This window comes from Pseudonocardia aurantiaca (genome assembly GCF_039526725.1).
GTDB classification, from domain to species: domain Bacteria; phylum Actinomycetota; class Actinomycetes; order Mycobacteriales; family Pseudonocardiaceae; genus Pseudonocardia; species Pseudonocardia aurantiaca.
On the sequence record NZ_BAAAJG010000017.1, the window covers coordinates 1 to 89229 of the forward strand.

General features: G+C 72.8%; 90 protein-coding genes. 45 read left to right on the top strand and 45 right to left on the bottom strand.

Annotation, left to right across the window (positions count from 1 at the left end; translation table 11 throughout):
* Positions 1-244 precede the first annotated feature (244 nt).
* Genes ABD143_RS26530 through ABD143_RS26545 form a run of 4 tightly spaced genes read right to left on the bottom strand, consistent with a single transcriptional unit; the run spans position 245 to position 4342 of the window.
* A complete protein-coding gene (locus ABD143_RS26530) occupies positions 245-985 on the bottom strand; it encodes an HAD family hydrolase (protein WP_343983999.1) in 741 nt (246 codons plus the stop codon).
* 41 nt (positions 986-1026) lie between these two features.
* Positions 1027-1467 (bottom strand): YciI family protein, encoded by a 441-nt coding sequence (locus ABD143_RS26535; RefSeq protein WP_343984001.1) that lies wholly within the window; start codon positions 1465-1467, stop codon positions 1027-1029.
* Positions 1458-2915, bottom strand: coding sequence for a pyridoxal phosphate-dependent decarboxylase family protein (locus ABD143_RS26540; RefSeq protein ID WP_343984003.1), 1458 nt, complete (start codon positions 2913-2915; stop codon positions 1458-1460). Before ABD143_RS26540 ends, ABD143_RS26535 begins: the two co-directional genes overlap by 10 nt.
* Positions 2912-4342: an alpha/beta hydrolase family protein gene (locus ABD143_RS26545; protein ID WP_343984005.1), complete on the bottom strand. Its 1431-nt coding sequence runs from the start codon at positions 4340-4342 to the stop codon at positions 2912-2914. Before ABD143_RS26545 ends, ABD143_RS26540 begins: the two co-directional genes overlap by 4 nt.
* A gap of 89 nt (positions 4343-4431) precedes the next feature.
* On the opposite strand from ABD143_RS26545, the gene ABD143_RS26550 reads away from it, so the two are divergent.
* Genes ABD143_RS26550 through ABD143_RS26560 form a run of 3 tightly spaced genes read left to right on the top strand, consistent with a single transcriptional unit; the run spans position 4432 to position 7026 of the window.
* Positions 4432-5634, top strand: coding sequence for an MFS transporter (locus tag ABD143_RS26550; RefSeq protein ID WP_343984007.1), 1203 nt, complete (start codon positions 4432-4434; stop codon positions 5632-5634).
* Positions 5635-5646: 12 nt separating this feature from the next.
* Positions 5647-6213 carry a GNAT family N-acetyltransferase gene (locus tag ABD143_RS26555; protein ID WP_343984009.1) on the top strand — a complete coding sequence of 189 codons (567 nt, stop codon included), beginning with the start codon at positions 5647-5649 and terminating at the stop codon, positions 6211-6213.
* A gap of 51 nt (positions 6214-6264) precedes the next feature.
* The gene (locus ABD143_RS26560) at positions 6265-7026 is read left to right on the top strand and encodes an SDR family NAD(P)-dependent oxidoreductase (RefSeq protein ID WP_343984011.1); all 762 of its coding nucleotides are present in this window, start codon (positions 6265-6267) and stop codon (positions 7024-7026) included.
* A gap of 76 nt (positions 7027-7102) precedes the next feature.
* On the opposite strand, the gene ABD143_RS26565 is transcribed toward ABD143_RS26560, so the two are convergent.
* From ABD143_RS26565 to ABD143_RS26575, 3 genes are all read right to left on the bottom strand, one after another.
* Entirely contained in the window at positions 7103-7462 is a 360-nt protein-coding gene (locus ABD143_RS26565; RefSeq protein WP_343984013.1) for a nuclear transport factor 2 family protein, read from the bottom strand.
* 89 nt (positions 7463-7551) lie between these two features.
* Complete coding sequence (locus ABD143_RS26570; RefSeq protein WP_343984015.1) at positions 7552-8601, bottom strand: DUF3047 domain-containing protein; 1050 nt, start codon at positions 8599-8601, stop codon at positions 7552-7554.
* A 39-nt stretch (positions 8602-8640) separates the two neighbouring features.
* Complete coding sequence (locus tag ABD143_RS26575) at positions 8641-8976, bottom strand: histone-like nucleoid-structuring protein Lsr2 (RefSeq protein WP_343984017.1); 336 nt, start codon at positions 8974-8976, stop codon at positions 8641-8643.
* A gap of 267 nt (positions 8977-9243) precedes the next feature.
* On the opposite strand from ABD143_RS26575, the gene ABD143_RS26580 reads away from it, so the two are divergent.
* The gene (locus tag ABD143_RS26580) at positions 9244-9993 is read left to right on the top strand and encodes an enoyl-CoA hydratase-related protein (protein WP_343984019.1); all 750 of its coding nucleotides are present in this window, start codon (positions 9244-9246) and stop codon (positions 9991-9993) included.
* A 12-nt stretch (positions 9994-10005) separates the two neighbouring features.
* Here ABD143_RS26580 and ABD143_RS26585 read toward each other — a convergent pair whose 3' ends face one another.
* The gene (locus ABD143_RS26585; RefSeq protein WP_343984021.1) at positions 10006-10725 is read right to left on the bottom strand and encodes a hypothetical protein; all 720 of its coding nucleotides are present in this window, start codon (positions 10723-10725) and stop codon (positions 10006-10008) included.
* Positions 10726-10743: 18 nt separating this feature from the next.
* On the opposite strand from ABD143_RS26585, the gene ABD143_RS26590 reads away from it, so the two are divergent.
* Positions 10744-10911 (top strand): hypothetical protein, encoded by a 168-nt coding sequence (locus ABD143_RS26590; RefSeq protein WP_343984023.1) that lies wholly within the window; start codon positions 10744-10746, stop codon positions 10909-10911.
* Between the two features lie 41 nt (positions 10912-10952).
* Here ABD143_RS26590 and ABD143_RS26595 read toward each other — a convergent pair whose 3' ends face one another.
* On the bottom strand, positions 10953-11642 hold the full coding sequence (locus ABD143_RS26595) for an META domain-containing protein (RefSeq protein WP_343984025.1): 690 nt from the start codon (positions 11640-11642) through the stop codon (positions 10953-10955).
* Positions 11643-11736: 94 nt separating this feature from the next.
* On the opposite strand from ABD143_RS26595, the gene ABD143_RS26600 reads away from it, so the two are divergent.
* Positions 11737-12774 carry an aldo/keto reductase gene (locus ABD143_RS26600; protein ID WP_425563747.1) on the top strand — a complete coding sequence of 346 codons (1038 nt, stop codon included), beginning with the start codon at positions 11737-11739 and terminating at the stop codon, positions 12772-12774.
* Positions 12775-12847: 73 nt separating this feature from the next.
* Here the strand turns inward: ABD143_RS26600 and ABD143_RS26605 are convergent, their stop codons facing one another.
* From ABD143_RS26605 to ABD143_RS26615, 3 genes are all read right to left on the bottom strand, one after another.
* Positions 12848-14134 carry an acyl-CoA dehydrogenase family protein gene (locus ABD143_RS26605; protein ID WP_343984029.1) on the bottom strand — a complete coding sequence of 429 codons (1287 nt, stop codon included), beginning with the start codon at positions 14132-14134 and terminating at the stop codon, positions 12848-12850.
* A gap of 100 nt (positions 14135-14234) precedes the next feature.
* On the bottom strand, positions 14235-14414 hold the full coding sequence (locus ABD143_RS26610) for a hypothetical protein (protein ID WP_343984031.1): 180 nt from the start codon (positions 14412-14414) through the stop codon (positions 14235-14237).
* Between the two features lie 15 nt (positions 14415-14429).
* Positions 14430-15101, bottom strand: coding sequence for a VOC family protein (locus tag ABD143_RS26615; protein ID WP_343984033.1), 672 nt, complete (start codon positions 15099-15101; stop codon positions 14430-14432).
* Between the two features lie 61 nt (positions 15102-15162).
* Between ABD143_RS26615 and ABD143_RS26620 the strand changes: the two genes are divergently transcribed.
* Positions 15163-15861 (top strand): TetR/AcrR family transcriptional regulator, encoded by a 699-nt coding sequence (locus ABD143_RS26620; RefSeq protein WP_343984035.1) that lies wholly within the window; start codon positions 15163-15165, stop codon positions 15859-15861.
* Here ABD143_RS26620 and ABD143_RS26625 read toward each other — a convergent pair.
* Genes ABD143_RS26625 through tatA form a run of 4 tightly spaced genes read right to left on the bottom strand, consistent with a single transcriptional unit; the run spans position 15808 to position 17509 of the window.
* Positions 15808-16260: a GNAT family N-acetyltransferase gene (locus ABD143_RS26625; protein WP_343984037.1), complete on the bottom strand. Its 453-nt coding sequence runs from the start codon at positions 16258-16260 to the stop codon at positions 15808-15810. The genes ABD143_RS26620 and ABD143_RS26625 overlap by 54 nt on opposite strands.
* A 4-nt stretch (positions 16261-16264) precedes the next feature.
* Positions 16265-17014, bottom strand: coding sequence for a DUF899 family protein (locus ABD143_RS26630; RefSeq protein ID WP_343984039.1), 750 nt, complete (start codon positions 17012-17014; stop codon positions 16265-16267).
* Positions 17011-17310, bottom strand: coding sequence for an ArsR/SmtB family transcription factor (locus ABD143_RS26635; RefSeq protein ID WP_343984041.1), 300 nt, complete (start codon positions 17308-17310; stop codon positions 17011-17013). Before ABD143_RS26635 ends, ABD143_RS26630 begins: the two co-directional genes overlap by 4 nt.
* A 37-nt stretch (positions 17311-17347) precedes the next feature.
* A complete protein-coding gene (gene tatA, locus ABD143_RS26640; protein WP_343984043.1) occupies positions 17348-17509 on the bottom strand; it encodes a Sec-independent protein translocase subunit TatA in 162 nt (53 codons plus the stop codon).
* Between the two features lie 191 nt (positions 17510-17700).
* Here tatA and ABD143_RS26645 point away from each other — a divergent pair, with 191 nt between their 5' ends.
* The gene (locus ABD143_RS26645; protein WP_343984045.1) at positions 17701-19764 is read left to right on the top strand and encodes a transglycosylase domain-containing protein; all 2064 of its coding nucleotides are present in this window, start codon (positions 17701-17703) and stop codon (positions 19762-19764) included.
* 22 nt (positions 19765-19786) lie between these two features.
* Here the strand turns inward: ABD143_RS26645 and ABD143_RS26650 are convergent, their stop codons facing one another.
* Positions 19787-20050, bottom strand: coding sequence for a hypothetical protein (locus ABD143_RS26650; protein ID WP_343984047.1), 264 nt, complete (start codon positions 20048-20050; stop codon positions 19787-19789).
* Between the two features lie 40 nt (positions 20051-20090).
* On the opposite strand from ABD143_RS26650, the gene ABD143_RS38350 reads away from it, so the two are divergent.
* Positions 20091-20705, top strand: coding sequence for a class I SAM-dependent methyltransferase (locus ABD143_RS38350; protein WP_425563748.1), 615 nt, complete (start codon positions 20091-20093; stop codon positions 20703-20705).
* A 161-nt stretch (positions 20706-20866) separates the two neighbouring features.
* Here the strand turns inward: ABD143_RS38350 and ABD143_RS26655 are convergent, their stop codons facing one another.
* A complete protein-coding gene (locus tag ABD143_RS26655) occupies positions 20867-24148 on the bottom strand; it encodes an AfsR/SARP family transcriptional regulator (protein WP_343984049.1) in 3282 nt (1093 codons plus the stop codon).
* A 157-nt stretch (positions 24149-24305) separates the two neighbouring features.
* Between ABD143_RS26655 and ABD143_RS26660 the strand changes: the two genes are divergently transcribed.
* The 5 genes from ABD143_RS26660 (at position 24306) to ABD143_RS26680 (ending at position 28689) form a co-directional block, all read left to right on the top strand.
* A complete protein-coding gene (locus ABD143_RS26660; protein WP_343984051.1) occupies positions 24306-25958 on the top strand; it encodes an NAD(P)H-dependent oxidoreductase in 1653 nt (550 codons plus the stop codon).
* Between the two features lie 72 nt (positions 25959-26030).
* Complete coding sequence (locus ABD143_RS26665; protein WP_343984053.1) at positions 26031-26231, top strand: NADPH-dependent FMN reductase family protein; 201 nt, start codon at positions 26031-26033, stop codon at positions 26229-26231.
* Positions 26232-26300: 69 nt separating this feature from the next.
* Positions 26301-27212 (top strand): zinc-binding dehydrogenase, encoded by a 912-nt coding sequence (locus ABD143_RS26670; RefSeq protein WP_343984055.1) that lies wholly within the window; start codon positions 26301-26303, stop codon positions 27210-27212.
* A gap of 4 nt (positions 27213-27216) precedes the next feature.
* Positions 27217-27993: a hypothetical protein gene (locus ABD143_RS26675; protein WP_343984057.1), complete on the top strand. Its 777-nt coding sequence runs from the start codon at positions 27217-27219 to the stop codon at positions 27991-27993.
* Positions 27994-28359: 366 nt separating this feature from the next.
* Positions 28360-28689, top strand: coding sequence for a DUF3817 domain-containing protein (locus ABD143_RS26680; RefSeq protein ID WP_343984059.1), 330 nt, complete (start codon positions 28360-28362; stop codon positions 28687-28689).
* Between the two features lie 172 nt (positions 28690-28861).
* Here ABD143_RS26680 and ABD143_RS26685 read toward each other — a convergent pair whose 3' ends face one another.
* From ABD143_RS26685 to ABD143_RS26745, 13 genes are all read right to left on the bottom strand, one after another.
* Positions 28862-29782: a TIGR03854 family LLM class F420-dependent oxidoreductase gene (locus ABD143_RS26685; protein WP_343984061.1), complete on the bottom strand. Its 921-nt coding sequence runs from the start codon at positions 29780-29782 to the stop codon at positions 28862-28864.
* A 62-nt stretch (positions 29783-29844) separates the two neighbouring features.
* Complete coding sequence (locus ABD143_RS26690) at positions 29845-31041, bottom strand: trans-sulfuration enzyme family protein (protein ID WP_343984063.1); 1197 nt, start codon at positions 31039-31041, stop codon at positions 29845-29847.
* Between the two features lie 41 nt (positions 31042-31082).
* Complete coding sequence (locus ABD143_RS26695) at positions 31083-31910, bottom strand: SWIM zinc finger family protein (protein WP_343984065.1); 828 nt, start codon at positions 31908-31910, stop codon at positions 31083-31085.
* Positions 31903-35058 carry a DEAD/DEAH box helicase gene (locus ABD143_RS26700; protein ID WP_343984067.1) on the bottom strand — a complete coding sequence of 1052 codons (3156 nt, stop codon included), beginning with the start codon at positions 35056-35058 and terminating at the stop codon, positions 31903-31905. Before ABD143_RS26700 ends, ABD143_RS26695 begins: the two co-directional genes overlap by 8 nt.
* 56 nt (positions 35059-35114) lie before the next feature.
* Positions 35115-35459 (bottom strand): GNAT family N-acetyltransferase, encoded by a 345-nt coding sequence (locus tag ABD143_RS26705; RefSeq protein ID WP_343984069.1) that lies wholly within the window; start codon positions 35457-35459, stop codon positions 35115-35117.
* Positions 35456-36439 (bottom strand): pirin family protein, encoded by a 984-nt coding sequence (locus tag ABD143_RS26710; RefSeq protein ID WP_343984071.1) that lies wholly within the window; start codon positions 36437-36439, stop codon positions 35456-35458. Before ABD143_RS26710 ends, ABD143_RS26705 begins: the two co-directional genes overlap by 4 nt.
* Before the next feature lie 129 nt (positions 36440-36568).
* A complete protein-coding gene (locus ABD143_RS26715; RefSeq protein WP_343984073.1) occupies positions 36569-38629 on the bottom strand; it encodes a protein kinase domain-containing protein in 2061 nt (686 codons plus the stop codon).
* A gap of 279 nt (positions 38630-38908) precedes the next feature.
* Positions 38909-39925, bottom strand: coding sequence for an ABC transporter ATP-binding protein (locus ABD143_RS26720; protein ID WP_343984075.1), 1017 nt, complete (start codon positions 39923-39925; stop codon positions 38909-38911).
* Between the two features lie 2 nt (positions 39926-39927).
* Complete coding sequence (locus tag ABD143_RS26725; protein WP_343984077.1) at positions 39928-40944, bottom strand: ABC transporter ATP-binding protein; 1017 nt, start codon at positions 40942-40944, stop codon at positions 39928-39930.
* On the bottom strand, positions 40941-41831 hold the full coding sequence (locus ABD143_RS26730) for an ABC transporter permease (RefSeq protein ID WP_343984079.1): 891 nt from the start codon (positions 41829-41831) through the stop codon (positions 40941-40943). Before ABD143_RS26730 ends, ABD143_RS26725 begins: the two co-directional genes overlap by 4 nt.
* The gene (locus ABD143_RS26735) at positions 41828-42784 is read right to left on the bottom strand and encodes an ABC transporter permease (RefSeq protein WP_343984081.1); all 957 of its coding nucleotides are present in this window, start codon (positions 42782-42784) and stop codon (positions 41828-41830) included. The genes ABD143_RS26730 and ABD143_RS26735 overlap by 4 nt, the downstream gene beginning before the upstream one ends.
* A gap of 12 nt (positions 42785-42796) precedes the next feature.
* Positions 42797-44449, bottom strand: a complete 1653-nt coding sequence (locus ABD143_RS26740; protein WP_343984083.1) for an ABC transporter substrate-binding protein — start codon at positions 44447-44449, stop codon at positions 42797-42799.
* A gap of 162 nt (positions 44450-44611) precedes the next feature.
* Positions 44612-45340 (bottom strand): MBL fold metallo-hydrolase, encoded by a 729-nt coding sequence (locus ABD143_RS26745; RefSeq protein ID WP_343984085.1) that lies wholly within the window; start codon positions 45338-45340, stop codon positions 44612-44614.
* Between the two features lie 96 nt (positions 45341-45436).
* Here ABD143_RS26745 and ABD143_RS26750 point away from each other — a divergent pair, with 96 nt between their 5' ends.
* Positions 45437-45862, top strand: coding sequence for a TIGR03668 family PPOX class F420-dependent oxidoreductase (locus ABD143_RS26750; protein ID WP_343984087.1), 426 nt, complete (start codon positions 45437-45439; stop codon positions 45860-45862).
* Here ABD143_RS26750 and ABD143_RS26755 read toward each other — a convergent pair.
* The 5 genes from ABD143_RS26755 to ABD143_RS26775 all read right to left on the bottom strand — a co-directional run bounded on the left by ABD143_RS26755 (position 45822) and on the right by ABD143_RS26775 (position 48964).
* Entirely contained in the window at positions 45822-46607 is a 786-nt protein-coding gene (locus tag ABD143_RS26755; RefSeq protein WP_343984089.1) for an alpha/beta fold hydrolase, read from the bottom strand. The two genes, ABD143_RS26750 and ABD143_RS26755, sit on opposite strands and share 41 nt — an antisense overlap.
* An 8-nt stretch (positions 46608-46615) precedes the next feature.
* Positions 46616-46987: an MmcQ/YjbR family DNA-binding protein gene (locus ABD143_RS26760; RefSeq protein WP_343984091.1), complete on the bottom strand. Its 372-nt coding sequence runs from the start codon at positions 46985-46987 to the stop codon at positions 46616-46618.
* Positions 46984-48006 (bottom strand): methyltransferase, encoded by a 1023-nt coding sequence (locus ABD143_RS26765; RefSeq protein ID WP_343984093.1) that lies wholly within the window; start codon positions 48004-48006, stop codon positions 46984-46986. Before ABD143_RS26765 ends, ABD143_RS26760 begins: the two co-directional genes overlap by 4 nt.
* Positions 48003-48389, bottom strand: coding sequence for a VOC family protein (locus tag ABD143_RS26770; RefSeq protein ID WP_343984094.1), 387 nt, complete (start codon positions 48387-48389; stop codon positions 48003-48005). Before ABD143_RS26770 ends, ABD143_RS26765 begins: the two co-directional genes overlap by 4 nt.
* A gap of 131 nt (positions 48390-48520) precedes the next feature.
* Positions 48521-48964 (bottom strand): PRC-barrel domain-containing protein, encoded by a 444-nt coding sequence (locus ABD143_RS26775; RefSeq protein ID WP_343984096.1) that lies wholly within the window; start codon positions 48962-48964, stop codon positions 48521-48523.
* A gap of 308 nt (positions 48965-49272) precedes the next feature.
* Here ABD143_RS26775 and ABD143_RS26780 point away from each other — a divergent pair, with 308 nt between their 5' ends.
* Complete coding sequence (locus tag ABD143_RS26780; RefSeq protein ID WP_343984098.1) at positions 49273-49686, top strand: VOC family protein; 414 nt, start codon at positions 49273-49275, stop codon at positions 49684-49686.
* 59 nt (positions 49687-49745) lie between these two features.
* Here ABD143_RS26780 and ABD143_RS26785 read toward each other — a convergent pair whose 3' ends face one another.
* The gene (locus ABD143_RS26785) at positions 49746-50420 is read right to left on the bottom strand and encodes an MBL fold metallo-hydrolase (RefSeq protein ID WP_343984100.1); all 675 of its coding nucleotides are present in this window, start codon (positions 50418-50420) and stop codon (positions 49746-49748) included.
* Between the two features lie 9 nt (positions 50421-50429).
* A complete protein-coding gene (locus tag ABD143_RS26790) occupies positions 50430-51221 on the bottom strand; it encodes a hypothetical protein (RefSeq protein WP_343984102.1) in 792 nt (263 codons plus the stop codon).
* Between the two features lie 470 nt (positions 51222-51691).
* Here ABD143_RS26790 and ABD143_RS26795 point away from each other — a divergent pair, with 470 nt between their 5' ends.
* Genes ABD143_RS26795 through ABD143_RS26820 form a run of 6 tightly spaced genes read left to right on the top strand, consistent with a single transcriptional unit; the run spans position 51692 to position 56511 of the window.
* Entirely contained in the window at positions 51692-52915 is a 1224-nt protein-coding gene (locus tag ABD143_RS26795; RefSeq protein ID WP_343984104.1) for an ABC transporter substrate-binding protein, read from the top strand.
* Positions 52915-53778, top strand: coding sequence for a branched-chain amino acid ABC transporter permease (locus ABD143_RS26800; RefSeq protein WP_343984106.1), 864 nt, complete (start codon positions 52915-52917; stop codon positions 53776-53778). The genes ABD143_RS26795 and ABD143_RS26800 overlap by 1 nt, the downstream gene beginning before the upstream one ends.
* Positions 53779-53783: 5 nt before the next feature.
* Complete coding sequence (locus ABD143_RS26805) at positions 53784-54770, top strand: branched-chain amino acid ABC transporter permease (RefSeq protein ID WP_343984108.1); 987 nt, start codon at positions 53784-53786, stop codon at positions 54768-54770.
* Positions 54767-55525, top strand: a complete 759-nt coding sequence (locus ABD143_RS26810) for an ABC transporter ATP-binding protein (protein WP_343984110.1) — start codon at positions 54767-54769, stop codon at positions 55523-55525. The genes ABD143_RS26805 and ABD143_RS26810 overlap by 4 nt, the downstream gene beginning before the upstream one ends.
* Positions 55522-56223: an ABC transporter ATP-binding protein gene (locus ABD143_RS26815; protein WP_343984112.1), complete on the top strand. Its 702-nt coding sequence runs from the start codon at positions 55522-55524 to the stop codon at positions 56221-56223. Before ABD143_RS26810 ends, ABD143_RS26815 begins: the two co-directional genes overlap by 4 nt.
* Before the next feature lie 48 nt (positions 56224-56271).
* A complete protein-coding gene (locus ABD143_RS26820; protein ID WP_343984114.1) occupies positions 56272-56511 on the top strand; it encodes a hypothetical protein in 240 nt (79 codons plus the stop codon).
* A 6-nt stretch (positions 56512-56517) separates the two neighbouring features.
* Here the strand turns inward: ABD143_RS26820 and ABD143_RS26825 are convergent, their stop codons facing one another.
* Positions 56518-56934 (bottom strand): OsmC family protein, encoded by a 417-nt coding sequence (locus ABD143_RS26825; protein ID WP_343984116.1) that lies wholly within the window; start codon positions 56932-56934, stop codon positions 56518-56520.
* 171 nt (positions 56935-57105) lie between these two features.
* On the opposite strand from ABD143_RS26825, the gene uvrA reads away from it, so the two are divergent.
* Positions 57106-60054, top strand: coding sequence for an excinuclease ABC subunit UvrA (uvrA, locus tag ABD143_RS26830; protein WP_343984118.1), 2949 nt, complete (start codon positions 57106-57108; stop codon positions 60052-60054).
* A 383-nt stretch (positions 60055-60437) separates the two neighbouring features.
* Here the strand turns inward: uvrA and ABD143_RS26835 are convergent, their stop codons facing one another.
* On the bottom strand, positions 60438-60710 hold the full coding sequence (locus tag ABD143_RS26835) for a hypothetical protein (RefSeq protein WP_343984120.1): 273 nt from the start codon (positions 60708-60710) through the stop codon (positions 60438-60440).
* Positions 60711-60937: 227 nt separating this feature from the next.
* Here ABD143_RS26835 and ABD143_RS26840 point away from each other — a divergent pair, with 227 nt between their 5' ends.
* Together ABD143_RS26840 and ABD143_RS26845 are read left to right on the top strand one after the other, a co-directional pair.
* A complete protein-coding gene (locus tag ABD143_RS26840) occupies positions 60938-61309 on the top strand; it encodes a response regulator (protein ID WP_343984122.1) in 372 nt (123 codons plus the stop codon).
* 160 nt (positions 61310-61469) lie between these two features.
* The gene (locus tag ABD143_RS26845) at positions 61470-61898 is read left to right on the top strand and encodes a hypothetical protein (RefSeq protein WP_343984124.1); all 429 of its coding nucleotides are present in this window, start codon (positions 61470-61472) and stop codon (positions 61896-61898) included.
* Here ABD143_RS26845 and ABD143_RS26850 read toward each other — a convergent pair.
* Positions 61883-62989: a methyltransferase domain-containing protein gene (locus tag ABD143_RS26850; RefSeq protein WP_343984126.1), complete on the bottom strand. Its 1107-nt coding sequence runs from the start codon at positions 62987-62989 to the stop codon at positions 61883-61885. The genes ABD143_RS26845 and ABD143_RS26850 overlap by 16 nt on opposite strands.
* A 111-nt stretch (positions 62990-63100) precedes the next feature.
* Here ABD143_RS26850 and ABD143_RS26855 point away from each other — a divergent pair, with 111 nt between their 5' ends.
* The 7 genes from ABD143_RS26855 (at position 63101) to pheT (ending at position 72051) form a co-directional block, all read left to right on the top strand.
* Entirely contained in the window at positions 63101-66058 is a 2958-nt protein-coding gene (locus tag ABD143_RS26855) for an AfsR/SARP family transcriptional regulator (protein WP_343984128.1), read from the top strand.
* A 143-nt stretch (positions 66059-66201) separates the two neighbouring features.
* The gene (infC, locus tag ABD143_RS26860; protein ID WP_343984169.1) at positions 66202-66807 is read left to right on the top strand and encodes a translation initiation factor IF-3; all 606 of its coding nucleotides are present in this window, start codon (positions 66202-66204) and stop codon (positions 66805-66807) included.
* A gap of 87 nt (positions 66808-66894) precedes the next feature.
* Positions 66895-67089 carry a 50S ribosomal protein L35 gene (gene rpmI / locus ABD143_RS26865; protein WP_343984130.1) on the top strand — a complete coding sequence of 65 codons (195 nt, stop codon included), beginning with the start codon at positions 66895-66897 and terminating at the stop codon, positions 67087-67089.
* Between the two features lie 73 nt (positions 67090-67162).
* Positions 67163-67552, top strand: coding sequence for a 50S ribosomal protein L20 (gene rplT / locus ABD143_RS26870; protein WP_343984132.1), 390 nt, complete (start codon positions 67163-67165; stop codon positions 67550-67552).
* Between the two features lie 11 nt (positions 67553-67563).
* A complete protein-coding gene (locus ABD143_RS26875; protein WP_343984134.1) occupies positions 67564-68433 on the top strand; it encodes a TrmH family RNA methyltransferase in 870 nt (289 codons plus the stop codon).
* A 12-nt stretch (positions 68434-68445) separates the two neighbouring features.
* Complete coding sequence (gene pheS / locus ABD143_RS26880) at positions 68446-69495, top strand: phenylalanine--tRNA ligase subunit alpha (RefSeq protein WP_343984136.1); 1050 nt, start codon at positions 68446-68448, stop codon at positions 69493-69495.
* Positions 69496-69534: 39 nt separating this feature from the next.
* On the top strand, positions 69535-72051 hold the full coding sequence (gene pheT, locus ABD143_RS26885; protein WP_343984138.1) for a phenylalanine--tRNA ligase subunit beta: 2517 nt from the start codon (positions 69535-69537) through the stop codon (positions 72049-72051).
* Positions 72052-72138: 87 nt separating this feature from the next.
* Here pheT and ABD143_RS26890 read toward each other — a convergent pair whose 3' ends face one another.
* From ABD143_RS26890 to ABD143_RS26905, 4 genes are all read right to left on the bottom strand, one after another.
* Complete coding sequence (locus tag ABD143_RS26890) at positions 72139-72750, bottom strand: hypothetical protein (protein WP_343984140.1); 612 nt, start codon at positions 72748-72750, stop codon at positions 72139-72141.
* Positions 72751-73052: 302 nt separating this feature from the next.
* Positions 73053-74126: an LLM class flavin-dependent oxidoreductase gene (locus ABD143_RS26895; protein WP_343984142.1), complete on the bottom strand. Its 1074-nt coding sequence runs from the start codon at positions 74124-74126 to the stop codon at positions 73053-73055.
* A 16-nt stretch (positions 74127-74142) separates the two neighbouring features.
* Positions 74143-74826, bottom strand: coding sequence for a DNA alkylation repair protein (locus ABD143_RS26900; RefSeq protein ID WP_343984144.1), 684 nt, complete (start codon positions 74824-74826; stop codon positions 74143-74145).
* Positions 74827-75038: 212 nt separating this feature from the next.
* The gene (locus ABD143_RS26905; protein ID WP_343984146.1) at positions 75039-76016 is read right to left on the bottom strand and encodes a helix-turn-helix transcriptional regulator; all 978 of its coding nucleotides are present in this window, start codon (positions 76014-76016) and stop codon (positions 75039-75041) included.
* A 92-nt stretch (positions 76017-76108) separates the two neighbouring features.
* Between ABD143_RS26905 and ABD143_RS26910 the strand changes: the two genes are divergently transcribed.
* The 13 genes from ABD143_RS26910 (at position 76109) to tyrS (ending at position 88807) form a co-directional block, all read left to right on the top strand.
* Entirely contained in the window at positions 76109-76681 is a 573-nt protein-coding gene (locus ABD143_RS26910; protein WP_343984148.1) for a DinB family protein, read from the top strand.
* A gap of 62 nt (positions 76682-76743) precedes the next feature.
* Positions 76744-77763: an N-acetyl-gamma-glutamyl-phosphate reductase gene (gene argC, locus ABD143_RS26915; RefSeq protein WP_343984149.1), complete on the top strand. Its 1020-nt coding sequence runs from the start codon at positions 76744-76746 to the stop codon at positions 77761-77763.
* A complete protein-coding gene (gene argJ, locus ABD143_RS26920; protein ID WP_343984150.1) occupies positions 77760-78920 on the top strand; it encodes a bifunctional glutamate N-acetyltransferase/amino-acid acetyltransferase ArgJ in 1161 nt (386 codons plus the stop codon). The genes argC and argJ overlap by 4 nt, the downstream gene beginning before the upstream one ends.
* Positions 78904-79797, top strand: a complete 894-nt coding sequence (argB, locus tag ABD143_RS26925) for an acetylglutamate kinase (protein WP_343984151.1) — start codon at positions 78904-78906, stop codon at positions 79795-79797. Before argJ ends, argB begins: the two co-directional genes overlap by 17 nt.
* Positions 79794-80978, top strand: a complete 1185-nt coding sequence (locus ABD143_RS26930; protein ID WP_343984152.1) for an acetylornithine transaminase — start codon at positions 79794-79796, stop codon at positions 80976-80978. The genes argB and ABD143_RS26930 overlap by 4 nt, the downstream gene beginning before the upstream one ends.
* The gene (gene argF, locus ABD143_RS26935; protein WP_343984153.1) at positions 80971-81906 is read left to right on the top strand and encodes an ornithine carbamoyltransferase; all 936 of its coding nucleotides are present in this window, start codon (positions 80971-80973) and stop codon (positions 81904-81906) included. The genes ABD143_RS26930 and argF overlap by 8 nt, the downstream gene beginning before the upstream one ends.
* 10 nt (positions 81907-81916) lie before the next feature.
* Entirely contained in the window at positions 81917-82405 is a 489-nt protein-coding gene (locus tag ABD143_RS26940; RefSeq protein WP_343984155.1) for an arginine repressor, read from the top strand.
* An 18-nt stretch (positions 82406-82423) separates the two neighbouring features.
* Entirely contained in the window at positions 82424-83857 is a 1434-nt protein-coding gene (gene argG, locus ABD143_RS26945; protein ID WP_343984157.1) for an argininosuccinate synthase, read from the top strand.
* Entirely contained in the window at positions 83857-85281 is a 1425-nt protein-coding gene (gene argH / locus ABD143_RS26950) for an argininosuccinate lyase (RefSeq protein WP_343984159.1), read from the top strand. Before argG ends, argH begins: the two co-directional genes overlap by 1 nt.
* Positions 85278-86531 (top strand): aspartate aminotransferase type Ic, encoded by a 1254-nt coding sequence (locus ABD143_RS26955; protein ID WP_343984161.1) that lies wholly within the window; start codon positions 85278-85280, stop codon positions 86529-86531. Before argH ends, ABD143_RS26955 begins: the two co-directional genes overlap by 4 nt.
* A 10-nt stretch (positions 86532-86541) precedes the next feature.
* A complete protein-coding gene (locus tag ABD143_RS26960; protein ID WP_343984163.1) occupies positions 86542-87210 on the top strand; it encodes a DNA-3-methyladenine glycosylase in 669 nt (222 codons plus the stop codon).
* An 87-nt stretch (positions 87211-87297) separates the two neighbouring features.
* Entirely contained in the window at positions 87298-87501 is a 204-nt protein-coding gene (locus ABD143_RS26965) for a hypothetical protein (protein ID WP_343984165.1), read from the top strand.
* Positions 87502-87535: 34 nt separating this feature from the next.
* On the top strand, positions 87536-88807 hold the full coding sequence (gene tyrS / locus ABD143_RS26970; RefSeq protein ID WP_343984167.1) for a tyrosine--tRNA ligase: 1272 nt from the start codon (positions 87536-87538) through the stop codon (positions 88805-88807).
* Positions 88808-89229: the final 422 nt, after the last annotated feature.

Consider the following 89229-nt stretch of genomic DNA (forward strand, 5'->3'; position numbering starts at 1 on the left):
GGACCATTTCGAAGGCCGCAGCTACATCGGCTGGCACCGCCACGTCACCCTCACCGCGCTGGCACAAGCGTTCCGCACCCAACTGCGCCACGACCCAAAAGCCCCTGCGCCGGCCCGACCCTCTACGCCGTACTCCGCGAACTCCAGACCCTGCTCAGCGTCTGGACCGGCGCCTGCCGCACCTGCCTGCAGCCCATCCCAACTCGACGCCCGACCCCAACAGACACGACATAACAAAGCACTACTAGGGACCGGCCGAGCGGGTCGCGGCCCTCGCGAGCAGCGTCTCGTCCAGGCGGCGCCGGAGCTCGTCGGGTGACTCGAAGACCTCGCGGGCGCCCGCGGCGCGCAGCTCGTCCGCCGAGAACCCGCCGCTGAGCACGGCGTAGCCGGGGGCGCCGAAGGCCTCCGCGGCGCGGAAGTCCCACACCGAATCGCCCACCAGCACCCCGGCCGTCCCGCCGACCTTGCGCATCGCGGCCTCCAGCAGGTCGGGCGCGGGCTTCGTGCGCTGCACCTCGGCGGACGTCGTCCAGTCGTCGGCAAGCTTCTTGCCGTCGAAGAGGCCGAGATAGTGCTCCACGTGCTCCGCCTTGCCCGAGCTGGCGAGCACGATCCGGAAGCCCCGCTCCCTGACCTCGGTGAGCAGCCCGGGCACGCCCTCGAAGGGCTGCACCTCGTCGAGCATCGGGGCGAACTCCTCGGCCCACCCGGCGCGGAGGTCGTCGCCGAGCCGCGCCTCGACGTCCTCGCCTGCCACCGCGGCGACGAGCTGGTCGCCGCCCATCCCGATGGCCCGGTGCAGCCGCCAGAGCGGGAGCGTGATGCCGTGCCGGCGGAAGGACCGGAACCACGCGATCGCGTGCTGGTAGTTGGTGTCGACGAGGGTGCCGTCGACGTCGAACACCGCGGTGTCCGGAGGGGCGGTGTCCGGAGGGGCGGTGTCCGGAGGGGCGGTTTCGGGCCGGGCTTGATCGGGATCCACAGCGCCCGGGTACCCAGTGGCCCGCCGAGAAGAACTCGTGCTCAGGCGTTCCCGGCCTGCTGTTCGGCCACCTGTGCGCGGAGCCGCTCGTTGTGCTCCAGGATCTCCGGCGTGGCGATCGGCGCGAAGTCCTCCACCTCGAAGATGCGCCGGATCTCGAGCTCCGCCTCACCCTCGACCGGGCCGTGCGGGCACCGCTTGGCCCACTCCACGGCCTCCTCAAGGGATTCCACCTGCCAGATCCAGTACCCCGCCACCAGCTCTTTCGCCTCGGCGAACGGGCCGTCGATCACGGTCTGCTTCCCGCGGGAGTACCGCACCCGCGCCCCCTGCGCGCTGGGGTGCAGCCCGTCGCCGCCCACCAGCACCCCCGCGGCCACCAGCTCCTCGTTGTAGCGGCCCATGGCCGTGAACAGCTCCTCGCTGGGCATCTCGCCGGCCTCCGCGGCCGGGCCGGGCTTCATCAGGACCATCACGCGCATCGGTTTCCCCCTTCGACGTCCTCGGCGGCGGAGCGTAGCTGCGCCCAGAGTGCCCCGACGTGCTCGGGGCCAGTGGCGACGGACCCGATCGCGACCCTGATCACGTACCGCCCGTCGACCACGGTGTGGGTGAGCAGCGCCGTCCCGGACGCATTGACGCGCTCCAGCACAGTCCGCGTCGCGGAGTCGTCGGCGTCGGCGCCGCGGCCGGTGACCACGCGCAGGCAGACGAGTGCGAGCGACGGCGGCGCGGCCAGCTCGAAAGCGGGGTCCTCGCGCACCCACTCGGTCAGGTCGGCGGCGAGCGCCACGTGCCCGCGGACGTGCTCGCGCAGCCCGCGCAGCCCCAGCCCCTGCACCACGGCCCAGAGCTTGAGCGCCCGGAACCGGCGCCCGAGCGGCACCTGCCAGTCCCGGTAGTCGACGACCGCCCCGGACTCGGACGCGGCGTTGCGCAGGTACTCCGGCGTGATCGACAGGGCCCCGGGCAGCGCGTCGGCGTCGCGGACCCAGAGCAGCGATGCGTCGAACGCGGTGAGCAGCCACTTGTGCGCGTCGGTGCAGAACGAGTCGACCAGCTCCGTGCCGTCCACGACCCAGCGGAACTCCGGGCACACCGCCGCGACCCCCGCCCACGCCGCGTCGACGTGCACCCAGGTGCCGTGCTCGCGGGCGACCGTCGCCACCTCGCGGACCGGGTCGATCGCTCCGGTGCCCGTGGTGCCCACGGTCGGGCAGACGAGCACAGGCCGCAGGCCCGCGGCGATGTCGGCCTTCATCGCGGCCGCGAGCGCCGTCGGGGACATCGCGAGCGAGCCGGGCGCGGGATCGACGACCCGCAGCGCCTTCGCCCCCAGCCCCGCCACCCGCACGGCCTTGGCCAGCGACGAGTGCGTCTCGGCGGTGACGTAGACGCGCTCGGTGCCGTCGACGCCGGACTCCCGCCAGTCCGGGGAGCCGCGGTGCAGGGCCGCGAGCAGCGCGACGAGCGCGGCGGAGGACGCCGAGTCCTGGATCGACCCGCCGCCGCCACCCGCGAACGTGAACGCCGGGTCCAGGCCGAGCGCGTCGGCGAAGCCGTCGAGCAGCACCTGCTCGACCTCCGTGGCCGCAGGTGAGGTGGACCAGAGCATCCCCTGCACGCCGAGCCCGCCCGACAGCATGTCGCCGAGCAGGGAGTGCAGGGACGCGTTGGCCGGGAAGTAGCCGAAGAACCCGGGGTGCTGCCAGTGCGTGCTCGCCGGCACGACCACCCTGTCGACCTCGCCGAGCAGCGCCTCCAGCCCGCCCGGCTCCTCGGGCAGCGCGGCCGGGAGCTGCGCGCGCACCCAGCCCGGCTCGACCTCGGGGCGCACCGGGAGGTCGCCGAGGCCGGCGCGGTAGCCCGCGATCCAGTCGACCACGGCGTGGCCGAGCCTGCGGAACTCGTCGGGGTCGAGGTCGGTCATCGCGCGTTCTCCTGCAGCCATCCGGTGATGAGGTCGAGCGCCTCAGGCGCCATCGTCGTCTCGATGGACGCGTACTCGGTCGGCGAGCCCGTAGCGGCAGGCTGCATGAGGTGGTTGAGGCCCGGGAGTACCCGCACCGTCGCGGCGGGGTTGCCGGCGAGCAGCGCGCGCATGGCCGGTTCGCTCTGCGACGGCGGCACCTGCAGGTCCTTGCCTCCGAACAGCGCGAGCACCGGCACGTTCAGGGCGGCCAGCGCGGGTGCGGGGTCGTAGGTGACGAACGACCGGAACGCCGGCGAGACCGGGAGCTGGGCCTCGATCTCCTCCGGGGTGGGCCGCTGGTCCGCGGGCAGCGCCGCGATCTGTTCGGTGATGCGGTCGCGAGCGAGCTGCCGGGCGGCGTCGTCCTGCCCGGCGGCAAGCAGCCGCGACAGCTCGCGGACGTAGGCGACCTGGGCCTCCACCTGAGCGGGCGGGGCGCCCACCTGCTCCAGGATCATCCGGTTCTGCAGCTCGAGCACGTCCTGGCCGCGCACGGCCGGACCGGCGACGAGCACCACGAACTCGACCACGCCCGCCGCCCGCTGCGTGACGAGCGGAGCGAGGTACCCGCCCTCGCTGTGCCCGAGCAGCCCGATCCGGCCCGGGTCGACATCCGGCCTGCGCTGCAGGAACGCGACGCCGGCGAGTGCGTCGGCGGCGAGGTCGTCGTACGTCGCCTGGCCCAGGTCCCCGCCCGACCCGCCGACGCCGCGGTCGTCCGCCCGGAGCACGGCGAACCCGGCGCGGGTGAGCCTGTCGGCCAGCAGCAGGAAAAGCTTGTGGCCCGAGATCGACTCGTCGCGGTCCTGCGGGCCGCTCCCACTGAGGAGCAGGACAGCGGGGAACGGGCCGGCGCCCACCGGGCGGGTGAGCGTGCCGGCCAGCGTCAGGCTCCCGCTGGGGTAGATCACGTCGTCGCTTCGGTACGGGAAGGGCGGATGCGGCTCCTGCGGCCGGGCCGGGGCCGCGAGCGGGCCGCGGGCCAGCGAGAACGGGAGCGTCTGACCGGCCTGGGTGTAGTTCCCCGAGATGCTCGTGCCGTCCTCGGACAGGACGCCGTCGAACGCGGCGTTGCCGGGGACGTCGGGCAGGTCGAAACGCACGGACCGGTCGGTGACCCGGAGGTTCGTCAGCGGCAGCGCCAAGAGCCCCTGCGCCGGGAGGTCGAACGTGCCGCCGCCGCCGGTCAGGCGCACGCCGATGTCCAGCGGCGAGCCCGGCAGCTCGATGCGGCCGTGCCAGTCGCCCTCCACCGTCGGGACGGCGGTGGCCGGGGGCGGGGTGGCTGGGGGCGGGGCGGGAGGGGGCGGGGCGGACGCCGAGCAACCGGCCGCCAGGGCCACGGCCAGAAGCGGCACCAGGAGGCCCAAGATCGATCGGCGCATGGGCCCCACCGTAACCACCCACCCGGGGGTGTCCGTTGTCACGTCTCGCGGGGGCAGCGCATGCGGCGTCGGCGGCGCATGGTCATCGGGTGTCGACCGATACCGCCTCCAGCGTGGGGGAGCGGGGCAGGCTCCGCCTGCTGCAGCTCGCCGCCTTGACCAGCAACTGCGACCGGTTCGCCATCGCCCCGCTCCTCGTGGTGATCGGCCTCGACATGGGTGTCCCACTATCCGCCGTCGCGGGCGTGGCGAGCGCGTATTTCCTGGCCTATGGGCTCATGCAGCCGGTGTGGGGGATGATCAGCGACCGCATCGGGCGGGTGCGCGTGATGCGGCTGTCGCTGCTGGGTTCGGCGCTGGCGGGCTTCGGGTCGGCGGTGGCGCCCAACCTGCTCGTGCTCGGGATCACCCGCACCGTCGCGGGCGGGTGCTTCGCGGCGCTCATCCCGTCCACGCTGGTCTACGTCGGGGACATGTGGCCGCCGCGGGTGCGGCAGCGCCCGCTCGCCGACGTGCTCGCCGCCTCGTCGTTCGGGATCGCGCTCGCCACCGCGGGGGCGGGCCTGCTCGCCGACCTCATCGGATGGCGGGTGGTCCCGGCGGTCACGGGGTTCGCGGCCGCCGTGCTCTGGGTGGCGCTGCGCCGGCTCCCCGAGCCCGAGCGCGCCCCGGTCACGGGCAGCCCGCTGCGCTCGATCGCCACCGTGCTGCGTCACCGGTGGGCGCTCACGGTGTTCGTCATCGTGTTCGTCGAGGGCATCACCGTGATCGGCGTCCTCACCTACCTCGCGCCCGCCGTGCAGTCCATGGGGTCGTCGGCGGCGCTGGCCGGTCTCGTCGCCGCGTCCTTCGGCGTCGGTGCCCTGGCCTGGTCGCGGGTGGTCCGGATGCTGGTCGGGCGGCTCTCGGCCAGCGCGCTGGCCAGCGTCGGCGGCATCCTCCTCGTCGCGGGCTGGGCCGCCGTCGCGGTGGCCGTGACCCTCCCGACGGTCGCACTGGCGGGTCTGCTGGTCGGCGGCTCCTGGGCGTTCCTGCACACCACCCTGCAGAGCTGGGCCACCGAGGTCGTGCCGGCGGAGCGCGCCACCGCGGTGGCGCTGTTCGCGGCGCTGCTGTTCCTGGGCAGCGCGGCGGGCACCGCGGCGGCCGGGCCGCTCGCCGAGGCAGGGGCGTTCGGTGCCGTGTTCGTCGGGGCGCTCGTACTCGCCGTGCCGCTCGCCGTGGCAGCGGCGCTCGCCCGCTCCCGGTACGGCCGTCGCGGCGTCGTGGACCCGGCACCCGCGGCCGAGTGATCATCGCGCCCGATGCGGCACGATCGCGATGTGCTGAACGCCGCCGACGAGCTGTCCGCGGGACCCGTGAGGCTGCGCCGGTGGCGCGCGGCCGACGCCGACGCGCTCTACCGGGCCGTGCGCGAGTCGATCGAGCACCTCGCGCCGTGGATGCCGTGGGCGGCGCAGGGCTATTCGACCAGCGACGCGGAGACCTACATCGCCGGCACCGACGAGCGGTGGGGCACCGACCACGACTACGCGATCATCGCGCAGGTTGACACCGTCGTGGGCGGCTGCTCGATGATGGCGCGGATCGGGCCGGGCGGGTTCGAGATCGGCTACTGGGTGCACCCCGGGCACACCCGCCGCGGCTACGCCACCGGCGCCGCCGCCGCGCTCGCGGAGGAGGCGTTCCGCATCGGGGCCGACCGCGTCGAGATCGTGCACGACGCCGCCAACGTGGCGAGCGGGGCCATTCCGCGCAGGCTCGGCTTCACCGAGGTGGACCGCCGCCCCCCGCAGGAGGAGCTCACGGCGGGTGAGGTCGGTCTCGACGTGGTCTGGCGCTTGCGCGCCCCCGCGTCCCCGGTGGTATGACAGTCAGCACTGACGGTTTCGGCACTCACGGTACGACGAGGGGCAGGCACAGTGAACATCACCGACGGCGTCGCGCTGGTCACGGGAGGCGCGTCCGGGCTCGGTCTCGCCACGGCGAAGGCGCTGGCGGCGGCAGGCGCGAGGGTGGTGATCCTCGACCTCCCCACCTCCGCGGGCGCGGAACGGGCCGCCGAGCTCGGCGACACGGCCAGGTTCGCGGCCGCTGACGTCCGCAGCGAGGACGACGTCGCCGCCGCCCTCGACGTCGCGGACGAGCTCGGCCCGCTGCGGGTCGCCGTCAACTGCGCGGGCACCGGCAGCGCGATCCGGACCATCGGCAAGAAGGGCGTCTTCCCCCTCGCCGACTTCACCCGGGTCGTCGAGATCAACCTCATCGGCACGTTCAACGTGATCCGGCTGGCCGCCGAGCGGATGGTCAAGCACGACCCGGTGGGCGACGAACGCGGTGTGATCATCAACACCGCGTCCGTCGCCGCGTTCGATGGGCAGATCGGCCAGGCGGCCTACTCCGCGTCGAAGGGCGGGGTGGTGGGCATGACGCTGCCCATCGCCCGCGACCTCGCGAGCGCCATGATCCGCGTGGTCACGATCGCACCGGGCCTGTTCGACACCCCGCTGCTCGCCGGGCTCCCCGAGGAGGCCAGGGCCTCGCTGGGCCAGCAGGTGCCGCACCCGGCCCGGCTGGGCGACCCCGCGGAGTACGGCGCGCTGGCCGCGCACATCGTGGCCAACCCGATGCTGAACGGCGAGGTCATCCGCCTGGACGGCGCGATCCGCATGGCCCCCCGCTAGCCGCCCCGTGCAAGGAAAGCCACTTTCATTGCGCTAGACGCAAGCAAAGTGGCTTTCCTTGCGTTCGGGGGCGGGGTCAGGCCGCTGGGACCTTGTCCAGGAAACCCTGGGCCGTTGTGATGCGGCCATCCTCGTCCACCGTCGCCACATCGAAGCCGATCACCAGCGGCTCCGCGCCTGCCGGGCCGAGTCCCCAGCGGAAACGGCAGACGTCATGGTGGGCGTCGACATCGCCGACCGGGCGGAACTCCATGCCGGGGAACTGCTGCTGCACACCGGCGATCAGGGCGTCGATCGCATCGGTGCCGGTCACATCGGCCAGCGGGTCGACGTATCGCGCGTCCGGCGCGAACGCCTTCTCGATCGCGACGCGCCGGGCGCCGTCGTCCCTGGTGTTCCAGGCCGTCAGGTAGTCCGTTACGAGCGTGGTGGTCATCGGGGTTCCTTCCTGTTGCTGTCTGACAGGAACGAGCCTCGCCCGGCCCGTGCCGCCGGTCGATCACCTCAGAGGTAATGCGGGAGCCGTCAGAGCACCTGGATGCGGCGGCCGGCGGTGTTCAGCACGACGTCGCGGAAGGCCGCGCGCCCCGTGCCGTGGCCGAAGTGGCTGACGGCCACCAGCCGCAGCGACGCCAACCGGGCGGGGGACGGGCCGACGAAGCGCCCGTGGTCGGACCACACGTCCCGGGTCTCCCGGCGCCAGCGGCCCAGCCCGGCCGCGCCGCGGCGCACCGGCACGTGCGCCGCGTGCTCGACGTGGGCGCGGGCGGGGCAGACGAACGTGTCGTCCTCGGGTTCGAGGGTGGTGCTCCAGAACCACGTGATGCTCGACGACCGCCGTGCGCCGGGGCCGTCGTCGAGCACGGCGGATACGCCGAGCAGGTCGTGGCTCCACGGGGTGTTCTCGGGGCCGCGGCCGGGGAGCGTCTCCACGCGCCAGCTCCACTCGACGGTGGTGCCCGCGGTCAGCTCGACGTCGACGTCCTTCTCCAGGACGCCCGCGTCGTCGTGGCAGTGCACCTCGATGGCAGGCCGGCCGTCGGCCGCGGCGTGCCGGAAGATGTCGCCGGGCCCCACGTCGAGCAGGTAGTTCCAGCCCGCGGGCGGCACCACGGGGTCCTGCAGCCGGGAGCGCTCGGCGCGGGCCAGCGCGGGGTCGGCCATGCCGTCGGGGAGCGTGGCCAGGCCGTCGACGGGGTCGGCGTCCCGCGGCCAATGCAGCACCGTGACGTCGAGCGAGCCCCGCTCCGGCCCGTACGCGTCGTGGCCGACCGCCAGGGTGCCGGACGCGTCGGCCCAGCACCCGAGGTACACACACAGCTCCAGCGGACCGGAGCGATCGGCCACGACGGTGGCGGTGTCCTGCGTGCACCCGAAGATGCGGCCGCCCGGCACCCGGCCCCACAGGTGGTACTTGGCGCCACCGTGCCCGTCACCCCAGTTGATGCGCCCCGAGCCGAGCAGCGTGACGCGGTCGCCGCGGCGGACCGTCAGGCCGGTGGCAGTCCACGGCCGAACGCTGCCCGGCAGCACCAGGTGCACGGCCACGGGGGGTTTCGATGCCGGCCGCGTCATCGGCCCACCCTGGCAGATCCGCCGCCGCGCGGGGGGCGATCAGTGGTTCTGGTGGTAGGCCTCGAGCACGTTGGACGGGATGCGCCCGCGCTCCGAGATCTTCATCCCCTGCTGCGTGGCCCATTCCCGAATGGCCTGGTTCTGCTCCCGGTCGGTGCTCGGGCGGACCGAGGCAGCCGCAGCGGCCGAACGCCTGCGACCACCAGTGCGGCGAGCAGCGGAAATGAAGGGCGCGAGGGCGTCGCGCAATCTGGCGCTATTGGTCGCCGACAGGTCGATCTCGTAGGCCTTGCCGTCGACCGCGAACTCGACCTGCTCGTCGGCCTCGCTGCCGTCCAGGTCGTCGACCAGGGTGACGGTCGTCTGCTTTGCCACGTCCACTGCCTTTCCGAGGTGTTCCGGATACACCGAGGTCCCTCGAGAACGGCAACGTGAGGGGTGTCCGCGGCTTCCGAACGAGGCGGCTGCTATTTGCGAGAAGCATGATAAAGGAACAGGTAGCGTATTGTCGATCGGGGTCTGTTAGCCGGGTCCGGGCCACCCGTCCGGCGCCGGTCGCAGCATCGCGATTCCGGCCTAATGGCATCCGGGGCGGCGGAAAGAGCGCCGTCCGGCCCGGGGCGTGTCCTAGGCTCCCCCGACGTGGGCGTGACGGTGGAGCGACAGGGACGGGTGCTGGTGGTCCGTATGGACCGCGCGGCGAAGCGCAACGCCATCGACCCGGCGATGACGGCGGGGCTCGACGCCGCGCTGAACGAACTGGACGACGACCCCGATCTGTGGGCAGGCGTGCTCGCCGGCACCCCGGAGGCGTTCTCGGCAGGCACCGACCTGGCCGCGGGCGCGGGCAGCCCCACCCCGCGCGGCGGGAACTACGGCGTCGTGCGGCGCGACCGCAGGACACCGCTGGTGGCGGCCGTCGAGGGCCTCGCCTACGGGGGCGGGTTCGAGCTCGTGCTGGCCTGCGACCTCGTCGTGGCCGCCCGCACCGCCCGGTTCGCCCTTCCGGAGACCGCCCGCGGCCTCGTCGCGAACTGCGGCGCGCTGTTCCGGGCGCCGCGGGCGCTCCCGCGCAACATCGCGGCCGAGATGCTGCTCACCGGCGACCCTCTCGGAGCGGAGCGGGCGTGGTCGCTCGGGCTCGTCAACCGGCTAGTCGAGCCGGGGGAGGCGGAGGCGGCTGCGCTGGAGCTGGCCGGGCGGGTCTGCGCGCACGCCCCGGTGGCCCAGCGCGCCACGCTCGGCGCCCTCCGCGAGGTCGCGGCGGCCGAGGACGAGCGCGGCTGGGCGGCCACCGAGCACGCACAGGCGGCGATCACCGCCTCGGCCGACGCGCAGGAGGGCATCGCGGCCTTCCGTGAGAAGCGCGAGCCGTACTGGACGGGCCGCTAGGACTTTCCCAACTCAGCGCCTGCCGAGCACTCGTTGCCGGCGCGACCGCTCGGACCGCCGTGGCTCGGCCCGCACGGGCGCGGGCGGCAGCGCCACCTCGATCTCCCCGCCGAGCCGGAAGCCCGGCGCCAGGCCGAGGTCGTCGCCGCTCCAGAACCGGCCCGGGTCGTACCAGCTCGGGCTGCGGTGCTCGGCGAGCAGCCCCATCTCCTCGTACGTCAGGGCGACGACCTCGGCGCAGTAGGCCGTTTCCAGGCTCGCCTGTTCCGCCTCGCCGTCGGCCGCGCGGCGGCGCCGGAGGGCTGGGGCGCGTCCGCGCAGCCAGCGCCCGGCCAGCTTCGCCGTCGACGGGAACGGGGTGCCGTCGAGGCGCGCGACGGCGCGGAGCCCGGCGTCCTCCGTCGCCCGGTCGACCGGGCCTTCGAGCTGGCGCAGCCAGGCCCGCTGCCCGTAGCGGTGCCCCCACTGCAGCACGGCGTCGCGCAGGTCGTGCAGCTGGACGCCGCGGTGGTGGGTGCCCGACCACAGGTCCGGCAGCGCGCGCCCCAGCTCGGCATGCCACATCAGCGGCGGGAGGTCGTCGACCGCGATCGTCATGCCGACGTGGTTGACCGGGGCGTTGGTCAGACCGCGGATGGCCCGGTCGGCGCCGCTGCTGCCGCGGAACACCCAGATGTCTCCGGTGCGCGCCAGCTCGCAGGCGCGCTCGAGGGTGATCACGCTGCCCGGCACGGCCGATAGGCTAGTCGGATGCGCTGGTGGAAGTGGCTCGGGCTGGCAGGGCTCGCCGGGGTGGCGGCCACGGGTGTCGTCGCGGTCCGTGCGGAGCGGCGCAGGCGGTCCTACACGCCGGACGAGATCCGCTCGCGCCTGCACGAGCGGGTGGCGGAGAGCGCCGCCCGCCTGCCCAACCCCTGACTGCACACACGCCCCGTGCACCGCACATAGGGTGCCGTCGGTCAGGCGCGTTGCAGGCGGCCGAGCTCATGGGCGTCTGCGTCCAGCAGGACCAGCGTCTCGCCGTCGAACCCCGCGCGCGCTGCCGCTCCCAGCCAGCCCGGCACGCCGACCATGCCCTCACAGGCCATCAGCGTCGACGGGCCGCTCGTGGCAAGGAAGATCCCGCGCGGGCCCGCCGTCCAGCGGCCGGCCGCCGAGTTGCAGCCGTCCGAGCCGGTCCAGGAGCCGTCCGCCGCCAGCTCGACGTGCGGCGGCTGTGGTGCCGTGGACGTTTCCGCCGGCGCCCACCGGCCGGGCAGCCGGGAGCGATCGGCCGGTTCCAGGCCCGGCGGCAGGGGATCCGCCTGCCCCGTCCGGGCCTCCGGGGCTCCGGGAGCCGCCGTCGGCCCCGCCTGCCGGGACAGCCGCGCTGTCGGTTCGCCCGCGGCGTCGTGCAGGACGAGGTCCGTGCCCTCGGCCGCGACGGTGGCGGCCGCGGCCAGCCACGGCGGCGTCGACGCGTCGGGCGGCGCCTGCGTGGCGCCGCTTGCGCCGGTGACGTGCGCGACGAACAGCCCTGACGGGTCGGCCCGCCAGCTGCCGAACCGCACGTCGGTGCCGTCGCGCAGCTCGAATCCGTGCGGGTCGACGGCGAGCACGGCGCCGGTGCCGGTCACCGACCAGGTGCCGACCAGAGCGCTGGGGTCCACTGGTTCTCCTCCTGCTCCTGCGGAGGGCGCGGCGGGCTGGCCGCAGGCGGTCACGGCGAGGACTGCCAGCCCGGCGAGGACTCGTGCGAGGTGCATGCCCACAGGACGGAACGAGCCCCGCAGGCGGTTGCATAGGCTCTGGTACGTGGAGAAGCGGAATGCGAAGAGGCTCGGCCGCGATGTGGGTGTGGTCGGGTTGGGTTGCTGGCAGCTCGGGTCCGGATGGGGTCACGTCGACGAGTCGGACGCGCTGGCCGTGCTGCACGCAGCCGTCGACGGCGGCGTCACCTTCCTCGACACGGCCGACGGCTACGGCGACGGCCGGAGCGAGACCCTCATCGGCCGGTTCCTGCGCGAGCGCGGCGCCGGCGCGGGGCTGACAGTGGCCACGAAGATGGGCAGGCGCGTCGAGCAGGTGCCGGAGAACTACAGGCGCGAGAACTTCCGCGCCTGGAACGACCGCTCCCGCGCCAACCTCGGCGTCGACACGCTGGACCTGGTGCAGCTGCACTGCCCGCCCACACCCGTCTACTCCAGTGACGCGGTCTACGACGCGCTCGACGAGCTGGTCGAGGAGCAGCGGATCGCCGCGTACGGGGTGAGCGTCGAGACCGTCGACGAGGCCCTCATCGCGATAGCCCGGCCCGGCGTCGCGAGCGTCCAGATCATCCTGAACGCCTTCCGGCAGAAGCCGATCGAGGACGTCCTGCCCGCGGCCGCCGACGCGGGTGTCGCGATCATCGCCCGGGTGCCGCTCGCGTCCGGGCTGCTGTCGGGCCGCTACACCGCGACCACCGCCTTCGACGCCGACGACCACCGCAACTTCAACCGGCACGGCGAGTCGTTCGACGTGGGGGAGACCTTCGCCGGGGTGCCCTACGAGGTGGGGCTGGAGGCTGTGGAGCGGCTGCGCCCGCTGGTGCCACCCGACGCCACGATGGCGCAGCTCGCGCTGCGCTGGATCATCGACCAGCCCCAGCTCACCGTGGTCATCCCCGGCGCGCGCAACGCCGAGCAGGCCGCCGCCAACACCGCCGCCGCTGCGCTGTCCCCGCTGGGGGCGGAGGTGCACGCGGAGGTCCGCGCGGTCTACGACGAGCTGATCCACCCGCACGTGCACCAGCGCTGGTGACGGCTGGGAGGGTCCTGAACAACTCCGCCCGTAGCGGGCGTCGCGCAGTAGGGCCGAGTTGTTCAGGGCGCTCCTAAAGGTTCGCCGTCGCCGCGTCCAGGTACCCGGCGAACTTCTTCCGCGCGGCTTCGGCGCGGGTCGGGACGTGCTCGGTCGGGACGTCCACCGGGGCGTAGCCGCGCAGGATCCGCTTGGCCACCGTGGCCTTGTGCACCTCGTCGGGCCCGTCGTAGATCCGGGCGGCGCGGGCGGCCCGGTACATCTCCTCGAGCGGGAGGTCGCCGGAGAAGCCGAGCGAGCCGTTGACCTGGATCGCCCGGTCGATCACGTCGTGGAGCACCTTGGCGCCCCAGTACTTGATCATCCCGATCTCGATGCGGGCATTGCTCGCGCCGACCCGGTCCATCGTCCAGGCCGCGTGCAGCGTGAGCAGCCGGGCCGCCTGCATCTCGGCGGCGGACGTGGCCACCCAGTCCTGCACCATCTGCTTGTCCGCGAGCACCGAGCCGTGTGTGTAGCGGCTCACGGCGCGCTCGCAGAGCATGTCGAACGCCCGCTTGGACTGGCCGAGCCAGCGCATCGCGTGGTGGATCCGGCCGGGGCCGAGGCGCTGCTGGGCGAGGCGGAAGCCATCGCCCTCGTTGCCCACTAGGTTTCCGGCGGGCACGCGGACGTCCCGGTAGAGCACCTCGGCGTGCCCGCCGTAGAGGTCGCCGCCGACGGCCGGGTGATCCATCACGGGGATGTCGCGCACGATCTCGACGCCGGGGGTGTCCACGGGCACGACGAACATGGACGAGCCCTGGTAGGCGGAGACGTCCGGGTCGGTCACCGCCATCACGATGAGGAAGTCGGCGTGCGATGCGTTCGACGAGAACCATTTGTGCCCGTTGATCACGTACTCGTCCCCGTCCCGGACGGCACGCGTGGCCAGCAGCGTCGGGTCGGCACCCGCCCCCGGTTCGGTCATCGAGAAGCAGCTGCGCAGCTCGCCCCGCAGGAGCGGGTGCATCCACTGCTCCTTCTGCTCCGGGGTGCCGCCGATGGCGAGCAGCTCAGCGTTGCCGGAGTCCGGCGCCTGGTTGCCGAAGATCCCCGGCGCGAAGCGGCACTGGCCGAGGATTTCGTGCATCAGGCCGAGCCGGACCTGCCCGAACCCGCCGCCGCCGAGCTCGGGAGGCAGGTGCGCGGCCCACAACCCCCGCTCCTTCACCTGCTCCTTCAGTGGGACGGTGATCCGGGCGAACGTCTCCCGGTCCAGGTCGAGGGTCTCCAGCGGGATGACCTCGTCGCGGACGAACCCGCGCATCCACTCGAGCTGCGCCTCGAACTCCGGTTCGGTCGAGAAGTCCCACGCCATCGTCCGCGCCTCCGCATCGTCGCCAGCGGGACCGAGCAGCCCCGGCGGCCATCGTGCCTCGTGCGGATCACGGCGACAGCGCGAATTCCAGCCGGGTAGCTCAGTGGGCGGGGGCGAGCGAGCGGTCGGGCGTCGCGTCGGCCTGCTCCGGTGTCTCTGCCGCGGCGCGGGGTTCGGCAGCCGGACGGGGGCCGCAGACCCAGCCGCACTGCATGTGGTCCCAATAGCAGTGGCGGTCGTGCTCGTGCCCTGCGCTCAAGTCGCTCGTGCCGTGCGTCATCGTGCTCGTCCCTTCTCAGGCGAGGGTGTGGATCCGGACGAGGTGGCCGTCCGGATCGGGGACGTCGGCGGCCCAGCCCCGGTACCCCGCAACGGGGTCGGTGTGCGGGATGCCTGCGTCGTCCAGTCTCTCGAGGAGGGCGTCGAGGTCGGCCCTGATACCGACGGCGAGGCAGACGGAGTCGAAACCGGCGAGCGCGCGAGCCCGCTCCGCGTCCTCCCGCAGGGCCAGCCGCATATCGGCATCCGGGTGCCGGAGCCCGACCCCGCGGAGCACGCCGTCCTCGCGGAACTCCACCTCGTCCACGAAGCCGAACGCGCGGCCGTACCACTCACGGCTGCGCTCGACGTCGCTGGCGGGGAGCTTGACGTGGTGCAGCCCGCTGGGCGCCCCTTCGGCCCAGACGTGCTGCACCACCACCCTCGCGTCGACGACCCGCATCGCGTACTCGGTGACGAACCGGCGGTGCGGTTCGGCGTCGACGTAGCGGCGGGCCGCGGCGAAGTCCGGGAAGTCGAGGACGGCGACGAACTCGTGGTTCCCCGCGAAATGCGCGGCGTCGTCTCCGTAGCGGAGCGCGGACAGCTCCGGGATCGCCCGCAGGGATTCCATCGCGGCGCGGAAGCCCTCGCGGTCGGCCTCGGTCGCATCCTCGGCCCACCGGTGGGCGACGACCTGTCGGAACATCCCGACCCCCCATTTTGATCTACCATGTATCTAACGAAGATACGTAGAGTAGGATCGCCCGGTGTCCGACGTCAACACCTCCCGGCGCGGGTACGAGTCCCCCCTGCGCCGCAGGCAGGCCCACGCCACCCGTAGCGCCGTGCTCGCCGCCGCCCGGGAGCTGTTTCTCGAGCAGGGCTACGGCGCCACCACGGTGGAGCAGGTGGCCGCGCGCGCAGGGGTCAGCAAGCCGACCGTCTTCACGGCGGTGGGCAACAAGCAGACGCTGCTCAAGGTCGTGCGCGACGTCGCGATGGCAGGCGACGACGAGCCGGTGATGATCAACGAGCGCGAGCGTGCGGTGTCGGCGCGCGATGAGCCCGACCAGGAGCGCGCAATCCTGCACGTCGCGGCGTCGATCATGGGGGTGAACCGCCGCTACGCCGGGATCGACGGTGTGCTGCGCGGCGCGGCCGCAGGTGGCGAGGACGGGCTGCGCGAGCTGTGGGAGTCCAGCGAGCAGCAACGCCTGACGGGCGCCCGGTTCTGGCTGGAGACGCTCGTGGCGAAGGCGCCGCCGCCGGAGGGTTTCGACGTCGATGCGGCGGCCGAAGAGCTGTGGATCTACATGGCCCCCGACCTGTACGCCCGCCTCGTCGACGGCGTGGGCTGGAGTGACGAGCGCGTCGAGGCGTGGCTCGTGGCGCGCATCCGGGGCCTGCTGGGGCTACCCGGAACGTCCGTAGAGCTCCGCCGGGTCGACGGTTCGCTCCATCAGTAGTCCTGACGGCGAATCGGTGAAGCCGAAGGGCCGGTAGACGCCGTGCGCGTCGCGGGTGGCGAGTATCAGCCTGCGGAGCCCGTACTCGTCGGCGCGGGCCGTGACGGCCTCGACGAGCGCGGAGCCCACTCCCGCGCCGCGGGCTTCGGCGACGACGAACACGTCGGCGAGATAGCCGAACGTGGCGCGATCGGTGACGAGCCGGGCGAACCCGATCTGCACGCCGTCGCGGTGCGCGCTCCAGCACTCCGACCCGGCGATCGCGGCCTCGACGACCGCCCGCGGCACGCCAGGGGACCAGTAGCTCGCCGCGAGCTCGCGGTGCACGAGGGCGACGTCGAGCCGGTCGCGGTCGTCGGTGATCTCCAGGCCGTCGGTGGCCGGACTGTCGGTGTCCACTCGGTCACCGTACGGGCGGCCCCAACGGGTAGGTGTTATCCGGGTCCCCGTCGCCGCGCCCGCGCGGCAGGAGGTCGAACACGTTCCAGACCGGGCTCATCAGGTCCATCCCGCGACCCGTGCCGTCGGGGAAGTCGGCGGGCTCGGTGACGACGTGGCGCACCGCGTCGCCGTCGCGGACGTGCACGCTGAACGCCGGGAAGAGCGCGCCGCGCGACCCGGCCACACCGAGGTCGTCGAGGAACGAGGTGCCGGCGCTCGACACCAGCCGTACCCGTGACCAGCCGCGGGTGCGCGCCCAGCCGCGTACGGCGGACAGCGGCGCTGGCGCCATCACGGCGAACGCGGTGCGCCGGGTGAGGTGGCGCTCCACGCCGTTCAGCCCGTCGACGAACATCGAGCAGGCGGCGCAGGCGGCCGTGTCCTCCGGGTGGAACATCAGGTGGTAGATGACGAGCTGGTCGTGGTCGCCGAACAGCTCCGCAAGCGTGACTGGGCGTTCGGGCCCGTCCTCGGCGAGGTCGGCCGGCCCCTCCCTGAAGGTGTAGGGCCCCAGCTCGCCGCCGGGCGGCAGGCCGCGGCGCTGCGCGGCGACGGCCTCGATCTGCTCGCGCAGCGCCTCCTCGGCGCGCCGCAGGTCGATGCGGGCGCGGCGGTGGTCGTCGCTCGCGGACTCGGGCCACAGCCGCGGCGACTCGCCCTCGACGTGCAGCGTGATGCTCTTGAGCTCCGTCCACCACTCAGCGGTCGTCACGGCTCCTCCTCGGCGATGCGCTTGATGTCGGCAAGTCGGGCGTCCCAAAAGCCGGCGACAAACTCACGCAGCTCGGCGAGCGCGTCGGGCTGCGCGCGGTAGTAGCGGCGCGTTCCCTGGCGGCGCTCGGCAACGAGCCCCGCACCGCGCAGCACCCGCAAGTGCTGCGAGACGGTGGGGCGCGCGACGTCGGGGAAGCGACCCGCGATCGCACCCGCGGTCAGCTCCTCGTCGCGCACGAGCCGCAGGATCGCGCGCCTGCGCGGTTCGACCAGGGCTTCCAGGACGGCCTGCACCGCCCGATCGTAGGCTCTTGCTTACGTAGCTGGCAACCTACGAACTCTTGTCGTCCTCGGAGGCTGCCCGCATCTCGGAACGCAGGATCCGCGCGGACCGGCCGAGGCTGCGCGCGGCGTCGGGCAGTCGTTTCGCGCCGAACAGCAAGATGGCCACGCCGATCATGATCGCCCAGTGCCAGGGGCTGAGCTCGCCCATTTTCGACCTCCCGTTGAGAAGCAACACTTCATTGTGCGCCTCGTGGGGTGGCTCCGGAAAATTCCCAAAGACATGGTTGGAAAGTGCCGCAATTCCGTTCCCGGCCGATCCGTCCCCATTCGTCCGAAGTCGGCGCCCGAACCCTCGGTACTGGCAGACGCCCGAACCATCGGTACTGGTAGACGTAGGGCGTGGGTGTCGTACGCGCATCGGCCCGGCTGGCCGTCATCGTTGTGGTCGCGGCTGTCGTGCTCGCCGCGATGACGTTTCCTTTCGTGGGAGGGGTGGGTCTGCTCGCGGCTCAGATCAGCGCGTCGGAAAATGGTCTGACGCCAGAGCTGCAGGCCGGGGACGCGCCTGCCGTCACGACCGTGACCGATTCCACCGGAAAACCCATTGCGTACCTGTACGACCAGTTCCGGGTTCCTGTGCCGTCTGCGGAGATCGCGCCCGCGATGAAGGCCTCGATCATCGCCATCGAGGACCGGCGCTTCTTCGAGCACGGCGGCGTCGACCCGGTCGGCACCGCCCGCGCCCTCGTCAACGACGCGAACGGCGGGGCCACCCAGGGCGGCTCGACGCTCACCCAGCAGTACGTGAAGAACTACGAGCTGTACGTGGCCGCCACCACCGACGCGGAGCGCCAGGACGCGGTCGCGCCGAGCCTGGCGCGCAAGCTGCGGGAGGCGGAGTTGGCCGTGCAACTCGACCACCAGCTGAGCAAGGACGAGATCCTCGCCCGGTACCTCAACCTGGTCTATTTCGGGCACGGCGCCTACGGCGTCGACGCCGCGGCGCAGGCCTACTTCGGCACCACATCGGCGGCGCTCACCGTGCCGCAGGCGGCGCTGCTCGCCGGGATGGTGCAAAGCCCCACCGCGTTCGACCCCGTGCAGCACCCGGACGCTGCGAAGACCCGCCGCGACGTCGTGATCGAGCAGCTGCGCCTGCAGGGCGCGATCTCCGCAGCCGACGCGGCCGCCTCCACAGCAGCACCCCTTGGCGTGGTCGCGCGGCCGGCTGTGCCCGGACAGGGCTGCACCGCCGCGGGCGCCGCGGGCTACTTCTGCGCCTACGTCCAGCAGTACCTCGACCAGGCCGGCCTCACCTCCCAGCAGCTGCGGGGCGGCGGCTACACCATCCGCACCACCCTCGACCCGAACGCGATGGCAGCCGCGAAGGCCGCCGTGGACGCACACGTGCCGCCGAGCGCCCCGCACGTCGCGGACGTGCTGGCCTTCGTCACGCCGGGAGCTGACGCGCACAACGTCACCGCCCTGGCAGCCAACCGGACCTACGGCAACGCGCCAGGGCAGTCCAGCTACGGGCTGCCGTTCGTGCCGGAGAACCTCGGCGCCGGCTCGGTCTACAAGATCTTCACTGCGGCCACGGCCTTGCAGGAGGGCGTGGCCGGGATCGACACGGTGATCGACGTCCCGCCGAGCGGCTACCTCTCGCCCATCTACAAGGACGCCTCCGGACACCCGTTCCCGGTGCGTAACGCGGAGGAGGGCCTGGCGCCGCAGCTCACGCTGACCGACGCGCTTGCCCAGTCGCCCAACACGGCGTTCGTGAAGCTGGAGGAGAGCACTGGCGTCGCCCCGGTCGTCGACATGGCGCAGCGGCTCGGGATGACCTCACTCGGCGACCCGGTCAGCAACGCGCCGGGGGCGCCGTCGATCGCCGACCGGGTCAGGGCGGAGGCGCAGGCGTCGTTCACGCTCGGGGTGTCTCCCACGAGCGATCTCGAGCTCGCCAACGTGGGGGCCACCCTCGCGAGCCACGGGGTCTGGTGCCCGCCCACTCCGATCACCTCCGTTACCGACCGGACGGGCGCCCTGGTCCCGATCACTCAGCCCGCGTGCACGCAGGCCGTCGACCCCGGACTCGCCGACACGCTCCTCAACGGGCTCTCCCATGACGTCGCACCGGGTGGCACTGCTGCCGCCGCCGCTGCGGCGGCGGGCTGGAACCGGCCGATCGCATCGAAAACCGGCACCACCCAGACGTCCCAGTCGGGCGCGTTCGTCGGCGCCACCCCGCAGCTTGCCGGCGCGGCCATCCTGTTCGACGACTCCGCGTCACCCCGCCCCATCTGCTACGGCTCGCCGCCGTACTCGTGCGGGACCGGCACCCTCTTCGGCGGCGAGACCCCGGCGCAGACGTTCTTCCAGGCCGCGACGAAGGTGCTCGGGAACGCTCCGATCCTGCCGCTGCCGCCGGTGGACCCGCGATACCAGGCCGTCCGGCACTGACCCATCCGGCCCTGACCGCTGATCAGCCTTCGCCGCTGCCGGTGAGCGCGCGCCGGTGGCGGGCCGCCTCGCTGGTGAGGTAGGCGAGGTGGCGACCCGCGGCCACCACTGCGGCGACGCCCACGAGGAAGCCGACGACGGCGACCTCCGGCCAGGTCTCCCAGAGCGTCGGCTCGCCACTCGGGCCCCAGGAGAGGCCGACGCGGAGGAAGTCGGTCAGCACGAGGGCCACCAACCCCGCCCGGTTGGGGGCGCGTCGCAGCGGACCGGGCGGCCGGCTGATCATGAGTGCGGACGGGTCGAGAACCTGGGGTACCGTGACGCAGATGGACGCCGGATCATTGGCGCGCAACAACCTCGTCTATCGGGAGCCCGGTCTCTACGACGAGTTGAGGGCCGACAGTTCCGTGAGCGATCAGCTCATCGAGTTCGTACGCGGCGAGAATTGCGCGGTGCGAACCGTGCTGGATCTGGGGTGCGGTACCGCGCGCATCCTCGCCCAGCTTCACGCGCGGTGTGCGTGGGCCGGCACCGGCGTCGACTTCCAGCCCGACTTGCTCGCCTGGACCCGCCGACGCCATCCATGCCTCCGACTGGAGGCCGGCGACATCTGCACGTTCGACTCGGAACCACGTACGACGTCATCGTCAGCCTCGGAAACACGCAGTCGTACCTGCACACCGTCTCCCGGCTCGGTGCGGTGTTCGCGACCATCGCGGCCCACAGCCACCCGGGAACGGCGTGGTCGGAGATGGCCGTCGATCCGCTGCATGCGGGCCCGGACCTCCGCGGAGTATTTCGCCGTCCCGGTCGATCCAGGTCGGCGGTGCCCATGCGCGGGTCGAAACCCTCGGCGTGCAGGAGGGGCGGTAGCGGCCCGCCATGATCACCGAGAAGCCGCAGATCACCTCACCCGTTCAGGTCCATCGCCGCGCAGATAGAACAGGTGCTGCCGCCATGGCTAGAGATCATGCCTGGCGTGGTGGACGACGATCTGCAGGTCACCGCCTGCGCGTCGAGTTCTCGCACGGTACAGGCACGGCTGTCATCCGACTTCGCGGCCATCACGGCACGCTGCGCCGCTGTTCAGGGCCCGGGTTGCTCAGTCGGCGGCGGAGCGGAACTGCTGTCCGTGGCCGTCGAGCGTGGCGGCCCTGCCTTGGTCGAACACAGCCGCGAAGGTCTCATGGCCGAGAGCCGTGCGGGCTCGGGACGCGATGCGGTCCACGTCGCCGCGCTCTGCATGGGGTAACGGTGCGCCCGCTGACGCCCTGATCCCGGTCGCCGTTCCGAGCAGTTGTGCGGCGTGCTCGTGATGCCCGGCGATCGCTGCTGCCCCGGCCAGACCTTCGTGGGCGAGGGCGACCGCGCGGGGATCGCCGATCTCGCGTGCGGAGGCGAGGCCTTCGAGATGCAGCGTGCGGGCCTGCTCGGCGTTGCCGCGTTGTTCCGCGATGAAGCCGAGTTCCGCAAGGAGCAGCGTGACCCCGTAGTACGGCACGCCGTACTCCTCGGCCAGGCGACGGTTCCACGCGAGCGACGCCCTGAGGTGGGACTCGGCGGTAGCCGGATCGCCTCGCCTCCTGGCGCCGAGCCCGAGCCCGACCCGGGCGAAGTCCTCGGCGAACTCGTTGGCCTGCTCGGCGGCCAGCCGCATGGCGCGCCCGTGAAACTCCTCCGCCCTGCCGAAATCGCCGGCCAGCAGCGCGATCCGCCCGAGGCTGGAGAGGCGGTAGGAGACATCGGTCCACAGCTGGAGGTTCTCGGCGATCCGCAGCCCGTCCCGGTGCAGGCGGGCGGCTGTCTCGTACTCGCCGGTGACCTCGTGCAGGTAGCCGAGCATGTCCGCGGCCTGCATCTGGCCCCAGCGGTCCCCGAGCTCGGTGAACAGGGCGAGGCTCTCCGAACCGTGCGACGCGGCCGCGGGGAGGTCGCTCCGGAACATCGCGTGTTTGGCCCGGATGCTCGCCGCGGCCGCCAGACCCCAGCGGTCGTCGAGGGCGCGGAACCCGGCCAACGCCCGCCGGGCCAGATCCTCGCCGGTCGAGGCATCACCGAGGTGCAGGTGCGCAAGTCCGAGGAACCACTCCGCTCGCGCGCGGTGGTGCGGGTCGTCGACGCCGTCATAGGCCTCGAGAGCCGCGTGGCTCTGCCGCACCAGGTCGGCGCCACCGCCGATCAGCAGGGCGAACCCGGCCCGCCACGTGGTGACTCTGGCGCGCGCCGCCGCGGTGCCGCCGTGCGTGCCCAGTGCGACACCCAACGCGCGGTGCGCCTCGCGGTGGCGCCCGCGCAGGAACCAGTACCAGGCCGTCGCGTTGGCCAGGCGCAGGGCGAGGTCGCCGTCGCCACGTTCTGCTGCACCGTCGAGGGCGATCCGCAGGTCGACGGTCTCGTCGTCGAGGCACTGCAGCCGACGGCGCTGGTCGGGGCCGTGCAGATGGGGCTCGGCCCGTTCGGCAAGCTCGGCGTGGTGGTCGCCGTGGCGCTGTCGTGTGCTCGCGAGCTCTCGGGCAGCCTCCAGCCGCTCGAGGCCGTAGGCCGCGACGGATTCGAGCAGCCGGTACCGGGAGCAGCCGTCCGGGCCGTGCACGACGACGACCAGCGACCGATCCACCAACCTGGTCAGCACGTCGAGCACGTCGGCGCGGTCCACGGGGTAGCCGGAGCAGATCGCCTCGGCGGCCTCCAGCAGGCATCCGTTGCCGTTCACGGCCATCCGGCGCAGCACGGCGCGCTCGATCTCGGGGAGCAGCTCCCAGCTCCAGTCGATCACCGCTCGCAGCGTCTGCTGCCGGGCAGGCGCGCCGCGCGTCCCGGCGGTCAGCAGGCGGAACCGGTCGTCCAGCCGCTCGGCCAGCCCGTGCACACCCAGCGCCCTGACGCGGGTGGCAGCCAGCTCCAGTGCCAGCGGCAGCCCGTCGAGGCGCCTGCAGATCGTCGCGACCGGACCGGCGTTCCCGGCGTCGAGCGTGAAGCCGTGCGCGGCGGCCGCGGCGCGGGCCACGAACAGCTGCACCGCGCTCGACCGGCGCAGGGCCGCGAGATCTGTCGGAGCCGCCGGACCGGGAAGCTCCAGAGGCGGGACGTCCACGAGCACCTCACCGGGGACGGCGAGCGGTTCGCGGCTGGTCGCCAATACCCGCAGACCCGGTGCGCTGCGCAGCAGCAACGCCACCAGCTCGGCGACCGGTTCCACTACGTGCTCGCAGTTGTCGAGCACCAGCAGCAGTTGCTGGGAACGCATCGCCTCGGCGAGCCGCCGCGTCAGATCGGTGGGTGGGGCGCCTGGCCGTGCACCGGTTGCGGTGTCGTCCCGGATCCCCACGACGCCGGCCACGACCTCGGCCACCTCGGTGGGTGACGGCGCTGCGCGTCCCGACGGGCGTTGCATCCCCGCGAGCTCGACCAGCCAGACGTCGTGGGGGTTCGCTGGGGCCGATTGTGCGGCTGCCTCCAGGGCGAGCCTCGTCTTCCCGACGCCGCCGGGGCCGGTCAGGGTCACGAGCCGGGCCGAGCCGAGCAGTTCGCGGACGTCGGCGACGGCTGCCGACCGGCCGATCACATCGGTGAGTGGGGCCGGCAGGTTGGTCCTGGGGCGTGCCGCGGACGTGCTGGGGGCGGGAACAGCGACCAGCGCAGGATCCTGTTCGAGGATCGCCTGGTGCAGACCTGCCAGCTCCGGGCCGGGGTCGAGGCCCAGCTCGTCGGCGAGGCGCTCGCGCAGGTCGGCGTAGCTGTCCAGGGCCTCGTTCTGCCGGCCCGCTCGGTAGAGGGCGCCCATGTGTGCCGCGCGCAGGCGCTCACGCAGCGGATGCTGCGCGATCGTGTCACCGAGCTCGTCGGCCAGGAGGCTGTGCTCCCCGAGTGCCAGCCGGGCCTCGGCCTGCTCCTCGAGGACGGTCAGCCGTTGCTCCTCGAGGCGGGCGATCGCGGCGCGCGCGAACTCCTCGTCGCCGAAATCGGCGAAAGCCGGACCGCGCCACAGCGCGAGCGCGTCGGACAGCAGCGCAGTCTTCGCCCGGGGGTCGTCGGTCTCGCGTGCCCGAGCCGCCAGTTCCGTGAAACGGCGCGCGTCGACCGCGTCGGCTCCGGGGCGCAGGAGGTAGCCGGACGGGAGCGACTCCACCAGCTCACGCCCACCGGTCTCGGCCTCCGCCAGCGCCCTGCGTAACTGCGAGACCTTCGCCTGCAGGGCCCTCGTCGGGCTCGCGGGAAGCCCCGAGCGGCCCCACATGTCCTCCACCAGCCGGTCTGCCGACACGGGCCGTCCCTCGTGCATCAGGAGGTCGCCGAGCAAAGCACGAACCTTCAACTCCGGGATGCGCACCCGCCTCCCGTCCGCCGTCCAGACCTCGAGCGGGCCGAGCACCCCGAAACGCATGGCCTCACCGTAGTGGCGGTGACCTGCTGCGATGCCGGGGCGGGGTGCCGCCCGAACACGGCCACAACTCCAGCGCAGCTCGAGCCGAACACCCGGCCCGCATCGTGGATCTCGTCAGCGAACACCGGCCCGAGCCGGGAGCGGAGGGAGGCCTCGGATGTCGGAAACCGACCGGCTCGCGGTGGCCATCATCATCGCCAGCGTCCGGCAGGGCCGGTTCGGTCCCACGGTGGCGGAGTGGTTCGCCGCCGAGGCCCGCCGGCGCGATGACATCGACGTGGATGTCATCGATCTGGCCGAGGCCTGGCTGCCCGCGGTGCTGCCCGCCGGCAAGGCGAACCGGCCCCAAGCGGTGCAGGACCTGGCGCCGTGGCTGGCGGCGGCCGACGCCTTCGTGATCGTGACGCCCGAGTACAACCACAGCTTCCCCGCCTCCCTGAAGAACGCCATCGACTGGTACGGGCAGGAATGGGAGGCCAAACCGGTGGCCTTCGTCGCCTACGGCGGCGCGGCAGGCGGCCTCCGAGCGGTCGAGCAGCTCCGCCCGGTCTTCGCCTGCCTGCAGGCGATGACGATCCGCGAAACCGTCAGCTTCCACCACCACCGGGACCGCTTCGACAGAACCGGCCGACCCGTCGATCCCGACAGCTGCAACGCGGCAGCCGCCCGCCTGCTCGACCAGCTCACCTGGTGGGGCCGCGCGCTGCGCGCTGCCCGACACCCCGGTACTCACCACCCGCTGACCAAGCCGTACGACCCGCCCGTCCGAGAAGAGGAATCCGTCATCATGTCTGCTACGCAGATCGTCAACCGTGAGATCCGGCTCGCCTCCCGCCCCGCCGGGGAGCCGACCGCGGAGAACTTCGAGTTCGTCGAGGCCGAGCTGCCCCCGCTCGCCGAGGGCCAGATCCTGGTCCGCAACACCTGGATGTCGGTCGACCCGTACATGCGGGGCCGGATGGACGACGCGCCGTCCTACATCCCCCCGTTCCAGCTCGACGCCGCCCTGGAGGGCAGCGCGGCCGGCGAGGTCGTGGCGTCGCGGGCCCCGACGGTGCCGGTCGGCACGACCGTCTCGCACTTCCTGGGCTGGCGGGAGTACGCCGTCCTGGACGCTTCGGCCGCCACCGTCGTCGACACGACGATCGCTCCGCCCCAGGCCTACCTCGGAGCATTGGGCACCACCGGGCTGACCGCCTACGCCGCACTGACCGACGTCGCTCCGGTACGTCCCGGCGACGTGGTCTTCGTCTCGGCGGCCGCCGGGGCGGTCGGCAGCGTCGCGGGCCAGCTGGCCCGCGAACTCGGCGCCGCCAGGGTGATCGGTTCGGCCGGAGGGCCGGACAAGGCCAAGAAGCTGGTGACCGACTTCGGCTTCGACGTCGGCATCGACTACAAGGCCGGTTCGCTCACCGAGCAGCTGGCCGACGCCGCGCCCGACGGCATCGACGTCTATCTCGACAGCGTCGGCGGCGACCACCTCGAAGCCGCAATCGGCGCGATCCGCCCGGGCGGGCGGATCGCCATGGTGGGGGCGATCAGCAGCTACAACGCCACCGCGCCCGCCGTCGGCCCGACCAACCTCTACCGGGCGGCGGCCAATGAGGTCACCCTGCGCGGAATGCTGGTCACCAGCTACTTCCACCTCTTCCCCGAATGGATCAGCCGCGCCGCGGGCCGGCTCGCCGACGGCACGCTGAGGACCGAGGAGACCGTGGTCGAGGGCATCGACCAGGCGCCGGCCGCGTTCCTGGGCGTGCTGCGCGGAGCGAACGTCGGCAAGATGCTCGTCCGGCTCGGCAGCCGATGACCGTGCCGCGACGCAGCTCGTCCCAGCCGCCGTTGACGAAGTGCTCCTCGGAATAGCCGGCCAGGCCCACTGGTGGACCGCCAGCTGAGGGTGGGGATCTCGGAGTTCTCCGGCATCGAGGACGCCTCGGTCCGGGTCATCTACGGAACCGTCCCCGACCACGCCGATCACGAGGCACGATCCGCTCACCTGCGGGCTGTCCTGCCCTCCGCCGACACCGCTCTGAACGAGTTCCTCGGCCTGCCGAGCGGGCTCGCGCCGGTTCCCGCCTGACGCAACCCAGCGGGCGCGGTCGAAGTCGGTCCGTACTACCCGGACCCTCAATTCCTAGAGGAGCAAAAGATGCGCGCTTTGATCTACGACCCGGCCGCCTCGCAGAGCCTCCGCCTCGGCGAGGCCCCGCAACCGAAGCCACGTGAATCACAGGTGCTCATCGAGGTCGCTTCCGTCTCGTTCAACTTCGGAGAGATCGCCTACCGGGAGAACCTCAAGTCGGGACATGTGTCCGGGTGGGACGCCGCAGGGGTCGTCGTCCGGGCGGCAGCCGATGGCTCCGGGCCTCCGGTGGGCGCGCGCGTGGTGTCCTTCGGGTGGACGGGAGCATGGGCCGAACTGCGGGCCGTCGACTCAGCGGAACTCGCCATCGTGCCCGAGACCGTCGACCTCGGCCTGGCTGCCGCCCTCCCGGTAGCGGGTGTCACCGCGCTGCAGGCGCTGCGCCGGTTTGGCCCCGTGGTCGGCCGCCGGGTGCTCGTCACCGGAGCGTCGGGAGGCGTTGGCCGGTTCGCGGTACAGCTGGCCGCCGGCGCTGGCGCACACGTCATCGCCTCGGTGGGCGGTCCCGAACGTGCCGCCGGACTGAGCGAACTCGGCGCCGCCGAGATCGTCATCGGGCCCGAGAACCTTTCGGCACCGGTGTACGGCGTGCTCGACAACGTGGGCGGCGCTCAATTGGCCGTCGCCTACCTCCGGCTCGAAGACGGGGGCATCGTTCAAGCAATCGGGAAGGCCTCCCGCGAGCCGACCGTCATCGACTTCGAGGAGGCGCGCACGAGAGTCGACCGGGGCCGACTCGAGACCTTCAACGTCAGCACCCCGTTCGGAAACGACCTCTCCTACCTCGTACACCTGCTGGAAGCCGGCCGGCTCGACCCGCAGGTCGGCTGGCGCGGATCCTGGGATCAGGCACCGGAAGCAGCCGAAGCACTCCTCGCCCGCCGGATCATGGGCAAGGTCGTACTCGACGTCACATGATGACATGACTCTGGCTGGTCTGAGCCGGTTGTTTCCTCGCCGGATTCCCGGCATCATCGGCCTCGTCGAAGTCGACGGCGGCAGGCTCTTCTTCCCCGCAGAACGGGCCGACGAACTCGCTCCCCCTCCGCACGCTGTGGGCCACACAAACCGGAACCAAATCACGCGCGTAGCGCCTACAGGCCGGAATGCCGGCTCTGCTGCGGGGCCAGCCGCTGCCGCGCGTGACAAACCCTGCCTTCGCATCGCGGATCCCCTATCGCCGATCCGCCCGACAGAATGGATGGTTCACATCATGCTCAAGTCCTGTGGCGGCCAGAGCGGTCTCCGCCGTGCCGTGCCGGAGGCGTTGATCTCGTCCATCCGCGGCTGCGCCGGCAGCGGCGGGCCGATCTGGTTCCCATGGCAGCCAGGACCCGAGGAGAACACGGATCGACCGGTGATCGTGAGCCTCACCGACTTCACGATGCACTCATTGCGGTCACTTCCCGGGATCGCACGACGCGGCGCCCGGCTCCAACTGGGATGGTATGGGCTGCCGGGCGCGGTCGGGGTGCAGCTCTGGGCTGATCCACTTACCCGTCGCACCGGTTCGGTCTCGGTGTGGACCGACCGCCGCTCGCTGTATCGATGGGTGCAGCTACCTCTCCACCAGTCGATTATGCGCCGTTACCGGACGCGCGGCACGCTCAGGTCGACGATGTGGGAAAGCGAAACTCCCGACCGGAGCTCCATCCTCCTAGATGCCAAGAGACGGCTCGCCAGTGGCGAGTTCAGCTGACCGAAACATCGGCCCTGTCGATCTCCTCGTCAGTGGTCGACTCCAGCGGTCCTGCGCCGGATCCCAGCGGCGGTGCGCCCGCTCACCGAGTGGATCGCTTCGCGATGCCCGTCGGTAGCGCCGCTCTCACGTGTCGGCGATCAGGGAATTCCCCCAGGGGAGGACGTGCGTGTCGGTGCCGGTCTGGTCCTCCGGGTGGCCCGCCGATGGGCGAGGCGGACTGGCGCACGCTGGTGACCGGCTGGTTCCCGGAGTTGGTCGACACCCGGTTACGGCAGACCAGTGGCGGTCCTTCGTGGCCGACGTCAAGAGCGGCGTCTTCGACGCCCTGTAGAAGCGGCCCGGGGCTCATGGCAGAGTGGTCGCGTGGCTGATGTCCTCTCCCCGTCCAGTGCGGCCCGCGCCTTCAGAGCCGTCGCGATCGCCGAGGCCTGCTCCTGGGCCGGGCTCCTGATCGGGATGTTCTTCAAGTACGTCGTGGTCCGGAACGAGATCGGCGTGACCGTCTTCGGCCCGATCCACGGCGCGCTGTTCGTGGCCTACGTGGTGATCACGCTGGTGGTGGCGCGGACGTTCCGCTGGTCGCTGCCGACCACGCTGCTCGCGCTCGCGGCGAGCATCCCCCCGCTCGCCACACTCTGGTTCGAGCGCCGCACTCGCCGCACCGGCCTGATGCCCGAGCCGGCCCCGGCCTAGGAGCGCCCTGAACAACTCGGCCCTACTGCGCGCCGCCCAGGTGGGCACCTCGCGGCGTTGGACGATCGGCCCGATACAACAGCGGTATCGGCCCGATCGTCCGCCTTGCGATGCACCCACCTGGACGCCGCTCGCTACGGGCGGAGTTGTTCAGGACCCTCCTAGCCCGACGCTAGCCGCTCAGCTCCGCCTCCAGCCCCCGCAACTCCGCGTCGAACTGGTCCAGGAACCCGGCCCACGCCGTGATCGGAACGGCCGGCCGCACCACGAACTTGGTCAGCCCGGCGTCGACGAACCGGCGGACCAGCGCTCGTGCCGCCTCCCATCCGTGCGGCACGATCAACGCAGCGTCCAGGTCCGGTCGCCGGCGTGCGATTTGCCCGCGGGCGGACGCGGACTCGGCCTCGGACGCGCCGGGCGGCACGACGGCGATGTTGGTGCCGTAATGATCGTCCTCGATCTCCCGGTCCGCGTCGGCGGCCGCACGTTCGATCAGCTTCCTGGCCGCCGCGGCCTCGTCTGGGGTGACCAGGCTGCCCAGCCAGCCGTCCGCGAGCCTGCCGATGCGCCGCAGGCCGGCAGGGGCGCGCCCCCCGAGCCAGATGTCGAGTGGACGCGGCGGCAGCGGCGCCACCGACACGTCGTCGAGGTGGAAGAACCGGCCGTGGTGCGTGACTCGCGGTTCGGCGAGCAGCCGGCGCACCACGAGTAGCGACTCGTCGAAGAGCGCGGCGCGGTCCCCGTCCGGGGCCGGGAAGAGCTGCCGCTCCGCTGCGGTCGCAGGTCGCACCCCGAACGCGGGCAGGATCCGCCGCGGGGCAAGCGCCGCCAGCGACGCGAGCTGCGCCGCGACGAGCGCCGGGTTCCGCCCCGGCAGCACGAGAACCCCCGCGCCGACCTTGAGCGTGCGGGTGCGGGAGGCGGCGAACCCCATCCCGACGACCGGGTCGATCGACGGCGCCGAGGCCTGGTCCGCGAGCCACAGCGAGTCGACGCCCCTGGCCTCCAGCTCGTCCACCAGCGCTGTGAGCTCGGGGCCGGGCCCGGGCCCGCCCGCGAGGGGGATCGACCCGATGCCGATGCGGACCTTCACTCCCTCGACGCTACTGGCGCCCGCCGGGTCGCGGGTGATTACGGACGACTTGCGGCAACCTGTCAGCGGGGGCCTACGGCCGCCGTCAGGGCCTGGTCGAGGTCCGCCACGAGGTCGCGGGGGTCTTCCAACCCCACCGAGAACCGCAGGTGTCCGTACCGCCGGAACAGCTCCGGGTAGTACCCGGCCCGTTCGTCGTCGCCCGCCACGTGCACGATCAGCGACTCGTCGTGCCCGAGTGACACCGCCGACGTGATCACCCGCAGCGCCGCGACGAACCGGTCCTGCGTCGCCGAGTCGCCGCGCACCGCGAACGCGAGCATCCCGCCGAACCCGCCGTCGAGGGTCCGCGCCGCGAGCGCGTGCTGCGGGTGTGACGGCAGGCCGGGGTAGGCGACGTAGGCCACGCGCGGGTCCTGCTCCAGGAACTCCGCGACGGTCTGGGCACCCACGCAGTGCGCCCGCATCCGCATCGGCAGCGTGACGGAGCCGCGCATGATCAGCCAGGCGTTGAACGGGCTGATCGCGCCGCCGACGTTGACCATCGCCTCGCGCCGCACCGACTCGACGAGCGCCGTGCCCGCCTCGCCGCCGCCGATGACCGCGCCGCCCATCGCGTCACCGTGGCCGTTGATGTACTTCGTGAGCGAGTGCACGACGACGTCGGCGCCGAGCGCGAGCGGCCGCTGCAGCACGGGTGTGGCGAACGTGGCGTCCACGGAGAGCAGCGCTCCCGCGCCGTGCGCGAGGTCGGCGACGGCGGCCACGTCGGTGATGCGGGTGGTCGGGTTGGCCGGTGTCTCCACGTGCACCAGCCGCGTCTCCGGCCGGATCGCGGCCGCTGCGGCGTCGAGGTCGGAGCTGTCGACGAGCGTGGCTGTGATGCCGTACTTCTGCGGGAGCAGCTCGGTGAGCAGCCGGAACGTGCCCACATACGTGTTGTCCGAGCAGACGACGTGATCTCCGCTGCGCAGCGCGGCGAAGAACACCGCGTGCTGGGCGGCCATCCCGCTGGCCAGCGCCACCGCGGCCGCGCCGCCGTCGAGCGCCGCGAGCTTCTCCTCCAGCCAGCCCTGGTTGGCACCGCCGTTGCGGGTGTACAGCGGGGTGCCGGTGCCCGACCAGCTCAGCTCGGACGGGTCGTCGGGCAGTGCGTAGGAGTTGGCCATGACGAGCGGGCGGCGGATCGCCCCGCTCCCGGCGTCGACGGCGTTGCCGGCGTGGACGGCGAGCGTGGACAGGTGCTGAGCATCGGACACCCCGTCTTCGTAGCACGGATGTTCGTGTCGTTGACCTGTGGTCAGTCCTCGCCGGCCAGCGCGCGGTAGGCCGGGCGCAGCAGCTCGGTCAGGTGCTCTCCGCGCACCGTGATGGCGAAGTCGGGGACCTGGTCGAGGATCGCGTCGGGCGGGGTGTGCGCACCGGAGAGGCGCTCGGCGAGGCCCGTGTCGCCGGTCCAGAACACGTCCATGACGTCCGCGAGCGCCGCGACGCCACCGTTCTCGTCGGGGGGTGCCGCAGCGGCCCGGCGGGCCCGCAGCTCCTCCAGGAGTGTGTCGCGGTCGCGGCCGCGCAGCGCGAGGATCTGGAACGGGTCGGCGTCGAACCGCTCCGCGAGTACGTAGAACACCGCCGCGAGGTGCTTGCACGGCACCGCGTAGTCAGGGCAGCTGCAGTCCATGGCGAGGTCGCGCTGGTCGGCGGGGAAGAGCGAGAGCCCGACCCCGTCGAAGACGGTCTCGATCTCGCGGGGCATCTCCCCGTTGAGCAACGCCGCGGCATACGAGGCCTCCCCGGCCAGCGCCTGGGTGACCCATGTCCACTCGGCCTTGCCGAACGCCGGGATGCCGATCCGCACCTTGTACGGCTGCGGCCGCGAGCCCTGCACCTGCGCGAGCGCGCCGCCCGCGGCGACGTCGAGGGAGACGATCTGGCCCGCCCGGGCGTAGCTGCGCCCGCGCGAGAGTCTGCCGCCGACGCCGAGCCTCTCCAGCACGCCGAGGAACCGCTGCGACCACCACGTGCGCGCCACGGGTCCACGGGTGCTGTTGATCTGGATGCCGCCCTCGACCTTGCGCGGGCGGGCCGGTGCCTCGTCGCGCCACCAGAACGGGTCGGGCTCAGGCATAGCCATCACCGTCGTCCGGGCCCCCTTCGACCGCGTCCTCGAGCGCCTCGGTGCCGAGCGTGAACAGCTCGCGGAGGGTGTCGGTGGACAGCTCGGTGAGCCAGCCCTCGCCGTCACCCACCACCATCTCGGACAGCGCGCGCTTCTTCGTGATCATCTCGTCGATGCGTTCCTCGACGGTGCCGGGGCAGACGAACTTGCGCACCTGGACGTTGCGGCGCTGGCCGATGCGGAAGGCGCGGTCGGTGGCCTGGTTCTCCACGGCGGGGTTCCACCAGCGGTCCAGGTGCACCACGTGGTTGGCGGCCGTGAGTGTGAGGCCCGTGCCGCCCGCCTTGAGCGAGAGCAGCATGACCGGCGGCCCCTCGCCCGCCTGGAAGCGTGTGACCATCTGGTCGCGCTGCTTCTTCGACGTGCCGCCATGCAGGAACGCCACGTCGGTGTCGAAGCGCGCGGACAGATGCGGCACGAGCAGGTTGCCGAACTCGGTGAACTGCGTGAAGCACAGCACGCGGTCGCCCTCGTCGAGGATCTCGGCGAGGATCTCCTCGAGCCGGATGATCTTGCCGGAGCGCCTGCCGACGGGGGAGCCGTCGTGCAGGAGCTGGGCCGGGTGGTTGCAGACCTGCTTGAGCTTCGCCATCGCAGCGAGCACGTTGCCGCGCCGCTCGATGCCCTCGCTGTCTTCGATCTTCTCCATCATGTCGTCGACGACGGTGCGGTAGAGCGAGGCCTGCTCGCGGGTGAGCCGGTAGTGCTGGGTGATCTCGATCTTGTCGGGCAGATCGTCGATGATCGTGGGGTCGGTCTTGACCCGGCGCAGCAGGTACGGGCGGGTCACCCGGCGCAGCAGCGCGGCCGCCTCGGTGCTGCCGTGGCGCTCTACGGGGATCGCGTAACGCGCCCGGAAGCGGTCGGCGGAGCCGAGCAGGCCGGGGTTGAGCACGTCCATGATCGACCACAGCTCGGAGAGCCGGTTCTCCACCGGCGTGCCGGTGAGCGCCACGCGGTGCTCGGCGTCGAAGCGGCGGACGGCCCGCGCGTAGGAGGCCCGGCTGTTCTTGATCGCTTGGGCCTCGTCGAGCACGAGCCGCCGCCAGATGATGTCGGCGAGCTCGTCGGCGTCGCGAGTGGCGGTGGCGTAGGTGGTGACGACGAGGTCGGCCTCCGCGACGGCCGCGCGCAGCTCGTCGCCGTGGCGGCGGGCGGGCCCGTGGTGGGCCAGCACCCGCAGGTCGGGCGCGAACCGCGCGGCCTCCCGCTCCCAGGTGCCGACCAGCGACATCGGGCAGACCAGCAGCGTGGGGCCGTGCTCGGCCTGGGCCCGTTCGTAAGCCTCCAGTGCGAGCATCTGCACCGTCTTGCCCAGGCCCATGTCGTCGGCGAGGCACGCGCCGAGGCCGAGCCTCGACAGGAACGCCAGCCACGAGACGCCCCGCTGCTGGTAAGGCCGCAGCTGCGCCCGGAACGACGGCGGCGGCTCGACCGGGGTGACCGCCTGCTCGACGTGGCCGGAGAGCAGCTCGCCGATCCAGCCGTCGGCGTGGATCGCCGTGACGGGTAGCGGAACGCCCTCCTCGCCGTCGGCCTCCCAGTCGTCGGGGTGGCGCCCCGCGAGCGCCATCACCTCACCGGCCGTGAGCGCGCCGCTGGCCCGGCGGCTGTGGGATCGGCGCAGGAACTCCAGCCCGGCGCGCAGCCGATCGGCGTCGACGCTCACCCACTTGCCCCGCAGCCGGACCAGCGGCGCCTTGGTGGCGACCAGCTCGGTGATCTCCTCCTCGGACAGCTCGTCGTCGCCGACCGCGATGGACCAGCGGAACTCCGCCAGCTGCTCGCGGCCCAGGCCGCTGCGGGTGAGCACGCGGTCGGCGGGCGTGCTGCGCGCGCTGAGCGTGAGCCCGACGCGGCGGGCGCCGTCCCACCCGGCGGGGAGCTGCACCCCGAACCCGGCCTCGACGAGCAATGCCGCGCCCGAGGTCAGGAACTGGTGGGCGCCGTCGGCCTCGAGGTCGAGGTGGGTGGGCCGGGGCTCGCGCAGCGCCGGGGCAAGCGCCGGAAGCGCCAGGGACGCCCGGCCCAGCTCGGCGAGCAGCAGCTCCTGCGGGTCGGCGATCAGCCGCTCCGCACCGCCGGACCAGACCTGTGCGGCCGGCACCAGCAGGCTCGGGTCGGCGCTGCCCTGGAGCAGGAACTCCAGCACCCAGCGGGTGCCGTCGCCGGTCTGGTCGAGCAGGTCGTCGGCGGGGTCGCCCGGGTCGTGCAGCGTGCTGACCTCCGACAGCCGGAAGCTGGCCCGCGCCTCCCCGGAAGGGCCGGCGCCGAACGCGTCCCACTCGGCGACGGCGTCGGCGAGCGCTTCCAGCTCGGTGGCCGCGACCCCCTGGTCGCCGCCCACGCGGCCGTCGGGCGTGACGAGCGCCGCGAGCCAGGCCTCGGTGGCCGGAAGCCGTCGCGGCGTGCGGCCGCGGCGCGGCGGGAGCAGGTCGATCGGCGCGGCGGCCCTGGCCAGCCGGTCGCGGACGGCCGCGTCGGTGAGCGCGTGGAGCGCGTCGGCGACCAAGTCGTGCGGGTCCGGGCCCGGCTGCGTAACGCGGCCCGGTGCGGCCGCCTCGGCCCGCGCGACCGGCGGCAGCCCGGCGACCAGCGCGTCGAACGTGACGGCGTCGAGGCCCTGCACCACCGGGCGCCACCGGGCGAACGCGTGCGCACCGTGGCGGACGAGCGTGGGGAGGACCCGGCCGCGGGCGGCCAGCTCGGCAGCCAGCGCGGCGACGGCCCGCAGGTGCGCCACGGAGGCGCCGTAGCGGACCTCGTCGGCGGGGTCCTCCAGTTCGGCCACGTCGACGGCCAGCGCGGGCACCGACCACGGGCGCAGCACGGGCCCGCCGCGCGGCGGCGCCGCCCGCCCGCCGGTGCGCACCAGCTCCGGCGACGCGAGCGGCCCGCCCGGCCGGGACGGGAGCAGCAGGGTGACCGTGGCCGGCTTGCCCGGGTGCAGTGCCGAGAGCGCCGACACCGGCGCCGCGAAGGGATGGGGCCGGGCCGACCGCAGCGACCGGCTCGACGACGTGGGCGGACGCTCGCCGTCCTCGGCCCAGAGCAGCACCCCGCGCCCGGGGGACCAGAGGGCGTGGACGGCGAGCATCCAGTCAGGTTACGGAGGGGCCCCGACGGTCGGACGGGCCACCGGTCGCAGCCCGCCTACTTCTCCGCCGCGACCAGGTCCTGGTAGTCCTCGTGCCGTTCGATCCAGCGGCGGATGAAGGGGCACCGGGGCACCACCGCGAGGCCGCGGGCGCGCGCCGCGTCCAGGGCCGCCCGCGCCAGCGTGCCGCCCAGGCCCCTGCCGCCGTAGGCGTCGTCGATCTCGGTGTGGGTGAACGTGATCGTGCCGGGGGCGATGCTGTAGGCGGCGAAGCCTGCCAGCTTGCCGTCGACGTGGATCTCGAACCGGCCCCACTCCGGGACGTCGAACACGGTGACGCCGTTGTTCTCGACGCCGTTGTTGTTGCTGCCGTTCCCGTTGTTCTGGTCCGGTTCGGTCATGCGTTGCCTCCGAGAGAGCCGTGGGGGACATACGTGGCGGGCACGACTCCCAGCTTGCCCTTCTGGTAGTCCTCGAACGCCTGCAGCACCTCGGCCTTGGTGTTCATGACGAACGGGCCGGCCCAGGCGATGGGTTCCCGGATCGGCTGCCCGCCCAGGATGATCACATCCAGCCCGGCGAGTCGCGACTCCTGCCGCTCGTTGCCCGACACCGTCACCGTATCTCCCGGTCCGTACAGCGCGGCCTGTCCGGTCTGCACCGGCCGCTTCTCGGCGCCGACGGAGCCCGCGCCGGAGAGCACGTAGACCAGCGCGTTGAAGTCGCGCCGCCACGGCAGCCGGACGGTGGCGCCGGGGGCGATCGTGGCGTGCAGCATCGCCATCGGCGTGTACGTCGAGCCCGGCCCACGGTGCCCGGCCAGCTCGCCGGCGATCACGCGGATGAGCGCGCCCCCGTCGTGCGTCGTCAGCAGCGCGGACTCGCCTGCGCGGAGGTCCTGGTACTTGGGTTCGAGCCACTTGTCGGCCTTCGGCAGGTTCACCCACAACTGCAGGCCGTGGAAGAGCCCGCCGCTCATGACCAGCGCCTCCGGCGGCCGCTCGATGTGCAGCAGCCCGCCGCCCGCGGTCATCCACTGGGTGTCGCCGTTGGTGATCACGCCACCGCCGCCGTGGGAGTCGGCGTGCTCGAACGTGCCGTCCATGATGTAGGTGACGGTCTCGAAGCCCCGGTGCGGGTGCCACGACGTGCCCTTCGGCTCGCCGGGCGCGTACTCGACCTCACCCATCTGGTCCATCATCAGGAACGGGTCGAGGTCACGCAGGTCGATGCCGGCGAAGGCCCGGCGCACCGGGAACCCCTCGCCCTCGAACCCGGAAGGGGCCGTCGTGACCGAGCGGACGGGCCGGTCGGTCGCGGCCGCGCCGGGCTCGGGCACCCGGGGCAGCGCGGTGACGTCGGAGACGGTGACTGCTGGCATCGGGACCTCCAGGAAGTTGATTCGACAAGTACCGGCCTCAACGGTGCCGGAGGCCGTTTCCTTCCCGGGGTCACATCCCTTGATCTCCTTGAGCTGCGGGACACTGGGCCCCTGTCAGTTGCAGTGGGCTCAGTCGTACGCCTTCAGGCACAGCATCGTCGCGTCGTCGTCCACGTTGATGGACCAGTACGAGTTGGCGTCGTACTGCCCATGGCGGCAGACCTCGGTGCCGGCGCCCGCCGTCGCCCGGTAGATGGCCGTGACGACCAGGATCTCGTTGTACGCGGCGGGAACCATCTGGTCGGCGCAGTTCGGGGACGACAGCATCGCGATGCTGCTGACGGTGTTGCCGTCGCGCGTGGCGAGCAGGCAGTCACCCTGGTGGTACTGGCCGGTGAGGCAGAGCGTGGTCCGCTCCTCGCTGGTGGTGGAGTAGTACGACCAGGCGGCCTTGTCCACGCCGGACGCGCAGTCGCCCGTGGTGCCGGTAACTCTCACGCGCGCCCCGTAGCCGCAGGACGTCGTGTTCGGCTCCTCCTCGCTCCAGTCGTACTCGCTGTGACCGCCGTAACCGGTGTCGACGACGTCCAGACAGTCCCCGTACGAGACGGCCTTGAAGGCGTCTTCGGTGGGGTCGGGCTCGGGGGTGCTGGTCACCGATTCGGGCGGCTCGGTGTAATCGGGGCCGCCGCTCGACGAGCTGGAGGAGGTGTCGGTGCCGCTGTCGATGTGATCGAGGCTGTCGCTGCTGCTGACGAAAGGTGGGGTGGAGGGGCCGCTTGTCGGAGTGTCGTCGTCCGGCTGGCCCCAGGGCTGCCAGATCAGGACCCCGATGATGGCTGCGACCACAAGCAGCGGGCCGCCCCAGCCTTTCGAGTCATCCAGTTTCGGCGCGGCGGTCGCGGTCTTCTCGCGCGTTGCGCGCTCGCTTTCCTCGCGCTGCCTCTCCTTCTGTTCCTTCTCGTTCCGCTCCTGTTCCGTGCGCTCCCGCTCCCGGCGTTCTGCCTCTTCCTTCCGCGCTTGTTCCCTGAGCCTCCGCTCCTCCTCTTCCTGGCGCGCCAGCTTCCGAGCCTCTGCCTCCGCCTGCTCCTCGGCCTGCGCCCGCGCCAAGGCGTCCTGCTGCTTGCGCAGGGCCTCCAGCAGTTGCTCGCGCATCTCGCTGCTCGCCCCGTCCGAACCCTCTGGGGTGCCCTCGGACTTCATCTGCGTCGGCGCCTCGGCCGCGTCGACGTCCACTGTCCCGTCGCGCAGTTCGCGCCCCTGCTCCGCGTACTCATCGATCAGCGCGGTCCACGCGCCCGGCAGCCACCGCTCAGCGCCCCGGTCCGCCGTCGCCTGGTCGAGGCCGGAGAGGATGTCCCGCAGCACATCGGACGGAGCGGGACGCCTCCCAGGGTCGACCTCCAGCAACGGAAGGATCAGCGGTTCCAGTTCCGGCGGCAGCCCGCTCGTGTTGAGCTCACCGCGCTGGACGAGGGCGAGGACCCCGATGGGGTGGTCGGTCTGCTCGTACGGCGGGCGGCCGACCGCGAGGAAGAAGAGAGTGGCGCCCAGGGAGTACACGTCGGACGCGGCGGTGGACTTGTTGCCGCACGCCTGCTCCGGCGACGTGAACGCGAAGGTGCCGATCGTCGTCGTCGAGCTGGTGTGGTCGTGGGCGTGCGAGATGCCGAAGTCGATGAGGCGGGGGCCGTCATGGGGCAGCAGGATGTTCAGGGGCTTGATGTCCCGGTGGACGACCCGCAGGCCGTGCAGCTCGACCAGCGCCCGCGCGACCCCGGCCGCGACCCAGCGCACCGCGTCGGCGGGCAACGTCCCGGCGCTGACGACGAGTTCGGCCAGGCTGGGCGCCGGAATGAACTCGATGGCGAGCCACGGGCGCTCCGCCTCCGCGTCGGCGTCGAGCACCGTGGCGGTGTACGCACAGTCGACCCGCCCCGCCAGCTGCACCTCGCGGGCGAACCGCTCCCGGTCCGGCCTGCTCACGATCCCCTCGGTGAGGAGCGTCTTGACCGCGACGAGCCCGTGGTCCACCACGGTCCCGTTGGGTCCGGCGGCGCTGGCGGGGGTTCCGGGCGCCTCCTGCCGGGCGAGATAGATGCGGCCCATGCCGCCCGTGGCGATCCGCCACAGCAGCCGGTACGGGCCGAGCAGCCGCGGATCGCTGGATTCGAGCGAATAGAGTTTCATTCCGGCCATGCGGCGTCACTCCCCATGCGCATCCCCCGTTGGTGCTGTTGTCCGCATGCGCCCCGTGCGACCTACACGTCCGGGCGAACGCCGGCGTGCACACGGCGTTGGCGAATCCGGCCAGGGGCTCTCATGCGGGGCAGCGTGGTGACGTCGGAGACGTGACGGATTGCATCGGAACCCCCAGGAAGTTGATTCGACAACTACCGCCCCTCAATGATATCGGAGGCCGATTCCCTTCCCGGGGGTCACATGCGTCGTCCAGGACCGAGGGCGCGCCTAACTGAGGGCCGGGGCAGGCCGTTGGCTGCGCACGTCGGGCCCGCTGCCGTCGTCGGCGACGAGATGGCACGCCACCCGCCCGCGCGAGGTGTCGCGCAGCAACGGGATCTCGGTGCGGCACCGCTGCTCCGCCACCGGGCAGCGGGTGTGGAACCGGCAGCCCGGGGGAGGGGCGGTGGGCGAGGGGATCTCGCCGCTGAGCAGCACGCGCTGCCGGGCCCGCTGCTCGCGAGGGTTCGGCAGCGGCGCCGCCGAGAGCAGCGCCTGGGTGTACGGGTGAGTCGGCGCGCCGAGCACGGCGTCGCGCGTGCCGTGCTCGACGAGCGTCCCCAGGTACATGACGGCGACCTCGTCGGCCAGGTACTCGACGGCCGACAGGTCATGGGTGATGAACAGGCACGCGAAGCCCAGGTCCCGCTGCAGGTCGGCCAGCAGGTTCAGCACCGAGGCCTGCACCGACACGTCGAGGGCGCTGGTCGGCTCGTCCGCCACGAGCAGCCGCGGCGAGGACACCAGGGCTCGTGCGATGCTCACGCGCTGGCGCTGCCCGCCGGACATCTCGTGCGGGTAGCGCTGGGCCACCTGCCGCCGCAGCCCCACCTGCTCCAGCGCGTCCCCGACCTGGCGATCCCGGTCCCGGCGGGACTGCCCGAGACCGAGGAGTCGCAAGGGCTCGCCGACGATCTCGCCCACCTGCAGCCGCGGGTCGAGCGAGCTGGCGGGGTCCTGGAAGACGATCGAGACCTCGCGCCGGTGCGGCCGCAGCCGCCGTCTGCTCAGCTGCGTGATGTCCGTGCCGGCCAGCCGGACGGTGCCCGCCGTCGGCTGCAGCAGCCGCACGACGCACCGCCCGACCGTCGACTTGCCGGAGCCGCTCTCCCCGACGAGCGCGAGCACCTTCCCGCGTTCGATCGTCAGGCTCACCCCGTCGACGGCCCGGACCGGGCCGAAGTGCATGACGAGGTCGGTGAGCTCGAGTGCGGGGGGATCGGCCGCAGTGTTCTGGTCCGTCATCACTACCTCCCGTTCGCCGGGTGCCAGCAGGCGGCGCGGTGGATCTCGGTGCCGCCCTCGTCCGTGGTCGCGGGCAGCAGCGCGGGCGCGCCCGCGCTGCATTGCGCGTCGGCCGCCGGGCAGCGTTCGGCGAACGTGCACGCGTCCGGCTGCTCGTGCAGCACCGGCACCAGCCCGGGGATCTCCCGCAGCCGGCCTTCGGCGCCGCGCCGGGCCGCGGTCGGCACCGCGCCGAGCAGGCCCAGCGTGTAGTGGTGGCGCGGCGCGTCGAACAGGTCCTGGGTCACCGCCGTCTCGACGGGCCGGCCCGCGTACATCACGAGCACGCGGTCGGCGATGTCGGCCACCACCCCGAGGTCGTGGGTGATCAGCACGATCGCGGTGCCCAGCCGGGTGCCGAGGTCGCGCAGCAGGTCGAGCACGGCGGCCTGCACGGTGACGTCCAGCGCCGTCGTGGGCTCGTCGGCCACGAGCACCGCCGGGTCGCACGCCAGCGCCATCGCGATCATCACGCGCTGGCGCATCCCGCCGGAGAACTGGTGCGGGTACTCGCGCACCCGCCTGCCCGGTTCCGGGATGCCCACCAGCGCGAGCAGTTCGACCGCCCGCGTGAGCGCGTCCCGCCGGGAGAGCCGCTGGTGGATGCGCAGCGTCTCGGCGATCTGGCTGCCCACCGTGAAGACCGGGTTCAGCGACGTCATGGGCTCCTGGAAGATGTAGGCCACCTCGTTGCCGCGCACCTCGCGCAGCACCGGCTCCGGGGCACCCACCAGTTCGTTCCCGCGCAGCCGCACCGAGCCCGTCACGGCCGCCGTGCCGGGGAGCAGGCCCGCGATGCTCATGGCGGTGACGCTCTTGCCGCAGCCCGACTCGCCGACCACCGCGAGCACCTCACCAGGAGCGACGTCGAACGTGACGCCGTCGACCGCCGAGACCGGGCCGTCGTCGGTGCGGAAGGTGACGCGCAGGTCCCGCACCGAGAGCACCGGCACGGCCGGGGCCGTTGTAGAAGCGCTCACCGGCTGCTCCTCGGGTCGAGTGCGTCGCGCAGCGCGTCGCCGAACAGGTTGAACGCGAGCGCCACGAGCATGATCGCCAGGCCGGGGATCACGGCCGTCCACGGCGCGGTGGTGGCGTACTGCTGGGCGTCGGCGAGCATCGTGCCGAGGCTCGGGTCGGGGGGCTGGATGCCCAGCCCGAGGAACGACAGCACGGACTCGCCGATGATCGCCTGCGGGATGGCCACCGTCGCCTGGACGATCACCGCGGAGAGTGCGTTGGGCAGGACGTGCCGCCCCAGCACCCAAGCGTCACTCGCCCCGTCCACCACCGACGCGGCAACGAAGTCCAGGTTCTTCAGGCGCAGGGTCTCCGACCGGACGACCCGGATCATCCCGGGGATCTGCGAGATCCCCAGCGCCAGCGCCGCGTTGCCGAGGCTCGGCCCGCGAATCGCCGCCAGCCCCACGGCGAGCAGGAGGAACGGGAACGCGAGCATCAGGTCGGTGAGCCGGGAGATCAGCGCGTCGACGGTGCGGAAGTAGCCGGCCGCCAGTCCCAGCGGTACTCCGATCACCAGCGCGAGCGCGACGGCCAGCACGCCCACCTGCAGCGACGCCCGCAGTCCGTAGAGGATGCGGGAGAGCACGTCGCGGCCCAGGTCGTCGGTGCCGAGGAGGTAGCCGACCGTGCCCGGGATCTGCATCGGCGCCTGGAAGTTCACCTGGGAGGGCGAGTACGGCGCGATCAGCGGGGCGAGCACCGCGGCGACCACGGCCACGGCCAGCACCGTGAACCCGACGATCCCCAGCGGGCTGCGCCGCAGCCGACGCAGGGCGGCCCGGCGCCGCGGGGGTGCCGCGCCCGGGTCCGGCGCGGGCGGGGTGACGATCTCCGTCGCGGTCATGTCGGCGCTCCCGCCACGCGGATCCTCGGGTCGATCAGCGAGTACGCCAGGTCGACCAGGAAGTTGATCAGGATGTAGGCGGTCGCCGTGACGAGGACGACGCCCTGGATCGCCGGGTAGTCGCGCTGGAACACCGCGTCGATCGTCATCTTCCCGAACCCGGGGAGGCCGAAGATCGACTCGGTGACCACGGCGCCGGAGATGAGGATCCCGAGCTGCAACCCGACGACCGTGGTGACCACGATCAGGCTGTTCCGCAGTGCGTGGCGGCCGATCACCGCGCGAGGCGAGACGCCCTTGGCCCGCGCCGTGCGGATGAAGTCGGCCCCGAGCGACTCCAGCATCGCCGAGCGGGTCTGGCGCATCACGATCGCGGCGATGCCAGTGCCCAGCACACATGCGGGCAGCACGAGGCGGTGCAGGTTCCCGAGCGGGTCCTCGGCGAACGGGACGAACCCCGATGCCGGGAACAGGCCGAGACCGACGGACAGGTACAGGATCGCGATCAGCCCGAGCCAGAAGTTCGGGACCGACAGCCCCAGCAGCGCCAGGCCGTTGGCGAACCACTCCGCGGGGCGACCGCGCCGGACGGCCGCCACCACACCGGTGGCGACGCCCAGCCCGATCGCCAGCAGCATTGCCAGCACCGAGAGCTCGATCGTGACGGGCAGCGCCGTCGCGATCATCTCGGAGACCGGGATGCCGGTGCGTGTGGAGTTGCCGAGGTCCCCGCGCAGCGCGCCGAGCACGAAGTGCCCGTACTGCACGATCAGGGGCTCGTCGAGCCCGAGCCGCTCGCGGATCGCCGCGAGCGATGCGGGGTCGCGCTCCTCGCCGGCGAACGCGAGCGCCGGGTCACCGGGCAGCGCGCGGACGCCGAGGAACACCACGATCGTGGCGAGCACCAGCGTCACCGCCGACTGCCACAAGCGGTGCAGCAGGTAGGACCGCATGGAACGCGGCCGTCAGCGGGTGCGGCCCGCGAAGGCGACCCGCAGGAGGCCGTCCGGGAACACCTGCACGCCCGACACCGCGTCGGAGACGCCGGTCAGGTTGCGCTGCCGGTACAGGTAGACGATCGGGTCGGCGGCGTGGATGGCCGTCACTACGTCGCCGTAGAGCCGCACGCGCTCGGCCCGGTCGGTGCTCGAGCGGGCCTGGGTGAGCAGCGCGTCGAGGGCCGGGTCGCTGTAGCCCGCGACGTTCTGCCCGCCGGTGGTGCTGAGGTAGTTGGCGATGTTGTTGTCCGGGTCGATCCGGCCGGACCACCCGAGCTGGAGCATCTCGAAGTCGCCGCGGTCCTGCTGGTCGAGCAGCGCGGAGTACTCGACCGGCTGGATCTGGAGGTCGAACCCGCCTTCGGCGACGAGGGCCTGCAGCGCCTGGGCCAGCCGCAGCGAGTCGGAGTTGTTCGAGGTGATCATCGAGATCGGGTACGGGATCTGGACGCCTGCCTCCTGCAACAGGGCCTTGGCGGCGGCCGGGTCGTGGGGTGTACAGGTCTGTGCCGTGTCGCTGCTGTAGGTCGAGTCGGGGCTGATCGGCGAGCAGGTGGGCGAGTAGAGCCCGCCCCACACCGTCTGGGCCAGGCCCTCGCGGTCGATGGACATCTCGAACGCCTGGCGAACCCGTGGGTCGTTGGCGAGCGGCGTGCCGACGTCGCCCTTCGGGTTGTCGAGCCCCGCCACGTTCCCGACGTTGAACGTGATGCCCTGGTAGCCCAGCGAGTTGGACTCCAGCACGGTGAGCCCGGGCGCCGTGCGCAGCGACGGCACGTCCTGCGTGGACAGCGAGTCCGCCACCTGCGCGTCGCCGGACCGGAGGTTCGCCGCCCGGATGCTCGGGTCGGTGATGATCCGGTAGGTGATCCGGTCCAGGTGGACGCGGCCCGCGTCGTAGTAGTTCGGGTCCCGCACGACGTCGATGGAGTTCTGGGCCACGCGGTTCTCGAAGCGGAACGGCCCGACACAGACGGGTGCGGTGCCGAATTTGTCGCCGAGCTGCTGAAGCGCGGCCGGGCTCATGATCATGCCGGCCCGGTCGGCGAGCGCTGCCGTGAGCGGCGCGAACGGCTGCGAGAGGTGGACGACCACGGCGTTCGTGCCCTGGGGCTCGACCGACGTGATCGGCCCGAGCTCGTTTTTCCGGCCCGATCCGGACATCGTGAGGTTGCGCTCGAACGTGGTGACCACCGCCTGCGCGTCCATCGCGCCGCCGTCGGCGAACCGGACGCCCTCACGGAGCGGGATCGTGACGGTGAGCCCGTCGGGGGAGACCTCGGGCAGCGCGGTGGCGAGCTGCGGGACGATGTTCGTGTCCTGGTCGATGTCGTAGAGCTTCTCGCACATCGTCGAGAAGACGTAGCGCGAGTAGAGCGAGCGCGACTGCGTGGGGTCGAGCATGTCCGGCTCGGCGGACAGGGCGATCGTCAGCGTGCCGCCCTCCTGCACTGCGGCCGGGTCCGCGGGGGTGCCGAACGAGTCGGTGGCGGGCGCAGCGCTCGGTCCTGCGGCCTGCTGCACGGGTGCGCAGGCCGCCATCGCGGCCACCGCCGTGGCCGCCGCGAGCAGCGCCCCCGCTCGTCTCCAGACCCTGCTTGCTGTCGTGCTCGCGCCCATCTGGTCTCCTCCGCCGTCATCCGGTCGGGGGAAGGTAACCGGTATACCGAGGGCATGCCATGTGCTGCGCGCACGTGTCGACGCGTGTTGACATCTTGGAAACACGGGCTGTGACGAAGATCGCTCTTTAGTTACCCGGAGCAACCCTCGCGCGGGTTGGAACTACTCGGGAGTCTTCCGGTCGACCGCCTTCGCGAGGAACCGGCGTACGGCCGTCCGGCCGCCGTCGAGGATCTCCGGGCCGTGGGTGAACCCCACCCCCTCGTACTCGAGGTCGCCGAGGACGTGCGCCGTGCGTCGGGTGAGGCGGAAGTCGGTGCAGAGCGGGCGCGGCGAGTAGCGCACCCCGAGCACGTTGAAGATGGCATCCCCGGTGATCAGGGTGGCGGTCCTCTCGTGCAGCAGCGAGATGTGCCCCGGCGAGTGCCCGGGCGTCGCCACCACCCGAAGCCCGCCTGCCACGTCCAGCATCTGGCCGTCCGTGAGCCGCTCGGCCACGGCGACGGCGGGGAAGCCGCCGCTCGGGAGCCGGGCGAAGAACTTCCCCGCGAGGGACGACGTGTCCGTGGGCGGCGCGGTCCCCGTCTCCACGAACCCGGCGTCGTCCTCGTGGACGGCGACCGGCGCGCCCGTCTTCCCGGCCATGTCCGCCGCGCCGCCCGCGTGGTCGGGATGGGCGTGGGTGAGCACGATCCGCTGCACGTCGGAGGGGTGCTTACCGATCGCCTTCAGCCCGGCGACGATCCGCGGGGGCGCGCTCTTGAGACCGGTGTCGACCAGCGTCACGGAGCCGTCGTCGTCGACGAAGGCGAAGGAGTTCGTCCCCCACGAGCCGATCGTGGGGATGCGAAAGACACCGGGGGCGAGCGCGACCGCGCGCGGAGGAGCCATGCGCCCGGACCTTAGCCCCCGGCTGGCAGTGGCCTCAGGCCTCGCGCGAGACTCGCCGCATGACGGGCCGGATGACAGCCCCGCGAGCGGCCTGAAGTGCCCGCCCTCGATCCCGCCGAAGCATGCGCCCGGTTCGCGGCCGCCCCCGTGGCCCGGCTGGCCACCCTGCGCGCCGACGGCTCGCCGCGACTCGTGCCCATCACGTTCGTGGTGGTGGACGGGCTGGTGTGCTCGGCCGTCGACGAGGTGAAGCCGAAGACGACCACGCAGCTCGCCCGGCTGGCCGATGTCGCCCGCGAGCCGCGCGTCGGGCTCCTCGTCGACCACTACGCCGACGACTGGTCGCAGCTGTGGTGGGTGCGCGTGGACGGGACGGCCGAGGTGCAGGAGAGCGGAACGCTGTACGACGCGAGCATGCGCGCGCTCGCCAGTAAGTACCCGCCCTACGCGGCGGCCCCGCCGGCAGGTCCGCTCGTGGTGATCAGCCCGATCCGCTGGACGGGCTGGACTGCAGCCTCCTGAGGAACGCGGCGACGGCGTCCGCCGTGGCGTCGGGTTCCTCCAGGTGCGGGGAGTGCCCGCAGCCGAGCACGAGCAGCTTCACAGGCCCGCTCGCGCCGTCGCGCACGGCCTCGACGTGGGCCATGCTCCCGTACTGGTCTTCGGTGCCCTGCACGGCGAGCACCGGACAGCGGATGCCGGGCAGCTCGGCGCGGATGTCCCAGTCGCGGAAGCTGTCGGAGAGCCAGACGTCGTTCCAGCTCCAGAACGTGATGTCCGGGTCGCGGTGGTGGCGGGCCATCCGGCTGCGCAGGCCCCCGTCCACGAACGCCGTCCTGGCGTCGGCGATGCCGCGCAGCCCGAGCTCCTCCACGAACACGTGCGGGGCGAGCACCACCAGTCCGCGCACCTCCTGGGCGGCCGCCACCAGCAGGGCGATCGAGGCGCCGTCGCTGTGCCCGACGAGCACCGGCCGGTCGAGCCCGAGCGCGGCGCACAGCGCAGGCACCACCTCGGCGGCCTCCTCGTGCATGAACCGGGGGGTGCGCTTGCCGGTGGGCAGGTCGGAGAAGCCGTGGCCGACGCGGGAGTAGGCCACCGTGCGACGACCGGTGGCGGCGGCGACCCGGCGGTGGAAGCCCCGCCAGAGGCCGACCGAGCCGAGTCCCTCGTGGAGGAAGAGCAGCGGGGCGAGTGCGGGGTCGCCGGGGACGTCGTCGTACTCGACGCGCCCACCGGGGACGGCTAGGAGCGGCAGGTCGGGCACGCCCGACCCTAACCGCTGCTGGCCCCGTCGAGCCGGGCCAGCTGCTTCTTCGGCGCGACCTGGCGGTACGCGTCGGTCACGATCTCGCCGATCTCCGCCCAGTCGGGGGCCTCGATGTCGAGGTACACCCCGAGCCAGCCGCGCCCCCCGACGTAGGGCGGCCGGAAGAACCGCGAGGGGTCCGCCGCGACCAGCTCCTCCTGCACCCCTGGCGGGGCGGCGCACCAGAAGGCGAGCCGGTCGTCGTGGTGGTGGTCGGCGTACATGACGAACGTGCGGCGCACAAACCAGGTCGGCTCCCCGTGGCTGAGCTTCTCCGTGACCTCCGGCAGCGCGAGGCAGAGCGCCCGCAGGCGGGCGAGCGGGTCGGCAGCTGTCATGCGGGCACCGCGCGCAGCACGGAGTACCCGGTGGGCGGCGGCACGGCCGTGACGGTGTCGAGGCGGAGCCCGGCCTCGTTCAGCAGCGCGGTGAAATCCTGTTCCGTGCGCTCCCGGCCGCCCGTGCAGACGAGCATGTTGAGGTCGCTCATGAGGGTCATGCGCTGGCCCGCGAGCGCGTCCGGGTCGTCGGCGAGCACCGGCTCCACCAGGAACAGCACGCCGTGGGCCGGCATGGCGGCGCGCACCCGCGAGAGGATGCGGACGCTGCGGCGGTCGTCCCAGTCGTGGATCACGCTCTTGACCACGTACGCGTCGGCGGGCGGAACCGCGTGGAAGAAGTCGCCGGTCACGACCTCGCAGCGGGCGGCGAGGCGGCCGAGCACGGCGGCCGCGTCGCCGACGCCCTCCGGCGAGTCGAACAGGATTCCCCGCAGGCCCGGGTGGGCGGTGAGGAAGGCGGCGAGCAGTGTCCCGTTGCCACCGCCGACGTCCGCGAGTGTGCGGACCCCGGTGAGGTCGCAGGTGGCGACCACGCCGGGTGCGGCCATCCGGGTGCCCTCCGCCATCGCCTCCGTGAAGATCGCGCCGAGCGTGGGGTCGGCTGCCATGTGCTCGAACGTCGGGCGGCCCGTGATCTTCTCGAACGCAGGCTCGCCCGTCCGGGCGCTCCACTCCAGCTCCCCCCACGCCCGCCAGACGGCGTCGCCGCAGAACAGCTGCGCGAGGTTGCCGATCGAGCCGGGGGTGCCGGAGCGCAACAGCTCACCGCCTTCGGTGAGCACGTACCGCTGGTCAGCCGTCGGGCGGACGAGGCCGAGCCCGGTTGCCGCCCGCAGCAGCCGGCCCAGTGCGTCGGGCTGCGTCCCCGTCCGGGTCGCCAACTCGTCCACGGAGAGCGGGCCCGCGCCGAGGGCGTCCGGCACTCCCAGGCGTGCGAGTGTCTGCACGAGCTGGGCAGGGAAGAACCCGAAGACCAGCTCGGCGAGCCGGGCCCGCTCAGACGCGGGCGCCGTCACGGCTTCACCTGCGGGCGGTAGCTGCCGACCGACCAGATGTTGCCCTCGGGGTCGGCGACGGCGTACTCCCGCGAGCCGTAGGGCTGGTCCACGAGCCCGAGGACGACCTCGGCTCCGGCCGCGACGGCCCGCGCGTGGTGCGCGTCGACCTCCTCGGCGCTGTCGAGCGCCAGGTAGATGACGGCCCGCCCGGTGTCGAACTGGTCGGACCCGCCGGTCCGGGTGCCCACCATGACGACACCGTCGCCGTGGCTCAGCTCCGCGTGCGCGACGGACCCGTCGTCCGCGGTGTGGACGGCCTGCTCGACGAATCCGAGCGCGCCCGTCAGGAACCCCATCGCGGCACGCGGGTCGGTGTAGCGGAGGGTGGGATGGATGCTCATGCGGGGACCGTAGGGCGGACCCCGGCTCGGCGGCTTGAACGAATGGGAACGGCCGGGGAGCGTTGGGCCGAGCGCTGTGTGCCGCCCCTTGCCCGCCGCTGCACCTGCGGGCGCTCCCCGGCCGGGCTGGGTCAGTCGCGGCCCAGCAGGCGCTGGAGCAGGCCAGGCTTGCGCGAGCCCCCGTCGGACTTGTCGGATGCGTCCGCGCCCCCAGCGTCTCCGCCCGGGTACGTCTGCCCGTAGTGCTCGTACAGCCGCCGCTCCTCGTCACCCGAGAGATCGCCCTCGCCCTGTGCGGTAGGCGCATTGCGGACCGTGTCGCCGCTGACCGGGACCTGCAGGCCGCGGCCGTCGTCGGCGCGGCGGGCGTCGCTCACGGGCACGTACGACCGCGTCGCGTCTCCGTCGGCTCCGTCCGTGCTCTCCGTCTCGTCTTCGTCGGCGACGACCACGACCCATGCCGGCGCCGCGTCGTCCGCCTCGATGTAGAACTCCTCGATAGTGCCGATGAGGTTGCCGTCCTCGTCATACAGCGGCATACCCCGGTAGGTGACCCACTCGATGGCCTGTGTCATGTGGCCCTCCCGGTAGTCGTCCCGCCGGCCTCGTGGTCGGCGGCGCCGGCAGAGCGGGTGCCAGCAGCGCCGCTGCCGGCAGATCCTCTCCGCCGTCACTGGCGACGATCGCAGCCAGCGGTGGCCGAGGCGTGCGCCCGACGGGCCGAAAAGGCGGCGACGGGTTCGGCCCGGGGTGCCGGGCGGGTCACCCCGTGGTGGGCCTGCCTCAGGCGGCCTGGCCGGGGGTTCGCCGGTCTGCGACGATGCCCGTCCTGCAGCAACCCCGCACGCAGCACCCCGTCACGCCAGCAACCCGAGGAGGGCTCATGGCATCTCGCCTCAACCCCTACATCAGCTTCGACGGCACGGCACGGCAGGCGATGGAGTTCTACAAGGACGTCTTCGGCGGCACCCTGACGCTCAACACCTTCGGCGAGTTCGGCGCGGCGGACTCGCCGGACGCGGACAAGGTCATGCACGCCCTGCTCGAGACCCCCAGTGGGTTCACGCTGATGGCCTCCGACACCCCGCAGGGGATGGAATACAACCCCGGCGACAACATCCAGGTGAGCCTGAGCGGGGACGACGCCGCCGAGCTGCGCGGCCACTGGGAGAAGCTGGCGGACGGCGGCACGGTGTCGGTCCCGCTGGAGAAGCAGATGTGGGGCGACGAGTTCGGCGCCTGCGTCGACAGGTTCGGGGTGCCGTGGATGGTCAACATCGCCCAGTCGCAGGCCTGACCGGTTGCCCAGCCCGGTCCTGGCCGGAGGATGCCAGGACCGGTGCGGGCGAGCTCGGCTCACCAGCCGCGCGCCCGCCACTCCGGAACGCTCGGCCGTTCCTGACCCAGGGTCGTGTCGTCGCCGTGGCCGGGGTAGACCCACGTCTCGTCCGGGAGCTGCCCGAAGACCCGCTCCTCCAGGTCGTCCATCAGCGACCCGAACTCCGCGGGTCCGGCCGTCTTGCCCGGCCCACCGGGGAAGAGGGAGTCGCCGGTGAAGATGTGCGGGCGGTCCGCGCCGCGGTAGACCAGCGCGATCGAGCCCGGCGTGTGGCCGCGCAGGTGCACGACCTCCAGCTCGATCTCGCCGAAGCGGACGGTGTCGCCGTTCTCCACCAGCTCGTCCATCGGGATCGGCAGCTCGGGGGCGTCGAGGGGATGGGCGATCTGGCGGGTCTGGAACATGCCCGCCACGGCGCCGAGGGCCTGCCAGTGGTCGGCGTGCCGGTGCGTGGTGACGAGGTGGTTCAGCTCCGGGCGGGTGTCGCCGGAACCGACGAGGTCGGCCAGGCGGTCCGGCTCGTTGGCCGCGTCCACCAGCAGCGCCTCGTTGGTCGCCTTGCAGACGAGCAGGTATGCGTTGTTGTCCATCGGCCCGACCGAGAGCTTGGTGATGGTCAGGGCGTCGAGGTCACGGCGGATCGCCGCGCCGCCCGGCTCGGTGTGACCGGAGTAGTTGTCGAGGACGTCCACCGATCCAGCCTAGACGAGCACACCCAGCCGGAGCGGTGGTCGTGATGCCTCCTGCGGACGCCTTCGAGCGGACGAGATCGACGTGGTGGGGGTGAGGTAGGCGGATCGGCCCCGCTCACGTCGATCTCGCCCGGTCCAGGGCGCGGCTGAGCTGTTCCAGGATGCGGTCGGCGCGGTGCAGGATGTCGAATTTCGTGTACCGGTAGATGCGCCAGCCCTTGTCGACCAGCTCCGTGTAGCGGCCGACGTCGTGAGCACCACGGCCGGGTCGGTGTGCCCCTCGCCCTCGTACTCGACGCCGATGAGGTACTCCGGGTAGGCCAGGTCGAGCCACACTGCGCTGCGGGCCCGCTCGTCCTGCACCACCCACTGCGCTTCGGGCCGCGGCAGGCCGCACTGCACCATGACCATCCGCAGCCGCGTCTCCATCGGCGAGCCGGCCCGCCAGTCGGCGTGCGCGAGCACCTCGGCGATGCCGTCGTTCCCCCGCGCCCCGGCGTAGCGCACGGCGAAGTGCAGCAGCAGGTCCGGCGCGAACCGGTGCCGGTTGGCCAGGGCATCGACGGCGACGACCCGCTCCACGAGGGCACCCCGGCGGGCGAGGTCGTAGGCGGTGCGGACCGGGCTCGTGACCTGCACCCCGCCGACCTCCCGGACCTCTCCGGGCGCCAGCCGCTCGCGGTGCACGAGCAGCCCGGCCGGGCTGCGCTGTCCCCGGTGGAGCACGGTGACCTCGGCCGGGGCGTTCTTCGGCCCGCAGGACGCCCCGAGCAGTTCGGCCGCGGAGTAGCCCGACAGCACCCCGCGTCCCTCGATGTAGCGGTATGCGGCGTGCGAGCGCAGCGTCAGGTCGGGCTGCGGCTCGTCGGGCGTGGTGACGTACGTGTCGGGGAACAGCCGCAGGAACCGCGGCCCGCGCAGCTGATCCGGGTGACGAGCCCCGTCGCGACGGCCGCCGACCCGCGAAACGCGACAGGCCAGCCTGGAACACCAGACATGCCCCGAGGATGGATCTTCGAGGCCTACTGGCGGAAACGTTCCGCGAAACTGCCGCGAGATCGACCTCAGCGGGGTTCCGAGGCTGGAGTTCCCCCACCCGGTCGATCTCGCGGGTCCACTCCGACGGAGGGCAGATGTCCGGAACGCCGCGTCACGATTGCATCGCGACGACCGTCCCGGTTCGACCGAATTGTTGACAGCGAGATGGACGCTCGACAACGATCCGTCGACGCTCCGCCCCGCGAGTGGCGCCTACGAGGAGGAGATGCGCGATGGCCGACGAATCCCTGATCACTCGGCGCAGGCTCCTCGGGCTGTTCGGGGCAGCGGCCACCCTCCCGGCCCTCGCCGCATGCGGGAGCAGCGTCGGCGACGGCACCGGCCAGAGCGGTGCGCAGGGCGGCGGCACCGTGCGGGTCGGGCTGGTCGTCCCGCAGTCCGGCGTCTACGCCGCGCTCGGCACGGACATGCAGCGCGGCTGGCAGCTCTGGCTCGACGGCAACGGCAACAAGTTCGGCGACTACACGGTCGAGACCGTGGTCGTGGACGAGGGCGAGAGCCCGCAGACGGGCGTTCCCGCCGTGCAGCGGGTGCTGCAGAGCGACGGTGTGGACGTCGTGGTCGGCCTGGTCAACTCGGCCACCGCGCTCGGCGTGCGCGACCTCCTCACCGAGTCGCGCAAGCTGCTCGTCGTGACGAACGCGGGGGCCGAGGGCCTCACCGCCGCCAACCGCACGCCCTATATCTGGCGCACCTCCTTCACCAACGGGCAGGTCGCCGCCGCGATGGGCACCCACCTCGCCGAGTCCGGCTTCTCCGAGGGCGTCTACGCGATCGCCCCCGACTATGCCGCGGGCACCGAGGTCCTCGCCGGATTCCGGCGGGCGTTCGAGACGGGCGGCGGGCGTGTGGTCGGGGAGGCCAAGCCCCCCTTCGGGACCACGTCGGACTACCAGCCGTTCCTCACCGCGATCCAGGACTCCGGGGCGCGCGCCACGTTCTGCTTCTTCTCCGGCGCCGAGGCCATCACGTTCGTCCGGCAGTACACGCAGTTCGGGCTGTCCTCGACGATCCCGCTGTACGGCTCCGGCTTCCTCACCGAGGGCAGCGTCCTCGAACAACAGGGCGCCGCCGCGCTCGGCGTGCAGACGACGCTGCACTACAGCGACCAGCTCGACAACCCGGCCAACTCGGCGTTCGTCGAGGCGTACACGGCTGCGCACGCGGAGTCACCGAGCTGCTTCTCCGTACAGACCTGGGACGCCGCGAACGTCCTGAACCGGGCGCTGCGCAGTACCAGCGCGCTCGACGGCGACGCGCTCGCCACGGCCCTCGGCGGGGTGGGCTCGATCGGCGACAGCCCGCGCGGGCCGTGGACGTTCGAGAACCAGACGCCGCGGCAGACGATGTACCTGCGCCGCGTCGAGGACCTGCGCGGCACGCTGGTCAACGCCGTCGTGCAGGACCTGGGCCAGCAGAGCCAGCCGGCGGCCTGATGCTCGTCAGCGTCCTCAACGGCTTCGCCATCGGGTTCCTGCTGTTCATCGTGGCGGTCGGGCTTTCGATCGTGTTCGGAATGATGGACGTCCTCAACCTCGCCCACGGCGCGCTGTTCCTCGGCGGCGCCTACCTCGGGGCCGCGTTCGCGGGGAGCTGGGGCGGCTTCCTCGCGGCTCTCGGCATCGCCGCCGTGCTCGGGCTGGTGGCGGGTGGCCTGCTGTCGCTGATGACCGAGCCGCTCAGCAGGCGCAGCCACCTCGACCAGGCCCTCCTGACGCTCGGGGTCGCGTTCGTCGCGTCCGAGCTGCTGATCATCGCGTTCGGCGACGACCCGCTGTCCGTGGCCGCGCCGCCCGCGCTCGACGGCTCGGTCACGGTGTTCGGCGCCGTCTACCCGACCTACCGGCTGGTGCTGATCGGGGTCGGCGCGGTCCTCGCGCTCGCCGTGCACCTCGTCGTCGACCGGACGCGGGTCGGCGCGCTCGTGCGGGCCACCGTGGCCGACCGCGAGATGGTCGCGACGATCGGCGTGGACAACCGGCTGGTGAAGGCCGCGGTGTTCGCTGTCGGCTCGCTGCTCGCCACTACAGCGGGGGTGCTCGGCGGGCCGGTCTACGGGGCCCGCCCCGGTCTCGACGCCACCGTGCTGATCCTGGCGCTGGTGGTTGTCGTGATCGGCGGCCTCGGCTCGGTGCGCGGCGCGCTGGTCGGCGCCCTGATCATCGGGCAGGTCGACACGCTCGGCCGCGTGCTGCTGCCCGAACTTGCCTCCTTCGTCCTGTTCGCGGCGCTCGCTCTGGTGCTCGTGCTGCGCCCGCAGGGGCTCTTCGGCGGTCTCACTACGGCAGGCACGCGGTGACGGCCGTGGACGCGCCCGCGGTACCCGGCGGCGCCCCGGCGACCACACCCGAACCGGGGCGCGGACGCGGCGGCCTGGTCGCCGCGGCCGTGCTCGTGGTGCTCGCGGCGGCGCCGCTCTTCCTCGCGCCGTTCGCCACCACCACGCTGACCCGCGTCCTCGTGTTCGCGCTGTTCGCCGTGAGCCTCGACCTGCTCGTCGGCGTCACCGGGCTCCCGTCGCTCGGGCACGCCGCCTACTTCGGCTCCGGCGCCTACGCGGCGGGCTGGGTGTCGATCAACGTGACGGCAGAGGCCCCGGTGCCGATGCTCGTCGGCGCGGCCGTCGGGGCCGTGGCGGCCGCGCTCACCGGGTGGATCACGGTCCGCACCGGCGGGGTCTTCTTCCTCATGCTCACCCTCGCGATCGGCGAGACGGTGCAGCAGCTCGCCAACACCTGGGACGAGGTCACGGGCGGAGCCAACGGCCTCACCGGCATCCCGGCCGTCCGCCTCGCCGGAGCGCCGCTGGCGAACGCCGGGTTCCTCCACTGGTACGTGCTCGCGGTGTTCGTGCTCGGGTTCGTCCTGGTCTGGGTGGTGGCGCGCTCGCCGTTCGGGGCCGCGCTGCGCGGCATCCGGGACAACGAACCGCGCATGCGTGCGCTCGGATACCCGACCGCGCTCTACAAGTACGGCGTCTTCGTGCTGGCGGGCGGGGTCGCCGGTTTGGCCGGTTCGCTGCTCGCCGCGCAGGCCCGGTTCGTGGCACTGCCCGACCTCGGCTTCGTGACCGCGTCGTTCGCGCTCCTCGCCGTGGTCATCGGGGGCGCGGGGTCGCTGTGGGGCGCCTGCCTCGGTGCCGCGCTCGTGATCGTCATCCGCGACGCGCTCGGCCCCGGCCTCGGCGGGCACGGCACGCTCGTGCTCGGCATCGTGTTCGTGCTGGTCGTCTACCTGTTGCCGCGCGGAGCCGCGGGGTTGCGCCTGCGCAGGCGGGAGACCCCGTCATGACGGCCCTGCGCTGTGTCGGCGTGAGCCGCTCGTTCGGGGCGCTCAAGGCCGTCGACGACGTCGGCCTCGACGTCGCCCCCGGCTCCCGGCACGCCCTGATCGGACCCAACGGAGCGGGGAAGTCGACGCTGTTCAAGCTGGTGACCGGCACGATGCGGGCGCACGCGGGCACCGTGGAGCTGGCCGGTCGGGACGTCACCGGGCTCTCCGAGGTGAAGCGGTGCCGGCTCGGGATGAGCCAGACGATGCAGCACGCCAGCCTCTTCACGTCGATGACCGCGGCCGAGACGGTCGCGCTGGCCGTGCAGCGCCACGACGGCGGGCGCATCTCCCTGCTGCCGCGCAAGCAGCCGCGCGTCCGGGAGCGGGCCGACGAGCTGTTGACCGCGGCCGGACTCACCGGCCGGGCCCGCGTGCTCGTGCCCGCGCTGTCGCACGGCGAGCGCAAGCAGCTCGAGGTGGCGCTCGCGCTGGCCTGCCGCCCGACGCTGTTGCTGCTCGACGAGCCGGCCGCCGGCATGTCGCCTGCGGAGAGCGCGCGGCTCGTCGAGCTGGTCGAACGCCTGCCTCGGGAGATCACCGTGCTGTTCGTCGAGCACGACCTCGACCTCGTGTTCGCGCTCGCCGACGCCGTGACCGTGCTGCACCTGGGCCGCGTGCTGCTCTCGGGCTCCCCGGCGCAGGTGCGCGCCAGCGAGGACGTCCGCGCGGCGTACCTGGGCACGGGCAGGCGCGAGGAGCTGTTCCTGCGATGACGTTCCTGGAGGTGCGCGGGCTCGTCTCCGGTTACGACCGGAGCACCGTGCTGCACGGACTGGACCTCGATCTCGGCGCCGGTGCGGTGCTCGGGCTGCTCGGCCGCAACGGCGTCGGCAAGTCGACCTTGCTCATGACGCTCGCCGGGCTCGTGCCGGCCACGACGGGTTCCGTCCGACTGGACGGTGCCGACCTGGTGGGGCAGCGACCGGACCGGATCGCCCGCTCGGGCGTCGCGCTCGTGCCGCAGGGACGCCGCGTATGGGCCACGCTCACAGTCGGGGAGCACCTCGCGCTCGCCTCGGGACGGCGCACGGGCACGTGGTCGGTCGACACCGTCCTCGACCTGCTCCCGCGCCTCGCGGACCGGCACAAGCAGTACGCGGGGCAGCTCTCCGGCGGCGAGCAGCAGATGCTCGCCGTGGCGAGGGCGCTGCTCACCAACCCCCGGCTGGTGCTGCTCGACGAGCCGTCCGACGGGCTGGCGCCCGCGATCGTCGAGCAGATCGCCGGGGTGATCGCGACGATGCGCGGCGAGGGCGTCGCCGTGCTCCTCGTGGAGCAGGATCTGCATCTGGCGTTCGGCGTGGCCGACGAGATCGCGGTGATGGCGAAGGGTGCGCTCGTGCACCGGGTGCCCACGGCGGAGTTCCGGCGCGACCCGCACACCGCCCAGCGGCTGCTCGGGGTCGCCTGAGTTCGGGAACCCAGCACGTTGGACGGGTATGGGGAGCACGGCGAGGGCATGAAGAAGGTCGCTGAACGGCTGGCGGCACCGCCTGCCGGCCACCGGGTCCGGCACAGCGCGCTCGACACCCACGCCCTCGCGGCCCTGCACATCGGGCAGGCCGTCGCCGAGGGCGCGACGCGGCGACTGCCGCAGCTCGCTCCGCGGATCGCGAAGCTCCCGCGGCGCGGCGGGTCCCGATGGATCGGCCCGCTGATCCGCAGCCGCCTGACGGCGGACCTGCGCTTCCCGTTCTGAGCGTCCTCAGCGGCTCCGGGCGCCGGTGGTCAGCTGGGTGCGGATGGTCAGCGCGTCGCGCAGCAGCACGGTCACCGGCGTGTGGTCGACCTCGATGGCGAGCTGTTCGCGCAGGTCGGGGCCGACCGCGGCCTCGACGGTCACGCGCCGCTCCATCATCGGCGGGCGGCCGGGGCGGAATGCGACGTCCACGACGACCTCGCCCGGGTCGACCCCCCAGCGCTGCAGGAACGTGCGCACCGACATCGCGGTGCAGGCGGAGAGGGAGCCCGCGAGCAGCCCGAACGGGGTGGCGCCCGCCGGTTCCGGCTCCGGGTCGAGCGGGATCTCGCAGCTCAGCTCGTAGCCGTTGACCGTGACCCCGGCGCTGCGGCCGTCGCCGTCGGGAAGCTTCGCGCTGGACCAGACGTTGGGTTCACCCACAGGGCAAGGTTAGTGCGGTGAGCGCGCCGCACCCGCCTGAGCGCCGTTCGAACGTCCGTGCGATCCTCGCCGGGGCCACTGCTGCCGCACCCGCTTCTGTCGGTGGCCGCGCCTAGCATGGATCGAGGGCCGTGCGCGACCCTTCCACCGTCCGACCCAGGAGGCTCCCCCGTGGCCGACCGCAGTGCAGGCGGGCGTTCCGCCGACGTCCCACGGCTCGTCGTGCGTGGGGCGCGCGAGCACAACCTCCGCGGCGTCGACCTCGATCTCCCGCGCGACAGCCTGGTCGTCTTCACCGGGCTGTCCGGGTCCGGCAAGTCCAGCCTCGCGTTCGACACGATCTTCGCCGAGGGTCAGCGCCGCTACGTCGAGTCCCTGAGTGCCTACGCCAGGCAGTTCCTCGGGCAGATGGACAAGCCCGACGTCGACTTCATCGAGGGCCTGTCCCCGGCCGTCTCGATCGACCAGAAGTCCACCAACCGCAACCCGCGATCCACCGTCGGCACCATCACCGAGGTCTACGACTACCTCCGGCTGCTCTACGCGCGCGCCGGCGTGCCGCACTGCCCGGTCTGCGGCCATGCCATCGAGAAGCAGACGCCGCAGCAGATCGTCGACCAGGTCCTCGCGATGGAGGAGGGCAGCCGGTTCCAGGTGCTTGCCCCCGTGGTGCGCACCCGCAAGGGCGAGTTCGTCGACCTCTTCGCCAACCTGCAGACGCAGGGGTACTCGCGCGTGCTGGTCGACGGCACCGTCCACCCGCTCACCGATCCGCCCAAGCTCAAGAAGCAGGAGAAGCACGACATCGCGGTCGTCGTCGACCGCCTCGCTGTGCGGGAGTCGGCCAAGCAGCGGCTCACCGACTCGGTGGAGACGGCGTTGCGCCTGGCCGACGGCCTGATTGTGCTCGACTTCGTCGACCTGCCGGAGGACGACCCACACCGCGAGCGCCGCTTCTCCGAGCGCATGGCGTGCCCCGACGGCCACCCGCTCACACTCGACGACCTCGAGCCCCGCACGTTCTCCTTCAACTCGCCCTACGGCGCGTGCCCCGAGTGCCACGGCATCGGCATCAAGAAGGAGGTCGACCCGGAGCTCGTCGTCCCCGACCAGGACGCGAGCCTCGCCGACGGGGCGATTGCGCCGTGGTCGGGCGGGCAGTCGGCCGAGTACTTCGGGCGGCTCCTGGAAGGCCTGGCCGGTGCGGTCGGGTTCCGGATGGACACCCCCTGGCGCAAGCTCTCCGCCGCCGCGCAGAAGGCCGTGCTGCACGGGAGCAACGACCAGGTGCACGTGCGCTACCGCAACCGCTACGGCCGCGAGCGCTCGTACTACGCCAACTACGAGGGCGTCATCCCGTTCCTGGAGCGGCGCCTCGACCAGACCGAGTCCGATTCGCAGCGCGAGCGCTACGAGGGCTACATGCGCGACGTGCCCTGCCCCGCGTGCCGCGGCGCTCGGCTGCGACCCGAGGTGCTGGCCGTCACCCTCACCCACCGCGAGCAGGGCGAGCGCTCGATCGCCGAGGTGTCGGCGATGTCGGTGGCCGAGTGCTCGGAGTTCCTCGAGGGGATGGCGCTCGACGCGCGCCAGACCGTCATCGCGGGGCGGATCGTCAAGGAGGTCCAGGCCCGCCTGGGCTTCCTGCTCGACGTGGGGCTGCACTACCTCTCACTCGACCGGGCCGCGGGCTCGCTCTCCGGCGGGGAGGCCCAGCGCATCCGGCTGGCCACGCAGATCGGCTCCGGGCTCGTCGGCGTGCTGTACGTGCTCGACGAGCCGTCCATCGGGCTCCACCAGCGCGACAACCGCCGCCTGATCCAGACCCTCGTGCGGCTGCGCGACCTGGGCAACTCGCTCATCGTCGTCGAGCACGACGAGGACACCATCCGCGCGGCCGACTGGGCCGTCGACATCGGCCCCGGCGCGGGGGAGCACGGCGGCGAGATCGTCCACAGCGGCACCGTCGCCGACCTGGAGGCGCACGACACGTCGCTCACCGGCGCCTACCTGTCCGGCCGGCGCTCGATCCCGGTTCCGGAGATCCGCCGCCCGCGCGACCGCAAGCGGCAGCTCACGATCGTCGGCGCGCGCGAGCACAACCTGCGCGGCATCGACGTCGACATCCCGCTCGGGCGTCTCGTGGCGGTCACCGGGGTCTCCGGGTCGGGCAAGTCCACGCTGATCAACGACATCCTCGCCACGGTGCTCGCCAACAAGCTCAACGGCGCCCGGCAGGTGCCGGGCCGCCACACCCGCATCACCGGGCTTGACGGCCTCGACAAGCTGGTGCGCGTCGACCAGTCGCCCATCGGCCGCACCCCGCGGTCCAACCCGGCCACCTACACGGGCGTGTGGGACCAGATCCGCAAGCTGTTCGCGGCCACCACCGAGGCGAAGGTGCGCGGCTACCAGCCGGGCCGGTTCTCGTTCAACGTCAAGGGTGGGCGCTGTGAGGCGTGCTCCGGCGACGGCACCATCAAGATCGAGATGAACTTCCTCCCGGACGTCTACGTCCCGTGCGAGGTGTGCAAGGGCGCCCGCTACAACCGCGAGACGCTCGAGGTGCACTACAAGGGCAAGACGGTCGCCGAGGTCCTCGACATGCCCATCGAGGAGGCGGCGGAGTTCTTCGCGCCGATCAACTCGATCTCCCGCTACCTGCGCACCCTGGTCGACGTCGGGCTGGGTTACGTGCGGCTCGGGCAGCCGGCCCCCACGTTGTCCGGCGGTGAGGCGCAGCGCGTCAAGCTCGCGTCGGAGCTGCAGAAGCGCTCCAACGGCCGCACCATCTACATCCTCGACGAGCCCACCACGGGCCTGCACTTCGAGGACATCCGCAAGCTGCTGCTCGTGATCAACGGGCTGGTCGACAAGGGCAACTCGGTGGTCATCATCGAGCACAACCTCGACGTCATCAAGACGTCCGACTGGATCATCGACATGGGCCCGGAGGGCGGCTCCGGCGGCGGCACGGTGGTGGCGGAGGGCACACCGGAGCAGATCGCCGGCCACCCCACGAGCTACACGGGCCAGTTCCTGCGCGGCCTGGTCACCCCGGAGAAGCCGGACGCGCCGAAGGCGGCGGGCAGGCGCCGGCGGGCGACCGCGGCGAGCTGAGCCCGACGGCACACACCCTCCGCAGGCCAGGTGCACGCGCCGAGGGCTGGGGCTCACGCGCTGCGGGCCCGCCGAGCTGGTCGATCTCGCCGCCCTGCAACGGTGGCTGCGGGGCATGCTGCCGGAGCAGGCGGCGCCATCGCTGCGTTGTCGTCGGGCCCGATACAACAGCGGGCGGGCAGGCGGGCGGGCGGATCAGTCGGGGTCTTCCGGCAGCTCGATCGAGCAGGGGCACGGGCACGGGCACGGCTCTGGGAGGGCCGAGATGGGTGACTCGCCGCGGGCGGAGGACCGGGGGCCGCGCCTCAACGCCCGCGGCGAGTCGATTAGGGCGATCAACCGCGCGACGCACACACGGGACGGGAACACACTGCGAGTGGCCATCACGCCACCCGCGGGGTTCTGCTCCCGGTGACGCCGCGGATGCCGACCGCGGTGAGAACCTGCCGGATGATCGCCTGCCTGCCGGCGGCGTCGTCGGCGAGTGATCGCCAGTCGATCGCTGCGGCGATCCTGGAGACCAGTTCGGCGTCGTCCCGGTCGCCCGGGAGTCGGACGAGCCGGTAGTCGCGGGACTCCAGCCACGCGGCCATGTGCTCCGGGGCGTGTGTGGCGGGAGCTCTGTTCGTGCCGGCGGCGAGGAGGTAGTCCGTCATCGCGAGGCCGATAACAGCGGCGGTTTCCACATGGTCCAGAGTGCGGCGCGGGTTTGTCCGTGTCGCCCCGGCCTACGGGCATCTCGAGTACCGGCTGGCGGGGGCGTTGGCCTGGGCGCCAACAGCCTGCCTGATGCCGGGCTGGACCGGCGCCGCAAGAGCGGCCGCCGCCGGACGTTCCCGCTAGCCGGAATGTGCGCTCTCAACTGCGCTGCGATCCTGGCTGGGTGGTCAGCCGCTGCTTGATTGTCGACGACAACCAGCGGTTTCTCGATGTCGCTTGCTGGTGCCTGGAGCGGGAGGGCATCGAGGTACTGGCGACGGCGACGACGATCGCCGAGGCCATGCAGAAGGCGGCCGAGCACAATCCGGACTTCGTCCTGGTGGACATCGCGCTGGGCGCCGAGAGCGGGTTCGAGCTCACCCGCCGGCTGGTCGCCATGTTCCCGGAGCTCCGCTCGCGCATCGTGCTCATCTCGACGCGGGTCAAGGAGGACTTCGACGACCTCGTCCAGACCAGTCCGGCGGCCGGGTTCCTCTCGAAGTCGATGCTGTCGGCGGCCGGGATCCACGAGCTCCTGTCCGGGGGGCAGAAGTGAGTCGCGCGCAGGGTAGGCGGCGCCGCGCCCGGAGCCGTGAGATGTCACGGGTCCGGAGCCGTCCACGGCTGATCCGCCGGTCGAGCGGATCGCGACCCTCGTCGCCCGCGACACGCCTGCGGCGGACGTCGTCACGGCAGTCGGGCCCGAGGTCGCGCGCGTGCTCGGCGCGGTCGGGACTTTGGTCGTCCGGCTCGACGCGGACGGCCTGGTGACGGTCGTCGCCCGGACGCGGGTCCTCGACACGAGCCGCCTGGCCCCCGGGACGCGCGGGAAGCTCGAGCCGCGGATCCCCCTCGCGACCGCGCTGGCCACCGGCGACTCGGCCAGTCTCGACGACCTCAGCCAGGCCGAGGGCGCGTTCGCCGAGGAGATCCGCGCGCTGGGGTCCGGGCGGTGCTCGCCATCCCGATCGTCGTCAGCGGGCGGGACCGGGCTGCTCGGCATCCGCGACCGGGTCGAGGCACTCGGTGGGTCGTTCCAGGTGAGCAGCTCGCCGAAGACCGGCACGCTGGTCCAGGTGGCGTTTCCGCTGCTCGTACCGGCTGACGCCGCAGCCGCGGACGCCGGCGGTCACACCAGCCGGTAGAACCGGAAGAACAGGTCCTCCACCGGCAGCACCTCGATGTCGGCGAACCCCGCGTCGCGCGCGTACGCGCGCAGGGTGTCGGGCCGCATGACGGTGCCCGTCCCCACGGATCCGGGATGGGCCAGGCCGTCGGGCAGGCAGCACGTGATGCTCCAGCCGTACATGAGCTGCTCGACGTCGTCGCCGGGTGCGGCGAACGTGTCGGCCACTCGTTCGTCGACGACCAGCACCACGCCGCCGGGCGCGGTCATGCGCCGCATCGCGGCGAGCACGCCGACCGGGTGCGGCATGTCGTGGACGCACTCGAACGCGGCCACGAGGTCGTAGCGGTCCTCCGTGCCGCCGCCAGGGCCGGCGTCGGCGCCCGCGTCCACATGGTGGAACCGGACACGGTCGGCCACCCCGGCCTCCACGGCGTTCTGCCGTGCCGTCTCGATGGACGGGCCGTCCACGTCGAAGCCGTCCACGGTCACAGCGGGGTGGGCGAGGGCGATGCCGATGGCCGACCAGCCGAACCCGCAGCCGATGTCGGCGATGCGGCCGCCGCGCTCCAGCACGGCACGGATCTCGGGCACCGACGGCAGGTAGTCGCGGGGCAGCGCCCCGAGGAACAGCGGGCGGTTCGCCGCCGCCTGTGACTCGCGGGCATCGACGCCGAACTCCGCCCACGACACACCGCCGCCGGAGCGGTAGGCGTCAGCGAGCGCGTCGAGGTGCCGGCCTTGCCCGGCTGCCATTCGGGCCAGCGGCAGGACGTGGTTCGGGCTCAGGACGTCGGTGAGGACCTCGGCGGCCCCGGCCGGGAGCCGGAACCGGCGCTCGGTGGGGGCGGCATCCGGGTCGTCGACGGTGAGCACGCCTGCCACGGCCTGGTGCTCCAGCCACTCCCTCGCGTACCGCTCGGCCGTGGCCGTGCGCGCCGCGAGCTCTGTGGAGGTGCGCGGCCCGGCCGCCAGGGTGCGGTAGTAGCCGAGACGGTCGCCCAGGTAGGCGGCCTGCACGAGTTGGGTGCCCAGCACCGCGGCGAAGAGCCGCTCGCCGACCTCCTCGGCCGTGGGGGTGTTGGGTGCGGTCATCGCGTCAGTCGTCATGGCGGTGACGCTAGGAACGCCCCCTGTCGGCGGCCTGTCGGCTGCCTGTCGCCGGCCGGACTCCGGCGGACGGTGCTTTTGTCCGGTCCGCCGCACGGGGAGGATTGCCGGATGGCGGCCGTCGGGCAGGGTGACGTGGCCGTCGGCGTGCTGGGGTCGGTGGTGCTCCGGGGCCCCGGCGGCGCGGTCGTCCCGGTGGGCAGCGGCCGGCAGCGGCGGCTGCTCGCCGCGCTCGCCCTGAGCCCGGGCACCCCGGTCGGCTGCGACGCCCTCGCGGAGCTCGTGTGGGGCGACGACCTGCCCGCGGACCCCGACGGCGCGCTCCAGACGAACGTGGGCCGCCTGCGCCGGCTCCTCCCCGGGACCGTGGCCATCGGGACGGGTGCGCGGACCTACCGCCTCGAAATTGCCCCGGAGGACCTCGACGCTTCCCGGTTCACCGCCCACCTGACCAGGGCTGCCGCCGCACCGGAGCCCGCGCGCCGGCTCGCCGACCTGGACGCGGCGCTGGCGCTGTGGCGGGGCCGCCCATTCGCCGACCTCGACCACCCGGCCGTCGAGCCCGAGGTCGCCCGCCTGGCCGGGCTGCGCGCCGACGCCGCCGAGCAGCGCGCCGCCGCGCTGCTGGACGCGGGACGCACGGGCGAGGCGGCGGCCGCCGCGGACGCCCTCGTCGCCGCCGAGCCGCTGCGCGAAGGCGCCGCCGCCGTTCTCGTGCGGGCGCTGGCGGCGGCTGGGCGCCCCGCTGAGGCCCTGCGCGCGTACGGAAGGCTGCGCGCAGCGCTGGCGGCGGAGCTCGGCCTGGACCCCTCGCCGGAGCTGCGCGCTCTCCACGAGCAGGTGCTACGCCAGGAACCGCTCGTGCAGTCGCCTGCGCAGCGTCGGTCCCCGGCACCCGCGCTGCCCATCAGCACGTTCGTCGGCCGGGACCGCGACCTGGCTGCGGCGATGGCCGTGCTCGCCGAGCGCCGGATCGTCACGCTGTGCGGACCGGGCGGCGTCGGTAAGACCCGGCTGGCGCGCCACGTCGCCGTGGCCGTCGCAGATCACTACGTCGACGGCGTCGTCCTCGTCGACCTCGCGGCCGCCCGCCCGGACGCGGTCGGTGCCGCGGTGGCGGCGGCGCTGCGGCTGACCGAGGCCGGTGCCGGCAGCCTCACCGCGCGGATCGTCGAGGTGCTCGCCGTCCGCCGCCAGCTGCTCGTCCTCGACGACTGCGAGCACGTCCTGGACGCGGCGGCCGCCCTCGTCGAGGCGGTGGCGCTCGGGGCGCCCGGTGTCGACGTGCTCGCGACTAGCCGGGAGGCCCTGCGCGTGGACGGCGAGCAGGTGCTGCCGGTCGCCCCGCTGCCGCCCGGCCCGGCCGCGGCGCTGCTGGCCGACCGGCTCGGCGCCGCGGGTCTCTCCGTCGCCGCCGACGGCGCCGACGCCGCGACCGTCGAACGCATCTGCGAACACCTCGACGGGCTGCCGCTGGCGCTGGAGCTGGCGGCGGCCCGGGTGCGGGGCATCGGGCTCGCCGGCCTGCTCGACGCCCTGGACGCCCCGCTCGAGGTGCTCCGCCACGGCCGCCGCACCGCCCCACCGCGGCACCGGTCGCTCCGGGACGTCGTCGCGTGGTCCTACGGGCTGCTCGACGACGAGCAGCGCACGCTGTTCGCCCGGCTCGGCGTGTTCGGCGGAGCGGTCGAGCAGGCCGCGGTCGCCGGCGTGTGCGGTACGGCGAGCGCGCTGCCCGACCTCGTCGAGCGCTCGCTCGTCGTCCGCCACGACTCCCGCTACGGGATGCTCGACACCCTGCGCGCCTACGCAAGGGAACGGCTCGCCGCCGATCCAGCCGCTCCGGCGCTGCGGGCGCGGCACGCCGCGTGGGTGCTCCGCCTGGTGACCGACGTTCACGCCGCGCGGAGCCGGCCCGACGAGCCCGCCGCCATCCGGCGGTTCGACGCCCACCTCGCCGAGGTGCGGCGCGCGCACGCGTGGTTGTGCGGGCAGGGCCCGGTGGAGGACCTCCTGCTGCTCGGCCACGTCTGCGCGGAGCTGGGCTACCAGCGCGCGCGGGTCGACCTCGTGCGGATGGCCGACTCGGCGCTGCTCGCAGCGGGGTGCGACCCGGACGCCGACCCGGCGGACCCGGCCGTCGACGAGCGAGCGGCGCTGCACCCGATGCTTCCGCGGCTGCTCGGGCTCTCGGCGGCGCCCCGGTGGCAGCGCGGCGACGTCGACGGTGCGGAACGGCGCTGCCGCCGGGCCATCGCGTTGGCCGAGCGCCTCGGGGACCCGCCCGCCGCCCGCGACGCGTTCGAGGTGCTGTGCAACGTCGTGATGTTCCGCGGCGACCTCTCCGGCGCCGGGGAGTACGGCAGGCGCGCCGTCGAGCTCGCGCGGGCTGTGGGGGACGACCCGACGGAGGCCATGGCGCACTGCGACCTCACGATCTCCGCCGCGTACGCGGGGGACGACGCCGCTGCGGTCCGGCACGAGACCGCCGCGACCGAACTGGCCGAGCGGATGGGGTCGCCGTACGCCCGCGGCTGGGCCGCGTACGCGGCGGGGGAGCGGCGGGCGGAGGCGGGGTTGCCTGGCGCGGCGGCGTTCCTGGAGCGCGCCGTGGCGCTGGCCGAGGAGGTCGACGGCGCGTTCCTCGCCGGGGTCGCCCGGCACACCCTGCTCACCACGGCGGCGAGGGCGGGCGACCCGGCGACGGCGCCCTCCCGGTTCGAGCCGTTGATCGACACCTGGCACGGCATGGGCTCCTGGACCCAGCTGTGGATCGCCGTACGGGCGCTCGCGGAGGCGCTGTCGCGGCACGGGCGGCACCGGGACGCGGCCGTCCTGGTCGGAGCGCTGCGGGCGAGCCCCCGGGCGACCGCCGAGTACGGTGCTGACTCGACGCGGGTACGGGCGGTCGTGGACGCCGCAGCTGCCGCCCTGGGTCCCGAGCTCGACCGGGCGATGGCAGAGGGCGCCGCGCTGGGTGACACCGGGGCCGTCGCACTGGCCCGCCGCCTCGCCGGAGGTGCGGCGACCGGCGAGCCGGCGCGCCACCCCGTGGCGGCGCGCCGCTGAGCGGACCTGCTACCCTCCGGAATGCGACCACCTTGTCGCGCGTTGAGGCGCGTGTCAGGGCGTACAAGAGGAGCCCCGCTCCCACCCGCCGCCTCAGGCGTCCGGGTCCGGTCCGGCGGTGAGCCATAGGCTCATCTGCCGTGATCGTTCGGGTCTCCGCTCCGTCGCGCCAGACGACGTCGATACGAGGAGACCCCATCAGCACAGAGACGCGCATCAACGACCGCATTCGCGTTCCGGAGGTCCGGCTCGTCGGGCCCAACGGGGAACAGGTCGGAATAGTGCGCATCGAGGACGCCCTGCGGCTCGCGCAGGAGGCCGAGCTCGACCTCGTCGAGGTTGCCGCTCAGGCCCGGCCGCCGGTCTGCAAGCTCATGGACTACGGCAAGTTCAAGTACGAGAGCGCGCAGAAGGCCAGGGAGTCCCGCCGCAACCAGCAGCTCACCACGATCAAGGAGCAGAAGCTCCGGCCGAAGATCGACACCCACGACTACGAGACCAAGAAGCGCAACGTCGTGCGCTTCCTCGAGGGTGGCAACAAGGTCAAGGTCACGATCATGTTCCGCGGTCGCGAGCAGTCCCGGCCCGAGCTGGGCTTCCGGCTGCTGCAGCGCCTCGCCGAGGACGTGGCTGAACTGGGTACTGTCGAGGCCGCGCCCAAGCAGGACGGCCGCAACATGACGATGGTGATCGCGCCGAACAAGAAGCAGCCGCCCCGCAAGGCCGCTGCTCCGGCCGACGCCCAGTAAGAAGGCGCGCCGCCCCCGCGGGGCGCCCGGCACGACCAACCTTGACGCCCCGGCCCCTCGGGGCGTCACCGTGGAGTAGGAACTGTCATGCCTAAGAACAAGACGCACAGCGGGATCGCCAAGCGCGTGAAGGTGACGGCCCGAGGCAAGCTGCTGCGCCAGCAGGCCGGCCTCCGCCACCGCCTCGAGGTCAAGTCGAGCAAGGAGACGCGCGACCTGTCGCACGTCGTGCCGGTCAGCAAGGCCGACGCGAGGCGCGTCCGCAAGCTCCTCGGCCTCTAGGCCTCCCTCCACCCGCCTGACCTGGTGGACGGGCAGCCCCGCCCCGTCCCCGGCCCGACATTAAGGAACACCCATGGCACGCGTGAAGCGCGCGGTCAACGCTCAGAAGAAGCGCCGCACCACCCTGGAGTTGGCCAGCGGCTACCGCGGGCAGCGGTCGCGGCTGTACCGCAAGGCGAAGGAGCAGATGCTCCACTCGCTCAACTACGCCTACCGCGACCGGCGTGCCAAGAAGGGCGACTTCCGGCAGCTCTGGATCACCCGCATCAACGCCGCCGCCCGCGCCAACGGCATGACGTACAACCGCTTCATCCAGGGCCTCAAGGCCGCGGGTGTCGAGGTCGACCGCAAGAACCTGTCGGAGATCGCCATCAGCGACCCGGCCGCCTTCACCGCGCTCGTCGAGCTCGCCCGCGCCAACGTGCCCGCGCAGGGCGCTGCTCAGGACGGCACCGCGGCCTGAGCCGCCTTGCCTTGGCCGAGACAACACCAGTCTCCGCGCCGATCCCCGGTCCGCCCGGCACCGAACGCACCCCGCGCGTGGTCGCAGCCCGCAAGCTGCTGCGGCGCACGGGGCGCGAGCGGGCCGGGCGGTTCCTCGTGGAGGGGGCGCAGGCCGCGCGGGAGGCGGTCCGCCACGCCACGGTGCGCGAGCTGTTCGTCACCGACCCGGCGGCCGCCCGCCACCCGGAGCTGGTCGCCGCCGCGGCGGACGCGGGCGCGCGGATCAGCCTCGTCACCGACACCGCCGCCGCGTCCCTCTCCGAGACCGTCACCCCGCAGGGGCTCGTCGCCGTGTGCGACCTGCTCGACGTCCCGCTCGCCGACGCGCTCGGGGAACGGCCCGAGCTGGTCGCGGTCTGTGCCGGGATCGCCGACCCCGGCAACGCCGGCACTGTGATCCGCGTCGCCGACGCCGCGGGCGCCCGGGCCGTGCTGCTCGCGGGCGACACGGTCGACCCGCACAACGGCAAGGCCGTGCGCGCCTCCACCGGCAGCGTCTTCCACCTGCCGCTGGCCCGCGACCGAGACGAAGGCGCCGTGCTCGACGCCTGCCGCGCCGCCGGCCTCACGCTGCTCGCCGCGGACGCCCACGGCGAGCTGGACCTGCACGACCCCGCCGCCGACCCGGTGCTCGCCGGGCCCGTCGCGTGGATATTCGGTGGCGAGGCGCACGGCGTCCCGGTCACCGTTGCCGAACGGGCCGACCACCGCGTGCGGGTGCCGATCCTCGGCCGGGCCGAGAGCCTGAACCTGGCCACCGCCGCGGCGGTGTGCCTCTACGCGAGCGTCGGCGCGCGCCGCAGGCGGTCCCCGGAACGCCCGCAGGGCGCCCAACCTTAGGATCGAGTCACCATGACTGAGAGCACGGACGTGATGAGCCCGCTGCACCCGGACGCGCTGGAGGCCGCCGTGGCCGCGGCCGTCCGGGCGTTCGAGGATGCGTCCGACCTCGCCGCGCTCGCCGCCGTGCGGCCTGCGCACCTCGGCGACCGCGCCCCGCTCCTGCTTGCGCGCCGCGAGCTGGGCTCGCTGCCAGGCCCCGAGCGCGCCGACGCGGGCAAGCGCGTCAACGCCGCACGCCAGCAGGTGCAGGAGGCTTTCGACGCCCGGCGCGCGGTGCTCGTCGAGGAGCGCGATTCCCGCGTGCTCGTCGAGGAGACCGTCGACGTGACGCTGCCGTGGGACCGCGTGCCACGCGGCGCGCGGCACCCGCTCACGCAGATCTCCGAGCGCATCGCCGACGTGTTCGTCGCGATGGGCTGGGAGGTCGCGGAAGGGCCCGAGGTCGAGTCCTCGTGGCTCAACTTCGACGCGCTCAACTTCGGCAAGGACCACCCGGCCCGCACCATGCAGGACACGTTCTATCTGGGCGACTCCGAGTCCTCGGGCACGGTCCTGCGCACGCACACCTCCCCGGTGCAGGTGCGCGCCCTTCTGGAGCGCGACCTGCCCGTCTACGTGGTGTGCCCCGGCCGGACGTTCCGCACCGACGCCCTCGACGCCACCCACACCCCGGTCTTCCACCAGGTGGAGGGCCTTGCGGTGGACAAGGGCATCACGATGGCGCACCTCAAGGGCACCCTCGACGCGTTCGCGCGGGCGATGTTCGGCGAGTCCTCCCGCACCCGGCTGCGGCCCTCCTACTTCCCCTTCACCGAGCCATCGGCCGAGGTCGACGTCTGGTTCCCGGAGAAGAAGGGCGGCGCCGGCTGGGTCGAGTGGGGTGGCTGCGGCATGGTCAACCCCAACGTCCTGCGGGCCTGTGGTGTGGACCCCGACGATTACTCCGGCTTCGCGTTCGGCATGGGCCTTGAGCGCACCCTCCAGTTCCGCAACGGCATCCCCGACATGCGCGACATGGTCGAGGGCGACGTGCGGTTCAGCCGCGCGTTCGGCGTCTGACCTCGCATCCTCGGCATCTGATCCACCAGGAGCAAAACCGTGCGCGTTCCCCAGTCCTGGCTCGCCGAGCTGCTCGGCAGCGACGGCGCCCTCCCGCCGGTCGACGAGACCGCCGAGGCGTTCGTGCGCGTCGGCCTGGAGATCGAGGACGTCCACCGGCCGCCGCAGCTGACCGGCCCGCTGGTCGTCGGGCGCGTCCTGGAGTTCGAGGTGCTCGAGGGGCTCAAGAAGCCGATCCGGTGGTGCCAGGTCGACGTGGGCGAGGGCCGGCCGCGCGGGATCATCTGCGGCGCGAGCAACTTCGCCGCCGGTGACCTCGTGGTCGTCGCGCTGCCCGGGGCGGTGCTGCCCGGCCCGTTCCCGATCACGGCCCGCAAGACCTACGGGCACATCTCGGACGGGATGATCGCCTCTTCGCGGGAGCTGGGCATCGGCGCCGACCACGCCGGGATCCTCGTGCTGCCACCCGGCACGGGCGAGCCCGGCGACGACGCGGTCCCGCTGCTCGGAGCCGACGACCCGGTCATCGAGCTGAACATCACCCCCGACCGCGGCTACTGCTTCTCCGTCCGCGGCCTCGCTCGCGAGCTGGCCTGCTCGCTGGACGCCGACTTCACCGACCCGGCCGCGCGCGTGGCCGTGCCGCCCGCCGCGGGCGACGCCTGGCCGGTGGATCTCCCCGACCCCGGCTGCGCACGGTTCGTCGCGCGCCGCGTGGACGGCGTCGATCCGTCCGCTCCGTCGCCATGGTGGATGCAGCGACGGCTGCTCGCCGCCGGGATGCGCCCGATCTCGCTGATTGTCGACGTCACCAACTACGTGATGATCGAGCTCGGCCAGCCGCTGCACGCCTACGACGCCGCGCGGGTGTCGGGCCCGATCGTCGTGCGCCGGGCGAAGGCGGGGGAGACCCTCGTGACGCTCGACGACGCCGAGCGGAAGCTCGATCCGGACGACCTGCTGATCACCGACGACTCCGGTCCTATCGGGCTAGCGGGTGTGATGGGCGGGGCGTCCACGGAGATCGCCACGGCCGGAGGCCGACCGGACGGCTCGAGCGTGTACGAGTGGGGCCTCATCGACGTCCTCATCGAGGCCGCGCACTTCGACCCTGCGGTGATCGCCCGCGCCGCGCGCAGGCACAAGCTCCCGAGCGAGGCGTCCCGGCGGTTCGAGCGGGCCGTCGACCCGCTGCTCCCGCCGGTGGCCGCCGAGCGCGCCGCGCAGCTGCTCGTCGAGCACGGCGGCGGCACCATCGCCCCTGGCCGCACCGACGCGGGCGCCGCCCCGCAGCAGGCGCCCGTCCGGATGCCGCTCGACCTGCCCGACCGGGTGGCCGGCATCGCCTATGCACCCGGCGTCACGGTCCGCAGGCTCACGCAGGTCGGCTGCGCCGTCGAGCTGGTCACCGGCGCCGACGGCCGCGGCCAGGTGATCGCCACCCCGCCGTCGTGGCGGCCGGACCTCGCGCAGCCCGCCGACCTGGTCGAGGAGGTGCTGCGGCTCGAGGGCTACGACGCCATCCCGTCCGTGCTGCCCACCGCCCCGGCCGGCCGCGGGCTCACGCCGTCGCAGCTGCGGCGCAGGGCGGTGTCCCGCGCGCTCGCCGAGGCCGGCTACGTCGAGGTGCTGCCGTTCCCGTTCGTCGGACCGCAGGTGTGGGACGCTTTCGGGCTCGCGGCCGACGACGTGCGCCGCCGCACCGTGCACGTGCTCAACCCGCTCGACGCCGACCGCGCAGAGCTCTCCACCACGCTCCTGCCCGGGCTGCTCGACACGCTCGTGCGCAACCGCTCCCGCGGTGCCGCCGACCTGGCGCTCTACCACGTCGGGCAGGTCGTGCTGCCGCACGCGAAGCCGCTGCCCATGCCCGACCCGGCCGTTACCGGCCGCCCCTCGGACGCCAAGCTGGCCCAGATCCAGGCGGCCCTGCCCGCCCAGCCCGTGCACGTCGCGGCGGTGCTGGCGGGCGACCGTGAGGCGCGCGGGTGGTGGGGTACCGGCCGCACGGCCGGCTGGGCGGACGCGATCCAGGCCGCGCGGCTCGCCGGGCAGGCCGCCGGGGTCGAGCTGCGGGTCACCGCCGCCGTCCACCTGCCGTTCCACCCCGGCCGGAGCGCCGCGCTGCGCGTCGGCGACTGGATCGTGGGGCACGCGGGCGAGCTGCACCCGAAGGTCGTGGAGGCGCTGGGCCTGCCCGAGCGCACGAGCGCGATGGAGCTGGACCTCGACGCGATCCCGCTCATCGACTCGCGGCCCGCTCCGCAGGTGTCGCCGTACCCGCCGATCGCCGTGGACGTGGCGCTCGTCGCCGATGCCGCCGTGCCCGCTGCTGAGCTGGCCGACGCGTTGAGCGACGGCGGCGGCGACCTCCTCGAGGACGTGCGGCTGTTCGACGTCTACACCGGCGAGCAGGTGGGCGAGGGCCGCCGCTCGCTGGCGTTCACGCTCCGATTCCGCGCGGCCGACCGCACGCTCACCAGCGAAGAGGCCAACGCGGCCCGCGACTCGGCGGTGGCGGTGGCCGCACAGCGGTACGCGGCGACGCTCCGCTAGGAGGCTCCTGAACGACTCCGCCCGTAGCGCCCGCCTGGGCGTCGCGCAGTAGGGCCGAGTTGTTCAGGGCGCTCCTAGACCCGGCGGTCAGCCCGGGAGGCGGGCGAGAGCCGCGAGCGCGGCCGTGCGCCAGGCCTCGTCCGGCGGCGTGGTGCCCGAGACCAGGATCGTCACGAGGTACCGGGGGCTCGCGAGCTGGAGCGTGGGGCCGGTGTGGGTGTCGATCACCACGGCCGCGTCCCCTACCCCCGGCAGCTCGCGGCGCCCGGCCGAGCCGCCCGCCCACACGTAGTCGGCCGGGGTGCCGGCGCGCACCGTGTAGACGTTGATCATGGCGACGGGGTCGTAACCTGCGGTGGCGACGCAGCTGGAGCTGCGGGTGCCGTCACTGCGGCGCACAGTGCCCTGCTCCGGCGGGCGCACCGGACCGCCGACCAGTGCACTGAGCTCCGAGGCGTCGAGCAGGCACTCGTCCGGGAAGGGGTCGGCGTCGAGCCCGGTGCGCGCGCCGAGGGGCGCGGTGGACGGCGGCGGGCGCGGTGGGATGGTCGGCTCCGGAGCGACCGAGGTCTCGGTCGGGACGGTGGGTGGCGCGGCCGCCGCGCTGCCCGTGACCACCGACGTACAGCCCGCCGCCGCGAGGGGGAGTGTGGCGACGGCGAACCCCGCGAGGGTCCGTCCGAGCCACGCACGCCGCACGCGGCGACCGTATCCGGGCGGTGGGACTCCGCGGGCGCGTTCGGGGAAAGCCACTCACGCCCGCCTTCGCCGGTGCCGACGCGCTGCTGTTCGTCTGATCGCTCTTCACAGCCGACGCGGCGCCCGCGGTGCTCGGCGCGGCGGAGCCCGCCTCCCGAGGTCCCGTGACGTCGAGGTCCCCAGGCTCTGCACACACATACGCGTCCAGCACCGGTCGGCCGAGCCGTGAGATGCACACGAGGGCTGATCGGCCAAGATCCACCAGCTCTGGTGCGAACCTCACGCGCCGCCCGGAGGCGTGGTCAGCTGACGGCAGGGACCTTCCGCTGGGCCACCTCGGCCCGCACGAGCGGGGCGACCTCGGTGCCCAGCAGCTCGATCGCGCGCAGCACGTCACGGTGGGGCACGGCGCCGAGGGCGAACTGGAGCAGGACGCGGTGGTGCCCGAACAGCTCGTGCTGGGCGAGCAGCTTCTCCGCCACCTGCTCCGGCGAGCCCACGACGTAGGCGCCGCCGGGTGCGACCTGGGCCTCGAACGCTGCCCGGTTCGTCGGGCCCCAGCCCCGCTCGCGCCCGATCCGGTTCATGACCTCGGAGTGCGCGGGGTAGTAGACGTCTCCCGCTCGCTGCGAGGTGTCGGCGACGAAGCCGTGCAGGTTGAGGCTGAACGGCTGGGGCTCCTGCCCGGCGCGGGCGAGCGCCTCCCGGTACAGGTGCGCCAGCGGGACGAACTGCGCGGGCGCCCCTCCGATGATCGCCAGCGCCAGCGGCAGCCCGAGCGAGCCCGCCCGCACCACCGATCGCGGGTTGCCCCCGACCGCCACCCAGACCGGCAGCGGCTGCTGCACCGGGCGCGGGTGCACCGCCTGGTCGAGCAGGGGCGCCCGGTGGCGGCCGGACCACGTCACCCGCACGTCGTCGCGCAGGGCCAGCAGGAGGTCGAGCTTCTCGGCGAACAGCCCGTCGTAGTCGGCGAGGTCGTAGCCGAAGAGCGGGAACGACTCCGTGAAGGACCCGCGGCCGGCCATGATCTCGGCCCGGCCACCCGACAGGAGGTCGAGCGTGGCGAACTGCTGGAACACCCGGACCGGGTCGTCCGAGCTGAGCACCGTCACGGCGCTCGTGAGCCGGATCCGTGACGACCGCTCGGCGCCGGCCGCGAGGATCATCCCGGGAGCCGAGGCCGAGTAGTCGGGACGGTGGTGCTCGCCGACGCCGAAGACGTCTAGCCCGACTTCGTCGGCCAGCGCGATCTCCTCGACGACCTCGCGCACCCGCTGCGCTGGCCCGACCCCAGGCGGGTCGAGGCTGACGTCCGCGAATGTGTAGACACCGATCTCCACGTGCCCCCCAACGGCCGCTGCCGCTGCACTCATTCCCGTTCCCCCGGAGTCAGTCCCCGAGGTGCTTGAGCGCCTCCCGCCGGGTGAGGGGCGAGAGCCGTGGATGCGCGGCGACGAAGTCGCGCACCCACTCCGGATCGGTGCGCGCGTGCTGGCGCAGGGCCCAGCCGATGCCCTTGCGGAGGAAGAAGTCGGAGTCGAGCGCGTTGGCCTCGATGGCGTCGCCGAGCAGCGCGAGGTCGGTGGCCGGGCCGGAGCCGAGCTGGCAGATCACCGACGTGCGGCGGAGCCACCGGTCCGGATCGGTCATCCAGCCTTTCACCACCGGACTGAGGTCAGCCGGGTGGGCGCGAAGCAGGGGCCCGATCCGCCTGCTGGCGATCTCGTCGGTGGTGTCCCACCAGGCGCCGCTGACGATCCAGTGCTGGAACGCCGGCACCCACGACAGGTCGACGAGCCGGGCGTGGCGAGGGAGGTCGACCAGCGACAGCGCCAGATACCGCTCCTCGCGGAACCGCGCGCCGTCCCACAGCTCAGCGGCGACGGCGCCGAGGGTGGTCGCGTCGGACACCGGATGCGCGGCGACGGCCAGCCGCAGCAACTGCCGGCGCGCCGGCTTCGCGACACCACGGAACGGCATGGCCGACTTCATGTACTTCTGCATCGACTCCCCGGCAACCGGGTCGGCCAGCCCAGCCAGCCCGCCGCGGAGCACGTCGACGATGGGGTGCACGAGAGAGACGCTACGACCCCGGACCGACAACGAGCACGTCCTGGCACCGCCGGCAGCAACTCGCGCGCACTCAGGCAGCGACTCGCGCGCACTCAGGCAGCGACTCGCGCGCACTCAGGCAGCGACTCGCGCGCACTCAGGCAGCGACTCGCGCGCACTCACGCAGCGACTCGCGGGGAGGGAGGCGAAGCCCTCCCGCGCGAGTCGCTGTATTAGGGCGTGCGAGTTGTGGGCGGGCCGCTTGCCCTGGTGAACGTGTCCGCCCACCTCCGGACGTGCACCAGCAGCTCCGGCGGGCTCACGACCTCGAAGTCGGCTCCCAGCGAGCCGAGCAGCATCGCTGGCCAGTCCAGCGAGTCGGCGCGCATCCGGAGCACGCACGCGCCGTCGCCTGCGTCCTCGGCGGTTCCCCAGCGCCCCACGTGCCGCTGCACGGCGTCGACGGGCGCGTCCACGCGCACCTCGACCGAAGGCCACGTCGGGTTCTGGTCCACCCCGGCCCGCACGAACGCCGCGGCATCCTCGGCCGGCAGCTCCCGCGGACGGAACCGGGCCCCGGTGCTGCGCGGGCGGTCGATCCTGTCGATGCGGTACCTGCGCCAGTCGTGCCGGATGAGGTCGTAGGCCACGAGGTACCACCGCCTGCCCAGCGAGACGAGCCGCAGCGGCTCCACGTGCCGCTCCGTGCGGTCGCCGCTCGCCGCCGCGTAGCCGAACTCGAGCCGCTCGGTGTCCCGGCACGCCTGCGCGAGCACGGTCAGCACGTCCGGGTCGACGCCCGTGCCGGAGCTGCCCCAGCCCGCGGGCACCGTCATGGCCCGCAGCGCGTCCACCCGGCGGCGCAGCCGCGGCGGCATCACCTGCACGACCTTGGCCAGCGCCCGCACGGACGCCTCGGCGATGCCCGCCACTCCGCCCTGCGCCGCCGCCTGCAGCCCGACGGCGAGCGCGACGGCCTCCTCGTCGTCGAGTACCAGCGGCGGGAGCGCGGCGCCCGCGGCGAGCTGGTAGCCGCCGTCGACGCCGCGGCTGGCCTCCACGGGGTAGCCCAGCTCGCGCAGCCGGTCGATGTCGCGGCGCAGTGTGCGCACCGACACCTCGAGCCGCCCGGCCAGCTCGGGCCCCGGCCAGTAGCGGTGGGTCTGGAGGAGCGACAGCAGCCGCAGCGTCCGCGAGCTCGTGTTCGCCATGCCCTGATTCTCGTCGAATTGAGGTCAGAAACTGGCACTTGGGGTCCGTAACGTACTCCGCAACAGCGGCCGACAGAGAAGGACGACCCACGATGACCAGCACGATCACCACCCCGGAGGCTCCCGTGACCACTGCAGTGACCGGAGAGCGCGCCGACCTGCTGGAGACCCTGGGCAAGCACCGGTACTTCCTCCGCCACACGGTGCAGGGCCTGACCGACGACGAGGCCCGGCTGCGCACCACGGCGAGCGAGTTGACCCTCGGCGGGCTGATCAAGCACGTCGCCGGCATTGAGAAGGGCTGGGTCGACTTCATTCTCGACGGCCCGCAGTCCGGCGTCGGCGAGGTGGACTGGAGCCAGGATGGCGAGATCTCCCCGGAGGTCCTCGAGGAGTGGTCGGCGAAGTTCAGGCTGCTCCCCGACGAGACCCTGGAGGGTGTGCTCGCCGAGTACGCGGAAGTGGCCCGTCGCACCGACGAACTGGTGGCCGGCATCCCCGACCTCGACGCCTCCCAGCCGCTCCCCGAGGCGCCCTGGTTCGAGGCCGGTGCGCGCTGGTCGGCGCGGCGGGTGTTCCTTCACATCGTCGCCGAGACGGCCCAGCACGCAGGCCACGCCGATATCATCCGGGAGTCGCTCGACGGCCAGAAGAGTATGGGCTAGCAGCGCCCGCGCTAGCCGTCACTCGCTTGCATTGATTTCCGCTGTCATGCATAGTCATACGTATGGTGCGGATCGCGGTTGCGGGCGCGAGCGGGTACGCCGGAGGAGAGATCCTCCGGCTCCTGCTCGCGCATCCCGAGGTGGAGATCGGAGCCCTGACGGCCGGGGGGAGCGCGGGGACGCCGCTGGGTACGCACCAGCCGCACCTGCTCCCGCTCGCCGACCGAGTGCTGGAGGACTCCACGCCGGAGATCCTCGCCGGGCACGACGTCGTCTTCCTCGCGCTACCGCACGGGCGGTCCGCGGAGCTCGCCGCTCAGCTCGGCGACGACACCGTCGTGATCGACTGCGGCGCCGACCACCGGCTCTCCGACCCGGCCGCGTGGGATCGCTGGTACGGCGGTGAGCACGCGGGCCACTGGCCCTACGGCCTCCCCGAGCTGCCCGGGGCGCGTGACGCGCTCCGCGGCGCCAAGCGGGTGGCCGTCCCTGGCTGCTACCCGACGGCCGTCAGCCTCGCGCTGTTCCCCGCGCTCGCTGCCGGCCTCGCGGAGCCGGAGGTCGTCGTCACGGCGGTCAGCGGCACGTCCGGGGCGGGCAAGTCGCCCAAGCCGTACCTGCTCGGGGCCGAGGTGATGGGCTCCCTGTCGGCGTACGGCGTGGGCGGCGTGCACCGGCACACCCCGGAGATCGCGCAGAACCTCTCCGCAGCCGCAGGCACGCCGGTGTCGGTGAGCTTCACCCCCATGCTGGCCCCGCTCCCACGGGGGATCCTCGCCTCCTGCTCTGCACACACCGACGCGTCCACGGCCGAGGTCACCGAGGCCTACGCCAAGGCCTACGCCGACGAGCCGTTCGTGCACCTGCTGCCCGAGGGCACTTGGCCCACCACCGCGGCCACGCTCGGCGCGAACACCGCGCTGGTACAGGTGGCGGTGGACGCCGACGCGAAGCGGCTGGTCGTGGTCGCCGCGATCGACAACCTCACCAAAGGCACCGCGGGCGGCGCGATCCAGTGCATGAACCTCGCGCTGGGCCTGCCCGAGACGACCGGCCTCCCGATGACGGGGGTCGCTCCGTGAGTGTGACCACCCCACAGGGCTTCCGGGCTGCCGGTGTGGCCGCCGGTATCAAAGCCAGCGGCAACCCCGACCTCGCCCTCGTCGTCAACGACGGCCCGCAGCACGCCGCGGCCGGTGTGTTCACCCGCAACAAGGTGAAGGCCGCGCCCGTCCTCTGGTCGGAGCAGGTGCTCACCGGCGGACGGCTGCGCGCGGTCGTGCTCAACTCGGGCGGCGCCAACGCCTGCACGGGCCCCGAGGGCTTCCAGACCACCCACGCGACCGCGGAGAAGGCGGCAGAGCTGCTCGGCTGCGGCGCCGTGGACGTGGCGGTCTGTTCCACGGGGCTCATCGGCGCCCAGTTGCCCCGCGACACCGTGCTGGCCGGGGTGAGCGCCGCGTACGACGCGCTGGCCGCCGACGCCGCGGCGGGTCTCGCTGCGGCCACCGCGATCATGACCACCGACACCGTCGCGAAGGAGGCCGCGCACCGCGACCCTGCCGGCTGGAGCGTCGGTGGGCTCACCAAGGGCGCGGGGATGATCGCGCCGTCGATGGCCACGATGCTCTCGGTGCTCACCACCGACGCCGTGGTCGACGCACCGGCTCTCGACGCGGCGCTGCGCGCAGCCGTGCGGGTGAGCTTCGACCGGCTCGACATCGACGGCTCGATGTCCACCAACGACACCGTGATCCTGCTCGCCTCGGGTGCGTCCGGCGTCGTCCCCGATCCGGACGCGTTCACGGCCGCGGTCACGGAGGTGTGCCGCGACCTGGCCCGCCAAATGCAGGCCGACGCGGAGGGCGTCAGCAAGCGGATCACCGTGCACGTCACCGGCGCGGCCACCGAGGACGATGCCGTGACGGTCGCCCGGACCGTCGCCCGGGACAGCCTGGTGAAGACCGCGCTCTTCGGCTCGGACCCGAACTGGGGTCGCGTCGCCGCCGCCGTCGGGTACTCGGACGCCGCGGTGGACCCGGCCCGCCTGGACGTCACGATCAACGGCGTGCTGCTCTGCCGCGGCGCGGTAGTGGCGGGCGACCGCAACGACGTGGACCTCAAGGGCGAGGACGTCCTCGTCGAGATCGCGCTCGGGCTCGGCGACGGCACCGCGGACATCCTCACCACCGACCTGTCCCACGCCTACGTCGAGGAGAACAGTGCCTACTCCTCTTGACGAGCGGCTGGGCCGGGCCGGAGCGAAGGCGGCCGTCCTCGCCGAGGCGCTGCCGTGGCTGCAGCGCTTCCACGACCAGATCGTGGTCGTGAAGTACGGCGGCAACGCGATGGTCGACGACCAGCTCAAGCAGGCGTTCGCCCAGGACATGGTCTTCCTGCGGCTTGCGGGCATCCATCCCGTGGTGGTGCACGGCGGGGGCCCGCAGATCACCTCGATGCTCAACCGGCTGGGGCTCCCCGGCGAGTTCCGCGGCGGCCTGCGCGTCACCACCCCCGAGACGATCGACGTGGTGCGGATGGTGCTGGTCGGTCAGGTCGGGCGCGAGCTGGTCGGGCTGATCAACCAGCACGGCCCGTACGCCGTGGGCCTGTCGGGCGAGGACGCGCAGCTGCTCAGGGCGGAGAAGCGAACGGCGCTCGTCAACGGGGAGGCGGTCGACATCGGGCTCGTCGGCGACGTCGTCGAGGTCAACCCGGACGCCGTGCTGGACATCGTGCGGGCCGGGCGCATCCCGGTGGTCGCGGGCGTCGCCCCGGACGTCGACGGCACCGTCTACAACATCAACGCCGACAGCGCGGCCGCTGCGCTCGCCGCAGCCCTGGGTGCGGCGAAGCTCGTGGTGCTCACCGACGTCGAGGGGCTTTTCGCCAACTACCCCGACCCGGAGTCGGTGATCAGCGCGCTCACCGCCGACGAGCTCGAGCCGATGCTGCCCGGCCTGGCGAGCGGGATGGCGCCGAAGATGGAGGCCTGCCTCCGCGCGGTGCGCGGCGGGGTGCCGCAGGCCCACGTGATCGACGGGCGGGTGCCGCACTCGGTGCTGCTCGAGGTCTTCACCAGCGAGGGAGTCGGAACGATGGTGGTGCCGTCATGAGCGAGCTCACGACGCGGTGGCAGGCCGCGATGATGGACAACTACGGCACCCCGCCGCTTGCGCTGGTGCGCGGCAGCGGCGCCGAGGTCTGGGACGCCGACGGCCGCCGCTACCTGGACCTGGTCGGCGGCATCGCCGTCAACGCGCTGGGTCACGCGCACCCGGCTGTGATCGAGGCCGTCACGCAGCAGATCTCGACGCTCGGCCACACGAGCAACCTCTACATCACCGAGCCAGCGCTGGCCCTGGCCGAGAAGCTCCTTGAACTGATCGACCAGCCCGGCCGCGTGCTCTTCGGTAACTCGGGTGCGGAGGCCAACGAGGCCGCGTTCAAGATGGCCCGGCGGACCGGCCGCCCGAAGATCATCGCGGCCGAGAACGCCTTCCACGGCCGCACGATGGGCGCGCTCGCGCTCACCGGCCAGCAGCCAAAGCGCACGCCATTCGAGCCGATGACGCCGGGCGTCACGCACGTGCCCTACGGCGACGCGGCCGCGCTCGACGCGGCGGTGGACGCGGACACGGCCGCGGTGTTCCTGGAGCCGATCCTCGGCGAGGCCGGCGCGGTCAACCCGCCAGATGGCTACCTGAAGGCCGCCCGCGAGATCACGGCCGCCCGCGGCGCCCTGCTCGTCCTCGACGAGGTGCAGACCGGCATCGGCCGCACCGGCTCTTGGTTCGCGTTCCAGCAGGCGGGCGTCGTCCCCGACGTTGTGACGCTCGCCAAGGGCCTCGGCGGCGGGCTGCCGATCGGCGCGTGCATCGGCCTCGGCGCCGCCGGGGACCTCCTCGAACCGGGGCAGCACGGCACCACCTTCGGCGGCAACCCGGTCTGCGCCGCGGCGGCGCTAGCCGTGCTGCGCACGATCGCCGACCAGGGCGTGCTGGAGCACGTGAACCTCGTCGGCAAGCACATCGCCACCGCCGTCGAGGAGCTGCGCCACCCGCTCGTCCGCGAGGTCAGCGGCGCCGGCCTGCTCATCGGCATCGGGCTCACCAAGCCCGTCTCCACCGCCGTCGCCGCGGCGGCGCGCGAGGGCGGGTTCCTCGTCAACAACGCCGTGCCCGACCGCGTGCGGCTGGTCCCGCCGCTCGTGCTCACCGAGGAGCAGGCGGGGGAGTTCCTCTCCGCTCTCCCGAAGTTCCTGGACAGTGCAGACGGGGAGGGGGCTGATGGTTAGGCACCTCCTGCGCGACGACGATCTGAGCCCGGACGAGCAAAAGGCCGTCCTCGACCTCGCCGACGCGATGAAGGCCGACCGGTTCGCCCACCGGCCGCTCGCCGGGCCCCATAACGGGCCACTGGCCGTCGCCGTGGTCTTCGACAAGCCCTCCACCCGCACGCGAATCTCGTTCGAGGTGGGCATCGGCCAGCTCGGCGGCACCCCGCTGATCGTCGACGCCCAGGCGAGCCAGCTGGGGCGCGGGGAGACGATCGGCGACACCGCCCGCGTGCTCTCGCGGTTCGTCGACGCGATCGTGTGGCGCACCGGCGACCAGTCCCGCATCGACGAGATGGCGGCCGCCGCGACCGTGCCGGTGGTCAACGCGCTCACCGACCAGTTCCACCCCTGCCAGGTGCTCGCCGACCTGCAGACGGTGCGCGAGCGGTTCGGCCGCCTGTCCGGGCTCACGCTCACCTACCTCGGCGACGGCGCCAACAACATGGCCCACTCGCTGCTGCTCGGCGGCGCCACGGCGGGGCTACACGTCCGCATCTGCGCGCCGGAGGGCTTCCTCCCGGACGAGGCCGTGCTCCGCGATGCGAAGAACCGCGCGTCCGACACGGGCGGCGGGGTGGAGCTGATCGCTGACCCGCAGGCGGCCGTGGACGGCGTCGACGTCGTCGTCACCGACACGTGGGTGTCGATGGGCCAGGAAGGCGACGGGCTCGACAGGAAAGCCCCGTTCCGTCCGCTGCAGGTCAACGCGGCGCTCATGGAGCGGGCCGCGCCCGGCGCGATCGTGCTGCACTGCCTGCCCGCGCACCGCGGCGACGAGATCACCGACGAGGTGCTCGACGGCCCGGCGAGCGCCGTCTGGGACGAGGCCGAGAACCGGCTCCACGCGCAGAAGGCCCTTCTGACATGGTTGCTGGAGCTGTCATGAATGAGTGGCGATGACGGCCGTCTCGGGCGCGGGCCGCACCCGCGCGGGGCGGCAGGCGCGGATCGTCGAGCTGATCACCCACCGCCAGGTGCACAGCCAGACCGAGCTGCTCGGGCTGCTGGAGGCCGAGGGCATCGGCACGACACAGGCCACACTCTCCCGCGACCTGGACGAGCTGGGCGCGGTGAAGCTGCGCGGGGCCGACGGGGGAGTGCCCGTCTACATGATCCCCGACGACGGCAGCCCCGTGCGCGGCATCGAGGGCGGCACGGCCCGCCTCGCCCGGTTGCTGGGGGAGCTGCTGGTGTCCGCGGACGCGAGTGGGAACCTGGCGGTGCTGCGCACGCCACCCGGCGCAGCGCACTACCTGGCGAGCGCCCTGGACCGCGCCGCCTTGCACGACGTCGTCGGCACGATCGCCGGCGACGACACCCTCCTGGTGGTCGCCCGCGAGCCCCTCACCGGCGCCCAACTCGTCGCGCGCCTGCGCGAACTCTGACCAAGGAGCAACCATCCTGTGAGCAAGGTCCTGACCTCCCTCCCCAAGGGCGAGCGCATCGGCATCGCGTTCTCCGGAGGCCTCGACACCTCCGTGGCGGTCGCCTGGATGCGCGACAAGGGCGGGATCCCGTGCACCTACACCGCAGACCTCGGCCAGTACGACGAGCTGGACATCTCCGGCGTCCCCGCCCGCGCCAAGCAGTACGGCGCCGAGATCGCCCGCGTGCTCGACATCAGGCCGCAGCTGGTCGGGGAGGGCCTGGCCGCGCTGGCGTGCGGCGCCTTCCACATCCGGTCCGGGGGCCGGACGTACTTCAACACCACCCCGCTCGGCCGCGCTGTCACCGGGACGTTGCTGGTCCGGGCGATGCAGGCCGACGACGTCAATATCTGGGGCGACGGCTCGACCTTCAAGGGCAACGACATCGAGCGGTTCTACCGCTACGGCCTGCTGGCCAACCCCGAGCTGCGCATCTACAAGCCGTGGCTCGACGCCGACTTCGTCCAGGAGCTGGGCGGACGCGACGAGATGAGCAGGTGGCTCACCGCCCACGGGCTGCCCTATCGGGACGCGGCCGAGAAGGCGTACTCCACCGACGCCAACATCTGGGGTGCGACCCACGAGGCCAAGACGCTGGAGCAGCTCGACGTGTCCCTGGAGACGATCGAGCCGATCATGGGGGTGAAGTTCTGGGACCCGTCGGTCGAGATCCGGACCGAGGACGTCGCGGTCACCTTCGAGGCCGGGTATCCGGTGGCGATCAACGGCAAGCGCTTCGCCGACCAGGTCGCTCTCGTTTTGGAGGCCAACGCGATCGGCGGGCGCCACGGCCTCGGCATGTCCGACCAGATCGAGAACCGCATCATCGAGGCGAAGTCGCGCGGCATCTACGAGGCGCCCGGGATGGCGCTGCTCTTCGCCGCCTACGAGCGGCTGCTCAACGCGATCCACAACGAGGACACAATCGCCAACTACCACAACGAGGGCCGCAAGCTGGGCCGGCTGCTCTACGAGGGGCGCTGGCTGGACCCGCAGGCTCTGATGGTGCGCGAGTCGGTCCAGCGCTGGGTCGCCTCGCTCGTGACCGGCACCGTCACGCTGCGCCTGCGCCGCGGCGACGACTACACGATCCTCGGCACCCAGGGGTCCGGCTTCTCCTACCACCCCGACCGGCTCTCCATGGAGCGGGTCGAGAACGCCGCCTTCGGGCCGACCGACCGGATCGGCCAGCTCACCATGCGCAACCTCGACATCGCCGACTCCCGCGCCAAACTGGAGGCTTACGCCGCGCAGCCGCAGGAGCAGGGGACGGTGCTCGTCGAGCACGGCACCCTCTTCGGCGAGCTGCCTTCAGGCGGCTTCGACCGGATCGCGGCGACCGGCGAGACCGGTGAGCGCGACTCCGGAACGTCCCTCGACGCCGCCGCTCTGGAAGCGGGTAACGACTGATGACGGGCTCCCAGTTGTGGGGTGGCCGGTTCGCGTCCGGTCCCGCCGACGCGCTGGCGGCGTTGTCGAAGTCCACGCAGTTCGACTGGCGCCTCGCGCCCTATGACCTGCGCGGCTCGATGGCGCACGCCCGCGTGCTCCACGGGGCGGGCCTGCTGACCGACGCCGAGTTGGCCGGCATGCTCGACGCGCTGGCCAAGCTCGCCGCCGACGTCGAGTCGGGCGCCTTCGGGCCCGCGCCCGATGACGAGGACGTGCACTCCGCCCTCGAGCGGGGTCTGATCGAGCGGGCCGGGCCGGAGCTGGGCGGCAAGCTCCGCGCCGGCCGGTCCCGTAACGACCAGGTGGCAACGCTCTTCCGGATGTGGCTGCGCGACGCGGCCCGCCGGGTCGGCGCGGGCGTGCTGGACGTCGTCGAGGCGCTGGTCGCGCAGGCGCAGGCGCACCCCGGCGCGCCCATGCCCGGCCGCACGCACCTGCAGCACGCCCAGCCGGTGCTGCTCGCCCACCACCTCGCCGCGCACGCGCAGGCGCTCCTGCGCGACGTCGACCGGCTGCGCGACTGGGACCGCAGGGCCGCGGTGTCGCCGTACGGTTCGGGAGCGCTGGCGGGCTCGTCGCTCGGGCTCGACCCCGAAGCCGTCGCGAAGGAGCTGGGCTTCGACTCCTCGGCGGCGAACTCCATCGACGGCACCGCCGCACGTGACTTCGCCGCCGAGGCCGCCTTCGTGCTCGCGATGATCGCCGTCGACCTCTCGCGGATCGCCGAGGAGGTGATCCTCTGGGCCACGGCGGAGTTCTCCTACGTCACCCTCGACGACGCCTTCTCCACCGGCAGTTCGATCATGCCGCAGAAGAAGAACCCCGACGTCGCGGAGCTGGCCCGCGGCAAGGCCGGGCGGCTGATCGGGAACCTGTCCGGCCTGCTGGCCACACTCAAGGGCCTCCCGCTCGCGTACAACCGCGACCTGCAGGAGGACAAGGAGCCGCTGTTCGACTCCGCCGAGCAGCTGGAGCTGCTGCTCCCGGCGGTCGCCGGGATGGTGGCGACCCTCACGTTCCACACCGAGCGGCTCGCCGAGCTGGCCCCGGCCGGCTTCACCCTCGCCACGGACGTGGCCGAGTGGCTGGTGCGCCAGGGTGTCCCGTTCCGCGTCGCGCACGAGGCCGCGGGCGGGTGCGTGCGGGCGGCGGAGGCCCGCGGCGTCGGACTCGCGGGGCTGACCGACGCCGAGCTGGCCGCCGTCCACCCCGCGCTGACCCCGGACGTCCGCTCGGTCCTGTCCGTGGCAGGCTCGATCGCGTCCCGGGCCGCGCGCGGAGGCACGGCGGGGGAGCGTGTCGCCGAACAGCTCGACGAGCTGCGGGCCGCCGTCACCGCCGCGCGAGTGGCCCTCGGTTCCCCTACCGGAGGATCTGCATGACCTCGCCCGCTGACATCGGCACCGACCTCGCGTCCGCGCGCGCCGCCTACGAGGAGCTCAAGGCCCAGGGCATGCGGCTCGACCTCACGCGGGGCAAGCCCTCGGCCGAGCAGCTCGACCTGGCGACGCCGATGCTGAGCCTTCCCGGCGCCGACTACCGCGCCGCCGACGGCACCGACACCCGCAACTACGCCGGCCTGCAGGGCCTACCTGAGCTGCGCGGGCTGTTCGCGCCGTTCCTGGCGGTGCCGGCCGAGCAGCTCGTCGCGTTCGGCAACTCCAGCCTCGAGCTCATGCACGACACCGTCGTGCACGCGCTGCTCAGCCCCCTCCCGGGCGGCGATCGCCGCTGGGTCGACGAGGAGCGGGTGGTGTTCCTCGCGCCCGTCCCCGGCTACGACCGGCACTTCGCGCTGTGCGAGCGGCTCGGCGTCGACCTGGTGCCCGTGCCGATGACGCCCGACGGCCCGGACATGGACGTCGTCGACGAGCTGGTCCGCGACCCGGCCGTCAAGGGCATCTGGTGTGTGCCGAAGTACTCGAACCCGGACGGCACGACGTACTCGGACGAGACGGTCCGCAGGCTCGCCGCCACCCCGGCCGCCGCGCCGGACTTTCGGATCTTCTGGGACAACGCCTATGCCGTGCATCACCTCACCGAGCACGAGACCGAGGTCGCCGACGTCCTCGCGCTGAGCGCGGAGGCGGGGAACCCGGACCGCCCGTTCGTCTTCGGGTCGACGTCGAAGATCACACTGGCCGGTGCGGGAGTTGCGTTTCTCGGCTCCTCGGCCGCGAACGTGGCGTGGTGGCTCGCTCTGACGGGCAAGCGCACGATCGGCCCGGACAAGACCAACCACCTGCGGCACGTCCGGTTCCTGCGCGACGCCGACGGCCTGCGCGATCACATGCGCCGCCACCGCGAGATCATCGCGCCCAAGTTCGCGGTGGTCGACGAGGTGCTCACCAGCGACTTCGCCGACACGCCCGGCGTGTCGTGGTCGAAGCCCGCGGGTGGGTACTTCGTCACCCTCACGGTGCCGGACGGCACGGCGGCGCGGATCGTGCGGCTGGCGAAGGATGCCGGGCTGGCCCTGACCCCGGCAGGTGCCACGCACCCGTACGGCGACGACCCGCAGGACCGCACGATCCGGCTCGCGCCGACGTTCCCCCCGCTCCCGGAGGTGGAGAAGGCGATGGCCGGGGTGGTCGTGTGCGTCCGCCTCGCGCTTGCCGAGCGGGCCGCATGACCAGCACCACATGACGGGAACGACGGCCGGCATGCTCGGCCGCGGGGAGCTCGCCGACGACGTGCTCACCGCGGCCGTGCGCCTGCTCGGCTGCACCATCGCCGCCGACACGCCCGAGCGCACTGTCGCCGTCCGGCTCGTCGAGGTGGAGGCCTACCGCGGCGCGGACGACCCGGCCTCGCACAGCTTCCGCGGGCGCACACCCCGCAACGGCGTGATGTTCGGGCCGGCCGGCCACCTGTACGTCTACTTCGTCTACGGGATGCACTTCTGCGCCAACATCACCTGCCTGTCCGACGGTGAGCCCGGCGCGGTGCTTTTGCGCGCCGGCGAGGTCGTGTCGGACCTGGCGTCGGCGCACGCGCGGCGCCCGAGCGCCCGCCGTTCCGTGGACCTCGCGAGGGGCCCCGCCCGTCTCGCGTCGCTGCTCGGGCTGAGGCGAGAGCACAACGGCGTGGACGTGACGGATCCGGCGTCGCCGGTGCGGCTGCTGGCCGCGCCACCGGTCGATCCGGCCCAGGTCCGGCGCGGCCCCCGGGTCGGCGTCGCGGCCGCGCACGAGCTGCCATGGCGGTTCTGGCTGGACGGGTCGCCCGCGGTGACCCAGTACCGGCCGGGACGCGGCGCCCCGGCGACCGGAGCTGGACGCAGGGGGTTGGGCACTGATCTCCGCTCGTGACGACGGCGCTGCCTCGACCTCGCCGGCGACCGGTTCTACGCGGAGATCAGCGCGGAGCGGCTCGATCTGCTCGACCACGACGGCGTCGTGGCATGGATCACGATCCCGGGCACGGCCAACGCGGGCCTGGAGCAGCAGCCCGGCTACCCGGTTCTGCGGGTAGGGCAGGAAGGGCGAGTGCTGAACCTCACGGAGGAACAGGGTGCCGCGCTGTCGTTCGGCAGCGTGCTCAGCCTCCGCGCGTTGCTCGACACCCTCCCCGCCCAGGTCGCGACGCGCCTGGGCGACTGAAAAGGCCTGGATGCCGTGGAGGAGGATCGATGTCGTGGGAACGGACATCCTCGACGAGCTGGAGTGGCGCGGCCTGATCGCGCAGAGCACCGACCGGGACGCGTTGCGGCGTGATCTCGCCGACGGGGTGCTCACCCTCTATTGCGGTTTCGATCCCACCGCGCCCAGCCTCCACGCAGGCAACCTGGTGCCGCTCCTCACACTCCGCCGGTTCCAGCAGGCGGGAGCCCGGCCGATCGTCCTGGCCGGCGGGGCCACGGGGATGATCGGCGACCCCCGGGACGTCGGCGAGCGGTCGCTCAACAGCGCCGAGACGGTGCGGGACTGGGCGACGCGGATCCGCGGGCAGCTCGAGCGGTTCGTCGACTTCGATGACACGCCCACCGGAGCACTGATCGTCAACAACCTGGACTGGACGGGTGAGCAGACGACGCTGGAGTTCCTCCGGGACGTCGGCAAGCACTTCTCGGTCAACGTCATGCTCAACCGCGAGACGGTGAAGCGCAGGCTCGCAGGCGAGGGCATGTCGTACACCGAGTTCAGCTACCTGCTGCTGCAGAGCCAGGACTACCTGCACCTGTTCCGCCGGCACGGCTGTCGGCTGCAAGTCGGCGGCTCCGACCAGTGGGGCAACATCGTCGGCGGCGTCGAGCTCGTCAGACGGGCCGACGGGGCGGCGGTGCACGCGCTCACCACGCCGCTGGTCACCGACAGCGAGGGCCGGAAGTTCGGCAAGTCCACGGGGGGCGGGAACGTCTGGCTCGACCCGGAGATGACCTCGCCGTACGCCTGGTACCAGTACTTCCTCAACACGCCGGACGCCGACGTCGGCAGGTACCTGCGGTTCTTCACGTTCCTCTCGCCCGAGGAGATCGACGAGCTGGAGACGGCCGTCGCTGAACGGCCGCAGGCTCGTGTCGCGCAGCGCCGGCTGGCAGAGGAGCTCACCACCCTGGTGCACGGAAGACGCCACACAGAGCAGGTGATCGCGGCCAGCGCGGCCCTGTTCGGCCGCGGTGACCTGCGAGAGCTCGACGCAGGCACGATCGAGGCCGCTCTCGCCGAGGTCCCGACAGCGACCGTGCAAATCGGTGAACGGCCGTCGATCATCGACCTGCTGCTCGCCACGGGCCTCGCGGAGAGCCGGGGTGCCGCTCGGCGCACGGTCGCCGAGGGTGGCGCGTACGTCAACAACGCGAAGGTCCCCGACGAGGGCTGGACGCTGGGAGGGCAGGACCTGCTGCCCGGGGGATGGGCCGTCGTGCGGCGGGGCAAGCGCAACCTTGCAGGCGTGCGCGCCGGCTGACGGCGTCCACCAACGAAGACACCAAAGCGACACCCGGCGGCTTGCGGGCCCGTGGAGCCGAACTTCGGCTCCCGGGCCCCCTGACCTGCGGAGACCCCAAAAGGGGACCCCCGATTTGACGGCCTCCGACGGGGGTGTGTAACTTTCTCCTCGTCGCCACGGCGGGCAGCACGACAGACCGGGACGGAGATCCTCCGGCCCAGAGTCAGCCCCCCGGATACGGCGGCCGCCCCGAAAGGCTGAACACCTCACGGTGTAGCCTTCCGGATGTGGGTCTGGCGGAGGTTGACTCCGCGTCCAGCACCACGTAGTCTTGGAAAGTTGCCCCAGAGCAGGTTCGCAAGGACCGCGATGGTGTGCGGGTGTCTTTTGAGAACTCAACAGTGTGTCGAGCTTTATCATGAATTGGTTTTATGCCAGTT

Coding starts and splice junctions, on each gene's coding strand:
- ABD143_RS26540 (WP_343984003.1), bottom strand. CDS start 2,915: ATGACCGACCTCGACCCCGACGAGTTCCGCAGGCTCGGCCACGCCGTG.
- ABD143_RS26555 (WP_343984009.1), top strand. CDS start 5,647: ATGCGGCACGATCGCGATGTGCTGAACGCCGCCGACGAGCTGTCCGCG.
- ABD143_RS26660 (WP_343984051.1), top strand. CDS start 24,306: ATGTCGGAAACCGACCGGCTCGCGGTGGCCATCATCATCGCCAGCGTC.
- ABD143_RS26820 (WP_343984114.1), top strand. CDS start 56,272: ATGAAGAAGGTCGCTGAACGGCTGGCGGCACCGCCTGCCGGCCACCGG.
- ABD143_RS26655 (WP_343984049.1), bottom strand. CDS start 24,148: ATGCGTTTCGGGGTGCTCGGCCCGCTCGAGGTCTGGACGGCGGACGGG.
- argH (WP_343984159.1), top strand. CDS start 83,857: ATGACGGGCTCCCAGTTGTGGGGTGGCCGGTTCGCGTCCGGTCCCGCC.
- ABD143_RS26960 (WP_343984163.1), top strand. CDS start 86,542: ATGACGGGAACGACGGCCGGCATGCTCGGCCGCGGGGAGCTCGCCGAC.
- ABD143_RS26670 (WP_343984055.1), top strand. CDS start 26,301: ATGCGCGCTTTGATCTACGACCCGGCCGCCTCGCAGAGCCTCCGCCTC.
- ABD143_RS26745 (WP_343984085.1), bottom strand. CDS start 45,340: ATGGCTCCTCCGCGCGCGGTCGCGCTCGCCCCCGGTGTCTTTCGCATC.
- ABD143_RS26795 (WP_343984104.1), top strand. CDS start 51,692: ATGGCCGACGAATCCCTGATCACTCGGCGCAGGCTCCTCGGGCTGTTC.
- ABD143_RS38350 (WP_425563748.1), top strand. CDS start 20,091: ATGGACGCCGGATCATTGGCGCGCAACAACCTCGTCTATCGGGAGCCC.
- argF (WP_343984153.1), top strand. CDS start 80,971: ATGGTTAGGCACCTCCTGCGCGACGACGATCTGAGCCCGGACGAGCAA.
- ABD143_RS26855 (WP_343984128.1), top strand. CDS start 63,101: ATGGCGGCCGTCGGGCAGGGTGACGTGGCCGTCGGCGTGCTGGGGTCG.
- ABD143_RS26955 (WP_343984161.1), top strand. CDS start 85,278: ATGACCTCGCCCGCTGACATCGGCACCGACCTCGCGTCCGCGCGCGCC.
- ABD143_RS26545 (WP_343984005.1), bottom strand. CDS start 4,342: ATGCGCCGATCGATCTTGGGCCTCCTGGTGCCGCTTCTGGCCGTGGCC.
- ABD143_RS26835 (WP_343984120.1), bottom strand. CDS start 60,710: ATGACGGACTACCTCCTCGCCGCCGGCACGAACAGAGCTCCCGCCACA.
- ABD143_RS26605 (WP_343984029.1), bottom strand. CDS start 14,134: ATGGCGTGGGACTTCTCGACCGAACCGGAGTTCGAGGCGCAGCTCGAG.
- ABD143_RS26940 (WP_343984155.1), top strand. CDS start 81,917: ATGACGGCCGTCTCGGGCGCGGGCCGCACCCGCGCGGGGCGGCAGGCG.
- ABD143_RS26650 (WP_343984047.1), bottom strand. CDS start 20,050: ATGATCAGCCGGCCGCCCGGTCCGCTGCGACGCGCCCCCAACCGGGCG.
- ABD143_RS26810 (WP_343984110.1), top strand. CDS start 54,767: ATGACGGCCCTGCGCTGTGTCGGCGTGAGCCGCTCGTTCGGGGCGCTC.
- ABD143_RS26740 (WP_343984083.1), bottom strand. CDS start 44,449: ATGGGCGCGAGCACGACAGCAAGCAGGGTCTGGAGACGAGCGGGGGCG.
- tatA (WP_343984043.1), bottom strand. CDS start 17,509: ATGGGCGAGCTCAGCCCCTGGCACTGGGCGATCATGATCGGCGTGGCC.
- rplT (WP_343984132.1), top strand. CDS start 67,163: ATGGCACGCGTGAAGCGCGCGGTCAACGCTCAGAAGAAGCGCCGCACC.
- ABD143_RS26770 (WP_343984094.1), bottom strand. CDS start 48,389: ATGAGCATCCATCCCACCCTCCGCTACACCGACCCGCGTGCCGCGATG.
- ABD143_RS26715 (WP_343984073.1), bottom strand. CDS start 38,629: ATGAAACTCTATTCGCTCGAATCCAGCGATCCGCGGCTGCTCGGCCCG.
- ABD143_RS26710 (WP_343984071.1), bottom strand. CDS start 36,439: ATGCCAGCAGTCACCGTCTCCGACGTCACCGCGCTGCCCCGGGTGCCC.
- ABD143_RS26720 (WP_343984075.1), bottom strand. CDS start 39,925: ATGACGGACCAGAACACTGCGGCCGATCCCCCCGCACTCGAGCTCACC.
- ABD143_RS26760 (WP_343984091.1), bottom strand. CDS start 46,987: ATGACAGCTGCCGACCCGCTCGCCCGCCTGCGGGCGCTCTGCCTCGCG.
- ABD143_RS26565 (WP_343984013.1), bottom strand. CDS start 7,462: ATGACCACCACGCTCGTAACGGACTACCTGACGGCCTGGAACACCAGG.
- ABD143_RS26600 (WP_425563747.1), top strand. CDS start 11,737: ATGCCCACAGGACGGAACGAGCCCCGCAGGCGGTTGCATAGGCTCTGG.
- ABD143_RS26695 (WP_343984065.1), bottom strand. CDS start 31,910: ATGCCTGAGCCCGACCCGTTCTGGTGGCGCGACGAGGCACCGGCCCGC.
- ABD143_RS26800 (WP_343984106.1), top strand. CDS start 52,915: ATGCTCGTCAGCGTCCTCAACGGCTTCGCCATCGGGTTCCTGCTGTTC.
- ABD143_RS26735 (WP_343984081.1), bottom strand. CDS start 42,784: ATGCGGTCCTACCTGCTGCACCGCTTGTGGCAGTCGGCGGTGACGCTG.
- ABD143_RS26905 (WP_343984146.1), bottom strand. CDS start 76,016: ATGGCGAACACGAGCTCGCGGACGCTGCGGCTGCTGTCGCTCCTCCAG.
- ABD143_RS26775 (WP_343984096.1), bottom strand. CDS start 48,964: ATGACACAGGCCATCGAGTGGGTCACCTACCGGGGTATGCCGCTGTAT.
- pheS (WP_343984136.1), top strand. CDS start 68,446: ATGACTGAGAGCACGGACGTGATGAGCCCGCTGCACCCGGACGCGCTG.
- ABD143_RS26705 (WP_343984069.1), bottom strand. CDS start 35,459: ATGACCGAACCGGACCAGAACAACGGGAACGGCAGCAACAACAACGGC.
- ABD143_RS26610 (WP_343984031.1), bottom strand. CDS start 14,414: ATGACGCACGGCACGAGCGACTTGAGCGCAGGGCACGAGCACGACCGC.
- ABD143_RS26780 (WP_343984098.1), top strand. CDS start 49,273: ATGGCATCTCGCCTCAACCCCTACATCAGCTTCGACGGCACGGCACGG.
- ABD143_RS26930 (WP_343984152.1), top strand. CDS start 79,794: ATGAGCGAGCTCACGACGCGGTGGCAGGCCGCGATGATGGACAACTAC.
- rpmI (WP_343984130.1), top strand. CDS start 66,895: ATGCCTAAGAACAAGACGCACAGCGGGATCGCCAAGCGCGTGAAGGTG.
- ABD143_RS26590 (WP_343984023.1), top strand. CDS start 10,744: ATGCGCTGGTGGAAGTGGCTCGGGCTGGCAGGGCTCGCCGGGGTGGCG.
- ABD143_RS26730 (WP_343984079.1), bottom strand. CDS start 41,831: ATGACCGCGACGGAGATCGTCACCCCGCCCGCGCCGGACCCGGGCGCG.
- ABD143_RS26535 (WP_343984001.1), bottom strand. CDS start 1,467: ATGCGCGTGATGGTCCTGATGAAGCCCGGCCCGGCCGCGGAGGCCGGC.
- ABD143_RS26615 (WP_343984033.1), bottom strand. CDS start 15,101: ATGTTCCGACAGGTCGTCGCCCACCGGTGGGCCGAGGATGCGACCGAG.
- ABD143_RS26895 (WP_343984142.1), bottom strand. CDS start 74,126: ATGAGTGCAGCGGCAGCGGCCGTTGGGGGGCACGTGGAGATCGGTGTC.
- argC (WP_343984149.1), top strand. CDS start 76,744: ATGGTGCGGATCGCGGTTGCGGGCGCGAGCGGGTACGCCGGAGGAGAG.
- ABD143_RS26570 (WP_343984015.1), bottom strand. CDS start 8,601: ATGACGCGGCCGGCATCGAAACCCCCCGTGGCCGTGCACCTGGTGCTG.
- ABD143_RS26850 (WP_343984126.1), bottom strand. CDS start 62,989: ATGACGACTGACGCGATGACCGCACCCAACACCCCCACGGCCGAGGAG.
- ABD143_RS26815 (WP_343984112.1), top strand. CDS start 55,522: ATGACGTTCCTGGAGGTGCGCGGGCTCGTCTCCGGTTACGACCGGAGC.
- ABD143_RS26675 (WP_343984057.1), top strand. CDS start 27,217: ATGACTCTGGCTGGTCTGAGCCGGTTGTTTCCTCGCCGGATTCCCGGC.
- ABD143_RS26700 (WP_343984067.1), bottom strand. CDS start 35,058: ATGCTCGCCGTCCACGCCCTCTGGTCCCCCGGGCGCGGGGTGCTGCTC.
- ABD143_RS26910 (WP_343984148.1), top strand. CDS start 76,109: ATGACCAGCACGATCACCACCCCGGAGGCTCCCGTGACCACTGCAGTG.